This is a genomic window from Flavobacterium sp. TAB 87 (assembly GCF_001529295.1).
Taxonomy (GTDB): Bacteria; Bacteroidota; Bacteroidia; order Flavobacteriales; family Flavobacteriaceae; genus Flavobacterium.
Window position 1 is genome coordinate 1 of record NZ_LLWK01000031.1, and the last position, 115343, is coordinate 115343.

At 35.4% G+C, this 115343-nt stretch carries 78 protein-coding genes (1 of these 78 running past the window's edge); 33 read left to right on the top strand and 45 right to left on the bottom strand.

Features of this window, described 5'->3' with window-relative positions:
- Window positions 1-790: 790 nt before the first annotated feature.
- The 3 genes from AP058_RS03455 (at window position 791) to AP058_RS03465 (ending at window position 2417) form a co-directional block, all read left to right on the top strand.
- Complete coding sequence (locus AP058_RS03455) at window positions 791-1036, top strand: hypothetical protein (RefSeq protein WP_066306951.1); 246 nt, start codon at window positions 791-793, stop codon at window positions 1034-1036.
- Window positions 1037-1121: 85 nt separating this feature from the next.
- Window positions 1122-1802, top strand: a complete 681-nt coding sequence (locus AP058_RS03460; protein WP_066306952.1) for an SRPBCC family protein — start codon at window positions 1122-1124, stop codon at window positions 1800-1802.
- Window positions 1803-2036: 234 nt separating this feature from the next.
- Window positions 2037-2417, top strand: coding sequence for a response regulator (locus tag AP058_RS03465; RefSeq protein WP_066306954.1), 381 nt, complete (start codon window positions 2037-2039; stop codon window positions 2415-2417).
- A gap of 84 nt (window positions 2418-2501) precedes the next feature.
- Here AP058_RS03465 and AP058_RS03470 read toward each other — a convergent pair whose 3' ends face one another.
- Window positions 2502-2846 carry a phosphoribosylpyrophosphate synthetase gene (locus AP058_RS03470; RefSeq protein WP_066306955.1) on the bottom strand — a complete coding sequence of 115 codons (345 nt, stop codon included), beginning with the start codon at window positions 2844-2846 and terminating at the stop codon, window positions 2502-2504.
- 261 nt (window positions 2847-3107) lie between these two features.
- Between AP058_RS03470 and AP058_RS03475 the strand changes: the two genes are divergently transcribed.
- The 12 genes from AP058_RS03475 (at window position 3108) to AP058_RS03530 (ending at window position 11343) form a co-directional block, all read left to right on the top strand.
- On the top strand, window positions 3108-4235 hold the full coding sequence (locus AP058_RS03475; protein WP_066306957.1) for an NAD(P)/FAD-dependent oxidoreductase: 1128 nt from the start codon (window positions 3108-3110) through the stop codon (window positions 4233-4235).
- Window positions 4236-4949, top strand: coding sequence for a methyltransferase domain-containing protein (locus AP058_RS03480; RefSeq protein WP_066306958.1), 714 nt, complete (start codon window positions 4236-4238; stop codon window positions 4947-4949).
- Window positions 4946-5998, top strand: a complete 1053-nt coding sequence (locus AP058_RS03485) for a type III polyketide synthase (RefSeq protein ID WP_066306959.1) — start codon at window positions 4946-4948, stop codon at window positions 5996-5998. The genes AP058_RS03480 and AP058_RS03485 overlap by 4 nt, the downstream gene beginning before the upstream one ends.
- A 22-nt stretch (window positions 5999-6020) precedes the next feature.
- Window positions 6021-6458, top strand: coding sequence for a 3-hydroxyacyl-ACP dehydratase FabZ family protein (locus AP058_RS03490; RefSeq protein WP_066306960.1), 438 nt, complete (start codon window positions 6021-6023; stop codon window positions 6456-6458).
- The gene (locus tag AP058_RS03495) at window positions 6455-7738 is read left to right on the top strand and encodes a beta-ketoacyl synthase (protein WP_066306962.1); all 1284 of its coding nucleotides are present in this window, start codon (window positions 6455-6457) and stop codon (window positions 7736-7738) included. Before AP058_RS03490 ends, AP058_RS03495 begins: the two co-directional genes overlap by 4 nt.
- Entirely contained in the window at window positions 7735-7989 is a 255-nt protein-coding gene (locus tag AP058_RS03500; RefSeq protein WP_066306963.1) for an acyl carrier protein, read from the top strand. Before AP058_RS03495 ends, AP058_RS03500 begins: the two co-directional genes overlap by 4 nt.
- Entirely contained in the window at window positions 7986-8480 is a 495-nt protein-coding gene (locus AP058_RS03505) for a 4'-phosphopantetheinyl transferase superfamily protein (RefSeq protein ID WP_066306964.1), read from the top strand. Before AP058_RS03500 ends, AP058_RS03505 begins: the two co-directional genes overlap by 4 nt.
- A gap of 128 nt (window positions 8481-8608) precedes the next feature.
- Window positions 8609-8971: a hypothetical protein gene (locus tag AP058_RS03510; RefSeq protein WP_066306966.1), complete on the top strand. Its 363-nt coding sequence runs from the start codon at window positions 8609-8611 to the stop codon at window positions 8969-8971.
- A 157-nt stretch (window positions 8972-9128) separates the two neighbouring features.
- Entirely contained in the window at window positions 9129-9488 is a 360-nt protein-coding gene (locus tag AP058_RS03515; protein WP_066306968.1) for a heavy-metal-associated domain-containing protein, read from the top strand.
- 34 nt (window positions 9489-9522) lie between these two features.
- Window positions 9523-10008, top strand: a complete 486-nt coding sequence (locus tag AP058_RS03520) for a TlpA disulfide reductase family protein (protein ID WP_066306970.1) — start codon at window positions 9523-9525, stop codon at window positions 10006-10008.
- Between the two features lies 1 nt (window position 10009).
- A complete protein-coding gene (locus AP058_RS03525) occupies window positions 10010-10537 on the top strand; it encodes a heavy-metal-associated domain-containing protein (protein ID WP_066306971.1) in 528 nt (175 codons plus the stop codon).
- Window positions 10537-11343 (top strand): hypothetical protein, encoded by an 807-nt coding sequence (locus AP058_RS03530; RefSeq protein WP_066306972.1) that lies wholly within the window; start codon window positions 10537-10539, stop codon window positions 11341-11343. The genes AP058_RS03525 and AP058_RS03530 overlap by 1 nt, the downstream gene beginning before the upstream one ends.
- A 151-nt stretch (window positions 11344-11494) precedes the next feature.
- Here the strand turns inward: AP058_RS03530 and AP058_RS03535 are convergent, their stop codons facing one another.
- From AP058_RS03535 to AP058_RS03605, 15 genes are all read right to left on the bottom strand, one after another.
- Window positions 11495-11815, bottom strand: coding sequence for a four-helix bundle copper-binding protein (locus AP058_RS03535; RefSeq protein ID WP_066306977.1), 321 nt, complete (start codon window positions 11813-11815; stop codon window positions 11495-11497).
- Between the two features lie 193 nt (window positions 11816-12008).
- Complete coding sequence (locus AP058_RS03540) at window positions 12009-12629, bottom strand: TlpA disulfide reductase family protein (RefSeq protein WP_066306978.1); 621 nt, start codon at window positions 12627-12629, stop codon at window positions 12009-12011.
- 152 nt (window positions 12630-12781) lie between these two features.
- The gene (locus tag AP058_RS03545; protein WP_066306979.1) at window positions 12782-13879 is read right to left on the bottom strand and encodes an efflux RND transporter periplasmic adaptor subunit; all 1098 of its coding nucleotides are present in this window, start codon (window positions 13877-13879) and stop codon (window positions 12782-12784) included.
- 16 nt (window positions 13880-13895) lie between these two features.
- A complete protein-coding gene (locus AP058_RS03550; protein ID WP_066306981.1) occupies window positions 13896-17054 on the bottom strand; it encodes an efflux RND transporter permease subunit in 3159 nt (1052 codons plus the stop codon).
- A 10-nt stretch (window positions 17055-17064) separates the two neighbouring features.
- Window positions 17065-18444: a TolC family protein gene (locus AP058_RS03555; RefSeq protein WP_066306982.1), complete on the bottom strand. Its 1380-nt coding sequence runs from the start codon at window positions 18442-18444 to the stop codon at window positions 17065-17067.
- Between the two features lie 112 nt (window positions 18445-18556).
- Entirely contained in the window at window positions 18557-18958 is a 402-nt protein-coding gene (locus tag AP058_RS03560; protein ID WP_066306984.1) for a hypothetical protein, read from the bottom strand.
- 259 nt (window positions 18959-19217) lie between these two features.
- Window positions 19218-20882, bottom strand: coding sequence for a sodium/sugar symporter (locus tag AP058_RS03565; protein WP_066306985.1), 1665 nt, complete (start codon window positions 20880-20882; stop codon window positions 19218-19220).
- Window positions 20883-20916: 34 nt separating this feature from the next.
- Entirely contained in the window at window positions 20917-21930 is a 1014-nt protein-coding gene (galE, locus tag AP058_RS03570) for a UDP-glucose 4-epimerase GalE (protein ID WP_066306987.1), read from the bottom strand.
- A gap of 115 nt (window positions 21931-22045) precedes the next feature.
- Window positions 22046-23101, bottom strand: coding sequence for a UDP-glucose--hexose-1-phosphate uridylyltransferase (locus AP058_RS03575; protein ID WP_066307080.1), 1056 nt, complete (start codon window positions 23099-23101; stop codon window positions 22046-22048).
- Between the two features lie 4 nt (window positions 23102-23105).
- Window positions 23106-24272 (bottom strand): galactokinase, encoded by a 1167-nt coding sequence (galK, locus tag AP058_RS03580; RefSeq protein WP_066306990.1) that lies wholly within the window; start codon window positions 24270-24272, stop codon window positions 23106-23108.
- Between the two features lie 21 nt (window positions 24273-24293).
- Complete coding sequence (locus AP058_RS03585; protein WP_066306992.1) at window positions 24294-25268, bottom strand: aldose epimerase family protein; 975 nt, start codon at window positions 25266-25268, stop codon at window positions 24294-24296.
- 299 nt (window positions 25269-25567) lie between these two features.
- Window positions 25568-27166, bottom strand: coding sequence for a sulfatase (locus tag AP058_RS03590; protein ID WP_231739498.1), 1599 nt, complete (start codon window positions 27164-27166; stop codon window positions 25568-25570).
- Between the two features lie 113 nt (window positions 27167-27279).
- Window positions 27280-28803, bottom strand: a complete 1524-nt coding sequence (locus tag AP058_RS03595) for an arylsulfatase (RefSeq protein ID WP_066306996.1) — start codon at window positions 28801-28803, stop codon at window positions 27280-27282.
- Window positions 28804-29156: 353 nt separating this feature from the next.
- Window positions 29157-30641 (bottom strand): RagB/SusD family nutrient uptake outer membrane protein, encoded by a 1485-nt coding sequence (locus tag AP058_RS03600; protein ID WP_066306998.1) that lies wholly within the window; start codon window positions 30639-30641, stop codon window positions 29157-29159.
- 72 nt (window positions 30642-30713) lie between these two features.
- Complete coding sequence (locus AP058_RS03605; protein ID WP_197413375.1) at window positions 30714-33785, bottom strand: TonB-dependent receptor; 3072 nt, start codon at window positions 33783-33785, stop codon at window positions 30714-30716.
- A 1576-nt stretch (window positions 33786-35361) separates the two neighbouring features.
- Between AP058_RS03605 and AP058_RS03610 the strand changes: the two genes are divergently transcribed.
- Window positions 35362-36459, top strand: coding sequence for an exopolyphosphatase (locus tag AP058_RS03610; RefSeq protein ID WP_066307002.1), 1098 nt, complete (start codon window positions 35362-35364; stop codon window positions 36457-36459).
- Between the two features lie 91 nt (window positions 36460-36550).
- Complete coding sequence (locus tag AP058_RS03615; RefSeq protein ID WP_066307004.1) at window positions 36551-36925, top strand: hypothetical protein; 375 nt, start codon at window positions 36551-36553, stop codon at window positions 36923-36925.
- Window positions 36926-37289: 364 nt separating this feature from the next.
- Here the strand turns inward: AP058_RS03615 and AP058_RS03620 are convergent, their stop codons facing one another.
- Window positions 37290-38552, bottom strand: coding sequence for an MFS transporter (locus tag AP058_RS03620; RefSeq protein WP_066307006.1), 1263 nt, complete (start codon window positions 38550-38552; stop codon window positions 37290-37292).
- Window positions 38533-39102: a GNAT family N-acetyltransferase gene (locus tag AP058_RS03625; protein ID WP_231739501.1), complete on the bottom strand. Its 570-nt coding sequence runs from the start codon at window positions 39100-39102 to the stop codon at window positions 38533-38535. The genes AP058_RS03620 and AP058_RS03625 overlap by 20 nt, the downstream gene beginning before the upstream one ends.
- Window positions 39103-39826: 724 nt before the next feature.
- On the opposite strand from AP058_RS03625, the gene AP058_RS03630 reads away from it, so the two are divergent.
- The 4 genes from AP058_RS03630 to AP058_RS03645 all read left to right on the top strand — a co-directional run bounded on the left by AP058_RS03630 (window position 39827) and on the right by AP058_RS03645 (window position 42832).
- Window positions 39827-40495, top strand: a complete 669-nt coding sequence (locus AP058_RS03630) for a flavodoxin reductase (RefSeq protein ID WP_066307008.1) — start codon at window positions 39827-39829, stop codon at window positions 40493-40495.
- A 384-nt stretch (window positions 40496-40879) separates the two neighbouring features.
- On the top strand, window positions 40880-41353 hold the full coding sequence (locus tag AP058_RS03635; RefSeq protein ID WP_066307010.1) for a hypothetical protein: 474 nt from the start codon (window positions 40880-40882) through the stop codon (window positions 41351-41353).
- 199 nt (window positions 41354-41552) lie between these two features.
- Window positions 41553-42002, top strand: coding sequence for a hypothetical protein (locus AP058_RS03640; protein ID WP_066307012.1), 450 nt, complete (start codon window positions 41553-41555; stop codon window positions 42000-42002).
- Window positions 42003-42058: 56 nt separating this feature from the next.
- Window positions 42059-42832, top strand: a complete 774-nt coding sequence (locus AP058_RS03645) for a Ku protein (RefSeq protein WP_066307014.1) — start codon at window positions 42059-42061, stop codon at window positions 42830-42832.
- On the opposite strand, the gene ligD is transcribed toward AP058_RS03645, so the two are convergent.
- Complete coding sequence (ligD, locus tag AP058_RS03650) at window positions 42829-45369, bottom strand: DNA ligase D (RefSeq protein WP_066307015.1); 2541 nt, start codon at window positions 45367-45369, stop codon at window positions 42829-42831. The two genes, AP058_RS03645 and ligD, sit on opposite strands and share 4 nt — an antisense overlap.
- Window positions 45370-45498: 129 nt before the next feature.
- Window positions 45499-47646: a catalase gene (locus AP058_RS03655; RefSeq protein WP_066307016.1), complete on the bottom strand. Its 2148-nt coding sequence runs from the start codon at window positions 47644-47646 to the stop codon at window positions 45499-45501.
- 269 nt (window positions 47647-47915) lie between these two features.
- On the opposite strand from AP058_RS03655, the gene AP058_RS16970 reads away from it, so the two are divergent.
- Together AP058_RS16970 and AP058_RS03665 are read left to right on the top strand one after the other, a co-directional pair.
- Window positions 47916-48350, top strand: a complete 435-nt coding sequence (locus AP058_RS16970) for a transposase (protein WP_066307017.1) — start codon at window positions 47916-47918, stop codon at window positions 48348-48350.
- Window positions 48350-49204, top strand: a complete 855-nt coding sequence (locus AP058_RS03665; protein WP_066307019.1) for an IS3 family transposase — start codon at window positions 48350-48352, stop codon at window positions 49202-49204. Before AP058_RS16970 ends, AP058_RS03665 begins: the two co-directional genes overlap by 1 nt.
- A gap of 98 nt (window positions 49205-49302) precedes the next feature.
- On the opposite strand, the gene AP058_RS03670 is transcribed toward AP058_RS03665, so the two are convergent.
- The 4 genes from AP058_RS03670 to AP058_RS03685 form a co-directional block, all read right to left on the bottom strand.
- A complete protein-coding gene (locus tag AP058_RS03670; protein ID WP_066307021.1) occupies window positions 49303-49503 on the bottom strand; it encodes a hypothetical protein in 201 nt (66 codons plus the stop codon).
- Window positions 49504-49655: 152 nt separating this feature from the next.
- Window positions 49656-52091, bottom strand: a complete 2436-nt coding sequence (locus tag AP058_RS03675; RefSeq protein ID WP_066307022.1) for a PAS domain-containing protein — start codon at window positions 52089-52091, stop codon at window positions 49656-49658.
- A 434-nt stretch (window positions 52092-52525) separates the two neighbouring features.
- Window positions 52526-53956: a hypothetical protein gene (locus tag AP058_RS03680; protein WP_231739503.1), complete on the bottom strand. Its 1431-nt coding sequence runs from the start codon at window positions 53954-53956 to the stop codon at window positions 52526-52528.
- A gap of 103 nt (window positions 53957-54059) precedes the next feature.
- Window positions 54060-55862, bottom strand: coding sequence for a T9SS type A sorting domain-containing protein (locus tag AP058_RS03685; protein ID WP_066307024.1), 1803 nt, complete (start codon window positions 55860-55862; stop codon window positions 54060-54062).
- Window positions 55863-55959: 97 nt separating this feature from the next.
- Here AP058_RS03685 and AP058_RS17200 point away from each other — a divergent pair, with 97 nt between their 5' ends.
- From AP058_RS17200 to AP058_RS03720, 8 genes are all read left to right on the top strand, one after another.
- Window positions 55960-56088 carry a hypothetical protein gene (locus tag AP058_RS17200; RefSeq protein WP_255357072.1) on the top strand — a complete coding sequence of 43 codons (129 nt, stop codon included), beginning with the start codon at window positions 55960-55962 and terminating at the stop codon, window positions 56086-56088.
- A gap of 529 nt (window positions 56089-56617) precedes the next feature.
- Window positions 56618-57574 carry a M28 family metallopeptidase gene (locus AP058_RS03690; protein ID WP_066307025.1) on the top strand — a complete coding sequence of 319 codons (957 nt, stop codon included), beginning with the start codon at window positions 56618-56620 and terminating at the stop codon, window positions 57572-57574.
- 556 nt (window positions 57575-58130) lie between these two features.
- Window positions 58131-59783, top strand: coding sequence for a beta-N-acetylhexosaminidase (locus tag AP058_RS03695; RefSeq protein ID WP_066307027.1), 1653 nt, complete (start codon window positions 58131-58133; stop codon window positions 59781-59783).
- Window positions 59784-59811: 28 nt separating this feature from the next.
- Window positions 59812-62109, top strand: a complete 2298-nt coding sequence (locus tag AP058_RS03700) for a family 20 glycosylhydrolase (RefSeq protein ID WP_066307028.1) — start codon at window positions 59812-59814, stop codon at window positions 62107-62109.
- A complete protein-coding gene (locus AP058_RS03705) occupies window positions 62102-63661 on the top strand; it encodes a sulfatase (protein WP_066307030.1) in 1560 nt (519 codons plus the stop codon). Before AP058_RS03700 ends, AP058_RS03705 begins: the two co-directional genes overlap by 8 nt.
- 148 nt (window positions 63662-63809) lie before the next feature.
- Complete coding sequence (locus tag AP058_RS03710) at window positions 63810-65576, top strand: DUF4091 domain-containing protein (RefSeq protein WP_082706564.1); 1767 nt, start codon at window positions 63810-63812, stop codon at window positions 65574-65576.
- Between the two features lie 91 nt (window positions 65577-65667).
- Entirely contained in the window at window positions 65668-67863 is a 2196-nt protein-coding gene (locus tag AP058_RS03715; protein WP_066307086.1) for a beta-N-acetylglucosaminidase, read from the top strand.
- A 144-nt stretch (window positions 67864-68007) separates the two neighbouring features.
- Window positions 68008-71877 carry a TIM-barrel domain-containing protein gene (locus AP058_RS03720; protein WP_066307031.1) on the top strand — a complete coding sequence of 1290 codons (3870 nt, stop codon included), beginning with the start codon at window positions 68008-68010 and terminating at the stop codon, window positions 71875-71877.
- 283 nt (window positions 71878-72160) lie between these two features.
- On the opposite strand, the gene AP058_RS03725 is transcribed toward AP058_RS03720, so the two are convergent.
- The 18 genes from AP058_RS03725 to AP058_RS03810 form a co-directional block, all read right to left on the bottom strand.
- Window positions 72161-72997 carry a family 16 glycosylhydrolase gene (locus AP058_RS03725; protein WP_082706565.1) on the bottom strand — a complete coding sequence of 279 codons (837 nt, stop codon included), beginning with the start codon at window positions 72995-72997 and terminating at the stop codon, window positions 72161-72163.
- A 228-nt stretch (window positions 72998-73225) separates the two neighbouring features.
- Window positions 73226-74851, bottom strand: a complete 1626-nt coding sequence (locus AP058_RS03730) for a sulfatase (protein ID WP_066307034.1) — start codon at window positions 74849-74851, stop codon at window positions 73226-73228.
- Window positions 74852-74972: 121 nt separating this feature from the next.
- A complete protein-coding gene (locus AP058_RS03735; RefSeq protein WP_066307035.1) occupies window positions 74973-77459 on the bottom strand; it encodes a DUF4982 domain-containing protein in 2487 nt (828 codons plus the stop codon).
- Between the two features lie 384 nt (window positions 77460-77843).
- Window positions 77844-81122: a glycoside hydrolase family 2 TIM barrel-domain containing protein gene (locus tag AP058_RS03740; protein WP_082706566.1), complete on the bottom strand. Its 3279-nt coding sequence runs from the start codon at window positions 81120-81122 to the stop codon at window positions 77844-77846.
- A gap of 198 nt (window positions 81123-81320) precedes the next feature.
- Window positions 81321-82562, bottom strand: a complete 1242-nt coding sequence (locus tag AP058_RS03745; RefSeq protein WP_066307037.1) for a glycoside hydrolase family 27 protein — start codon at window positions 82560-82562, stop codon at window positions 81321-81323.
- Between the two features lie 85 nt (window positions 82563-82647).
- Window positions 82648-85764 (bottom strand): glycoside hydrolase family 2 TIM barrel-domain containing protein, encoded by a 3117-nt coding sequence (locus tag AP058_RS03750; RefSeq protein WP_066307039.1) that lies wholly within the window; start codon window positions 85762-85764, stop codon window positions 82648-82650.
- 421 nt (window positions 85765-86185) lie between these two features.
- A complete protein-coding gene (locus AP058_RS03755) occupies window positions 86186-87364 on the bottom strand; it encodes a PNGase F N-terminal domain-containing protein (protein WP_066307042.1) in 1179 nt (392 codons plus the stop codon).
- A gap of 58 nt (window positions 87365-87422) precedes the next feature.
- Window positions 87423-89648: a GH92 family glycosyl hydrolase gene (locus AP058_RS03760; RefSeq protein ID WP_066307043.1), complete on the bottom strand. Its 2226-nt coding sequence runs from the start codon at window positions 89646-89648 to the stop codon at window positions 87423-87425.
- A 4-nt stretch (window positions 89649-89652) separates the two neighbouring features.
- Window positions 89653-91974: a GH92 family glycosyl hydrolase gene (locus tag AP058_RS03765; protein WP_066307045.1), complete on the bottom strand. Its 2322-nt coding sequence runs from the start codon at window positions 91972-91974 to the stop codon at window positions 89653-89655.
- A gap of 7 nt (window positions 91975-91981) precedes the next feature.
- Window positions 91982-93331 (bottom strand): alpha-L-fucosidase, encoded by a 1350-nt coding sequence (locus AP058_RS03770; RefSeq protein WP_066307047.1) that lies wholly within the window; start codon window positions 93329-93331, stop codon window positions 91982-91984.
- A 2-nt stretch (window positions 93332-93333) separates the two neighbouring features.
- On the bottom strand, window positions 93334-95664 hold the full coding sequence (locus AP058_RS03775) for a glycoside hydrolase family 20 protein (RefSeq protein ID WP_066307050.1): 2331 nt from the start codon (window positions 95662-95664) through the stop codon (window positions 93334-93336).
- Window positions 95665-95696: 32 nt separating this feature from the next.
- On the bottom strand, window positions 95697-96716 hold the full coding sequence (locus AP058_RS03780; protein ID WP_066307052.1) for an isoaspartyl peptidase/L-asparaginase family protein: 1020 nt from the start codon (window positions 96714-96716) through the stop codon (window positions 95697-95699).
- 11 nt (window positions 96717-96727) lie between these two features.
- Complete coding sequence (locus AP058_RS03785; protein ID WP_066307053.1) at window positions 96728-98974, bottom strand: GH92 family glycosyl hydrolase; 2247 nt, start codon at window positions 98972-98974, stop codon at window positions 96728-96730.
- Between the two features lie 133 nt (window positions 98975-99107).
- Window positions 99108-100223 (bottom strand): family 10 glycosylhydrolase, encoded by a 1116-nt coding sequence (locus AP058_RS03790; protein ID WP_066307054.1) that lies wholly within the window; start codon window positions 100221-100223, stop codon window positions 99108-99110.
- Between the two features lie 11 nt (window positions 100224-100234).
- A complete protein-coding gene (locus AP058_RS03795; RefSeq protein ID WP_066307056.1) occupies window positions 100235-101305 on the bottom strand; it encodes a carbohydrate-binding family 9-like protein in 1071 nt (356 codons plus the stop codon).
- Between the two features lie 9 nt (window positions 101306-101314).
- Window positions 101315-102280 carry a glycoside hydrolase family 130 protein gene (locus tag AP058_RS03800; RefSeq protein ID WP_066307058.1) on the bottom strand — a complete coding sequence of 322 codons (966 nt, stop codon included), beginning with the start codon at window positions 102278-102280 and terminating at the stop codon, window positions 101315-101317.
- 4 nt (window positions 102281-102284) lie between these two features.
- A complete protein-coding gene (locus AP058_RS03805; RefSeq protein WP_066307060.1) occupies window positions 102285-104162 on the bottom strand; it encodes a sodium:solute symporter family protein in 1878 nt (625 codons plus the stop codon).
- 17 nt (window positions 104163-104179) lie between these two features.
- On the bottom strand, window positions 104180-106435 hold the full coding sequence (locus AP058_RS03810; RefSeq protein ID WP_066307061.1) for a GH92 family glycosyl hydrolase: 2256 nt from the start codon (window positions 106433-106435) through the stop codon (window positions 104180-104182).
- A gap of 225 nt (window positions 106436-106660) precedes the next feature.
- On the opposite strand from AP058_RS03810, the gene AP058_RS03815 reads away from it, so the two are divergent.
- The gene (locus tag AP058_RS03815; protein WP_066307063.1) at window positions 106661-107719 is read left to right on the top strand and encodes a sensor histidine kinase; all 1059 of its coding nucleotides are present in this window, start codon (window positions 106661-106663) and stop codon (window positions 107717-107719) included.
- 51 nt (window positions 107720-107770) lie between these two features.
- A complete protein-coding gene (locus AP058_RS03820; protein WP_066307064.1) occupies window positions 107771-108502 on the top strand; it encodes a LytTR family DNA-binding domain-containing protein in 732 nt (243 codons plus the stop codon).
- A gap of 515 nt (window positions 108503-109017) precedes the next feature.
- Here the strand turns inward: AP058_RS03820 and AP058_RS03825 are convergent.
- The 3 genes from AP058_RS03825 to AP058_RS03835 all read right to left on the bottom strand — a co-directional run.
- Window positions 109018-110931 (bottom strand): SusD/RagB family nutrient-binding outer membrane lipoprotein, encoded by a 1914-nt coding sequence (locus tag AP058_RS03825; protein ID WP_066307066.1) that lies wholly within the window; start codon window positions 110929-110931, stop codon window positions 109018-109020.
- A 19-nt stretch (window positions 110932-110950) separates the two neighbouring features.
- Window positions 110951-114073 carry a SusC/RagA family TonB-linked outer membrane protein gene (locus AP058_RS03830; protein WP_066307068.1) on the bottom strand — a complete coding sequence of 1041 codons (3123 nt, stop codon included), beginning with the start codon at window positions 114071-114073 and terminating at the stop codon, window positions 110951-110953.
- A 404-nt stretch (window positions 114074-114477) separates the two neighbouring features.
- Window positions 114478-115343, bottom strand: the 3' end of a protein-coding gene (locus AP058_RS03835) for a glycoside hydrolase family 2 TIM barrel-domain containing protein (RefSeq protein WP_066307070.1). 2476 nt of this gene lie beyond the right edge of the window; the window shows 866 of its 3342 coding nt (coding positions 2477-3342); the start codon falls outside the window, past its right edge; it ends in the stop codon at window positions 114478-114480.

The following is a 115343-nucleotide window of genomic DNA, read 5'->3' on the forward strand; positions in this document are numbered from 1 at the left end:
GTAATTGGGGACTTGTTATTTCCACCTCTCTTGCCAGTTCTGATACATTTGTTCTATCATCACTTAATTAAAAACTTTCTCTTAAATTTTACGGATTACATTTAAGGTTATTTCTTGACCTTTTATGATTTTTTAATTAGTACGTACAAATTTTTCATTGACTAATTCACATTCCGAAAAACAGATGAATCCCCAACAAGACATCCAAACCAAATTCATAAAGCCAATGAAAGATAGTAACTACATAAAATAAGCCAATAGCTTTAAATCCTCCATAAAAAGGTGCGTAATTTGTCCTTTTGGGGTCACAAAAGCAAAAGCTCAATTCTTTCGAATTGAGCTTTTTTTATGCTTCATCTTTAATGTTATAAAAATTCAATATGTTGATGTTTAACAGTTTGAATATATCTGTAAATTCAAAAGTTATAGAAGAAGGTAAACCGATCAAAACTACATTTCCATTTTTCTAATGTTCTACTCTCGCCCAATCTGATATAAGGCCTTTCTATTCGCAAGATCATTTGCTTTAGACGTTGTTGAAATAAAGAGTAGCGCTGTAAAAAGAAATTTATTTTTAAGATTCATCTGAATTTGAACGATTTCATATAAAAAATTATAAAAGTAATTTTTAAAACGTCCAGCAGTTTGAATTTTATTTCTATTTCTAAGCCGCACAAATTTTCCTCTCTTTTTATTACAACACAATTATGTAATTAACCTCCAGGATCGTATAATAAATTGCGGTGTTCTTTAGCTAATTTTATAGTAGACAATTATAATTTTATATGCCATGGAAACCTCAAAATATGACGATAGCATCACAGATAAAGGAAATGAAATAGACCACACTAATAATGCTAGTTCTTCCAATTCTAATAGTTCAATTTTGGAGATTGAGCATCATTTTACAAAAGAAGACAATCAATCAAAAGAGACCTCTTCTTACGCAAGTCAAGATCTTAAAGAAGAGTTCGATTTTAAATACCTTCAAGAAATTCAACACAACAACAACCTAGATTCTCTTAATAACCACTAGGCAAAAATTCAATATAAATTTTAATAACGCTGAGTTATTAGAAAACAATACAGATTTACAATTATTTTAATTTAATAAACGAATTATGGAAGCAACTACGCACAAATCGGGATTTTCACTACAAAGTATACTGCCAAAAAAAAATATTTCCACGACAGAACGAATTTTAATGGTGGCTGGGGGAGCTTACTTTTTGTATAAAATTTTGTCAAAAAAAGATAAAAGCACTGCAAAAAGCACATTAGCTGGATCGATGCTAGTAAGAGGACTAACTGGATATTGCCCAGTTTACCAAGCAGTCGATGCTTATAAAAACACGTCTACGTCTAATGTCAATATTAGAGTGACAGGAATAGTGAATCGTCCTATTTTACAAGTCTACGCTTTTTGGCGCAATTTAGAAAATTTACCAAAATTCATGAATCATTTAGAGTCTGTGACTGCAATTGATACTAAAAGATCTGAATGGACAGCCAAAGGACCTTTCGGATTAGGAACAGTAACTTGGAAAGCGGAGATCGTAAAAGATGAAAAAGATAAATTTTTAAGCTGGAAATCTCTTCCAGGTTCTACCATTGAGAATTTTGGGAAGGTTGGCTTTAAACCAATAGGACAAGCAACTGAAATTGATGTTACTATATCATATAAAGCACCGCTAGGAATAGCTGGCGAGCAAGGGGCCAAAATTTTAAATCCGATTTTTGAAAAAATGGTACAAGATGACATTGAGAATTTAAAATCGTATATGGAGTCTGGTCAACATTAAGGATACTAAAACACGGTTACATTAAAGTCTTCATAAGGTTAACTTTATGAAGACTTTTTTTTTTATTTAAAATAATTGTAATTGCAATGTCAAAACAACAATATGTGGTAATTATGTAATGTTTAATGGTAATTTTATAAAATGAGATAAATTTATTACATTTGTGCTACAAAATTTCGTACTTGTCAATTTAAATTATTACTCGCGAAATACATAAAATTAAAAATATGCAGCATGAAGTACGCTAATATCTTACAAATAGATGACGATTATGACGATTGCGAGTTTTTTAAAGAAGCGCTAGAATCCATTTCCCCAGCGAAATATACTGCTCAACACAATCCACTAGAGGCATTACGTAAATTGCTTTCAAATGAATTGCAACCCGACTTAATATTTTTGGACATCAATATGCCCACTATGGACGGACCTACTCTTTTAGAAGAAATTAAAAAACATGAAAATATCCAAAAAATCCCTGTGATTTTATTTTCTACTTCTCCTTTGGCTGCGCATCATCAAACTAAAAAAATTGATGTAAAAGAATATCTAACTAAACCTGGTGATTTTAATGATTTAATTAAAATGTTGAAACGCGTACTAGAGATTTATTAGATCAAGTCAATAATTAAACTCGAGCTGCTAAAAGAATTAATAATATTTTCTTCAGTATGATTAAGTCTTCTCGCTAGAGCTATTTTAGTCAATTACTGGTTTGGTAGTTGTATTCGTTTCTAATCGCTCTATGATTTTAGACGTTGCTGCATCAGACGAAATACCATAGCCATTTACTAAAGTTCCTTTAAGTTCAAAATGTGGCGAAGAAATAGCATATAAAATAGATTGGTCGTCTGGATTAGAAGCACCCTCAAAACGATATACTTTATCAATTTGAAAATCCTCGGGATCTAGCGTTACATTATTTTGACGGCATACCAAACATTCTTCTTGAATATTAAAATCATGAATATAACCCGCACGGATTAACCCATTAATAGTTTCAGATAAAGTTCCAAAACTTTCTTTTAAATTATCTTGTTTCATTTCTTAAAGATAAGGCTTTAAATTGGATAAGAGGTTTTATTTTGAATTCTCAATTAGATATACTAATTTCTAATTTCCGAAGTATACTTCGTTATTTTGCTTCTACCCTTTTTAATTTCATAATTTAGTAATTAATCAAGCAGCTATTTTCTGAACTTTCAAAAACCTAAAACAAATAGTCTTTTTTACAATGACATTAGGGTCAAAATCAATTTTTATATCGCGTAACGTATCTCAGATTTTATACCTAAATTGCAGTATATGGAAACAAATCCTGATGTGGTACTAATTGGTGGTGGCTTAGCTGGACTAACAGCAGCAATACATTTATCCAAAAAAGGATTGAAAGTAACCCTGATAGAAAAATCAGATTATCCCCGTCATAAAGTCTGTGGCGAGTATATTTCGAATGAAATCTTACCTTATTTACAATGGCTTGATATTGATATCTCAGAATTGCAACCTACTAATATAAAAAACTTTAGATTTACGTCTAGAAGCGGTCAAGCGGCCAAAGCTCAACTACCCTTGGGCGGTTTTGGTATCAGTCGCTTTACACTGGATCATTTTTTATATCAAAAGGCGCTTGCTAACGGTTGCAGAGTGCTTAACGAAACAGTTAGCAATGTTACTTTTGGCGCCGATAGGTTTAGCGTTACAGTTTCGAGCCAAATTATAGAAACAAAATTAGTTTTAGGCGCTTACGGCAAGCGCTCGAACATCGATCAGGTTTTATCTCGTGATTTTATCGCAAAAAAATCGCCTTGGCTGGCGGTTAAAGCGCACTTTTCGGGCGACTTCCCTGATGATTTGGTAGCGCTTCATAACTTTGATGGTGGCTACTGCGGTATTTCGAAAGTCGAAAATAATGCGATAAACATCTGTTATCTGGCCGATTATGCCTCTTTCAAAAAATATAAAAACATTGATGATTTTCAACAGAATGTACTTTTCAAAAACAAAGAATTAAAATCAGTTTTTGAAAACGCAACACTACTCTTTGATAAGCCACTTACCATAAGTCAGATTTGTTTTGAAAAAAAATCACCTGTAGAAAACCACATTTTAATGATTGGCGATACTGCAGGTCTCATTCATCCTTTATGCGGCAATGGTATGGCTATGGCAATACATAGTTCTAAGATCGCGTCCGAATTGGTTTTAGACTTTTATAATAGCACAATTAATTCACGCGAAGAATTGGAAAACAGCTATACCAAATTATGGAAAAAACAGTTTGGGAAACGCTTGTATATGGGCCGAATTTTAGCAAAGATCTTACGTAATAAAGCAATAACTACTTTTCTAATTAGTATTGTAGCTTCTATTCCAAAACTACTTCCATTATTAATTAAACAAACGCACGGCAAACCAATAGCAATTGATTAAATGAATATAAACACTAAATACAGAACACAAGAAACCGAAATTATGGATGACTTTTCGCTGCAAGGCGAAGAGTTGCGTGATGCTTTAGATAAAATTGCAGGCATCAACCAATTATTAGGCGGTAACAAACTCACCGTCAATGGCGTTCGACACCTTTTAAAAAAAGCCGATACTACAAAAACGACAACTATAGCAGATGTAGGTTGCGGCAATGGCGATATGTTACGTGTGCTCGCGAATTACGCTAAAAAAAACAATCTTACTTTTAAACTCATTGGTATCGACGCCAATGCCTTTACCATAAATTATGCTAAAAAATTATCTACTGAGTATTCCAATATTGAATACAGTTGTGTTGATATATTTGGCGAGAATTTTAGCACTGTAAAATACGACATTGTTTTGTGTACGCTTACGCTGCACCATTTTACAAACGATCAAATATTAAATATAATTACTACCTTTAATAAGAATGCTACGATCGGAATTGTGATAAATGATTTGCATCGAAGTAAAGCAGCGTATCGACTTTTCGGAGTGATCTGTACTCTTTTTAGCCTTAACAAAATGTCTCGCGAAGACGGATTAGTATCGATATTACGAGGGTTTAAAAAACAAGAACTCGTAGATTTTTCTAAAAAATTAAATTTAAAAAACGATACCATAAATTGGAAATGGGCTTTTCGATACCAATGGATAATTAGTAAAATATGAGTGTAAAAATAGTTACAGTTGCAAAGCAACTACCCCAATATTCGCGCACAACGGCCGATATACTTCCATTGCTTAACGTATGGCTGCAGGACCAAGACGAACGATTTATAAAAAAAGTAAAGAAAATTTTTGAAGGAGCTGCGGTAGACAAACGCTATTCTATAATGGATCCAGCTGAAGTTTTTACAGCCACTTCTTTTGAAGATAAAAATGACATTTACAGTCGTGAGGTTATTATTTTGGGCGAACAGGTGTTAGGAAAAGCGCTTGCTAAATCAGGATGGGAACCGCAATCTATTGATTATATCATTACCGTAAGTTGCACGGGCATAATGATTCCCTCGTTAGATGCTTACCTAATCAATAAAATGAAATTGCGACAAGACATTGTGCGTCTTCCGGTAACTGAAATGGGTTGTGCGGCAGGAATATCCGGAATTATATATGCTAAAAACTTTTTGAAAGCCAATCCCGGTAAACGTGCAGCAGTAATTGCAGTAGAATCCCCCACGGCAACTTTTCAACTCAATGATTTTTCGATGCCGAATATTGTTAGCGCGGCCATTTTTGGTGACGGCGCTGCTTGTTGCTTACTGTCTTCACACAATGAGGATCAAGGGCCAGAAATAGTTGACGAACAAATGTATCATTTTTATGATGCCGAACATATGATGGGATTTAAGCTTACCAATACTGGTTTGCAAATGATTTTAGACATCGAAGTTCCCGACACCATTGCTTCCAATTTTGGAGATATTATTCATCCATTTCTTCAAAAAAATAATCTAGAAATCGCAGATATTGATCATATGATATTTCACCCTGGAGGAAAAAAAATTGTCACTACTGTAGAAGCACTTTTTTCGGGTTTAGGGAAAAACATAGACGATACCAAAGAAGTACTGAAGCAATACGGTAATATGTCGAGCGCTACCGTCTTATACGTTTTAGAACAAATTATAGATAAAAAACCGAAACCAGGAGAAAAAGGACTAATGCTTAGTTTTGGACCGGGATTTTCGGCGCAACGTGTGTTACTACAATGGTAGTATTCTTAAACTTAATAGTAAAATGAATTTAAACGATATTGTAAAACAACTGCCGTACAGCAAACCCTTTTTATTTGTAGATGAGTTGCTGCATGCTGATGAAAACGGAGTTACAGGAACCTACACTTTTGATGAAAATTTAGATTTTTACAAAGGTCACTTTAAGGACAATCCGGTAACACCGGGAGTAATTTTAACCGAAACAATGGCACAAATCGGAATGGTTTGCTTGGGTATTTATTTACTCCATAATGACCTAAAACAAAATACTGTTATCGCTTTTACTTCAGCCGATGTGCAGTTTTTAAAACCCGTATATCCGAAAGAAAAAGTTACAGTAACCTCACAAAAGACATTTTTTAGATTTGGAAAATTAAAATGCGATGTAGTGATGAAAAATGAAGCCGGACAAGAAGTTTGTAAAGGGGTTTTATCAGGAATGATAACCACAAAATTATGAGTAAAAGAGTTGTAATTACAGGACTAGGTGTTGCTGCTCCTAACGGGGTCGGTGTCTCTGCGTTTACTCATGCCCTAAAAAATGGTATTTCAGGCATCAGACATGATTCGCAATTACAAGAATTACAGTTTTCTTGCCAGATTGCTGGTAAACCTGAAATAACTGAGGATATCAAATCAAACTATTTTACAGATTTAGAACTTAGAGGTTTTAACAGCACTGGAATTTTATATGGTGTTATTGCGGGTATGGAAGCTTGGAAGAACAGTGGTTTGCCTATAGGGCATAATATTGACCCCGATTGGGAAAGCGGAACTATCTTTGGCTCTGGAACTTCGGGAATTGATAAATTTCGCGAAAGCATTTATAAAATAGACGATTTGCAAACGCGACGATTGGGCAGTACTGTCGTTGCACAAACTATGAACAGCGGAATTAGTGCCTATCTCGGCGGTAAACTAGGATTGGGCAATCAAGTAACTACCAATTCATCGGCTTGTGCAACGGGCACCGAAGCTATAATGATGGCTTATGATCGCATACAATCAGGTCAAGCCCAACGAATATTAGCTGGAAGTACTGGCGATAGCGGACCGTATATTTGGGCTGGTTTTGATGCGTTGCGAGTTTGCAGTTCCAAATACAATGATCATCCGGAACAAGGCTCTCGCCCAATGAGTACTACTGCGGCAGGTTTTGTTCCTGGAAGCGGAGCTGGTGCATTAGTTATAGAGGATTTGGATAGCGCCTTAAAACGGGGTGCTACAATTTATGCTGAAATACTTGGTGGTCATGTAAATTCTGGCGGACAACGTGGCAGCGGAAGTATGACTGCCCCTAATAGTGTTGCCGTTCAGCGTTGCATTACTCAGGCACTACAAAGTTCTGGTATCGAAGCAGATGCTATTGATGCAATAAACGGACATCTAACTGCTACAACAAAAGACGGGCTGGAGATTGAGAATTGGACCAAAGCACTAAACAGAAGCGGTCTTGACTTTCCTTATATAAACTCCTTAAAAAGCATGACGGGCCACTGTCTTAGTGCTGCAGGAAGTATAGAAAGTGTGGCAACTGTATTGCAATTGCATGAAGGATTTTTATTTGGCAACTTAAATTGCGATGATCTTCATCCAGAAATTACTGCTTTAATAGATGCATCTCGAGTACCAATAAAGACTAAGAACATCGATTTAAACATTATTGCCAAAGCAAGCTTTGGTTTTGGTGATGTAAATGCGTGTATTATATTTAAAAAATTTGAAACTGAACTAAGATGAATAAAGAAGACCTAATTGCTAAATTAAAAGTTATTATAAAGCCCTACACTACCAATATAGAAGCTTATGATAACCTAACGGAAGACACCGATTTTATAAACGATCTCAACATTAATTCAGCAAACCTTGTTGATATTATATTGGATATTGAGGAAGCTTTTGATGTCGTTATAGATAATACCGATATGGAACAAATGCTAGATGTAAAACGATCTGTAGCAATTATTGAAACTAAATTGGCGGCAAAGTGATCGGAAACGATATTGTAGATATTGTACAAGCACGGAAAGAAAGCAACTGGCAACGCAAAGGTTTTTTACAAAAAATATTTACTGCAAATGAACAGTTGCTCATTGCACAAAGTACCACGCCTGAAATCACGGTTTGGCTGCTTTGGAGTATGAAAGAAGCAGCATATAAAATTTACAACCGACAAACAACGATTCGAGCATTTATTCCAACAAAGCTAGAGTGCTGTCTCCTTTCAGATAATGTTACTACTAAAACGGGGAGAGTACTTTGTTTCGGCACTATGTATTACACCAAATCGACGGTCATGAATGATGTGATTCATACTATTGCAGTCAGTTATTTAAAAGATTTAAATAATATAATTGAAATTGAAAACAAAAACATCATCAAAGATAAATATGGTATTCCTTATTTATCCACCGCTATTCTTCAGGATGTTTCTATTAGTCATCATGGTAAGTTTGAAAAAGTGGTTGTAATTTGCAACTAGATGATTCAACTTTCAAAGAGCCCCCTTGCGAAATTAGTATCTAAATGTGATTTAGTATTTATTTAATATCTATTTTATAATAAAATTAACGACAAACAATAAAATACAATAGTAACTTTGCAATTGAAATGACAAAAAACATCTACATATTATTAATTCTCACTTTTGGTCTGATTTTGGGACCAACGCAATCTTTTGCGCATAAAAGTAAGGTTGTAATGGATTGTTGTCAAAAGGAATCAACTGATTCTGGAAAATCATGTTGTAGCGAAAAGCAATCTAAGGAAACCAATCACAATTGTGACAGCAGTTGCTCAGGAGCTTCTTGTGCTTGTCCTGTTGTTTATTCTGGTTTCACTATGGTCTTCAATTTTCAGGAAGAGAATAAATCTCTCTTTGATTTTCCAGAAACTACTGCAAATTATTATTATACAGAAATCGGAGCTTCTTCTGATTTTCATTCGATCTGGCTTCCACCTAAATTGAGCTAGAATTTATTTCATTGACTGCTATAAAAGCGTCAAATTCATGCCTAACCTGGGCAAAAAAAATAACTTAATAATACATCCATTTCAATTTCAAAATTAGTTTACTATACTATTTTTGCGCTTGTTCAATCGGATCAATTCATTCTTAAATTTAAATAAAATGAAATCAATATATAAATTATTGATGGCAATAACACTATTGCTATCTGTTACTTTAACTAACGCACAAAGCAAAAATAATGTTACTGAAAGTGTAAAAATCAATGGCAACTGCGGCATGTGCAAAAAGACCATCGAAACGGCTGCGAACAATAAAACAGCAAATTTAACTTGGGACGTAGACTCGAAAATCGCTACGGTAACTTACGATTCTAAAAAAACAACTGTAGATGAAATTTTAAAACGAGTAGCTAATGTTGGGTATGATAATGAAAAATTTACAGCGCCAACTACTGCCTATAACAAATTGCCAGGATGTTGTCAATACGATAGAGAGCCTGCCACAGAAACGGATAAATAATTCCGTTCTTTCTTTCATTTAAAAGTAACACTTTATGTTTTCAATAAAAAATAGTTTTGCGGTATTGGTTCTCCTATTTAGCTTTTCATTGGCAAATGCACAATTAAAGATAGGAGACCAATTACCCGATCTTCAATTACAAAATGACAAAAATAGTACGGTCAAACTAAATTCCTCTACAGGGAAAGTGGTCTTGGTAGATTTTTGGGCTTCTTGGTGTGGTCCTTGCCGATTAGCAAATAAAAATTTAGTAAAAATCTACGACAACTATAAATCTGAAAAATTTGAAATTGTAGGTATATCGATCGATACTGATCAAGCCAAATGGCTAAAAGCCATTGAAAAAGACAAACTAAAAAACACGCAATTAATTGACGATAATGGATTTGACTCACAATCTGCAGTACTCTTTGGCGTAGATGCCTTGCCTGCAGCGTACCTTTTTGATGCATCAGGAACACTGATAGCTGTCAATCCAACCGAAGTTGAAATCATTGCACAAATCAAAAAAAATAATTAATATGAAATTCTCAAATATAAAATTCTTAACACTAACGCTCTTAGTTGTCTTAACAAGCTTCCAATCGTATGCACAAATCAATAAAGCAGAGATCATTGCGACAGGACTAACCTGCTCGATGTGCTCTAACGCAATAAACAAGCAGTTAAAATCAATAACTGAAGTTGATAGTGTAGGCACCGATTTAAACACAAATACCTTTACTGTCTACTTTAAAAAAAATACAGTATTGCAGCCTAAAGTATTAAAAAACGCAGTCGAAAAAGCAGGCTTTTTTGTGGGTTCAATGGTAGTAACTATGAAAACAGATCCTTCTAAAATTCAAAATAATTCGGTAAAAACGGATGCTGGAACTTTTATCTTTATCGATGCTAAAAATCCTATTACGTCTACGGAAGCTTCGTACCAAGTTTTAGACAAAGGTTTTGTAACTCAAAAAGAATATAAAAAATTAGCTAAAACCTATGCTAAAAAAGATACATACAATGCCGAAAACGAAAATGATTACCATTTAAAATCTGTTAAATAATGAGGTATTTATCAGTCGTTTTTATACTGTTTATTTCACTGCAAATAGACGCACAAGAGCTGTTTGTAATGACAGAACCTGCCAGTAATGCTCCCGCAGGTTCTATTGGAGCGCGTCTTGGTCAGTCTTTATTGAAAAATAAAATAAATGGTGGTAGTACTTACAGTGTAGCGCCAGAAGTTACTTGGGGAATCAACAAAAATGTAATGGTTCGCGCTTCTTCCTATTTTGATGATATGAACGATGGGTTTGATTACAGAGGAGCTGGTTTGTATGCCAAATACCGTTTTTTCTCTGTAGACGATCTGCAGAGTCATTTCAGAATGGCAGCTTACGGTCGCTATAGTTGGAACAACGCTGAAATTAAGCAGGAAGCCATCGATATAAACGGAATGAATAGCGGTTACGAAGCTGGATTAGTAGCAACTCAATTGATTAAAAAAGTGGCACTTAGTTCTTCTGTGAGTTATAGTCAAGCTTTTAACAATGGAGATTACTCTTTTCCAAACAACCACGGCAAGCGAGCTGTGAACTATACTTTGTCGGCTGGACGTTTAATGTATCCTAAAAAATACACCAGCTTTAAGCAAACCAACATTAACACGATGTTAGAATTTGTTGGGCAGACGATTACAGAAAATGGTCAATCGTATTTGGATGTCGTGCCTTCTGTTCAATTCATCATCAACAGTCAGGCTAGAATTGACTTGGCGTACAAAAAAGAATTGTACAGCTCGATGAGCCGCATCAATACTGACGGTGTTTTCTTAAAATTAGAATATACATTTTTTAACGTTACCCAATAAGATACGCAGATTAGTTACGTTCAATTAAAAAATAGGTTCGAGAATGGTTTGACTAACTATCAGTAATTTCTAAAACAAAAAAAGCTGTCCAATTCGTTTTGGACAGCTTTTCTATTTTAAACTCACAATTAAATATTTTTAAAATTGAGTTTTATTTTAAGTAGGCTTCGCAAGCTGCTTCGCATGACCTGCACGCTGCTGCGCAATCTTTACAATGTTGGTGGTCGTGTTGTTCGCATTCCTCTGCACATTTTTTACAGATTTCAAGACAAACTTGCACTAGTGATTTTACATCTTCGTAATTTCCTGCCAGTAGTTTTGCTGTTGTAGTGCAAATTTCTGCACAAGCAATGTCTGTTTTAATGCAATTGACCATCATTTTTACGTGATCTTCATCCAGACAAGCATCTGCACAATACTTACAATGCATCGCACAATTATTTAAAGCCTCAATCAATTTTGTATTTTTCATATCTAACCTATTTAAAATTAATAAAATTTGAAACCTTCCTAATTAGAAAAGGCTTCTTAATAATTTTTAAGGTATTGACTTTACGTTTAGTAAACTGTTCTAAAAAATATTATTTTTAACTCATTTGCTATTTACTTCAATATGCTTTCGCAAAATTTACGCTGGTTAAAGCAATGATTTCGATTTTATTATTTTATTCAGCAAGCATTTTTTCGATCTGAAGATGAAAGTTTTTAGCATCATAATTAGCAAAGCCAGTATGGCGCATTCGCACTATTCCATTTTTATCTAAAATGACCGAAGTCGGTAAAGAACCCGAATAAATTTCTTTAGGTACAGCGGATGTCGCTTGAGCAATTGGCAGCGAATAGTTTTTCTTATCATAAAATTGTTGTCCGGTCTTAATGTCATCGTCCATGTTGATCATCAAAAACACCATCTTATCATTGTTTTTAAACTTAGAATGGAATTTTTCTATCGAAGGAAATTCGGCAATGCAAGGCGGACACCAAGAAGCCCAAAAGTTAATAAAAACTACTTTTCCCTTTAAGTCGGCTGTGCTTTTTATGTTTCCTTCATAATCCTCGAAATCAAAATGATTTTTAAGTTCGTTATCAGTCGAATTAACCGAAGATACTTCAGCGTTAAAAATTCCAGTAAATAGCAATTGTTTAATGAGAAATGATTTTGCATCTGGGCTGAACAACAGAATTCCGAAAATAAATACCATCAAAATTGTAGGTATTTTTTTCTTGACTTTGTCCCACGTTGATAGTTCAATAGCTTGTTTCTCGTTTGTATTTTTTTCAATCATTATAATTCTTTTTTAAGTCTGTTTTTTTTTGAATAAAATTATTAATTATAACATTTGTCAGGTTGAACGCAGTCAAAACTCTTTTTATAAGTAACCTACACTCTCGACTACGCTCGATTTGACAACAATAAAACCTTATTTTCAAAAATTAATTAGTAAATCTTTCCTTCTTTCATTTCTTCTGAAGGCTTCAAAAGTATCAGATCTTGATCTGAAAAATCACCAAATACTTCCGATAGAGTATCCAATTTAATGCCTTCGGTGATTGGAACTTTTTTAATCTCATTATTGTTAAAGGTAAGCACAAAATTACCGCGTTGCGTATTTAAAATACTTCCGTTTTGAACCCAATAGGAGGGTGCTTTGCGTTGCAATTTCAAATTTACTTGGGCGTAATCGCCACCTTGTAATTCTCCTGAAGGGTTGTCGACATCAAACTCTATGGTCAAAGAACGATCGGCTTTGTTTAAGAATCCTGAACTGCGCGATAGTTTCGTTTTAAATGTTTTTCCGGGTTGCGAACTGATTGTGAATGTAGCCGGCATTCCGTCAGTGATTGACGCTGCATGTTTTTCGGGTAGCGAAACGGTCAAACGCAAACGGTTTCCTTGTGCAATCATAAACAATGGCACTCCTGAACCCGATCCAGCAAGCGCTCCAACCGATACATTTCTAGCTGTAATAATGCCGTCAAAAGGTGCTGTAATTCTCAAGTATTTTTGCAATTGTGCAGATCCTGCTGTTCCAGCACTTGCACTTCTGTACGCTGCTTGCGCACTTTCCATAGCGCTTTTAGATCGTTCTACTTCAATCGCTGCAACAGCTCCTGCAGTTTTCGAAGCCTCTAACATTCGGTCGTGCGCTTGCTTGGCATACAAATAATCGCTTTTAATTTTTTGTTCAGAAGATTGATCGGAAATGTACTTTTGATTCATTTCCGGTGCAACAAGCTCGGCCAACAACTGGCCTTTTTTTACTTTTTGGCCACGTTCTACAAAAAGCTTTTGTACAAATCCACTCACTCTAGCGTAAACCGCTACTTCCTCATACGGTTGCAATTCTGCCGGCAAGGATAGTTCGTATTCAGGCTTTATAAATTGGATAACTTCTGTTTTATGACTTTGTAATTTTGCCGTTGGCGCTTTCTCAACTTCCGCTTTAACTTCGTTCTTATCCGAACAAGCGGCAAGAAAGAGCAAAGTAAAGACTGCAATTGCGATCATTTTTATTTTTTGATTTATAGTGTCCATTTTTTAGGTATTAAAGTTATTTGATAAAATATTGACTTTCCTCATCATCTGGATCAAGGGAAGGATTCACAACTGCCGTTTTTGACAACATGGATGCAAAGAAATGCGGTACCAATAATAATATGGTAGCAGTAGACGCTATTAAACCACCAATCACGGCGCGAGCCAAAGGTGCCACTTGTTCGGCGCCATCACCAATTCCGATTGCCATTGGTAACATTCCTGCTAACATTGCTGCAGCTGTCATTAATATTGGTCTAAGTCTAGATGATGCTGCTAAACGCGCTGCATTTGCAGGTTTCAGCAACAAGTCTTTTCGATAATATTCGGCTTGATTGACCAGCAAAACAGCATTAGAAACCGAAACACCAATCGACATAATGATTCCCATGTACGATTGTAAATTGAGTGTACTTTGCGTTAGAAATAAAATCAGCAAGCTTCCTGCAATAACGGCGGGAACCACCGATAAAATAATAAGCGGCACTTTATACGATTGATAATAAGCGGCCAACATTAAAAATATAGCTATAATTGCCACGCCTAAACCAGCTAATAAATTGCTCAATGTTTCGTCTAAAAGTTTAATAGTTCCTTCGGTCCAGACAGTAACGCCTCGCGGTGGCTCACCCACATCTTTAATTGCTTTTTTTACCGCACCAGAAGCAGTTCCCAAATCTTTGCCGTGCAAATTCGCAATTATGGTTACATAACGATTGGCTCCTTTTCGGTTTACTTGGGCGGGAGAACTTACTCTTTTTATGGTGGCCACATCCTCTAAAACAGGTCTCAAACTACCTTTCTTTAAAGGCAATGCTCTGAGATTTTGTTCTGATGACATAATGGCTTCTGGAATTTGAACCTGCACCTGAAAAACAAGTCCCGATTTTGGGTCAATCCAAAGATTTTTATCGGTGAAACGAGTCGATGACGTGGCCGTCACTAAGCTTTTGGTAATTTCTTGAACTGTTAAGCCAAATTGCCCAGCGAGATCACGATTGATTTCAATTTCTAGCGTAGGATAAGCAACAGGTTCTGCAATGCGAACGTCTCGCAAGTAGGGAATTGCTTTTAAATTGGCTTCAATTTTCTTCGCAAAAGCAACAGCACCTTTTAATTGTCCAGCGCCCACTTTTACTTCAATCGGAGTCATAGCGCCTTGACCCATAATTTTCTCAGTAAGTTCCATCGGTTCAAAATTAATCGCCACAGCTGGATGACTTTTTTGAAGTTTTATTCTAATTTCTTCTTTTAAATCTTGAATTGATCCAGAATACAAGTCTTGGTTTACCGATACTTGCAAAATGGCCTCGTGAGAAGCATTGGTAAAGGTAAATATTGGATTGATGGGTGAAGTTGCAGGTTGCATTCCAACAAAAGCCGAAGATATAGCCACTCCATTTTCTGGAAGTTGTGTTTTAATCTCTTCTAAAATTTCTTTTACAATTCGCTCTGTTTTTTCCAACCTACTTCCTGTTGGCGCTTGAATGCGGAGTTGGAAATCACCACTATTGGATACCGGCATTACATCTGTTCCTACATTGGGCAGCAACAATGCAATTACACCTACAGCTACAAAAATATAAAGTATAAAAAGCGACATCGATCTTGTGGACCACTTGCGCATTCGATATGAATAATTGACACGAAATTTATCAAAAAAAGCACGCTTGCGAGGCGTATTTGCCACTTCATTTTTTTTCATTTTCATCATCCAGTTGGCCAGAATTGGCACAAAGGTTTGAGAAGCAATAAAAGAAGCCACCATCGCAAAAGCTACTGCCATCGATAAAGGCATGAACATGTCTTTTGGAATACCCGTCATAATAAACGCAGGCGTTAAAACTGCTAGAATACAAAGTAAAATAAGGAGTTTGGGAATCGAAATTTCAACCAAAGCGTCACTAATAGCACGCTGTTTGGGTTTTCCCATTTCCATGTGTTGGTGGATATTTTCAATGGTGACGGTGGCTTCATCTACTAAGATCCCGATCGAAAGTGCCAAACCGCTCAACGTCATAATATTGATTGTTTCTCCTAAAAAATAAAGCGCAGCAACCGCACTTAAAATCGCAATGGGAATGGTGAGCACCACAATTAGTGCGCCTCTAGAATCTCCCAAAAACAATAAAATAACCAATCCTGTAAATACTGCTCCCAATAATCCTTCGTGGATTAAATTAGATAGCGAACTTTCGATGTACTTGGATTGGTCAAATTCGTATTTTATATTCACATCTTCAGGAAGTTGATCCTTCAGCATTGGCAAAGCTTCTTTCAAATTTTTAACAGCTTCTAGTGTCGAAGCATCCGCTTTTTTTATAATGGGAAGATAAACAGACCGTTTGCCGTTGATGAGTGCATAACCAACCGTTTGATCTGCGCCATCTTGCACATTGGCTACATCTCTGATATAGATGGTGCGCGAATCGTTCGTTTTAATGGGTGTGTTTAAAAATTCTTCGGGACTTTTTGCAATAGAATTAATAGGTGCCATTAAGTTTTCATCGCCAATGCGAATGTTTCCTGCTGGCGACGGTAAACTGTTTTTAGTGATTGCAATAGTAATTTCTTCGGCACTCAAACCGTTGGCTTGCATGGCTTGTGGATCAATATTAACAATAATAGAACGTGCGTTTCCGCCAAATGGAGCTGGCGCAGTAATGCCAGGAATGGCCACAAACATTGGGCGTATTTTGGTAAGTACCAAAGTCTGAATTTCATTAATAGAGCGCTCGTCACTTTCAAAAACCAACTGTCCAACAGGCAAGGAACTTCCGTCAAAACGAACTACCATAGGCGGTACGGCACCTGGCGGGAGGAATCCCATTGCTCTAGACACTGAAGTCGAAACCTCTCCAGCAGCTTGGGCCATATTAGTTCCGGGATAAAAAGTCAATTTCATTAAGGTTAGACCTTGAATACTTTTGAAGTCCATGCTTTTTACTCCGCCAACAAAAAGCAGTACTTTTTGAAATTCATTGGCCATAAAACCGTCCATATAAGCGGGTGATAGTCCGCCGTACGGCATGGCGATATACATGGCTGGAAGTTCAACTTCGGGAAATATATCTACGTTTATTTTTTTTATTGCTGCAAAGGACAAGAAGACAATGGCAGCCACAGCCACAATAACCGATATGGGTCTTCTTAATGCAAATTGTATTAAGTTCATCTAAATTGATTTAAAGATTAGTGAAGAGAAAATTAAAATCTGAAGTCAATTCTGCTTCATAAGCGACCAACATCCAATAGTCACGCGATGCTTCTAAATGCTGATTTTCTGCCACTTCAAATAAAAGTTGAATTTGCAACAGTTCATTCAGCGCAATAAGTCCGCTCTTGTAACGTGACAAGTACATATTATACGCATCATTGGCTTGTTTTACTGCTGTGCTCGTTTTTTCAATTTGTTTAAATTGTTGACTAATTTGCACTTGTGCCGCCGTTAAATCTGCTTGCATTGCTTGCTCGTATTGGGCATGAAGATGCGCCACACTTTCCGCTTCTTTGCCCAAACGGTTGCTTTTATAGTTGTTGGTAAGCACGTTTGTAATATTCCATGTGATTCCAATGCCAGCTAAAAAATTATTGGCATTATTAGAAAAACCATCTTCCCATTTTCCAGAAACATAACCGTTGTCATTGATGCTGCTGCCTTTGTATGACAAGCCTCCCAAAAAATGAACGGATGGTAAAGAAGCGCTTTTCTCGACTGCACTTTTAGATCTGTAAAATTCGGTCTGATGTTTTAGTGTCGCCAGAACAGGATGCGAATCAACAATTATTGCGGTCCGTTCTTCGATGTAAACCATAGGTTTAGCAAAATGCGACAACGCACTATTGAACTGTATCATTTCCTTACCAGAAAGTTCTTGAAGTTTAATAAGCGCAGCACTACTGTTTCCTTCTAATTTATCATTTTGTGCGAGTGATTGTGTATAGGCAGATGAAGCCAACAAACTATCGGCAGCAGGTTTTAATCCCGCTTTTGATAAACCTGAAGTAATCAATCGAATCTCATCTAGTCGTTCGAGCGTTTTTTCATTCCACGATAGTTTTGTTTTGTTGTATAAGAGTTTGATATACCTTTCGGATAAAAGCTTTTTAAGCGTGAGCACATAGGTCTCTTTTTCGCTGCTTGCTTTATTGGTTAACGATCGCGCCGCTTGGGTTTCATTTTGAAGTTTCCCAAAAGAAAAAACTTCCCAATCTACCACAGCAGATCCAAATGAATTGGAAGAAAGCGAAGCGCCATGCAAGGAAGCATCGCCACTCACATTAAAAAATCCAGCTTGCGGGAAAAATGCACCGCCAGCTCCATTATACGTTCCGTAGCTACTTTGTGCTTGTGCTTTGATTTGCGGAAGGTGATTAGATTGAACCGCACGCTCATTCAAGGCAGCAGCATCAGTAGCAGTTTGTTTGGCTTTAATACCGGCGTAATTTTCGGCTACGTTTCGCCACAAATCAGCTAAATTGTTAGAAGATTGTTGGGCATATAAGGGAACTGTTATTCCCGTGACTAGCCACAGGAATGTGACCGCCAATACTAATTTGACCATACTAAATAATAGTTTTTGAGATCAGAATTTGATCATCTAATTAAAAAATTGATGTACTGAAAGATGCCTTTTCAGAAGAATTTTGAAAGGCACAACTAAAACTACTATTTTATCAAATGATGAGTTTGCGGTACAGCAGGAAAATCGGAAAAGAATCCGTGATTTTTAAGCTATTGTAGCGGGGATGTTTTCTTTTTTCAATTTCATAAACAGAAAAAAGAAGCATTACAATTGCACTTAAAGTGACAAATGCTACTAAATTTGAAGAAAGTAATGTGATTTTTGGAGATTGCGATACATCAGCATTAAAAGCGTTCGCACAAAGATCAGATAGAGCAGTAGAAAATAAAGTAACTCTTTGGTTTCCATTTTGCTCGATTGCGATTGGAATTCCTAAAATTTCTTTTATTTCATTCTTTACAGAACAAGTAGAAAAAAGCACCACAGTTACTGCGACAATTGAAAATAAATGTCGCAACAAGGATTTCGTTCTATTTTGTAAACACTTGTTCATTGTTGCGAAGATATGTTTAATGTTTGCAAGCGCAAAAAAAACAGCACTTAAACAACTAATTTTAACTTCTAGTTAACTTCTTTTATATCGTACAGATAAAAATTCAAAGCAAAATAATCTTAAAAAAAAATCTACTAACCAAGAGATTCATCAAACCAAAAATTTTAAAATAAAGACAAATAAAAAGGAGCCATTACAGCTCCTTTTTTGGCTAACCAAACCAACCTAAGTTTAGAAGTGTGGAATTCTAAACGTATTTTTATTTCCAAAAAACAGCATATACTGCTACTAAAATGATCATGATAGCAAAAGCACAAATGTTGAATAATGGAGATGTTTTAAATAAACTCTTACTTAATGTAATTGCCTTAGGATCATTAACTCCTTTGTTCTGAGTTAAGCTTATTACTGCAATAATGATCATGGTAAGAACTGCTGTTATTCCCATTTGATCCATCCACGGTAGTGTAGGGAAAATGTTTTCAAGACCTGATCCTGAAACCCAACCTTTTGGACCAATTTTAAAGAACATTGCGATAGGAATAGAAAGCAAAGCGCCCCAAATTGCCGCCTTGTTAGTTGTTTTCTTCCAAAATAAACCTAAAAGGAAAACCGCTAAGATACCTGGGCTAACGACACCGGTATATTCTTGAATAAATTGAAACGCTTGGTCAATACCTCCTAATAAAGGAGCTGTAATTACTGCTATTAGTAAAGCAATACCTCCAGACAAACGACCCACTTTTACCAAATTCTTTTCGCTTGAATTTTTATTGATGTACTGTTTGTAAATGTCCATTGTGAAAATCGTTGACGTCGAATTTAGCATGGAGGCCAAAGACGATACAATTGCCGCCGCTAAAGCTGCAAAAGCCAATCCTTTTAAACCGGTAGGCAAAAAGTGCAACAACCACGGATACGCTCTGTCTGCTGTTCCTACACCTGGTAAATTTTCTAAAGCGGTAACACCTAATCGTGCCATTATTGCTGGATCTTTAATAATTACGTAAGCCGCAATTCCTGGAATTACAACAATAAGCGGAATAATTAATTTTAAGAAAGCGGCTAATAAAATTCCTTTTTGTGCTTCTTTTAATGATTTAGCCGCCAAAGTACGTTGAATAATGTACTGATTGAATCCCCAATAATACAAGTTGGCAACCCAAAGACCACCTACTAAAACACCAATTCCTGGTAAATTAGAGTATTCTGGACTTGACTCATCTAAAATCATTGTAAAATGATCGGGCGCCGCATTGTAAATAGCTTTCAACCCTTCAATAGCTCCTGCTCCGTTAGAAACAGTATCTAATGCCAAGTACGTAGTTACTAAACCTCCCAGTACTAAAAATATAACTTGAATAACATCAGTCCACGCTACAGCAGAAAGACCTCCGTATAAAGAATACGCAGCTGCAAATAAGGCTAAACCAATGATGGCATAAACCATTTTTACACCCAAAATTGTTTCGATTGCTAAACCTCCTAAGTATAAAACGGTTGTTAAGTTTACGAAAACATACAAAGCGATCCAGAAAACCGCTAAAATTGTTTTTAGATTAGTTGAAAATCGCTTTTCGACAAATTGTGGAATGGTATAAATTCCCTTTTCGATAAAAATTGGCAAGAAATATTTACCTACAATGATCAACGTTAACGCAGCCATCCATTCGTAAGATGCGATTGCTAAACCTAACGCAAAACCAGATCCTGACATACCAATAAATTGTTCTGCCGAAATATTTGCTGCGATAAGTGAAGATCCAATCGCCCACCATGGTAATGACTTACTAGCCAGAAAATAATCTTCGGCGTTTTTCTCATGTCCGTCTTTATCGCGCGAAACCCATAAACCTACACCTAAAATTAATACAGCGTACGCTGCAAAAACTAAATAATCTACTAATCCAAAATGTGTTTCCATTACAATATTTTCATAAAATTAAATTCTTCTTATTTTATTTTCTAATTTTTTGTTCCCATTTCCAAGCGCTGGCCATGGCATCTTCTAAACTTAATTCTGTTTTCCAACCTAATACTTCATTGGCTTTATCTGTATTTGCATACGCTCTAGTAATATCACCTTCGCGTCTGTCTACTATTTTGTAAGCTAATTTTTGATCGCTAACTTTCTCAAAAGCCTGAATCACCTCCAACACCGAACTGCCTACGCCAGAACCTAAATTAAAAACTTCTACTTTGTCTTTATTTTTTTTATCAATCAAACGCTTTAACGCTACAACGTGGGCTTTGGCTAAATCAACGACATGTATATAATCACGAATACAAGTTCCGTCTGCGGTGTCATAATCGGCTCCATAAACTGATAATTCTTTACGCAAACCAATTCCCGTTTGAGTTATAAATGGTACTAGATTTTGAGGAACTCCCAAAGGCAATTCTCCGATTGCATTTGACGAATGCGCTCCAACTGGATTAAAATAACGCAATAAAATTGCTGACATATTAGTTACTTTCGCCGTATCAGTAATAATCTCCTCTCCCATTTGCTTGGTATTTCCATAAGGAGAAACAGCCGGCTGAATAGGTGAATTTTCATCTATTGGCATTTTTTCGGCTTGACCGTAAACCGTGCAAGAAGAGCTAAAAATAAAATTTGCTTCTGGCTTATTTTTTAGTTCTTGTAATAAATAAACTAAAGAGCTGATGTTATTTTCATAATAGTCCAACGGTTTTTCAACACTTTCGCCCACAGCTTTTGATGCTGCAAAATGAATCACATTTGATAAATCAGTATGTTTTTTAAAAAATGCCTGCACTTCTACTTTATTTCTTAAATCGATATTTTCAAAAATGGGCTCTTTACCAGTAATAGATTGAATTCCTTGCAACACATCAATCGATGAATTAGACAAATTATCTACAATAATTACCTCAAATCCTTCTTGTTGCAATTCTACCACGGTATGGGAACCGATGAAACCTAAACCTCCTGTAACTAAGATTTTCATTGTTGTATTTTTAAATTTTTAACTATCAATTTGGCAACTCTATTGGTTCTAATTACACTAATAAACAAATACTTATATTATATATGCTTAAAAATAAGCGAATAAATCCAATCTTTTATTTACTATTCAATTTATAATGTACATCTGGTAAATTGCGTAAAATTTCTGCACTTTTTTCTGCGGTAATGTCGCGCTGTGATTCACCTAACAATTCGTAACCGACCATGAATTTTTTGACTGTAGCAGAACGCAATAATGGTGGATAAAAATGCATGTGAAAATGCCATTCTGGATGGGCTTCTCCATCGGTCGGCGTTTGATGAATTCCAGAAGAATAAGGAAAAGACGTACTGAATAAATTATCGTATTTAACGGTAATTGCTTTTAAAATTGCGGCGTACGCTTTAATTTCTTCGTCGGTCATATCGGTAATTTTACCAAAATGACGCTTACTTACAATCATCGTTTCATAGGGCCAAATGGCCCAAAACGGAATCAACACCACGAAATACTCGTTTTCGATTACAATTCTTTCCTGCTGCGCTACTTCTTGTTTTAAATAATCTCCTAAAAGACTCGACTGATTTTCAGCGTAGTATTTTTTAAAATTTGCTTGTGTTCTGGACACTTGTGTAGGAAGTGATGACTGTGCCCATATTTGACCGTGCGGGTGCGGATTACTGCAGCCCATCACGCTTCCTTTATTTTCAAAAATTTGTACGTAATTGATAAAATCCTTTGCACCTAAAGCTGTATATTCTTGTTGCCATGTGCGTATAATATTTTCAATATCTTTTTCTTCCATTTCTGGAAGTGTTAAATCATGCCTAGGCGAGAAACAAACTACTCTCGAAATTCCGCGTTCGGGTTGCGATTTAAAAAAAGTAGGTTTTATGTCGGATTCAAAAGCTAGTTCTTCTTCTTTCATCGCGGCAAAATCATTCTCAAAAACGTAACAGTCTTTATACTCTGGATTTTGAAGTCCGTTGGCTCTCACATTTCCAGGACATAAGTAACATTCCGGATCGTATTTTGGTCTTTTTTCGGTAGAAATTGTTTCGTTTTGACCTTGCCACGGACGTTTCGATCGGTGTGGCGAAACCAAAACCCATTCGTCTAACAACGGATTGTATCTTCTATGTGGATCTTCGTATATATCAAATTTTTTCATTGGTTTATCCTTTATATAGTGAAGTCCCTTCACTGATTTTGACATCGTAGGTTTTCAATTCTATTCCAAATTCTTTATCGTACAATGCTGCAAATTTTTCTTTGACTGCTTCTTCTTGCCCTTTTTTGATTAAGTTGATGGTGCAACCTCCAAAGCCACCACCCATTAAACGCGAACCAATAACTGAAGCGTCATCTTTAGCATAACCAACCAAAGCATCTAGTTCTGCACAACTTACCTCGTAATCTTTAGACAAACCCTCGTGCGTGTCAAAAAGTAATTGACCTAGCACTTCAATATTTCCAGCATCCAAAGCTGCACAAGCTAGACTTACACGGGCAATTTCTTTGACCACATAATCTACCCTTTTATACACATTGGGACTTAATTTATCTTTTATTTCCACTACTTGGTCAGTGGTACAATCTCTAAAAGTTTTTAGAGATGGAAAATTTTCTTTCAGCATTTTAAAACCTTCTTCGCACTCTTCACGTCGAGTATTGTATGCCGATGTAAACAGCGAATGTTTTACGTTACTATCTAACAAAACCAAAGAGTAATCGCTAAAATTAGCGTCATGATATGAAAACTCCAACGTATTGCAATCTAACTTCATTACTTTGTCTTTTTTACCGTGAACACTGGCAAACTGATCCATAATTCCGCAATTGATGCCTACCCAATGTTCTGCTTTTTGTCCCATTAAAGCCATATCTTTTTTTGAAATTTCAAAATTAAATACGGATTTTAATCCGAAAAGAAAACCACATTCTAAAGCTGCTGAAGACGACAAACCTGAACCAATTGGAATATTACTACTAAAAGTACAATTTACTCCTTCGAAAGAAAGTCCTGCTTCTTTTAAATATTTAATAATGCCTGAAAAATAATTAGTCCAGATAGCATTATTTAATTTCATTTCTGAATTTAAGTCTATTTCAAATTCTTCGTCTAAATCTATTGCAAATATTTTCGACGTAGTACTGTTGTTTTTTTCAAAAGCAAAACAAATCACTTTGTCTATTGCTGCAGGTAACACGTAACCGTCATTATAATCTACGTGCTCGCCAATAATATTAATTCTACCTGGCGAAAGAACAATGGTCTTTGGTTCTGTGCCAAACTTTTCTTTAAAAGCGTTAGTAGTATTTTTTATTAAAATTTCATTCATAATATATATTTTTGGGGATCCTTATATATTTTGGAACCTGTATGTTGTTTTATGATAGTATTTTTCGCCCTTGCGCAATACTGCTGTTGGAAAATTTTTATGATTCGGTGCATCAGGAAAATTTTGCGTTTCAAAACAAATTCCGCTTAAAGCATGATACCTCGCATTTTCTTTTCCTTTTAGATCCTCAGAACAATTACCGCCCACATAAATATGAATTCCAGGTTGAGTGGTGGTAACATCCATTTGAAGTCCATTTTTCTTACTCACTAAAGTCGCCGCTACTTCTGCGTTGTCAGCCACGACAAACGTACTGTCAATAGTAGTTGGACATTTTTTAATGGTAGAAAAATCAAACGCATGATCCTGTAAAGCAATCATTTTTCCCGATGGCACATTGTCACAATTAGTTTCTAAGACTTCCTTTGCATTGACAAATAATTCTTGATCTACAATGGCAGCATCGTGTCCTTCTAAATTAAAATAACTGTGATGCGTTAAATTGACAATCGTGTCTTTTGATGACACTGCAGCGTACTCGATGCAAACTTCATTTTTTTCGGTTAGCGTATAAGTAACTTCAATTTGTAATTCTCCTGGAAAATTTTCTTCTAAATCTGGACTGATGTACTTAAAAGTCACCGACGGGTTTTTATCGGAATTTTGAGCGGCTATTTGCCATTCTTTTTGACTAAAACCAACAGCTCCACCATGTAGACAATTACCATGGTTATTCTGATGCAATTGATATTCTTGACCGTTTAATGAAAAAACACCTCTACTTATTCTACCGGCATATCGTCCTACTGTAGCTCCAAAATAAGGCGCTCCTGCGGAATCAAACGATTTGATATACTTTTCAATAGAATCAAATCCAAGAACTACATCTACTTTCTTGCCATTTTTTAAAGGAATTATAATAGAGGAAAGCGTTGCGCCATACCTCAACAGTGTAACGCTTATGCCATTTTGATTTGTTAAGGTATAATTATCCATTTATCGTACTACTTATTAATTTTGGCAGTGAATTAAAAAAACAAAATGTAAATAAATTAAAGAATCAATTTAAAATACGACATTTCATTAAAAACTTAAAAATACAAATCTAAAATAAAACAGTATAAATACATACTAGTACCTACCAGTTTTACAGTTGTTTTATTAAAAAAAATTTGTGCGCTTAATTAGATCCTCTTTCATACGAGAGATGACGCTCTTTTGCTAAATCTAATTTTAACGATGAAGCTGATAAAAATTAAAAGCAACATTATCAAATTTTACTTTTTTTTTAGAAATTAATCGTTGGTAGCTTTACTATTCCACCAATCTTTATTTGGCACAAAATCCTTATTTAAAATTGCTTTGCGTTGCCTCTCTAATTCGGGAAGCATAGTATTCTCGCGCGTTTCATACTGTTTTTGAGCTAAAACGGAATCGTAATTCGGATCTGCTTTTGGGATTTTAGCATTAGTTTCGGCTAGAAACGTATCTAACTTTGCTCTCAATTCTTGCCCTACTTTGGTGTTTTCTCTATAAACGTCTTTTTTCTCTGCAGGATCGTTTACTAAATTATAAAGCTCGTCGCGGCCATCTTCCCAATAATGAATTAGTTTCCATTCTTCTAGTCTAATACTACTAACTGGCTCACCCCCTTGATTTCCATAATGAGGATAATGCCAAAAAAGAGGCCTACTAGTTATAGTTTTCCCTTTTAAAAGTGGCACTAAACTAATGCCATCTATTTTTTGTACTGGTTTGCTTTTTACACCCGCCAATTCAAGTATCGTAGGATAGAAATCAATGCCCGAAACAGGAAAACTTACGGTTTTAGGAGCATTTTGCATAGCAGGAAGTTTTATAAAATACGGTTCTCTAATTCCGCCTTCCCATTGGTAGCCTTTTCCTCCTCGTAAAGGATAATTTGATGTAGAAAACGAATCACCACTTGCTACACCACCATTGTCTGACGTAAAAATCACAATCGTATTTTTATCTAATTTCAACTCTTTCAGTCTTTTCATTAGCAATCCAACAGCATCATCCATGGTTTCAACTAATCCAGCATAAATTGGATTATCCTGCTCCACTCGAATCGGCAGTACGTGTTCCATTTTATATCCAGAATCGGCAATACCTAATTTTTCAGCCTTGTCTCTGTATTTGCTCCATTTTTCTTGCGTAGTTTCTATAGGTCCATGAACGGCATAAAAAGACAAGAATGCAAAAAAGGGTTTGTTTTTATTATCGGAAATAAAATCGGCTGTTTCTTGTGCCAATCGCATCGAAAGATTCTCTCCTTTATATTTGTACGGCAATTTTGGATTTTCCCAAGGCCCATAATAGCCACCCGCAGGACTACCTACTTCCCATCCTCCTTTATTGATATCAAAACCATTATTTTCAGGAGTTGAATCACCATTGCCCAAATGCCATTTTCCAGCAAAGAATGTCTTATATCCTCCTACTCTCATCGCTTCAGCAATGGTTACATCAGTAGAAGAAAGGCCATGTTTGTAGTCTGCCGGAATTACTTTATCATTATTGCCTTGCACTCTCCAATTCGTTCCAGAAGTAGCACCAATCCAATCGGTAATTCCATGTCTTGCTGTAGATTGACCTAACATAATACTAGCTCTTGAAGGACTACATACCTGACAAGCTGCATAACCCGAAGTAAACACCACACCTTCTTTCGCAAGTTGATCTATGTTTGGTGTTTCGTAATATTTACTTCCAGAAAAACTAAGATCATTAACTCCATAGTCATCTGCCAGAATAAAGATTACGTTGGGTTTTTTGGTGCTTACAATTTCTTTCTGGTTAGTCGTTTTACAACCAAGAACCAAAGAAATCATGCAACAAATTCCCCCAAGAGTTTTAACTGTTCTTACCATACTATTTTTTTTACTTTATTAAAAAGTGAGAAACATAACGAGTGCAAATTATCTCCATAAAACTCATGATATGTCGGCTTATTTATTTCTAATTTTCATATATAAATATTTTGTTATTCATCGCCTTTTAAATCGTTATAAATTGCAATACATTTTGCTAATTCTTTCTTTTTAGAAGAAGCTAAATTTTGCTGCTGACCTACATCATTTCTCAAATCATACAATTGATATTCTGATGATTTACCAAGTTCAGTACTCACATTTTTATTGAATGCTGCTCCATTGTAAGGCGGAATCATAAACCAATTTTCATGTCGCAAAGCCGTATTTCCATCAGCCTCTAAAATTAAACTTTCTCTTCCTTTGGTACTTTTTCCTAAAAGTACAGGCCAGTAGTTTTTACTGTCTGAAATTATTTTTTGTTCTCCTGTTAAAGAAGCGAAGGAGGCTAATAAGTCCAGTTGAAAAACTATTGCGTTGGAAACTCCAGGTTTGATTTTTCCTTTCCAGTAGGTAATAAACGGAACTCTAGTTCCACCTTCAAAAAGACTGTATTTCCCTCCTCTTAGTTTTCCTGCAGGCTTATGATCGCCTGTTTTTTCTACGGCATCATCGGCGTAGCCATCGTTTAGAACGGGACCATTATCACTTGAAAATACAATTAATGTGTTTTCTAAAATACCTTCGTTTTCTAAGGTCTTCACAAATTCACCGACACACCAATCGGCCTCCAAAATAACATCACCTCTCGGACCAAGACCTGATTTACCAGCAAATTGCGCTGATGGCGTACGAGGAACGTGCGGTTGCTGCATTGCATAATATAAAAAGAACGGTTTTTCTTTATGAGTTTTTACATAATTCTGCGCTTTAGTTAAAAAACTAGAAGCCATATCTGTATCCTTCCATTTTGCTGTTTCTCCACCTTTCATAAATCCGATGCGCGGAATTCCGTTTACAATACTGTTATTGTGGCCGTGATCCCATTTCATTTTCAAAAGTTCCGGATTTGAAAGTGCAGTAGGTTCTCCTTCAAAATTAGTATCGTAATTTACACTTATCGGATCATTAGCATCCAGATTCGCTACTGTTCCGTTTTCTATATAAACTGTAGGCACTCGGTCTTGAGTAGCTGCCATGATATACGATTCATCAAAGCCAACTTCGTTAGGACCTGGAGTAATTTTTTTATTCCAATCGGTATCACCGCTACCTAAACCCAAATGCCATTTTCCGATAACAGCGGTTTGATAGCCTTCTTTTTTTAACATCTTCGGAATCGTTTCTTGCGTGGTAGTTAACAATAATGGTGCAGTTCCGGGTAAAATTTTAGCATTTTTATTACGCCAAGGATATTGTCCTGTTAACATGCCGTATCGACTTGGCGTGCAAGTTGCCGAAGTAGCGTAGCCGTCGGTAAAACGTATGCCTCCTTTTGCCAAAGCATCAATATTTGGTGTTTGAAGCGCTGTTGCTCCGTAGCAACTCAAATCACCGTAGCCAAGATCGTCTAGATAAATTATAACTATATTGGGTTTTGACTTTGCCTCTTTTGATTGAGCTTTACTGCTATATAATCCAAGGTAAAAAAAACTTAGTAGCAGAAGAAAACAACTGTAGTGAGTATTTATTTTCATGATATTTAGTTTAGTTTAATTTAAATTTTATGGTTTCAAGCAACAATACAATACTGACTGGAAGTCTAACTTATATTAGTAATAATTGGGAATCGATTGGACTACAATTGGATGATTTTAGGAACTCTAGAAATTCAAAAATAGAACTCTTTGTTTCAAGAACACACTAGAACCTACCAGTTATTTTTATGGCTTTAGAGCAAAAAGATATTTTATATTTTTGCTATTTAGCTACTTGTTTAGGCATTAAAAAAAAACCATTACTATCATTCACTGAATTTTAAACATCGGTAAATGAGAGTAATGGTTTAACTTATTTTACTATTGTAAGTAAACAAACACTTACTTTGGACCTATTTTACGAAAGGAATCGGTGCCCAGTAATATTTATGACTTGCATCGTCTGCTTGATTGATAAGAGCAGCTTCGCTAGCATCTCTAGTCGAATTCATTTTTTGAACCGTTTCTGTTCTCAATAAATCAAACCATCTATTACCAAATTCAGCTGCAAATTCCCAACCTCTTTCTGCTACAACAGCATCTTTAAAATCTTTTGGTGATAAACCTGCTGTCAAGTTTGCCAATCCAGCTCTAGTTCTCACCTTGTTTATAGCTGCATATGCAGAAGCATCTGCACCAGAAGCCATAGCTTGCGATTCTGCATAAATAAGCAATACATCAGAATAACGAATTAGATAACTAGTTGCGTCTCCCCACCAGTTTGGACTTGAATGGGTAGCCCAGTCATAATCGTTAGTATCTCTGTACTTCCAAAAGTAAGGATGCTTTTGTTGTGTTTGTTGCCAAGTTATTACATTATTAGGGTTGTTTTTTACAAAATATTCTTCTTGATAGGTAGCCGCTTTTCTAGGACCTTCAGGAAAATTTTCATAAAAAGTAATATCTCCTAATAAATCATCCCAACCACCTTCTTCAAAATCTGGACCTGTTGACAATGGTCCATTTTGGCTACCGTTTTCCCAAACATATTCAGGAACATTTACATTATAGTAACATCCAAAAACAGTTTCTTTATTAAATTTGTTCTTAATTCTCCATAAATCACCATAATTAGGTAAAAGATCATAGCCCCAAGTTGCACTATTATCAATTACTTCTTTGGATTTTGCAGCTGCTAACGCATATTTACTTTCGTCTTTAATTGGCCATCCTGCCATATTTAAATACACACTAGCTAGCAATGATTTAGCAGATCCTTTTGTGGGAAAAATATCAACGCCATTTTGTTGCTTTAAACCTGTCCAATGATCTGGTAACATGGTTTCTGCTTTTTGAAGATCGGCAATCATTAATTCATAGATTTCTTGCACTTTTGCATTTGATCTATTTTCATCAATTTTAGTATCGGTAGGCATAGGAACTTCACCCCATGTTCTTGTTAAATAAAAATAACTGATAGCACGCATAAAGTAACCCATACCACCTGCATTATTTCGTACTTCTTCTTTTACATCTGTGGCCTCATTATAATTAGCAACAAGTGAATTAGCCGATTTAATCGTACTGTACGCATAATTCCAAAGCGCTGTCATTCTATTATTGGACGACGTTGCATTAAACACATCAAAATCAGAAAATTCAATTTTGTTACCAGTTCTTTTCGAAGTAATATCATCAGCAGCATAGGCAGGACCCTGCAATTGATTGAACATACCATTAAACTGCACCACTAGAGCAGCTTGAGCCATGTCAAAATCTTGCTCTGTTTTATAAAAATTACTTGGCGTTAAACTTCCTTTAGGATTCTCGTCTAAAAAATCACCTGAACAAGAAGATAAAAAGGCTGCCGCTAAAAGGCATATAGAATATTTTTTCATCGTTTTATTTTTTATAAATTATTTTAAATTATTCCCTTATCACTAGTACAAATAATAAGGGAAAAAATTTTATTAAAATCTAATTTGACCTCCTACTGTAATAGTTTTAGGTGACGGGTAAGCTCCTAAGTCAACACCTGCATTAGTGTCTCCTGTTACTGTACTTGCTTCTGGATCAAATCCTTTGTATTTTGTAAATGTTAAATAATTTTGTGCACTTACTGTTAATTTAATGTCTGCAAATTTTAATAAGTCTTTAGAAATATCGTAAGATAAACTAATGTTCTTCATACGTACATAACTACCATCTTGTAAAAACTGAGTAGATTCAATCCAACTCTTACTTGTATTACCAGGATTTGCCCAAGTTGAACTTGTGTTTGTTGGAGTCCAGTAATTTGCAGCATCGGCTAGCGTAATAAATTTATTATCACTTGTAGGAATTGCAGCAGCAGCATACGTTGCGTTAAATACTTTATTTCCAAAAGATCCTTGAAAGAAAACGTTCAATTCGAATTTTTTATACGTAAAAGTGTTATTAAATCCTACTTGAATTTTAGGAGTTGCAGATCCAGAAACTACTCTGTCTTCAAAACCGATAGAACCATTTCCACTTACATCTTTATATTTTGCATCTCCAGCTTTGTGAGTTCCTTCGTCTGTTTGGTATACTCCTTCCCATGGAATTAAATAAAACGCACCCATTGATTCTCCAACTTTAACAACCTGAATATTAGTAGTAATTAAACCACCACCAATGTGCGGAATGTTGATATAATCGTCTTTACCTAAACTCTGTACTTTATTTTTGTTAGAGGCAAAATTAAAACCAGAAGACCATTGAAAATTATCTGTTTTGATAGGCGTACCGTCAATTACAAGTTCAAATCCTTTGTTACTTACCACTCCAACGTTTTTGAAGAAAGAACCTCCACCGTCATAATTATTTACAACTGTTTTTAACAAAAGATCTGATGTTGTTTTATCGTAGTAGTCTGCACTAATGTTTAATCTATTGTTTAAAAATGATACATCAATTCCAAAATCTTTTTGCTCAGTAGTTTCCCATTTTAAATCTGGTGTAGATGGACTACCCAAACTGTATGCTGGAGATAAAACACCCGTTCCATAAGAATAGGACAAGTTATTTAACAATCCTAAAGTGCTGTAAGGATTAATTGCTTGGCTACCTGTAATTCCCCAACCCGCTCTTAATTTAAGATTAGAAACAACGTCTAGATCTTGAATAAAAGACTCATTTGAAAGTTTCCAAGCAGCACCTACAGAAGGAAACGTACTCCATTTGTTATCTCCTTGAAATTTAGAAGAACCGTCACGTCTTAAACTTGCTGTCAATAAAAATCTATCATCATATCCATAAGAAACACGACCTAAATAAGACAACAAAGAGTAATCAGAGTAATAAGAAGAAATCGCTTGAGAAGCATTTAATCCTAAATTATAATAGCCGTTAGTTAAAGACGCTAATCCAGAACCCGATGCTTTAAAACCGCTGTTTGTATTTGACAAAGACTCCAATACGGCTACAGCATTAACGTTATGCTTGTCAAAAGTTTTATTAAATTCTAATATACTACTGTTTTGGAACGTGTAATTTTCAGAATACGATTGACCAGAACCGTAAGAAGGTTGCAACCATTGGTTTTGCAAATACGCTGCTTTTTCATTTAGCATTTCTAAACCTGAGTTATTAGTAAATGAAAGCCAATCTGTAATTGTGTATTTAATTTTACCATTAAAAGATCCAATATTTCTAAAAAAGTCTTTGTTGGTTTCTTTACTAGTCATGTACGGATTGTTCCAAATTGGTGAAACTCCTGTCACATTGTAAATTCCTTCCGAATCATAAACCAATTCAGTTGGTGCCCAAGTAACAGCTCCCATAACTGGATTTCCTTTGTAACCGTAGTCATCATTATTATGACCTTCAATTCTACTAGCAAATACATCTACTCCCAGACTTAACTTACTGCTAATTTTAATATCAACATTAGACCTACCTCCAAACTTCTTTTGACCTGTATTGATTAAAAGTCCGCCTTGATCAATATGAAATCCAGAAACAAAATATTTAACACTTTCTGAACCACCAGATACAGACAATTGGTTGCTGGTTGTAATAGAGTTTGCAAAAATTAAATCTTGCCAATCGGTACCTTTACCAGCAAATGAATCTGGATTAGCAAATGCTCCAGGCGCAGAAAGGTTAGCAATTTTAGCATACGTTACTGCGTCCATTACATCATACTTTTCCATCGGAGAGTTAAAACTGGTAAAGTTGTTAAACTCTATTTTAGCCACGCCCGATTTTCCTTTTTTAGTAGTTATGATAATTACACCATTTGCTCCTCTTGAACCGTAAATTGCAGTAGCAGAAGCATCTTTTAAAACTTCCATCGATTCGATATCGTTTACATTGATTTGGTTGAAACCAATACTTCCTAAAGCAATTCCATCAACTACATACAATGGAGAATTTGATCCGTTGATCGAGTTGGCCCCTCTAATTCTAATTTTCACATCTCCACCTGGAGCTCCAGAGTTTGCGCTAACAGAAACTCCAGCTACTCTTCCTTGTATTGCCGCAGCACCGTCTAATACTGGCTGATTTTTAAATGCTTTTGCAGATAAAGTAGAAACCGAGCCTGTTAAGTCTTTACGCTTCACAGTACCGTATCCTACCACAACTACTTCGTTCATTTGCTGAGCTTGCGATCTTAAAACGATAGTCAGCTTGTTGTTGTCCTTAATTTGAACTTCTTGATCAGTAAACCCCAAATAAGAAAAAATAAATACGTCTCCTTTTTTAGCATCAATGGTAAAAGTACCATCCATATCACTACTTGCTCCCATTTGAGCTCCCTTTTTAACGATATTCACTCCAGGAAGCGGCAAGCCTTGTTCGTCAACTACTTTTCCTGTAATTTGATCAAATGCAATAGCACTTGCTTTTACCAATTTTAAATTCGTATTGATTTCGATACTTGCCACATTTCTAGTAGCAAGGACATCGTATTTTTCTAAAAATTTAACTTCGTTGCTATTTCCAGCGTACGAAGTAGTAGCTATCATAGATCCTAGAACCAATTGTAGGAATACGATTTTATTTTTATTGAAAATCATTTTAGTTTTATTATTTATAACCATTATTTAGTTTGTTTGTTAGTTCATAACTTTTACAATGCGTTACTATCACTTGACAATAACTTTTTTATCAGGAAGAATTTAAAAAAAAATCTTCCTGATCTTTTTCGATTAATTTGTTAAGTCGGTTTTCCCTTTTTCATATCTATTGTTTTGATTAGTATTTGGCTTTTAGTTTTAGTTAATTTTTTATTAAAATATTTTAATTTAGATTTCAAAAGTAGAACGGATTTTTAAAAAAGCATATCACTACCAACCAGTTTTTTTATTAATTGTGAAAAAAAAATAAAGCATTAGTACATTTTATACGGCTTAATTAATAAAAACATAAAGAAAACTCCGCAATCGAGATAGTCGAAATTATAGTTGTCGAATAAAAATTCGTAGGATTATTTTTTGTTTTTAAAAATTATATCGGAGCTGTCAACCGACCTAAATTCATTTTTTTATCTGAGTTTCTATGGATTTTTGAATTAATTATATTGACTAATATTTAAAATTATTTCCTATTTTACAGCTCCACATAAAAATAAAACAGCTACTACATATTCTTTAATTTAAGTTTTTTTTTAGAAGAATTTTCAGTGTAATCAGTACGTGCCATAGCACCTGAAGCTTATTTTATATCGTTTTTATTTGTAAGAGTACAATTGAATTTTTTTTTAAATAAGATCTTTCTACTAGTACAATCAGAAATTTTAGACAGAACGAAATTTTGAGTCAGAGATCAAGAAAAAATGTTTTTAAACAGTGCCTATCAAATTATTTATTGGTACATGATACAACTGCGACGAACAATTTATCTCAGTATTAAATAGTCAATACAATAATTTTCGTCCAATTAAAACTGGTAGGTACTGATATGGGCTGATAATCCCGTTTTACGGATAAATCACGATAATCTTCTAAGGTCGAAAATAACACAACAATCAAATATCAGCGAGCTACAAAGAAATTTCATCAATGAATATGCTTTTTATTTATAAAACTGAAGTCAAGTACTATCCAATTACTACAACTGTAATGAAGTAATCGGTAGTTATAAAATTTAATTAGCTCCATATTGCAATCTTATTCATGCATTTTCTTTATTTGTATGAAATAAACACCGGATCCTTTTGGAAAATAAAAATTCCTTTAAAGACAAACATCTTTTCGCCCTTAGTTCAGAAATTGGAATAATTTAATTTTCAAACTACCTACAGTTGAAAGTGAGCATAAACAAAATAAAATCAGTCATTTTAATTTTTCCTGCTATTTTCTCTTAACTTTTAAGAAAAAAAAAAGAAAAATCGATAATTTCAATAAATATTACATTTTAAATAAAAACATTAAAATATTTTTTACTGTTAAAATAACGAATAAAGAGCAATGAAAAAGGTTTAAATAAAAGGTTGCTAATCTTTGCAATACCATTCGCTACATTTAAATTAAAAATAATTCAATTCACTTTTAATAGCTTGAAACCTCAAAATAATCTCATAATTTTGCACTTCATTTCTACATACTTGTATATACAAGTATATTGTTAAATACCACTTTAAAACAGAATTGAATGAAAACAAAATTACTTCTAAGGACTATTTTTTATATCCTTATATTATCCTTATCCTCTACAACTGTCTTTGCACAAAAAGAACTTTACGCTGGTATTGAAATTGGAAGCAAGGGTGTCAAGATTTCGGTAATTCACGTCAGCAACATCAAAAAAGGTAATTACGATATTACTGCCTATTGGACTGAAAATGTCGGAATAGCGAAAGGAATCCAAATCGATGGCAAATTAGATCAAAAAGATATTGACAGAGCCGCAGCAGTCGTTTTCGAAAACTTAGCCAAAATTAAAAACAAATACGCCGTTGCCGATGACAATATTTTTATTGTTGGTTCTTCGGGAGTAGCTATGGCCAGTAATACCCAAGATTTAACTGCAAGAGTAAAAACACTAACAGGAAAAGATCTTGAGTTTATAGATGTAGAAACCGAAGGAAAAATGCTCTTGAAAGGCTGTATACCTCCAAAAGACTACGAAAGCGCTATGGTTTTAGACATTGGCGGTGGTAACACTAAAGGTGGTTATGTAGATACCTTAAATGACAATAAATTTGAATTCTTTCCATTGTCATTAGATTATGGTACCATAACACTAACTGAAGCAGTAAATAAAACAATCGTTAACAAGGCCGATATCGATAACATCGAAGTGTATAAAGAGAAGTCTTTTGCTTATATCTCGATGTTAAGAGAAAAAGTAGCAGCCATGTTAAACTCAAAACCAATTGTAAACCGCAAGAGAAATGTATACTTATCTGGCGGAGCACTATGGGCTTTTAATGAGTTGTACTATAATGATAGTGCAAATGATAAAAATTTAGTTCCGATGAAGCTGCGTGATGTTATGGAGTATGATGCGATACTAAAGAACAATTTTAGCAAATTCGAAACATTATCAAGAACAAACAGTAACGCTAAAAAAGTAATAGAAACGTACAGTCAGAAGCATTTAATTTCTGCCAATAACATTTTGCTTACTTGTTTAGAAACTATCCCAGACATAAAGAGTAAAAATATATATTTTGCTAAGGAGGGTCAAATAGCTTGGCTGGTTTCTTATGTTGTAGACCGTTCTAAAAAAGTAAAAATTAATTTTTAATTCCGCTTTTATCCACAACTAAACTTGCTCAAGCCTTAGCAAACTACTTAGGCTAACCTTAATTAGTAGTAATTTTTTAATATATATAAAAATGTCAGATTTTTTAAAACAATTCGGAGAGGAAATTAAAAAAAATATTCCTGGTTACATTGCAGTTGCTGTTACCGAAATTAAAAGCGGAATTTCATATTACAGTGATTCTGCAATAGCTGGATTTGATCCAGAACTTGCATCGGCTTTTAATTTAGAGGTGGTAAAAGCAAAACTTAATGCCATTAGCGCATTAGATTTAGATCAAAAAATCGATGATATTTTGATCACATTGACCAATCAAATACATATTATTGACATTTCAGAGAACAGCGAGTACTTTATTTACTTAGCAGTAGACTCTACTAAAGCAAACTTAGGTTTAACTAAGGCTTTACTTAATAAGTATAAAAAAGAGATTGCTAGTAAACTATAGTTTTAGTTTACTTTAAAATTTACCTGATTTTTTCCCAATAGATTAGTGTATATTAAAAAACCTACTTAAAATTACTAAAGTTTATTGATGCTATGCATTAATAAACTTTTTTGCTTTAATAGTGTTTCGTAAAAGTAATTGTATTGGTTTCTGCAATTGTCTACCAATTCAGAAAGTATCAAATTAGAAGCACGTTGCATACCACTGAGCAAAAAAAATTAAGCCCAATATAGATTAGGCTTAATTTTTAATGTGAAATTTTATGTCGCACTATATGCTTTTAATACAAAAATAGGCTGTTGCTTTGGAATTAAGATGAATATATAAATACGCACTTAATTGTCCTAATATTTTGATATTGGTACTAACTTTTTTCTGTAGCGAAAATAGATTGTATAATTTTAGCATTGATCTCTAACTTCTCCTTTTTAACGATGAAGACCAAGCGATACGCGATAGCAAAACCTATAAATCCTAGAAAAGCTAAAAAGATCCAATTGGTTCTGTAACCATAATTTGCAATGATTTCCATACCTGTTTTAGTACTCAAAATTTGAGCAACGCTATAACTCATGGTAAAAATAGACATGAATCTTCCTTCCTGTTTTTTACGCGATCGCTGTTTAACAAAATGGTTAGCGAACGGAAATGTAAGCATCACCCCAATTGTCATAAATACCATCATTAAAACTAGTGATACCACACTTCCTTCTACTAAAAGAAACAAATAACTTATTGCCATGGCCAAAACTCCTACCGAAACCACTGCCAAACGATCAATTTTCTTTTTTTCGACATAGGTTACAATAGGCAACTCAAACAATAAAAGTATGATCCCGTTTAAACCCAAGAACAATCCCGCTTGAAAGCTAGAAAAATTAAAACCTTCTTTATAAAATAATGATAAAGTGGTGAAAATTTGAAAAAACAAAAATCCCGTAATTAGTGTCACCACTAAGTGAATGAGAAAAGGTTTATCAGATAAAATTGAGTCAGTATCTTTTAAATGTTCAAATTTCTTTAATACATACAATAATTTCTTTTCTTTTACATAGATTGAAAACAACAAAACACTTAAAACACAAGTTAAACCATCAATTACAAACAGCATATCATAGTCTAAAAACGTGATTATAATACCTCCTATTACTGGTCCGAACATAAAACCCAAATTTACCGATGATCGAACGAGCGACAATGCTCGGGTTCTTTCTTCTTTACGGGCATAAGTATCTATAGAGATTAGCATGGCTGGTCGATACATATCTGCAACGGTAGTTAGCACTAATACGCCACAGCAAAAACTAAAAAAAGTAGTTAGAAAAGGTAAAACTAAAAATATTAAACCTGTTGAGAACAAACTAAAAACCATGATTTTATAAAAGCCAACTTGGTCTGCTAATTTGCCACTGATCCATGTTCCTAGAAAAGAACCCACACCAAAAAATACCATTACCCAACCAATTTGACCGTAAGAAAAGTGAAGTTCTTCGAGCATGTATTTAGAAAGAAATGGCACAACCATCGCTCCTGCTCTATTGATAAAAGTAGTAATGGCTAAAATTTTAATTTCAAGCGAAAACCCACTGAAATTTTTAAGATAATTTTTAAGTAATGTTTTTATCATATAATTTATTTTTATAATTTATTTTTAATTCCTGCGTCAGCTGCAGTTCGTAATAGTAATAATTGGCTATAAAGTTCATTCGTCTAAAACCAAAACTTTCGTACAGCTTGTGTGACGGATAATTATCAGCGTCTGTATTTAAGGAAATATGATTTACTTTGGTTGTCGAGGCAAAATCAATGCATTTTTCTAAAATTTCGCTTGCAATGTATTTTCTTCTACAATCTGGTTTGACATATAAATAAGAGATGTGCCAATTGTAATGGATCGCAGATAATGGATTTACTTTATAATATAAGAGTATAAAAGCAATGAATGTATCTTCGTGTTTTTTTACAAAAATTTTAGCCTTATTTCGCATCATTTTATTTTTGATAAAAAGCGCTGCATTTTGTTTGTCAAGCAGTTTATCGTCGATCAATTTCGATTCGTAAATTATATCCGACACTAAATCGAAATCTTTAAACTTTATCTCTACAATATCATCCAAATTATCCATCAAAAAAAAGCGAATTAGATTAAAAAACTGAATGAATTCAGGAGTTGACAAGACTTGAAAATAATTTTTAAAGTGATGCAAACTTATATAAAATTTTCAATAAAAAGCAATACTTTAACTTAATTATACTGAGAAAATTAGCTCTTTTTTTTAGTACGATTTCTCTTTCTAGCAGCGCCCAAAATATTCTTTTTAAAACGTGAAATGTAATCAGAATTAAGTCCTTATATAAATCAAAATAACTTCACATTTTCTAGGCTAAAATCAGACAAACAGCTATCTATTTAATCTAAATAATCTTTAGCGTTCACTTTTAAACTTCACTGTAAATTTGACGCCAACGCTAAGTGTGTTTTCATAACATTTAGTGTTAATTAGTAAAAATATCCATTTACGAAATATTTGAAATTGACGAAATCTAGTCAACAAATATTGTATCGCTCACCACTTTTCTTCTTTTTATCTACTCTACAATTATATAATAAATTATATAAAAGCAGCTACACAAAACAACAATAACAATTAAAATATCCTGATTTTCAAACAACTAAAGCTTATCTTTGATAAAATCATTATTTACGCTGAGATTGCAAATTGAATTAAACGCAATCACAATTGTGCTACAAAGCAGTAAAACTAATTGTAAAAAGAAAATACAAAAATAATATTCGACTGCTAAAATTTTTGAATTTCAACTGCATTACTATACTTAAAAATATGATGTTAAAAATTACATTACTTTAATTTTAGATCGAAAAAATAAAAAAATACTAGCATGGGAACACTTGTAAAAATTCAATATTTAGAAAAAATCACGCCCGATGTACTTCGAATTCAGTTTGAAAAACCAGAAGGATATTCATTTATCACAGGTCAAGCAGCAGATATTTCTTTTGATGAAGAAGGCTGGAAGGACAAACTCAGTTGCTTTACGTTCACCTCATTACCCGAAGATGATTTTTTAGAATTCACTATGAAAACGTATCCCGTGCACGAACGAGTAACTAATAAAATGCTTTCGGCCAAAGTTGGAGATCAACTTGTACTTGAAGAAGCTTTTGGCGACATAAAAAATGAAGGCGAAGGAATTTTTATTGCTGGTGGAGCTGGTATTACTCCATTTATTGCTATTTTAAAAGTACTAGAGAAAAGCGGAAAAATCGGGAACAGTAAATTAATTTTTGCCAACAAAACCAGTACTGACATTATTGATAAAGTATATTTTGAAAAAATATTAGATAAAAATTTTATCAATGTTCTTTCTGAAGAAAATGTAGAAGGCTACGAGCATGGTCGTATTTCTGCTGAAATAATTAAAAAATACGTGAACGGAAATGGAGATAAATACTACCTCTGCGGTCCACCACCGATGATGGAAGCTGTCGAAAAAATTTTAGCATCGCTTGGCATTACTGTAAATCAAATTATTAAAGAAGCTTTTTAAATTTACACATCAAGCATGTCAATTCTTTTTGAGGAAGCAACACCGTGTCAGTTGTATCTTTTTATAAATTTTTTGCAACCGTAACGAAAAACTGGATTTGTCGAATGTACTTACTGCTTCAATAAGCCTACAAAAACCCGACATAAAGTAGTGCTTTCATTTAAAAAGAGAATTAGATCCGTTTTGTGCTCAAAATTAAAAGACTAATTGAACGTAGAATGAACATTAAAAAAGAGTAAAACGATTTACTGGCATCTAAAGTCGAATTCGAGAATAGAATCGTACAACAGTTAAATTTACGACTCTACTTCATTCAATCTTAATTTTTTATAATTACCTTTGACACGTAAAGCACTCATAAATAAATACTTAAATAGTACTATTATGAAAACAGTATTTTTAACAATCGCTTTTTTTTCTTTGGTTTTTATATCCAAGATAGATGCACAAGACATCCTCACCGAAAATACTACACCGCCTTTTGAAGTGGCACGTACATTTGAAAAAATCTTCCCGAAAGAAATACCAAAGTGGTCGAAAGACTATGAAGGACAAGACCACGATCAACTTATTTATAGAGCAAAATTTAAAACTGCTACTTCCGAAGGTTTAGCCGTATTCGATAATGTCGGAAACTTAAAAGTGTACGAGTTTTTGATTCCGATCAAAGACATTCCAGCAAATGCAATTCGGTATCTCAACGACAATTACCTTTACTTTACAATCACTGAAGCAGCCAAAACCATCGAATCTAGTAATGTTACTACTTATGAAGTAGGAATTGTTAGAGATCACGTTTTTTATGACGTTGTTTTTGATCATGATGGTAATTTTTTAGAAATTGTAGAAAAAGACTAGTATTTGTTTTTCTGAACAGATGCTGATGTACTCAAATACGTATAAGTTTCTGTACGCTATTTTAGCTTGGCTACTCACTCCTAAACGCTTAAAAATAAAATACAACCAACTGAAAATTATATAATTGAAACGAAAGTATATATAAAAAATTTGATTGTGGAGTAGCTACTTTTAATTGAACAAAATTAAAAATCACAGTATGGAATTTTCAAATCATAGAAGCAGTACCATTGTAAACAGAGATTCACCAGATAACCAGTATTTTACAAGTACGAAGTCGCACTCTAATCCAGAATATTTTTCTAAAAAGAAAAATTCTGTAACCCAAGAGGACGAAAGTAATTCCTCCACTGCATCCAGTACCAACTCAGATACTGATCCTGTTTTAAAAGATGAAATTATTACGAACGATCAAGAGCACGATACTTATGAATCTGTTGTACTCGATTCTCCCAAAAAGACAGACCCCAATAAAAAATATGCACCTCAACCAGAAGATCCAGATCAAGACAGTACCACAGACGATGAAGATATTTATGTAGATGTAGAGCATATGCCGAGCAACACTGCCGCTGAATCTCCGATAGATGAATATTCGGGAAAAGATGTAGAAGAAAGTGATCCTATCGATAATCCTAGCTTATATTAAATTTATAGCCTTTACTATAAAAACACTCGGATTACCTAAACTATAAATTTTAATATATGAGATCAATTTGGACTGGCGCCATTAGCTTCGGACTTATTAATATTCCCGTGAAACTTTTTTCTGCGGTTCAAACTAGTACTTTGGACTTAGATATGCTGGACAAAAAAGATCATGCGAATATTAAATTTAAACGCATCAATGAAAATACGGGCAAAGAAGTTTCTTATGCTGATATTGTAAAAGGCTATAAAATCGAAGATAAATATGTGGTTTTGGATGATGAAGATTTTGAAGAAGCCGCGGCCGTAAAAAGTAAAACTATTGACATTTTGAGTTTTGCATTAGAAAAAGAAATTGACAGCTTATATTACGAACAACCGTATTATTTAGAGCCTGACAAAGGCGCAGCCAAAGCGTATGCTTTATTGCGTGATGCCATGGAGAAAACAGGCAAAGTGGGTGTGACTAGCTTTGTCATGCGAAACAAAGAAGCTTTGGCCATTTTAAAACCGTATAAAAATGTAATTGTTTTGAATAGGATTCGTTTTGAACAAGAAATACGCGATACCAAAGACTTAAAGTTACCTGCAATTTCTAAGAAAACCACAGCAAAAGAGTTGGACATGGCCAATCAGCTGGTCGAACAATTAACTGAAAAATTTGATATTTCTGCTTATAAGGACGATTACTCTAAAAATTTACTAGCAATTATTAAAAACAAATCTAAGGGAAAAAAAGCAATTGCACCTAAGTTAGAAGTTGTTCACAAACAAAATGATGACTTAATGGAAATGCTTAAAGCCAGCCTCGAAAAGAAAAAATCTTCTTAAGAATTATAATTCTTTAAAATTTCCAACATATCAATGCCAGGACCTAATACCGGCTTCCACAAATCGCCTTTTTTTTCAAATCGCTGCAATACGTTCTTAATAGTAAATTGAGAGGGAGATAATTTTACATTTACCTCGCTCCATTCTAGCGGAGTCGACACTGTAGCTCCTCTTCTAGGTCGAACAGAATAGGGAGCTGCAATAGTTTGGCCTTTTCTGTTTTGCAAGTAGTCAATGTATATTTTATGGTTTCGCTTTTTTATACTTCTCTCTAAAGTCGTGGTATCTGGTAATTTTGCTTGCACTTCACGAGCGATAAGTTGTGCAAATAATTTAACCGAATCGTACTCGTATTTTGCTCCCAAAGGAATGTAGACATGCAAACCAGTTGCGCCAGACGTTTTGCAATAACCATCAACTTCTAGTTGATCTAATACTTCTTTTACCGCTAATGCAGCTTGAACTACTTCTTTAAAATCATCTTTTTCAGGATCTAGATCGATCACCAGCCAATCTGGATTGTCGAGATTTTTGACAGTCGAATTCCATGGATTTAGGTCAATACAACCTAAATTTATCATGTACAATAATGTCTCTTTATCATTGCAAATGAGGTAGTCTATTTCGGACTTGCCCGATTCTGAAGCTATTTGTTTTGTAGTGAGCCATGAAGGGACCTTTTTTAAATCGATATCTTTTTGATAGAAGCTTGGTTGATCAATTCCATTCGGGAAGCGATTGAGCGATTCAGGACGACCCTTTAAATATGGTAAAATAAAAGACGCAACCTCATCATAGTAAGCGATAAGATCTCCTTTGGTTATATTATCTTCAGGAAAATATATTTTACTTTGATTGGTAAAAACTAATTGTTGCTTGCCGATTTTTTTCTCAAAATCATTTCTCAAAGATCGATTTGGATCTGATTTTTTTTCTATTATTTCATTTCTTTCCGTTGATTTCGCTGCTACATTTTCATGAAAAATAACTTCCTCAACATTTTTATCTGGTCGGAGTCCGCTATAAACAGGATGTCGCAATTTTCCGTCTTTAGTAAATTGTGCGAACTTTACCGAACAGACAAATTTTGGTTCTACCCATTGAATCTTTTCACGCAGCGCAATTTTTTTGATAATTGGAGAATCAGTTACGAAAAAAGGCAGAAATTGTTCGTGCAATTCATGTAGATTTTGTTCAGTAAATCCTGTTCCGCACTTACCAATGTAAGTTAATCTTCCGTCTTTATACTGTGCCAAGAGTAAAGCACCAAAATGACTACGAGAATTCTTAGGTTCTGTAATTCCAATAATTACGGCTTCTTCTTGCTGCACTACTTTAATTTTAAGCCAATCGTTGCTCCGCTTTGATATATGATAGTTACCATTGGCTTTTTTGGCCATTATACCTTCCGCATTTAAGTTCTCGGCTTGTTCAAACGCAGCGATTCCTTCTTCATGAATGTGCTCTGAATAAAATACTGTAGAAAGATTTGATTTTGAAAGTAAGTTTTCTAAAAGCTCTTTCCGCTGTAGTAAGGTAAAATTTGTAATGTCGTTTTCATCTAGGTTTAGCATGTCAAATACATAATATTTCAATTTACCTTTGCCCGTTTTCATATAGTTTTGAAGTAATTCAAAGTCAGATTGACCATGTTCATTTTCTACAACCACTTCTCCATCCAAAACAACATCATGATTTAACTTTTTTAAGTCATCAGTTACCGATTGAAAGTCAGTCGTAAACGATTGCTCATTTCGACTGTACAATTGAACTTCGTGATTCTTAATAACAGCAATAGTTCTGTATCCATCGTATTTATTTTCAAAGATCCAATCGGCATCATCAAAAGATTTTTTTGCTGCGGTTGCCAACATTGGACTTTGAAAAGCCACTGGACTTTTATTGTAATGATCCGCTACTTTTGTTGACTTAACACGAGCTTCTGATCGCTTTTCCTGTTCGCTATTTGCCGTCACTGCTTCTAAAGTAAGACCTGAAATAGCAGAAATATCATTTGTTAGAATATCGGTATCGGTTGCAAAAGAATCTTGCTTTTTAAGTAACAACCAGGCATTTTCTTGCTTTCCTTTTAGTTTAACCAATGAAAAAGCACCTTTCAATTTTGTACCGTGTAACGTAAAACTCAAATGACCTTTCTTTAGATCTTCCGTTAGTTTTTGTTCGCTAGTTTTGTTCTGACCTTCATCAATAGATTCATACGTTCCGGTATCCCAAACAATAACATTTCCAGCACCATAATTCCCTTTCGGAATAGTACCTTCAAAATCTTTGTAACTGTACGGGTGATCTTCAACCATCATAGCCAAACGTTTTATAGTAGGATCTAGTGATGGTCCTTTTGGAACGGCCCAACTTTTTAAAACACCCTCAAGTTCTAGCCTAAAATCATAATGCAGATGAGATGCCGCATGTTTTTGAACTACAAAAATCAACTGATCTGATGAACTTTCGAGTTTACCTTTCGGTTCGGATGTATGTTTAAAATCGCGCTTTTGATTGTATTTTTCTAAAGACATAATTCTATTGTATCATTTTCATTAGTATTTTTGTGTCTTTTCCCAAATAAAAAAATCATTCCACCAGCTGAACGATTAAAAGTACAGCTGATGTCATGATTCTAAATCTTCAAAACTATAAAACTTATTTTATAGTTCTTTCTCTCTTTCCCAAAAACGGTGTTTACCAAGCATTTTTATAAAATTTTGAGCTAAACTTTTGTCTCCTGCTTGATCTGAAAGTAGTATTCCTTCGTCCGCTTTTTTATCACTCGGTTTTGCATGAGTTCCATCGAGAACTGATGCTCCTTGACCTTCTGCAGCAATAAATTTGCAATGTTTAAAAGAATCGTTGATAAATTCTTTTACTTCATCCATGTTATTTAATTCTGATATTCCTTCGCCTGCTGGCACAAATACGCCATCAAATAAAACAGAAGCCGCAATTAAATAACTTTGATCTACAGGAATCTCAGTTCCATCCGAACATACAATTGTACCTAAATGTGGCGCTACAATTTTAACTACTGCACCGGCCGCTTCTAGGCTCGCACGCATGTTCATTATCGACTCCATAGCAACGCCGTCGGCACATAGAAAGGCAATTTGACGCGTTTCTATCGTATCAGACAATGTTTTGTTTTTCAACATACTTAACGCATCCGAACTTTTAATTTTTTGCTCCACTTTAGTCGGTTCTTGGCTGTTATCCGTATCTGCTCCTACTCCGTGATTCATTGGCTTTTCTGGAGTTAGGGGCACTGACAATCCCAAACCTTTGGCTACTTTTGCGGCCAGACTTTTGTCAACCTGAGAAAGTAAACCAAGCATTCGCTCTCGTATCGCTACGGTTTCTACTTTACCCAATTCAAAACGCAAGGCTTTGATAATATGATTTTGTTCAACGGGAGTTTGACTGTTATAAAATAAAGTAGCTTGGCCAAAATGATCTGTAAAACTTGTGCTTCTAGCTCTCACTTTTTTAGCATCGATCCGCTCATTAAAACTACTAAAACCTCCTTCGTCTATTTTAGCTTGAAACGGGCAACCACCACCCAAAGAGTTTGGATGATACGCAACGCGGCCTTTGCTTATTTCTTGTCGCATGTGACCGTCACGTTGATTGTTATGCGTCGGTGCAATGCTTCGGTTAATCGGAATTTCATGGAAATTTGGACTACCTAATCTAGATAATTGAGTATCGGTATAAGAGAATAGTCGTCCTTGCAGTAAAGGATCGTTTGTAAAATCGATTCCCGGAACTACATGCCCAGGGTGAAAGGCCACTTGCTCTGTTTCTGCAAAAAAATTATCTGGATTTCTGTTTAAAACCATTTTACCAATTATGGTGACGGGCACCAATTCTTCTGGAATTAGTTTGGTTGGATCCAGTAAATCAAAATCAAATTTATGTTCATCTGCCTCTGGAATTATTTGAACCCCAAGTTCCCATTCAGGGAAGTTTCCGTTATCAATTGCTTCCCATAAATCTTGCTTGTGAAAGTCAGAATTTTTTCCTGAAATTTTCTGTGCTTCATCCCAAACTACAGCGTGTGTTCCTAATTTTGGTTTCCAGTGGAATTTGACAAAATGAGATTCATTGGCACTGTTGATAAAACGAAAGGTATGGACTCCAAAACCTTCCATCATTCGTAAACTTCTAGGAATAGCGCGATCACTCATTATCCACATAATCATGTGCATCGACTCTGGCATGAGCGAAATAAAATCCCAAAATGTATCGTGGGCCGAAGCGGCTTGCGGAATTTCATTATGAGGTTCCGCTTTTACGGCATGCACCAAGTCAGGAAATTTCATGGCATCTTGAATAAAGAAGACCGGCATATTATTTCCTACCAAGTCATAATTACCTTGTTGCGTATAAAATTTAATCGCAAAACCACGAACATCACGAGCCAAATCGGTCGAGCCACGCGAACCTGCCACTGTCGAAATTCGAATAAAAATGGGCGTTTTTACCGAAGTATCTGTAAGAAATTCTGCTTTGGTGTATTTTTCCATGGATTGATACAATTCAAAATAACCATGCGCTGCAGATCCTCGAGCGTGAACAATTCTTTCTGGAATGCGTTCGTGATCAAAATGAGTAATTTTTTCTCGAAGAATAAAGTCCTCCAGTAATGAAGATCCTCTTTCGCCAGATTTTAAAGAATTATTATCGTCATTAATTTTAACTCCCTGATTAGTCGTTAAAAATTGATCGGTACCATCAGACGTGTTTCTGTTTAAGTCCTGAATTTTTGCATCAGAACTGTCCTTCGGAATTTCATTTTTCATTGTGATACTACTTTAAATTAAAAAAAATTTGATTTTACCACCCAAATTTAAAAAATCACAACTGCTTTATTATTACACAATTACGGTGTAAATTTCATTTTTTTCCATATCTACAACTATCGTTCTTTTTCAATTAAACTATTATAAATAAAGTACATCCTATTTTGAAAGGAGAATTTAATAAAAAACCCGTAATGCATACACATTACAGGTTTTATAATTAATAAAATGTCCCGTCCTGAAATAGCGATACACAAAAATGTATCCCTATGGAAAACCTAGAAGTAAGTCGCTATTTAAAGCGAACCCAAAAAGACTATTCAATGTCTTTTAAATTACAAATTGTTCAAGAAATTGAACAAGGACAACTCACAGCTACAGAGGCTACAAAGAAATATGGGATTCAATGTAGAAAAACCATTGTTAATTGGCGTAGAAAATTTGGTAACTTTGATTGGGAAAATCAGACACCTTTGAATATGCCCAAATCACCCGAACACAAGATAATGGAACTTGAGGCTCAAGTCAAATTATTAGAAAAACAGAAAGCCCTTCTAGAGCGACAAGCTTATGTAGCCGACAAGAAAGCTATCATTTTTGATATGATGATTGATATTGCAGAAAAAGAATATCAAATTGACATACGAAAAAACTCATCACCCGAACAATCAATCATTTTAAAGAACAACAAAATCAAACAGTAATGTTTGCCTGTACTTTGTTTGGGGTAGATAGACAGGTTTATTATCGGAAAATAAAAAGAAGAACAGTTAGACAATCTAATGCTATAAAAGTGGTTTCTATGGTTTTAGAAATCAGACAAACTATGCCTAGAATTGGGAGTAAAAAGTTATATTTTCTTTTAAATAACGAATTAAAAGAACTAAAAATAGGTAGGGATAAGTTTATTAACATGCTTAGAGCCAATCATTTATTAATAGCACCTAAACGTTCCTATCATATAACAACGAACTCTCATCATCGATTCAGGAAACATCAAAACCAAATTCTAGATTTACAAATACAGCGGCCAGAACAAGTCTGGGTATCGGACATCACATATATTGGAAAAAGAGACAATCCATATTATTTAAGCCTAGTAACTGATGCATATTCAAAAAAAATAATGGGCTTTAATGTGGCTGATAATATGAACACAAAAAGCACTTTGGTTGCTTTAGAAAATGCAGTAAAGCACAGAAAAGACAAGGACTTATCATTAATACATCATTCAGATAGAGGTTTACAATATTGTGCTATTGAATATCAAAAACTACTCAACAAAAGTGAAATAAAATGTAGTATGACACAAAATTCAGATCCTTACGAAAATGCTGTGGCAGAAAGAATAAATGGTATTTTAAAGCAAGAATTTAATATTGATAAACACAACCAAAGCTTGCCTATAATAAAAGAAGTTGTTGAAATTTACAACAATAAAAGACCCCATTATTCTAATTTTATGCTTACGCCTAATCAAATGCATGTGCAAAATCAAATTAAAATGAGAACTTATAAAACCAAAAACAGTAGTAAGCTTTTGCTCACTACTGTTTAATAATTTGTATATTTATTTTATTAATCCTGTATCGTTTTTTTAGGACTAGACAAAAGAATACAAATTTATACTCTAATTTAAAACTTTATCCTCTCAATTTATGGTTGAATCACCGTTGTTGCCGTATCAATAATAGTACTGTCTTGCACTACGTAAATACTATCTGCATCACTTTCTGATGAGTTAATATCATAATCAGTAGTTGTTGTTGGTTCAACTGTATCTTTATCTTTGCAAGAAACAATAGTACCCATCGCCAACGCTAATACTCCAATTTTTATTTTAAGTACTGTTTTCATAATAATTAATTTTAAGTTATTTACTTTTCAAATTTACGCGTTGACTACAAAAATATTTTATATGTTTTTTTAAATATCTTATACAATACCTCCATAATCTAGATTGTATGAAATTTAAGTCAGTAAATAGCAATGATTTGAATATAGTTTGATTACTTGAATAACGAATTTCTATTGTCAATTGCTGTCGAAACATCAATATTGAGTTTAGTACTCTTTCGTTTCTGTTGGTAATTTCGATTGAGTTCGTGAATAAATTTGTCCATTTCTAATGCAATAAGGTTCAACTTAGTAGAAGAATCTTTGAGTTCATTCGGATTAAAATAATTTTCCATAAGTAATTTAGTCATACCGATCATAGAACAAAGCGGCCTGCGAATGACATGACCGATATCGAATATAATTTGTTCGATAGACGTGATATAATCAACCAGATCAGTAATATCGCTTGTTGCACCATACCAAATGATTTTGCCGTTTACATCTTTTTCAGGAATTGCCTGCAGCCATCGCCACCTACTATGACCATTTACCACTAACCTAAACTGTATACTAATTGCTGCTTGCGTATGAAAGGCGTCTTTCATCGTATTGTCAAACTTAACTCTATCATCGTCGTGTATTAAATTTATAAGTTTTTCAGGAGCTTTTAAAAGTTCGTGGGTTTCAAACGGATGGTTAAAAAGATCTGTTCCTTTATTATTAAAAATCATGATACAATTACCACTTTCTTCGATTTCAAACATATAGGTATTGCCAGGAACTTGACTGGTGATTTTTCTCATCAGTTGTTCACTTTCCCTAATTTTTTGTTCTGATTTGACGCGGTCTGAAATATCAATATGAGTTCCGAGCGTAATACTGGTAACGTTGCCGTTACTGTCTTTAAGTTTTTTGGCACGCGACCAAATCCAAACCCATTTCCCGTTTTCATGCTTTAATCTAAAAATATTTTCGTAAAAACCAGTTGAATCACCTTTAATAAAATCCTCAAAAGTCTGTACTGCCTTTTCCTTATCTTCAGGATGCAATTTATCAATCCAATCTGTATTAATTCCTTGCGGCAACGTCATATCAGGTCGATCGATACCGAGTAAAGAAAAATATTGTTTGCTATACCAAACTTGATTATTCTCAAAATTGTATTCCCAAGCACCAGTATTTGAAACGTTAATGATCGATTTATAACGTTCTTGACTAATTCTAAAATTCTCTAATACCTCTTTTAATTCGGTGATATTATGATTGATGCAAATGTATTTACATACTTTTCCTTCTTGGTTTGAAATAGGAACTATTGTAGAATCAATCCAGTAAAAACTTCCATCTTTTGCTTTGTTTCTAAATTCTCCTCTAAAGATTTCCCCTTTTCTTATTGTATCCTTTACTTCCTGAAACTTTTTGGTGGAATGAAAATCAGTTGATAACATTTTGTAGTTCTTACCAATTAGCTCTGAACAATTGTACTTACTAATTCTAGCAAAATTTTCGTTCACATAAGAAAAATCGCCACCAACTTCTGTAACGCATACCATAGAAGCGCTATCGAGCGCTTTTTTATAATCATTAAGCTCCGTCGTACACTCTTTATGTTTGGCATAGACCGTAAGCATAGCTAGTAATTCGTTTAAAAACAACTCTTCTTCTTCTAAAAGTGACTCTTCGTCAAGTTCTTGTCTTGGTTTTAAATAGTCTATCTCGATACGAATTGCAACACCCTTTACTGACTCTACCTCGGCATGAACAGCATGGTTCGATGATCGGAAATTGGAGGTTTTGTAGCATGCTTTTCCAATGTTCAGTTGTGCCGCAATTTTATGTGGATGCTGGTAGGATTGAGCTATAGTATCTATCACTTGTTGGTAAACGATCGGAGAAGAAAACTCGTCTTTGTGCAAAATACGACTCACTGCATAAAGTGTTTCTGCGCGTTTAACTTTAGTTTGCAGTTCGGCAATAGCTACTTCTTTTACTTTTAACTCTTGCGCGAATCCCGTAATTTTCTGTTGAAGAATACTGTCGCTACTATTTTTATCCTGACTTTTATAATACCACAGTATAAAAATAGTACTGAGTATAATTGTAAACTCAATCCATCCAACGAGAGGATAATTTAAAACAATTGGAGAAGCGAAATAAGTAAAGCTGTCTAAATAAGGTTTTGTAAAGCTTGAAATTAAAACTAGAACTAATAATGTTATTCCGCCTTTCCATCCCAATAAAAATAATGCAGTTAAAACCACACTTATCTGTATGAATAAATTTGGAGCTATAGATACACCGATTAAATAGCCGGAAAAAGCAATAAAGAGCCACAATGCGATAGAAAGAGACCAGTTGGCTAGTCGTAATTTACCTAAGCTTATTAAAACAAATAGAAAGGTCGAGACAATGACCAAAAAACTTAGAAAGGTGACCCATCTTAACCATAGATCAGGAAATAAGTAAAACCCTCTAACAAAAAAAGAGACAAATAAAACCAACCAAACTATGAGTACTGTTTTGGTTGCATACTTTTTAGTACTGCTGAAACTAGAATAGTCAAATAATTTAAGCCCGCCTTTTGTACCTTTTCTCTCCTCCTGCATTAGTTAAAATTTAGTAATTAATTTTTACTGTATGTTTTGTTGGCACATAAATACTTTCAGTAAAAAACGATAATATCTTGAATGAAACACAGAAAGTCTGATTTTCTTATAAAATTTGATAGCTCATATAATTACGAGATTAGTAAATATACAAAAATATTTAAAAAACTCAGATATCGGAAAACGAAAAAATAGCTATAAAAATGATAAAACTATATTCTTTTATACTAAAACTTAAATTTTAATAAATCCTGAACCTAAAAACGTATAAATAAATAATTACATAAAATGCACTATTTCATTTAAGCTAGTATTTGATTTAATGCAAAAACCTTTAGCAAGTACGCTAAAGGTTTTTTTAATTTTTGTTTTAAAATAAAATATAGAAGTCGCTTAGTATAAATATATATATATTTTATATTATATTAGTGATTTTATTTGAGTGAAAGATTATAAGAAACAAGGTTTACACCATTACTCCCATTTAATCTTTGGGCATATAATTCTACTGATTCACCAGCAGCTAGAACGATCGTTCCCGTGACCGTTATGTTACTTATTATACTACCAGTTTTTGTATCGGTATATGTTTCCGTTTCCGGAAGTGCTGTAACCATTGTTCCGTTTATTCTAACAAAATAGAAGATTGTATCGCTATTTGTTGAACCTGTTCCTTCAAAAGATATGGTGCAAGTTGCTTGAAAAGCCCTAGGTTTTTTACCTTCGTAAGTCAATCGTCCTGTAGTAGACGTAAATCTAAATAAATTCTTGGGTTGGGTGGTTGGAGTATTAACTTTGACTCCTGAACCACTATTAGTTGGGATGAAATCTCTATTGTTTTTATAGATGGTACCTGTTGCTGCTGCATCACCTTCACGTGGTATACCAGGAGAATCTACGTACCAATCATTTGTAAAGTTATAATTTGGATAACTTTCTAAAGTATAGCCTTTCACATATTTACCCGATGTAGGCGTTCCTGAAAAATTTACATTTGACATTACCGCATTTCCAGTAATGTCTGGATTGCTAGAAACATCTAATCCGACGTACGTGCCGTTTACCTCGCTAAATCCACCCTGCTTTTGAAAGGAATCAAATGTTCCTTCAAGTTTTTCAAAAGTTCCTTGATTGTTAGCAAACCATCCTTGATTTTCCAATAACAATTTTCCAATATCTTTATATACAATACCATCATTATTATTTACATACTGAACAATCGTGGAAAAAACCAGACCGAAATTCTCTAGCGACCCAACTGATCCGGAATTGACCACTATCATATCTCTAAATATTAAGTTCTGAATATTGACTCCAGATCCTACGCCAACGATATCAAAGATTTTTCCTGGTGCCGAAACAGTTAGCAATTTTATATAACCGCCTGTACTACCAACAAATAGATTTCCGCTAGCCCTTATCAATTTATCCTCGCCTGAATCCAGTCCAACAATAGATGCATTGTTTAATTCGATAGGAAAATTAAGATTGATAGTCCCATTTATTTCATAAAGTGATTTTTCATTTAATTTATAAACTGATCCACCTCCAGCAGCAAGTTCAGCTGCTAGAACAACTGATAAATTATCTGTACTTTTTATTCTTTTAAAATTAGTTCTACCATTTACTGAACTATTAACTGGAACCCACGACGATGTTGGAGCTTCGACATAATAGTAAAAAGATCTTAAATCGGTATCGTACACTATAAGACCATTGGCTGGTGTTACTATAGCTGTACGCTGAGCAGTTGTCATTCTAGGAGTTAACATTCCTTTTTCTGTAGAAGATACATCTAAAATAGAACTAGCGTCTGGTGTCGTAGTTCCAATTCCTATTTGCGCATGTACTACTATAGAAATCATTAAGCAAATAAATAATAAGAATTTCTTATGATTTTGGAGAGTAATTTTATGTATCATAGTTTATATTAGTGTTAAGGGTTATTAATTTTGGAATGGCTGCTAATTATTTTTTGGTCGATTTTGAAATCAGTATTTTCTGTGTGATCTTTTTATTATTCGGGGTGAGAAATTCTACGATATAGACTCCGTCACTGAAAGCACTGGTTGAAAATTCAAAATTGGTGTTACTGCCCAATTTTGTCTTAGACAACAGACGTTTCCCGGTTAGGTCATACAACTGAAAAGAGTGTAAATCAATAGTATTGGGATTACTTATTTTTAAACTGCGATTATAATTGTCTTGATAAATAACCAACTGCTGCTGTGTGTTTTCGGTAGTTCCGAGCGTGCTATTAGAAAAAGTCAATGTAAAGCGATCAGTATAAACGCCAGCAGGAATATCTAATAAATACGACCCTGTCTTAATATTATGATAAATACCTGTTACATTATCGTACAAATACACCATTTGATTGGGGTCAAAATTTACCGATTCTGGTATAGAAAATTTAAAAGTAGAATTTGTAGTTGCTCTAACAAGTAACGGTATTTTTTTAGTTGCATCAAAATTGACTCCTTGAATTACGAAACTATCGTCGGCTAACCAAAAAGTAACGTCATTGGGTAACTCGCTGTCCATATTTAATGCATCAATTCCAAAATCAACTTCATCAGTTGCGGTAGGTAAAAACGCCAAAGCTATTTGTCTGGTAAATCGATTATTTATAATCGTATTCATTCTAAAATAAGACATCTCATTGACCGTCTCGGCACCAATTGCAGTTTTTTTTGTTTTATCCTCTTTAACTGCTGGCTTATGAAATTGTGAGCTGCTAAGTCCAGAACCTTCTTTAATATAGATTCGATGCGAATTTTTGAAGGTTACAGTTCCACTAGTAACTGCATTAAGTACGAATCCTTGCCCTATAGGAGCATATTTTCGAGGATAAATTATACTCGTAACTTCGGTTCCGGGATTGACTGAGCCATCAGCATTATAAGATTTAAAAGTTGCTGGAGTATATATTCCATCACTACCCAGTGAGCCAGCAGCATACGATCCATATCCTCCACTATAATCTTCTAAATAATGAGAATCTATTGTCACATCTTGATCCCAAAAATAAGCAATGCCACCTGTGACTGTAACGTTTTCATTAAGAAATGCATTTAAATCTAAAGCAGATGGATAAGGGTTCCCAGTTAAAAGTAAATTATCTTGCATTAATGAAAATGAAATATTTCCATCGTTTGGTCTGCCTCTGAAATCGTATCGTTGTGCACTACCAGGATTATTTATAGTGCTAGTATCTGGATTAGTAGTATCAGTGCCGCTCGTACCTTTCATTGTAAAGCCCTCGCCTGGAAGAATAGAAGTTGCTCCCTCTACAGAAACCCAACTTGAATACTCAGTTCCAGCTACTAATTTATTAATCCAATATGTCGAAATTTTAAGCGGACTTGAAACACCATCCAAATTTTCAAGACCATCGATTAAAATTGCAGATGTTGAAAATAGTGTAGTTGTGGGTCGACTCAACATACTTACACCAAAATTCCCATTACCTGGAGTTGCAGAGGCGATGCCTACGGGTGAACACCAATAATTAAACTCATAATTATCAGACGTACCTTCTTGATACACTGACAATTCACCCGTACCACTATTTACTGAAGCGGTTTCGGCACCTTGAATTAATTGTCCATTATTTCTTAAATATAAATTAGAACCTTCTCCTAAATCTACATATTGCTTTACAAAAAGAATCTCATCCTTAACATACATCAAAGCGCTTGAACGAAAATTGATTTGAGAAAAACAACTGCTTGATGCGAGTAATAAATAAAATAAAGTAGTTTTTTTCATGTTACAAAATTTAAAATGAAATGTTTGATTGACTAATTACAATTAAGTTGCAGCAATTTCATTAGTAATTTGTTTGGACTTTTTTTTCTTCTTAGCAATGAAATACAGTCCCATTATAATTGCTATGGCAATAAAAATAGGTATTCCTCCATCTATCGGAAGTTTTTTAGGAGGTAATCCAGGCGGTGGCGGTATTGATCGTGCTGTACATTCAAGAAATGTATAAATGAACAAACATAATGTGATAATGAATTTTTTATTTCGCATAATAATCGTAGTTCTGAGTTTATAAAATTCATTACAACAATTCACTTTTACAGCAATTAATTAAAAAGTTTCTTAAATATAGCAAAACATAATCGACTGATAACGTGAATAGTCGGCAAAGATAAAAATATATTGAATTTTATCGACAAAAAGCATAAATAAACGATGAACTACATTAAAATCACTAAAAAAAAGAACTAATCTTACAAAAATCTAAAGATTAGATCGCGAAAATAATTTGTGTTCGTGCACAAAATAAAAAAAAATCTATTTTTGAAGAATATTAAATGACGTAAAAAAGCAACGCCTAATCCGATAAAATTTCTAGAAATTTAGCACTATAATAGTAAAAGATGAAACCGTCCGTATTATCAATTTTCGCAGAAATACTTTTGACGGAATGAAAACTTATAAGCAATAAAGTACAAAATTAACCATGACAAAATCATTATTCCTTACATTCGCAAATTCACAAAATAAAAAATAAGATGAAAACCACGTTTCTAATAATGCTTGTAACGATCTTTTGTTTTTCTGGATATTCGCAATCAGAAATTACTGAAAAAGAAATAAAAGACCATATTTTATTTTTGGCGTCCGAAAAAAATGCAGGCCGTTATCCTGGAGGAAAAGCAAATAAAAGAGTAGTTAAATACCTCGAAAAAGATTTTAAAAAGCAAGGATTGCTTTCATTTGAAAAAAAGTATCTGCAAAATTTTAAAGCACGGTTACGTGTAGAAAAAGGCGAACAAGAAAAGCCTTTAGTGAATACGTCAAACGTGGTTGGTTATTTAGAAGGGAATGATCCCATTCTTAAAAACGAATATATTATCCTGGGGGCACATTACGATCATTTAGGAATGGGTGGACCTTCGTCAAAATCGGATAAGAAAAACACCATTCATTACGGTGCCGACGACAACGCCAGCGGTACTGCGGCACTTTTAGAAATTGCAGAAAAGGTAGCTGCTCACAAAAATGAACTTAAACGAAGCGTAATTTTTATTGCATTTGGTGCCGAAGAGCAAGGATTGTTAGGCAGTAACTATTTTGTAGAAAATCCACTAGTTCCCCTTTCACAAATTAAGTTAATGATCAATATGGATATGGTTGGCCGATTAAATGAACAAAACCATATTTATATGGGCGGTGCTGGTACTTTTCCCGATGGCGTAGCATTTATGCAAAATTTGGGTGAATCGCTAGGACTATCTCCTATCGTTCATGCGGGTTCTGTTGGCGGATCTGATCACGTATCGTTTTACGCCAAAGATCTTTCAGTTTTAGGACTCCATACTGGTGGTCACCCACAATACCACATGCCGGAAGACACTGTGGATTTAATTAATATTCCTGGTGAGAAAAAAGTAAGCGATTACATTTATAAAGCGCTAATGAAATTTGCTGCTACCGATTACAAAATGGAATTTATCAAACAAGATTAGACTTTGTTAAAATAGTGTAACGAACGAGCTTAAAGCAATTTAAGCTCGTTTTTTTATGCCTTATACAAACAGCATAACACTTTAAGCGAAACAAATTCACCCGCTAACCTCAAAAATATGCCCTTGGTCGAAATAATACTAGTCTTGCTTAAATTTAATATAAATTCGAACTATGCATAGTACTGCAAAACAGCACTCTAATTTACATTCAGGATAAAAAATGGTAGTGCAAATTTTTAGAAAGTAAAATAATAATTGAAATGAGTAGACAACCACTTAATCTCAAATAAATCAATAGCGTGTACTATTTTAGATTTGTACAAACATTTATAAAAGATTCTTTTATTAACTGTTCTAAATCGCAAATACAATCAGCTTTATCAATTTACAGCTACAATTTATTTCATCTGTTCAAAATTAATTAGCAATCATTAAAGTATTCGCAAAAAAACTGGTAGGCACTGGTGTGATTAATATATAATCTTTGCTATTTTTGGAAATCGATTTATAATAAAATTAAGAAAACTAAAAACTATTGAAACCTAAACTAGTAAACATGAGACTAACCGTATTTGCACTCGTAGCATTATTAACACTAACCAATTGTGCCGAAAAAAACAGATCGTTTTCAAAAGCTGACATCGCTATAGTTCCACAGCCATTGTCTTTGGTTTTAAACGAATCTTCATTTGCGTTACAAGACGGACAAACTATTTTTTCAGATTTAGATGAACAGCAAAGCGCTGTAAAAGATTTGCAAAACTACGTTACAGCAACAACAAAGTTTACTTTAGTCGCAAACGCCGACAAGCAATCAGCGATTGTATTTGAGAAAAAAGAAGGGTTAGATCCCGAAGCTTACGAATTGCAAGTAACACCCAAAAAAATAATCATTTCTGCTACTGGTAAAGCAGGTTATTTTTATGGTGTACAAACATTGAAACAGTTACTGTCTGTTGAAGCTACAAAAGAATCTCAAGCAATAACGTATTTAATACCATCGGTCGCTATAGAGGACAATCCCCGTTTTAAATGGCGCGCTTTTATGTTGGATGATGCCCGTTATTTTCATGGCGAAGCTTTCGTAAAACAAATGCTTGACCAAATGGCATTACTAAAAATGAACACCTTGCATTGGCATTTGATCGATGATGCAGGATGGCGTATTGAAATAAAAAAATACCCACTTTTAACTAAAGTAGGTGCTTTTCGTACTGATAGCGAAATTGGAACGTGGAAAAGTGGAAAAACTTCCGGCCAACCTCATGGCGGATTTTACACTCAAGAGCAGTTAAAAGATATTGTGGCTTATGCCGCAGCTCGAAATATTAACATCGTTCCTGAATTTGAAATGCCAGGACATTCTAGTGCCGCAATTGCTGCCTATACGTGGTTAGGAACTGCTGGTGTAAAGATTGACGTACCCGTTAAATTTGGTCGTTTATACGATAATTACGATGTCACTAAACCGGAAGTGGTTACTTTCATTAAAGATGTTTTAACTGAAATCTTTCAAATATTTCCATCAGAAGTAATTCATATTGGTGGTGATGAAGTTGGTTATGAAGTTTGGCAAAACTCTAAGTCGGTTCAAAAATACATGAAAGAACATAACATCAACACACCTGCCGATTTACAAATTGATTTTACAAATAGCATCTCTAAATTCATTGAAGCAAACGGGCGCAGAATGATGGGATGGAACGAAATTTTAGGAAAAAATATTCATACTGATTTTGAAGAAAAACAAGGCGATCAAGAAGCTGAGAAAGAATTAGCTAAAAACGTTATTGTTCAATTCTGGAAAGGTGATTTAGAGCTCTTAACAGATGCTGCCAAAAAGGGCTACGGAATTGTAAATTCTTTACACGACAGAACCTATTTAGATTACAGCTACGAATCTATTCCGCTAGAAAAGGCATATAGCTTCGACCCAATTCCAGAAGGTTTAGATAAGCAATTTCACAAAAATATTTATGGAGTAGGTTGCCAAATGTGGAGCGAATGGACACCAACAAATGCCGACGTAGAACGCCAAGCTTTTCCAAGAATCGCTGCTTACGCCGAAGTAGGATGGACAACAATGGAAAATAAAAATTACGATACCTTTAAAGTAGCGCTAAAGAAAATGCAAAAACATTGGGATACTTTAGGCATTAATTATTTTAAAGATTCTGATAAATTGGAAGCTGCCTTACAAGCAAAATAACAAATTAACACCCCAAAATAACAAAAAGATGAAATATTATTCGATAATCCTGATGCTATTAGTAGTATGCAACAGCTGTCAGACCACCACTAAAACATTTACGGAAGAAGAAATATCCCTTGTTCCGAAACCGTCTGAAATGGTTCTTACGGAAGGTTCGTACTCCTTTTCTAAAAGCACCACGGTTTTTATTGATAATGACAAACAAAAACCTGCAGCCACTTATTTATCTGATTTATTTAAAAATGCTGCAGGTTATCCTATTGCTGTTTCAGAAAGTAGAGACGGTGCCGCTATTGTTTTTTCAAAAGATGATAACATTAAACCAGAAGCGTATCATTTAGAAGTCACTCCAAAAAAAATTAGTATAAAAGCAAGTGATGCTGCCGGTTATTTTTACGCGGTTCAAACGCTTCGTCAATTGCTTCCAGCAAGCATTGAAAAAGCAAACAGCGACGAGAAAAATTGGTTGGTTCCAAGCGTTGTAATTAATGATCAACCTCGTTTTTCTTGGCGAGGAATGCAAATGGATTTTAGCAGACACTTTTTTGGAATCGATGATGTAAAGACCTTTTTAAATTACATGGCATTGTACAAATTAAATACCTACCACATGCATTTAACAGATGATCAAGGGTGGCGTATCGAAATAAAAAAATATCCTTTATTAACCGAAAAGGGGGCTTGGCGTATTGAGAGTTCTCACGATAAAACGTGCAATGAACTTGCCAAAACAGATCCTTTATATAGTATTGATCCAACGCATTATCACGAGCGCGATGGACAAAAAATGTACGGCGGTTTTTTTACTCAAGAACAGATTAAAGAAATTATTGCCTACGCTGCAGAAAGACAAATTGAAGTGATTCCAGAAATTGATATGCCTGGACATTTAAAAGCAGCTATTGATAATTATCCGTATTTATCCTGTACCAATGAAGCAGGTTGGGGCGAAAACTTCTCTCACCCAGCGTGTTTAGGAAAAGAAACTACGTATGAATTTACCAAAAATATATTAACTGAAATTGCCGAATTATTTCCTTCAAAATACATTCATATCGGTGGCGACGAAGTAAATATTCAATCTTGGAAAGAATGTCCGCTTTGCCAAAAAGCAATCAAAGACAATCATTTAAAAAATGAGCACGAATTACAATCTTTTTTCAATAAAGACATTGAAGCTTTTTTAAATTCAAAAGGAAAAAGATTATTAGGTTGGGATGAAATTGTTGAAGGTGGTTTGTCTAAAGATGGAACAATGATGTGGTGGCGCAACTGGGCTCCAAAGATGAGAGACATTGCTGCACAACATGGTAACGATATGGTAATTACGCCTTGCTTCGAGTACTATTTTGATGCACAACACGCGGTAACTCCGTTCGATAAAGTATACCAATACGAGCCAGTTCCAGAAAATTTCACCAAAGAACAAGCCAAACATATTTTGGGTGTTCAGGCGAATTTATGGTCCGAAATGATTCCCAATTTCAAACGTTTGCAATACATGGCTTTCCCAAGAATGTTAGCATTAGCAGAAACAGCATGGACTTCAAAAGAGGACAAAAATTACGATGATTTTCAAAGAAGAATGAACATGCAGTATCAAAGATTAGATGCTTTGAATATTCGTTACCATATTCCTACCGTAACTGGTTTGAAAGACAAAGTGGCCTTTTTGGATAAAGCGACTGTCGAATTGAAAGCGCCATTAGAAAATATGGAGATTTATTACACCACCGATGGAAGTATACCGACAAAAACATCTAAAAGATATACGGCTCCGTTAGAATTTACAGCAACAACAAAATTAAACACGATCGCTTACCGCGGAGAAGTGGCAAGTGAAACAAAATCGGCACTTATCGAAAAGCAAACCTACTTAGAACCTGTAACGATCACTCCGACTAAAGGAGCCTTAAAACGTTGGTCAGCGGTAAAACAATTTACTGTTGTGGACTCTGTGGCTTTGCCTAAAAATGCCATTTTTACTACTGTGAAAGAAATTAATTTAGCAGGTAAAGAGGGCATTGAACAACTTTCGATGGTTTTCAAAGGTTATTTTTACGCACAAACAGAAGGTCTGTACGAGTTCGCTACAAAATCTGACGATGGTAGTTTATTATATATTGGCGACAAATTTGTAGTAGATAACGGCGGAAATCATTCGGCAATCGAAAAAAACGGAATGGTCGCTCTAAAAAAAGGATGGCATCCAATTACGATCAATTACCACGAGGCAACTGGTGGCGGTGCACTTGAAGTTTTTTACAAAGCACCAAATAGTGAGAAAAAAGTTTTAAATGGAAATGCAATAGCACATGACTAAATCATTTCAAAAAATATTGTTTTTATGCGGTGTCTTCGTAGCTTTTACGTCTTGTAAAAGCACGAAAAACAACCAGGCAATTACAGCTAAGCAACCAAATATTATTCTGTTTTTAGTAGATGATATGGGTTGGCAAGATACTTCTGTTCCTTTTTGGACAGAAAAGACGCCTTTAAATTCGAGATACCACACACCCAATATGGAGCGTTTGGCCAAAGAAGGAATGAAATTCACGCAAGCATATGCAACTCCTATCTGCACACCTACTAGAGTGAGCTTAATGTCTGGAATGAATGCCGCGAGGCACAGAGTAACAAATTGGACTTTTAAAAGAGATACCTTGATGGTTGCTCCTCCTGCTGGATTAAAAATGCCCGAATGGAATTTGAACGGTGCGCAATCTTCCGACACTATACCTCGTTCTACCTACATTACCTCGTTGCCAGAAATTTTAAAAAACAATGGTTACCAAACTATTATCGTTGGAAAAGCACATTTTGGTGCCTTTAAAACGCCGAGTGCAGATCCTACTAATCTTGGGTTTGATATTAATATTGGCGGTCACGCTGCGGGTCAACCGGGCAGTTATTATGGGACAGATAATTTTAGAGATCTAAATCGAAAAACTACTGATTATGATGTTCCTGGTTTAGAAAAATACCACGGAAAAGACATTTTTCTTACCGAAGCACTGACCCAAGAAGCCATTAGTGCCATGGATGATGCTGTAGCTGATAAAAAACCGTTTTATCTGTATCTATCGCAATATGCACTTCATACCCCAATTCAAGGAGATCCAAGATTTGAGCAAAAATACAAGGATGCTGGTTTGGATCCTACGGAAGCCAACTATGCCTCTTTAATTGAAGGAATGGATAAAAGTTTGGGAGATATTTTAGATCATTTAGACCAAAAAAACCTTTCCAAAAACACGATTATATTATTCATGTCTGACAACGGCGGCTTAAGTGCAGTAGAAAGAGGAGGCGTAAAACACACGCACAACAAACCTTTATCTAGTGGAAAAGGTTCGGTACACGAAGGTGGAATTCGCGAGCCAATGATCGTAAAATGGCCTGGAATCACAACCGCAAATTCAACTACTGATGATTTTGTTATTATAGAAGATTATTTTCCTACACTTTTAGAAATGGCAGGAATAACCAAATACAAAACCGTTCAAACTGTCGACGGAAAAAGTTTTACGCCCATTTTAAAAGGAAAAAAACAAGACAACAATACCAGAGCTTTATTTTGGCATTACCCAAACAATTGGGGACCAACTGGTCCTGGAATTGGAGCATCGAGCACGATACGAAAAGGAGATTGGAAATTGATTTACTACCATTTGAATCGCAGTTTTGAGTTGTTTAACATTACCAATGATATTGGAGAAACTACTAATTTGGCAAACCAAGACCCGAACAAAGTCAAAGCATTAGCGCAGGAATTGAGTGCATATTTAAGAAGTGTCAATGCGCAAATGCCAACAGATACCAATACCAATACCTTGGTTCCTTGGCCAGACAGTGACACAGTATTGCGTAAATAAACAGTAGAAAAAAATTAAAATGAATAAAGTGGTTCAAACACATGGAAGCATACCTTTTCTTTAAACAGAAAACACATTGCAACTGTGTGTTTGGACTTTTTTTATAATGTGCAATTTGCATTAAGACCTCATCCTAAAATTCATTACTATGAAACGTATAGTGCTACTCTTCGGTATTTGTTTATTCGCATTTAGTTGTAAAAATCAGCAAAACATTGTGGTCGCGAAAACGTACCAAGAACCGCAAGATCCCAATCCCACCAAAAATGAAGACTGGTTACTTATTTCAAACGCTTTGCAAGCATCGATTGCATCCACAAATATTCGGTTCTTACGCAGTGAAGTTCCCAAAATAACACCCCAAAATTCGTGGTCTGGAACTGCTTGGAAAGGCGAACGCATCTCACTGCAATTGGTTTTATGGAGCACTGATTCCCTAACCAAAGTCAATACTAAAATTTCTGATTTTAAATCGGATAAAGGACAAATTATCTCTTCTGAAAATGCAACAATTAATTTCGTTAAATACGTAATCACAGACGAATTTGGCGAAGGTTGCGGTTATCGAAAACCGGAAGATTTCGCGTCTTCTTTAGCGGCCGATGTTTTAGAGCCTGTTTCTAGCTATGCGATAAAAGCACGAGAAACCAGACCAGTTTGGGTAACAATCGAGATTCCTCAAAACGCAACAGCTGGATCGTATCAAAGTACTTTTACATTACATATTGAAGGACAAAAAAGCAAACAGTTTCAGTTGAATTTGAAAGTTGTTGATCGCGTTTTACCCGTCGCAACCGATTGGAAATTCCATTTGGATTTATGGCAAAATCCGTATGCTGTATCGCGCTATCATAATGTAAAACCGTGGTCTCCCGAACATATTGCGCTTTTAAAGCCGTTAATGAAACGTCTTGCCGATGCAGGACAAAAAGTAATAACGGTATCGCTGAATAAACGTCCGTGGGGCGGTCAAACATTCGATCAATTTGAGGCTATGATTGAATGGAAAAAGAAAAAAAATGGGACATGGGAATACGACTATTCTATTTTTGATACGTGGGTCCAAATGATGATGGATTTGGGCATTAAAAAACAAATTAGCTGCTACTCTATGGTTCCTTGGGGTAATGAGTTTTACTATTTTGATGAAAACGAAAACAAGGAAATTAAAATAAGTGCTGCGCCCGGAACACCAGCCTACGAAGCGTTATGGATTCCGTTTTTAGAACAATTCAAAGCACATTTGGAACAAAAAGGCTGGAATACAATTACCCGAATTGCGATGGACGAGCGCGGTCCCGAAGAAATGAAAGCAATGTTGCAATTATTAAATAGATATGCTCCTGAATTTGGTGTTTCTTTTGCTGACAATCACAAAAGTTACAAGCTCTATCCGAATGATTTAAAAGACATGTCAGTTGCATTTGGACATCCGGTAGATGCAGGCGATTTGCTGCAACGACGCGCAAACGACTACGTTAGCACGCATTACGTTTGCTGCACAGACAGTTTCCCCAATACGTTTACCTTTTCTCCTCCTGCCGAAGGCGTTTTTATTGGTTGGTACACGATGGCAGCTGATTTTGATGGCTTTCTTCGTTGGGCTTACAACAGTTGGACGGAAAATCCCTTACAAGATTCCCGCTTTAGAGCTTGGCCAGCTGGCGATACCTATATTGTTTATCCTAACAATCAAACTTCTATCCGTTTTGAAACGTTGAGAGAAGGAATTCAAGATGCCGAAAAAATCAGAATACTTCGAGCGCATTTCGCTGAAAATAAAATGACTACCGAATTGGATCAACTCAACACAATCGTTCAAAAATTTGATAGAACAAGCAAGCCTGAAAATTTAGAAAAGCTCCTAAGAGAAGCGAAAAACGAACTTAATATATTAGCCGAAAATAAATTTTAAAAAAATGGACTCAACCAAAAAACAACCCGCCTTTTCTGTACTTTATTATAAATATAGGATGAACCAACAGAAAATAAAAAACCAGTTTTCTTTGAGAAAGCAAGTCCTTTCTATCCTATTTATTTTCGGTAGTAGCGTAGGATTTGCTCAAAATAAAGCAATCAATCCCACTCCACAAGTTGTAACGATAACTAGTGAAATTGTACTTCCAACGCAATTTAATGTGCAACAAAAGAATACCGATAAAGCAACTACTGCCTTACTTTCGTCATTTTTTACAGCTAAAAATACAGCGCGTACTGGTTTTACTATCAATATAGGGGATATCAAGAGTAAGTTCTCAAAAAATCTAATTAAAAAAGTACCCACAAAACCAGAGAGTTATTATATCTCCAGTTCTAAAAACGAACTTACAGTAATTGGTAGCGATGCTAGAGGCACGTATTATGGTGCACAAACTTTACTCGCTTTACTGAAAGCGAACAAAATGCCAATGGGCGAAATTATCGATTTTCCAGATGTTACGGCACGTGGCGTTGTTGAAGGTTTTTACGGAACGCCTTGGAGTTTTGAACACCGCATTCGTCAATTGGATTTTTACGGCGCAAACAAATTAAATACTTATATATACGGTCCAAAAGACGATCCTTACCACAGTTCTCCCAATTGGAGAAAACCGTATCCTGAAAACGAAGCGATTCAATTAAAAAAACTAATTGACAGAGCCGAAATGAATCACGTTGATTTTGTTTGGGCCATACATCCTGGACAAGATATTCAATGGAATGACACAGATCGAGCGGCTTTATTGCATAAATTCGGACTGATGTACGATTTAGGAATACGTTCTTACGCGGTATTTTTTGATGATATCTCAGGCGAAGGAACCAATCCGAGTCAACAAGCTCAATTGTTAAATTACATCAATACTGAATTTGTAAAGATAAAAAAGGATGTAAAACCTCTGATCATGTGTCCTACAGAATACAACAAAAGTTGGTCGGATCCGAAAAATGGATATCTCGTAACTTTAGGTAAAGAATTGGATCCTTCTGTTCGAATTATGTGGACAGGAAATCGTGTGATTGCCGATATTGATCAAGAAACGATGCAATGGATCAATTCGAAGATTCAAAGAGAAGCTTTTATTTGGTGGAATTTCCCCGTTTCAGATTACGTTAGAAACCACCTGCTTTTAGGTCCAACTTACGGAAACGCAACAAATATCGCCAACTCCGTTTCTGGTTTTGTTTCTAACCCAATGGAACATGCCGAAGCATCTAAAATTACCATTTATGGTGTGGCTGATTATTCTTGGAACATGACCAATTATGACGCGGACAAAAAATGGTTGAGCGCTTTAAAAGTAGTGATGCCAGAAAGTTATAAAGCCCTAGAAATTTTCGCTCGTCACAATAGTGATTTAGGTCCAAACGGTCATTTGTACCGACGCGTAGAATCGGTAAATTTTAAACCGCAAGCCGATTTATTTCTTAAAAATCTAGAAGCCAATCAAACCATTATAAACTTTGAAAGCATTCAAAATGAATTTCAAGCGATGGTCGAAGCTTCGGATATTTTATTAAACAGTACTGATAATCCAGTGCTTTTGACTGAAATTCGTGCGTGGGCAGAACAGTTTAAATTGCAAGGACAATCGGGTCTTGCGATGTTGCAAATGTACAAAGCTTTACAAGCTAAAAATACTGCTGATTTTGAACTGAGTTACCAAGCCATCAAAGCCATCAAATCGCAGATGTATGCGATCGATCATACCGAAAATCAGAATCCGTATCAACCCGGAATACAAACCGCTACTTTGGTGGTTGCTCCTTTAATCGATACTGGTTTTGCTTATTTGACTAATGCTTACAACAAAGAGTTTCATACCAAGTTAGAAGTAGAAGCCAATTACAATCCACATTCTTTATATACTTCTATTGCTCAGTTGAAAAACCAACAAATCAGATTGAAAGACAGAATGCTTTCTTTAAATCCACCTTTGGAAGTGATTCAAATTGCGCCAGCTGCATACTTTGGTTTTGAATTGAAAGAAGTGAGTAACGTCAAGAAAATTGCTTATAAACTAACTCCTTCGTCTGTTTATGAAAGTTTACAATTAGAAGTTTCTAGTAATGGAACGGATTGGAAAACGCTGCAAACTAAAGAAGACAAAGCGATCAGGAACGCTTCAGTGGATCAAGCGGTGAAATTCATTCGCATTAGCAACAAATCTAAAGAAAACGTGGAAGCTAAGATTGGACAATTTACCGTTACAGTAAAGTAAAAAAACGACTCGCTTCAGTAAATAACATAAGGCTAGGTGGAAAAATTATAATTTTCCTAAAACACCTTAAATTATAAAATCAAAGGGGTATTTCTAGGTATTAAAAGCCGTTTTTTACATATAAAGGGAATAATAAATCAAAATATGACAACAATTAGAACTCGGTCCATCAAACCCATTGCACGTTTTTTGTTTGCAATAACTTCGATTGTAACTGTAAATAATCTTCACGCTCAAGGCGGAACTAAAAAGGGAACTGAAAAAGCAGAATCATCGGAAAGTCTTCAAGTGATTTCTGCAAAAAAAATAAATAGCACGACTGTAGAAGTGTCTTTTCCTAACAATGAGAAAATGCTTCTTGATTTTTATGGGAATACTATTTTCAGACTTTTTCAAGACAATTCGGGAAAAGGAATGCGTGCTCCAAAAGCAGAACCTGAAGCTCAGATATTGGTAGATAATCCGAGAAGAGCCGTCTCCAATTTAAACGTTACTGACCAACAAAATGAAATATCTATTTCTACAGAAAAAATAACGGTCGTTTTTAATAAGCAAACTGCCTTGTTTAAAATTCTGGATGCGCAAAAGCAATCCGTTATTGTAGAAGAAACAGCACTACCTGTTTTTGAGGAAAAGGAAGTTTCGATCCGTTTAAAAGAAAATACAAACGAATATTTCTACGGCGGAGGCGTTCAAAACGGACGATTTTCTCATAAGGGAAATGTCATTGCTATCGAAAACCAAAACAATTGGACCGATAGCGGAGTGGCCTCTCCTAACCCATTTTTTTGGTCGACCAAAGGATACGCGGTGATGTGGTACACCTTTAAAAAAGGAATTTACGATTTTGGAAGTAAAGAATCTGGAACCGTCAAACTATCACACAGTACGGATTATCTAGACGTTTTCTTTATGATAAATGATACTCCTACTGCCTTGCTGAATGATTTTCACCAATTAACTGGAAACCCTGTATTAATTCCAAAATTTGGTTTTTACGAAGGCCATTTGAATGCTTACAATCGCGATTATTGGGCTGAAGATGAAAAAGGAATTTTATTTGAAGACGGCAAACGCTACAAGGAAAGTCAAAAAAATAATACGGGAATCAAAGAATCCCTTAATGGAGAATTTAAGAATTACCAATTTTCAGCGAGAGCTGTTATTGACCGTTATAAAAGTAATGACATGCCTTTGGGATGGATTCTTCCAAATGATGGTTACGGCGCGGGATATGGCCAAACCGAAACTTTGGATGGCAACATTAAAAACCTAAAATCCTTTGGCGATTATGCTCGGAAAAATGGCGTAGAAATTGGCTTATGGACCCAATCCGACTTGCATCCAATTGACAGCATTAGCGCCTTATTACAACGTGATATTGTTAAAGAAGTACGCGATGCTGGCGTACGCGTATTAAAAACCGATGTGGCTTGGGTGGGCCCTGGCTATTCGTTCGGACTTAATGGTGTTGCCGATGCCGCAACGATCATGTCTAAATATGGCAATACGGCAAGACCATTTATCATTTCGTTAGACGGTTGGGCGGGTACGCAACGCTATGCAACGATTTGGTCTGGCGATCAAACGGGCGGCGCTTGGGAATACATCCGTTTTCACATACCTACTTATATTGGTTCTGGATTATCGGGACAACCGAATATTTCATCGGATATGGATGGTATTTTTGGAGGAAAAAAACCGATTATCAACACCCGAGATTTCCAATGGAAAACTTTTACACCCATTCAATTGAACATGGATGGTTGGGGCGCGAACGAAAAATATCCGCACGCCTTGGCAGAACCGACAGCTTCTATCAATAGAAATTATTTGAAATTAAAGTCCGAACTTTTACCTTATTCCTATAGTATTGCAAAAGAAGCGGTTGATGGAAAGCCGATGATCAGACCGATGTTTATGGAGTCTAAAAATACGTATACAGAAGGTAAAGCAACGCAATACCAATTTATGTACGGACCCTATTTCTTAGTTGCTCCTATTTACCAAGCAACGGCATCAGACGAAGAAGGAAATGACATTCGAAATGGCATTTATTTACCAGAAGGGAGTTGGATCGATTATTTTACTGGTGAAACCTACGAAGGAAATCGCATTATTAATAATTTTGACAGTCCGATTTGGAAACTTCCAGTTTTGGTAAAAAGTGGTGCTATTATTCCGATGGTAAATCCGAATAACAATGTATCGGAAATCAATGAAAAACTGCGCATTTACGAAATATATCCTGCTGGAAAATCGTCGTTTACACAATACGACGACGATGGTATTTCTGAAGCATACAAATTAGGTGCTGGAGCACATACTGTGATCACATCAGAAGTAGATCGTAAAAACACCGTTCACGTTATGGTACAGCCAACCACAGGAACGTTTAACGGTTTTATTCCCGAAAAAGTAACTCAATTTGTAGTCAACGTTACCGAAAAACCAAAAGCGATTGTTGCCAAAATAGGAAACAAAAAAGTAAAACTTGCTGAAGTAACTTCGATGGCGGATTTTGAATCGAAAGAGAATGTTTACTTCTTCAATGCAGCCCCAAATTTGAATCGATTTGCAACGAAAGGAAGTCCCTTTGAAAGCGTGAAAATTGTAAAAAATCCGCAAGTAATCGTAAAAGTGGCTTCGGCCGATATTACTAAAAATAGCGTGAACTTGGAAATTAAAGGATTTCAGTTTTCACCAGCAGATTTGTATCGCATTACTTCAGGCGCTTTAACTGCTCCAGAAAATGCGCAAACGACGGAAGAAAATGCTACAGCCTATACTTTAAAACCAACATGGAATAAAGTGACCAATGCTGATTTTTACGAAGTGGAATTTAACGGCATGTTGTATTCTACTATAAAAAATACCTCCTTAGTATTTGATGCTCTACGACCAGAAACTACGTACTCATTTAAAGTACGAGCAGTAAATAAATCGGGTAATTCTAATTGGACAGATTTTACAGCAACTACACAAAGTAATCCGCTCGAATATGCAATCAAGGAAATTACTGCCAAAGTTTCGGTGGCAGATCAAGATGGCGCACAAGTAACCAATTTATTTGACTTTGATGAAAGTACGGGCTGGCACACGAGTTGGGATTTGAAAGCGGTACCCTTTGAAATGGTGATTGATTTGAATACCATCAACCAATTGGATAAATTACTATATATGCCAAGAACGGGCGGCGGAAATGGAAACATCTTAAAAGGTGGTATTTACTATAGTCACGACAGAACCAACTGGATCGAAGCGGGTGCTTTTAATTGGAAAAATAATGATGCCGTAAAAGCCTTTGCATTTGATACGCATCCAACGGTGCGCTACGTAAAACTTGCCGTAGATACTGCGGTTGGTAACTTTGGTTCAGGAAGTGAATTGTATATTTTTAAAGTCGAAGGTACCGAAAGTTACCGTCCTGGAGACATCAACAACGACCGTTTAATTGACCGAAACGACCTTACGTCTTACACCAATTACCTGGGATTAAAACTAGGTGATGCTGATTTTGAAGGTTATGTGAGCAATGGCGATGTCAATAAAAACGACCGAATTGATGCCTACGACATTTCGGTAGTTGCGACGCGCATAGACGATGGTGTTAAAAATACCGATTTGGCTAAAGTGGCTGGTAACCTTACCCTTTCGACAAAAAAGAAAACCTACGCTAAAGATGAGATTATAGAAGTCCTAGTTTCTGGTAAAAATTTAAAAGACGTCAACGCCTTGAGTTTTGCATTGCCGTACAAAGAATCCAGTTATAAATTTCTACAAATTGACCCTGTAAACACTTTAAAAATGGAGAATGTAACCAGCGACAGATTGCATTCTAACAGAGAAAAAGTATTATATCCCACTTTTGTAAACTTAGGAAACCAAGAAACTCTAGAAGGTTCAAAAGAACTGTTTGTCATTAAATTCAGAGCCAACCAAAACCTGACTTTCAGTTTAAAAGTAATTGAAGGGATATTGGTAGATAAAAATTTGAATACGGAGAAATTTTAAACAACGATTTCTTTTACTAAAAAGGACCATATCACTATTGATATGGTCCTTTTTTTATTTCTTTAGTATTCTTAAACAACTTGCTTAGAATATCTCAAAAATAATTCGTAAAAAATAAATTTTTCTACCAATTATTTTGGCTTATAAAGATTATTAATTATTAGAATCCGTGACTAAAAAGTTTTAAAAGTTAAAGAGTGGTAAACTAACTACTAAACCCTTGTCTAACACTTTAAGTCCTGAATTCTGAATCTATAAGTCTTTTCGTGATATTGATTTTGAACTACTTCACTAATTCCCACACCTTCACATAATCCACGGCCATTTCGTATGGAAAATTATCAGTAGATGTTACGTAACCCGGCCAGAAAGTACTACCCGATTGGCCTTTATCTGCGCAAGCATGATTTAAAATAATATAATAATCGGTTTCAAAAGGCCAGCGTTTTGCGAAGTCGTCTTTTGATTCATGTACAGCAGTTAATTTCTCGTTTACATAAAACTCTATCCGATTTGGTGATTTTATTACACTGTACGTATTGTATTCTGATGGTGCTATTTCTTGCGTAATTCCAGACGAAATGTGTTTCGCAGCTCCATCACTCTGATGCACTACTTGATGTACAAAATTGTCCGTATTAAGCCGTTCCATAATATCCATTTCTCCACCATTAGGCCAACCCGGATAGATACCATTTTGCGGCATTAACCAGATCGCTGGCCATCCTCCCTGACCTGCACTATTAAATTTTGCGCGAACTTCAATTTTTCCATACTTAAAACTAAATTTATCTTTCGTTTGTATGGCTCCGGTTTCAGGGAGATCGGTTTCTTTATTCCAACGTGCCTTCATGTGCAGATTACCATTTTTTACTTCCGCCAATTTAGCATCATCCATTACAAAGCGACTCCACGGCGATTTTCCGTTTTTTACATCATAACTTGTCCAATGATTTTTATCGTATGCATTGCCTTTAAACTCATCCTCAAAAATTAGTCTGTATTTAGAGGCAAGCTGTTGGTCTGCTGTTTTTTTATTGCTAGAACATGACAAAAGTACACAGCTCACAAAACCGATCAGAAAGATGCTTTGTATATTTTTTATTTTATATGCTTTCATTTTTTATTTTTTTTAAGAATTTCTTTTCCTAATCTTATTGTCTACGAAAAGGAAACTTTTATTTAGTATTTACCCCAGTAATTGCGAAGGAACTTAGAAGCTATAATTAACTGTAACCATGTTAGAAACTAATAAAAAAAGGCTATCCAAAAATTTGGACAGCCCTAGATTATATCTTGGGCGCTACCCCCACCAATTTGTTATTTTACAATTAATTTTTCAGAATTTCTAAAGTTCTTTGCGACCTACATTATCCTTATAAATTTGAATATAATGGTTGTCTAAAGTTTCTGAATCTTTATATTTTTTACGCGTTTCCTTCAATTTTTGTTTCATTTCGCGAACCACTGTAGCGTAAGCAGGATCGTTAATTACGTTATTAATTTCTTGAGGATCTTTTTTACGATCGTACAATTCCCATTCATTCACATCGTAATAAAAGTGAATTAATTTGAATTCTTTTGTCGCAATACCGTAATGTCTTTTTACTGCATGTTCAGCAGGATATTCGTAATAATGATAATAAATGGCATCTCTATTCCATGTCTCTTTTTTACCTGTTAACAACGGAATTAAACTTTCCCCTTGCATCTCCGCAGGCGCTACTACTCCAGCGGCATCAAGAAACGTTTGTGCAAAATCTAAATTTTGTACCATTTCATCTTCCGTAGTTCCTGCAGTAATTTTATTAGGCCATTTAATTAATAATGGCGTTTTAAACGATTCGTTGTACATAAAACGCTTATCAAACCAACCGTGTTCTCCGAGATAAAAACCTTGATCTGACGTATACACTACAATAGTGTTATCGGCTAATTTTTCTTCATCCAAATAATCCAAAACTCGACCAACATTATCATCAACAGAAGCTATCGTTCCTAAATAATCTTGCATATAGCGTTGGTATTTCCAAACGGTAAGAGTCGAATCATTCATTGTTGGATATCTTTTCTTGAAATCTTCATTGATTGGCCCATACACCTCATCCCATTGCGCACGTTGTTCGGCTGACATTCTACCTAAACTTTCACCTAGATCATTCCAATCGGTTAAGCCCAATTCTTTCATTGTTTTAGGCGTTAGCTTATTGTCGTTTACGAGCGACATGTGCTTTAAAATTCCCATTTCAGCAGTTTTAGCTGCAGAACCACGTGTTTTGTAACCGTCAAAAAGTGTTTCAGGTAATGGAAATGTTTTTTTGGTATATTCTGTATAATATTTTTGGGTCGGCAACCACGCTCTGTGCGGTGCTTTGTGCAAATACATTAACATAAAAGGTTTGTTTGGATCTCTTCGATTTTTCATCCAATCTAATGTAAGATCAGTAGTAATATCAGTCACATATCCTCTGATTATAGTATCTCCTTTTTCAGAAATAAATTTTGGATTGTAATATTCTCCTTGACCTGGTAAAATCATAAATTCATCAAAGCCTTTTGGATTGTTTCCAAAGTGCAATTTGCCAAACATGGCTGTTTGATAGCCCGCTTTTTGAAGAATTTGTGGAAAGGTAACATTGTTCGTATCGAATTCGCTTAAATTATCTATTTTGCCATTGATGTGACTGTGTTTTCCGGTAAGAATTACAGCTCTAGACGGCGCACAAATAGAATTAGTTACACTAGCATTGGTAAATAACATTCCTTCTTTGGCAATACGATCGATGTTTGGCGTTTGGATCAGTTTATCGCTGTACGCACTAATGGCCTGATAGCCGTGATCATCAGACATGATGAAAATGATATTCGGTCTTTCAGTGATCGTTTGCACTTTTTGTGCAACTTCATTTTTTACTTTACATCCTGTAGCCAGAACTGTAAAAATAAAAAGGGGTGCTAATTTGGTTAATTTCATACTTTATTTGTTTTGAATTAATAGTATAGTTGGTTCAAATCTTTAGAAATATAAGATTTGTTTTCTAGTGTTTTATCTTCCTTTTTTAAATTCATATTATTTTGAAGCAGTTTGGATGTCTTTATTCTTTAAGATTTTGAGTAATCAGTTTTAATTTTGCAGTTTGCAATCCTTTTCCTGATACCATTAATTCGATCTCTCCCGCTTCTGAAGCCGATTGAACCAAAACTACCAGTTTACCACTAAATAATTTCATAGTTGGCAAGTGAAAAAGTTCTAACGACGTAGCATCACCGTTACTTACTGCTCTAAAATCACCAGCTCCTTTTATTTTAAATTGCAATTGATTGGTTGCGGTTGGACACGGAATTCCGTTTTTATCGACAACGCTCACCGTTACAAAAGATAAATCTTTACCATCGGCGTCTAGTTTTGTTCGATCTGCTTCAACAATTAATTTATATGGTTTGCCAGCGGTACGCGTTTCTTTTTCGGCAACTACTTTTCCGTTGTCATCCAATGCGACTACTTTTATAATTCCTGGCTCGTATTTGACATCCATCCACATTAAGCGGTATCGGTTGGTTGGCGAACTGTTATTTTTTTTCTGGATCCCCATACTTTTTCCGTTCACAAAAAGTTCGGCGCTATTGTAATTCGTGTACACAAACACTGGTGTTACTTCGCCTTCGCGACCTTCCCAATTCCAATGTGGTAGCATGTGTAACGTTTCTTTTTTTGTATTCCAACGGCTACGGTACAAGTAAAAACGGTCTTTGGGTAAACCTGCTAAGTCGTTGATTCCAAAATACGAGCTGCGCGACGGCCAATTGTCATCATAAGGTGTCGGTTCTCCTAAATAGTCAAAACCAGTCCAAACAAATTCACCGATTACCCAGGGTTTATCGTCTTGCAACACAAAATCTTCATCTGGAATATTTGACCAACTGCAGGCTTCTAAATCATAAGAAGAAGACTGAAAATCATCGTATTTTTTCATTTTTGCCTCAACGACTGGAAACTTATAAATTCCTCTTGAACTTACAGTCGAAGCTGTTTCTGAACCTAGAATTAATCCTTGCGGAAAAGCCTTAAATGCTTCTTCGTATAAATTTACGCGGTAATTTAAACCTGGAATATCCAACAAAGCACCAAAACCCGAAGCAATAGTCGCTTTTACTTGGTCCATACCAACGGTAACTGGTCGAGTGGGATCTTCGCGATGAAAAATATCTTGCAACCACTTGGCGCGCTTTGCTCCTTCGGCTCCCCATTGATCAGGCACTTCATTTCCAGAACTCCACATCACAATACTCGGATGATTGCGAGTGGCGTGAACAAGGTTTACAATATCTTTTTCGGCATCCGTTTCAAAATAAAGATGGTAGCCATTTTCGACTTTTGGTTTCGCCCATTCATCAAAACTTTCGGCCAGAAATAAAAAGCCCATTTCGTCACACAATTCAAGTTGCTCCAATGAAGGCATGTTGTGCGAACTGCGAATGGCGTTGGCTCCCATGTCTTTTAAAATCGTCAATTGTCTGCGCAAAGCTGCTTTGTTTACAGCCGTGCCAATTGGACCTAAATCGTGGTGCAAACAAACGCCTTTAAACTTTATAATGGAATCGTTTAAACTTAAGCCTTTATTGGCTTCGTATTTTATTTTTCGAATTCCGAATTTTGTTACTATTTCATCTTTTAAAATAGAACCAGCATAAAGTTGAGCAACAGAAGAGTATAAATAAGGCTTTTCTGGACTCCATAAGTTTGGATTTTTGACCGCTATATTTTGCTCAAATTCGTTACCATAAATAGCAGTGGTACTATCAACAGCAACAGTTTTTCCGCTGGCATCTTTAATGGTAGTTCGCAATCTAAGATTTGCTCCGGAAACTTTAGTTTTGATATTTACTTTTGCCAATTCAGTAGTTATGGTTGGCGTAGTAATAAACGTTCCCCATTGGTCGATGCTTTCGTTATTTTTAATAATCACGCGAACATTTCGGTACAATCCAGCACCAGGATACCAACGAGAAGATAGTTCTCGATTGGTCAATTTTACAGCTATCTTATTTTTAGTAGTTCCTAAGATATAAGGTGTTACATCAAAATAAAAATAACTGTATCCATAATTCCAGCTGCCCACTTTTTTACCATTGATAAAAACTTCTGGCTCACTCATGGCACCTTCAAACAGTAGTAACACTTTTTTATCTGAATTAAAATTAGGAACAGCAAACTCATTTCGATACCAGCCCACGCCAATGTAAGGCAATGCACCAGTTCGACCTGTTTTTTCGGTAGCTACGTCTTCTCCATTTTGAACAATCGCTATATTTTGTTTGTCTATATTTTTATCAAAAGGACCTTTTATTGCCCAATCGTGTGGCACAGTGACTTTTTCCCACTTCGAATCATTAAAAGTTGTGCTAAAACCATTAGAGAGGTCTCCTTTATGGAAACGCCAATTTTTTTCTAAAGTCAAAACTTCCCGATTCGATTGTTGCGCAAAAGCAGTTAGTGTAAAAATAAAACTGAATAAAATAGCAGCACGCTGCTTAAAGCTTACGTCAGTTTTTTTTATAAATTTTAGTGTAACAGTTCTCATGGGCTTTTTACTAAGGTTGTAAATTATTATTTATTCTAAAAAACAGTAAAGGGCTTCCACTTAATTTCAAAGTCATCGTTATTATTTTATCTGACCACTTCAATAAAGTTACCGCTACTGTTCTACTACATGGGAGCAATTAAATTTCATTCTGTTCTAAAAACGCTCTTTTTGCAACAACAAATCGTCCTTGCTATCGCGGCCTCGCCAAAAATATGAGAACTAACATTATGCAGCCTATTTATCAAATGATTTAAATCTAGTAATTAAAAAGCAGCTGGTAATAAAGCTTCGTTTAAGTTTAAGCGTAATTTTTATTTTGATATTTTAATTTATTGTTCTCCGAAAAACTAGCTACGAGTTTATTTCGTTTCACCTAAAGCGCTATTTAACAGGAACAATAGTATAGCCGTAGGTATACGTTTTAGCGTTCAATCTATATTTTTCTATCGTTAACGATTTCATTGACCACGTATCTGCTCCACCAACACCTAACTGGACCATATCTACATTTACTGTATAATAGTTGTTTGGTTTAAGCTCGTTTGTATGCAGCGCCTTTTCAATTTGTTTAGTTTCCCAAGGCCAAACTGAAATGCTTAAAGGTGTATCTCCTATTATTTTTATACCACTCTCTTTGTTATTTTTTAAAGAAAACCATCTTACTTCAGTTCTATTGCCATTTTCTTGGGGTTTCACATAATTATGCAAGAAGCTTTCAACCTTGCCCGAATAAACATCGATTTCTGCAGCCGCACTTCGATCCGAATAATTTTCCCAAGGACCCTTCCCATAATAAGACATATTATTATAAGTATTTGGCGTATTAAAAGTGGTACCAACTCGTACCGGCATGGCCACAGATTCATCAATATTTAAGGTGTTGCCGATGTGGATTGATCCTAAACCGTTAATGGTGTACACCTGTTTGAACTGAATCTTATTTTTAATTTCTTGTTGCACTGTGACTTGAATATCACCATTTTTTAAAGTTTCAGAATTTAAAGAAACTAAACTTAAACTGTCAGGAGCAGTTCTCCAAAATTTTGCAAGGTTCTGAGATTTCCATCCACGTTGATCATTGTCTGTTTGTGGTCTCCAGAAATTCGATTTGAGTTCTGAATTAATTAAAACAGCACCTTTATAGTTATACCCACTTAAAACTCCAGAAGAAGCATTAAATTTAACTTCAAAGTTTTTTGTACTGATAGTAATATCTTTCTCATTTTTTTCAACTGATAATTTAGAGATTACCACTGCTGCTTCAGCGGATTTTTCGAACGGCAATTTGAATTGCTCTTTAGCCACCTCAAATCCAATTTTACTGTACAAGTTCTCCTTAGTACTAATCATTGAAATTCTCAGCCAATACTCTTTACCCGCTTTGGGCTTAATTGATTTTATGGAAAGATTTACATCTTTAGAACTTCCAGCTTCAAGGTCTAAGTTGGCAATACTTCCATTTTGAATTTCTTTTCCATCTTCTGAAACTGTCCAAACAAATCGATAGTCTTTTGTAGATTCAAAATTAAATCTATTATTAATAGTGATACTGCCCTTCTCAAGATCTATGGCAGTAAATGTTACCGGTTGAAACACATATTTACACTCATAGATCTGTGGTTTTGGCGTTCTGTCTGAAGCAATAATACCATTGATACAAAAATTTGCGAGATTAGGTTTGTCTCCAAAATCACCACCATAAGCAAAATAATCCTGTCCGCTCTTATCGGTTTGTTTAATTCCTTGGTCAATCCAATCCCAAATAAAACCTCCGGCTATTTTATCGTTAGCTCTTATTATTTCCCAATATTCTTTAAAATGGCCAAGTGAATTCCCCATAGCATGCGCATATTCACAAGCAATAATAGGACGTGTAATTAATGGGTTTTTCGCAAGCTCTTGCAATTGATCTAAGGTTGGATACATCCTGCTGATGACATCAACAAAACTCGGATCATCAGGATTAGACATGTCTTTGTTATAACGATCTTGATACGCTTTTGTGTAAAAGTTATTATACAAAGGAGATTCTGGTAGGCCCTGTGCGCCTTCATAATGAATAAATCTTGTTGGGTCATAATCTTTCACCCATCCGGCCGCAGCTGCGTGGTTAGGCCCAGTTCCAGATTCATTTCCTAAAGACCATGAAATAACACTAGGATGGTTTTTATCGCGTTCTACCATTTGAATGACACGCGCCATAAATGAAGCGTTCCACGTAGGATCGTTCGCTAATTGCCCTCCAACACCATGCGATTCAATATTGGCTTCATCCATGACATAAATCCCATACGCATCACACAACTCATAAAAATATACATCGTTAGGATAATGTGCGGTTCTAACTGCGTTGATATTGAATTGCTTCATTAACTCCACATCTTGTTTAATTTCGGCTCTTGTCATAGTCTTTCCGCCAACATCACTATGGTCATGTCTATTCACCCCCATTAATTTTACAGCTTTTCCATTGACTTTTAAAACACCATCTCCAACTATTTCAACTTCTCTAAATCCTATTTTAGTACTTCTCGATTCTACAAGATTGCCATTATTGTCTGTTACATTTAACACCAAAGTATACAGATTAGGAATTTCTGCAGACCATTTTTTCGGGTTCACGATTTCTTGTTGTAACAATCCAAAAAGCACATGGTCTCGTGGCGGATACACTTCGTTTACAATTTTGTCAATTGCGATAGTTAAAGGTTGATCTAGAATATTCTTTGAATTTGAATCAAATAATTTGGCCTCTAAGTTCCAACCTTTGATATCGATATTCTTCGCAACTTTTACTTTGGGTCTAATTTGTAATAAGGCATTCTCATAGTTAGCATCCAAATTCGTTCTTACAAAAAAATCAGAAATATTGACTTTCGGTTGTGCTAATAAAAGTACCTCTCTATGAATCCCGCTCATTCTCCAATGGTCCTGATCTTCCAAATAACTACCATCACTCCATCTGAACACTTGTACTGCAATGGTATTTTCTCCTTTGGTTACAAAGTCGGTTATGTCAAATTCTGCAGGGAGTCTGCTGCCTTGACTGTATCCTACCTTTTTACCATTAACCCATACATAAAAAGCTGAAGACACGCCCGCAAAGTGCAGTACCAAACTTTTCTCGTTCCAATTTTCAGGCAATTGAAAAGACTTTAAATAAGACCCGACTGGGTTTTCTCTATCTATAAATGGAGGATTTGGTGTAAAAGGATAAACAACGTTTGTATAAATTGGTGTTCCATACCCTTTCATTTCCCAGCACGATGGCACTTCTATATTTTTCCACTGAGAAGCATCAAAATCTTGTTTGTAAAAATCTAAGGATCGATTTTTACTATCGGCCTCAAAACTAAATTTCCAATCCCCATCTAAACTCAATAACTCAGCATTTTTCCGATCTCCTTTCGCAGAAGCTGATTCTGTAGTATAGGAATACGACGTGGCTCTAGCTTGCATTTTATTAACGGAAATTAATTCTTGATTTTCCCAATCATTGTTTTGCCCATTAACCGAAAGCATCATTGTTAAAAAAATAAAAAGCGAGAGGCATTTTAGCGGTTTCGTCTTTAAATTATAAAGTTGAAAAATAGGTTGAGTTCTAGTAACTGAAAGCAATAGAAACAAAACCAAACAGGAAAAGAGGAGTATAAAAATCATAATTAATACTTTTAACAATTGATAACTTAACAAATAAAAATGATAACCACGTCTTTGAAGACCAAGAGTCCGACAGACCCAAACTAAAATCTATTATAATTAATAAACCGAATTCTTATACTGTTTTGAGACATTAACCAGATTGCGAACCCTCATTCTTGAACTGCAGTACTAAATTTTGCATTGATAACACTACTATTATTTATTCTGAAAAAAATTGAATGGTTTCGAAGTTCCATCAATAGTTAGAACTACCACTCCATGTTTAGGAACTTCAAAACTTAAGGTGTTATTTTGAGAGTTAGCTACATCTTTTTTCTCCCATAAATCACGGTAACTGTACCCTTTCGAGGCATCGATACCAACTGTATTTAAGTCCAAAGTCATGGTCGTTGCTTTATTTGATCTGTTCAACAACGTCACAGCTACTTTTCCGCTCATGGTAGAAATTAAAGGTTTTGCCCAAATTTCTAAATCGCCATTATCAACCACTCTTCTCGCTTGATACACCAAAGGATCTTGATTAAGTGCAATAATTTCTTTGTTGGTTAATATGTCGATCGTTTGTTTCGACATGCTTCTCAAGTCGTTACCTGCTAAAAGTGGCGAGTTCATCATGCACCACATTGTGAAGTGGGTTTTATCTTCGTCATAACTCATACCTCTTCCTACTTGCAACATATCCATATCGTTTACGTGCCCTGGAGACGCATATTTCCATAAATCAGCATTTAAGTCGATAATGTGTAAAATCGAATTGAATTCATTCGAAATATCGCCCGAAATACGCCAAGAATCCGCAATTTGAATCGCCCAAGTTCCTGGAAATTCCCATCTGCAAATATTAAAAACGGTATTTGGTTTGAGCTCTTTAATAGTATTCGCGATTTGCGTGTAGCGCGTTTGTTCGTCTAATCCCAACCAATCGCCACCGCACCAATCCACTTTGATAAAATCGTAGTTCCAATCGTTAAGCATTAATTTTAAATCTTTTCTGTCGTGTCCCATCAACCCAGCACCCACGCCAATGGTATCTTTGTCCCATTGCGACGCACACGTATTAATTCCAGCATCCGAATAAATTCCAGCTTTTAATCCTTTACTATGAATGTAGTCTGAAATTGCTTTCATTCCGTTTGGAAAACGCTCTTTGTGCACCAACAAATCTCCATTACTATCACGACCTCCAAAAAAACCATCGTCAATATTTACATACGAATAGCCGGCTGCGGCCATACCCGAAGAAATCATAAAATCGGCTTGCCCTTTAATCACTTCTTCATTAATGGCAACGTGAAAGTTATTCCAACTGGACCAACCCATAATAGGCGTTTTTGGTTTTTGAACGTGTTGAATTGTATTTAAAGTAACCGTTTGCTTTTCCTGCACTTTACAAGATGCTAAAAGTAGTACTGATATTAGGAGATAATATTTAATCATTTCGTTTTATTTTAAAAAAAATACCGACTCTTCATCGTTGACAAAAAGCCGATACTTTACTATCTAAATTGTTTTAAACTCGTTTTTACTTTACTATAGGAACCATCCAGTATGAATACGAATAATCTTTGTAATTCAATCGGTATTCTGGTAAAGGCAATGTTCCCCAACTGTTGATGCTTCCTAATCCTTGTTGAAAACCATCAATATTTACAAACACTTCTTTTCTTGGGTCAATTTCTCCTGCGTGTTCTTGAGCTCTGTCGTCACCACTATGCAAATCTTCTTCTTTGAAATTAAGTGCCGAAGCAGAGAATGGTGTTTCACTTATAAACTTAAGTCCAGAGCCATTTTCTTTTGTAAGAGCCACCCAACGTGTTTCCAATTTATTTCCGTTTTCTTGCGGACGAAGGTATCCAAAATACTGCTCAGCAATAGTTTGCTTGTACAAGCCTACTTTAGCCGCATGCTGTCTGTCCGTATACGCTTCAAAAGGTCCTTTCCCGTAAAAAGTTATATTTTTATAGGTTTCTGGCAACACTAATTTATTTCCGAATTTGTAAAAATCAGTATGCTTTCCTTTTAAGGCTTTTAAGTCATTGGTTACTTTTACCGCACCGTTACCGTCTACTACGAAAGTTTCCGTAAGAGTCGCATCGCCATTGAATAAAGTTCTTACAAACATAATTTGAACTTCAGTTTTTGACAGTTGCTTTACATTTGCGGTTACAGCACCAGAAGTACCCGCGTCTTTCCAGGCTTTGTAACTTTTTTGTGTTCCTGCTCCGTAATCATTATCTGTTGGAGCACGCCAAAAATTCACTTCTGGACCTTTATTTAACAAACTTTCATTTTTAAAATTGAAATCAGTTAACGTTCCTTCTTTTTGATTAAATGCTAATTGGAAGTCTTTTCCTGTAACCGTAATCACATCGCCTTTTGTTTTAAAGTTTACTGCTTCAGTTGCTTTTTCAGGAACTTGAACCAATCCTTTTTGCAATTCAAATTGCTCGTACGCCACTCTATAACCTGCTTTTAATAATGGCTCATCCGATTTTAATATCGTAGAGACATTTAAGAAATATTCCACACCAGTTTTAAACTGTGTTGTAAACGGAATGCGTACTGCTTTTATCGTTTGAGGTGCAATATCAAGAGCATCAATAGTCCCTGATTCTACCACTTCTCCATTAGCAATCACTTCCCAATTTAATTTATAGTTTGATAAATCTCTAAAGAAATACCAGTTTTTAATATCAACGATTCCTTTTTTAAGATCCTTTGCATAAAATTTCACATCTTGTTGTATGTGAGCTACTTCATGAATGTGTGGATTTGGCGTACGGTCGGCTTGCACCAATCCATTTAGTAAAAAGTTATTATCACTTGGTGTTCCTTTTGGACCAAAATCTCCACCGTAAGCATAAATTTCTCTACCATTTTTAGTGACTTTTAGACCTTGATCTACAAAATCCCAGATAAAACCACCTTGAAGCTTATCGTATTTCTCAAACAAATCCCAATATTCTTTAAATCCTCCCATACTATTTCCCATGGCATGCGCATACTCACATAAAACTAACGGCTTAGTTCTGTGTTTGTCTTTAGCGTACGCTTCAATTTGTTCAGGAGTATCATACATTGGTACAAATAAATCCGTGTTCCATTCGTGAACGGCGCGTTCATGCTGAATTGGTCTGGTGTCATCTATCTTTTTAGCAGATAAATACGTTTGATAGAAGTTATACCCATTACCCGCTTCGTTACCCATAGACCAAATTACGATCGAGGGATGGTTTTTATCACGTTGTACCATACGATCTACACGCTGTAAATGAGCGTCTAACCAAGCCGGATTGTTTGCCAAAGTTCTATCTAAAGCATAACCCATTCCGTGCGATTCTATGTTGGCTTCATCAACAACGTAAATACCATATTCATCACATAATTCATAAAAATAAGGATCATTCGGGTAGTGCGCGGTACGTACTGCATTGATATTGTATTCTTTAAAAATCTTAACATCTTTTAGCATGTCTTCACGAGAAATTACGTGACCCGTGTTCGGATCGTGCTCGTGTCTGTTTACTCCTTTAAATAAAATTGGACGACCATTTACTAAATACTGACCATTTTTAACTTCAGAAGTTCTGAAACCTACTTTTTTAGAAATAGCTTCTACTACATTTCCTTTATGATCTTTAACAACAATGTCCAGTTGATATAAGTTCGGAATCTCAGCAGACCACGTTTTTACTTGTGGAATTTTTTGTTTGAAATTGAATTTTCCTGCAGCATTAGCATTTAATTCGTATGCTGAAGTTGTACTGTAAATCGACTGATTGTCTCTGGTCAATTCAACAGAAATACTTCCTTTTTGTTTTTTAGAATCAACGCTTTTAAGATCTACTGCTAAATCAAAAACACCATCCATATAATTATTTTCTAAACCTGCTTTTGCAAAATAATCTGCTAATTGCACTTTTGGTCGAGCGTACAAATACACGTCGCGCTCAATACCTGAAATTCTCCAGAAATCTTGACATTCTAAGTAACTACCATCACTCCAACGGTACACCTCTAACGCAATTGTATTTTTTCCTGGTTTTACAAACTTGGTCACATTAAATTCAGCAGGCAATTTAGAATCTTGACTGTAACCCACTTTCTCTCCATTAATCCAAACATAAAAAGCCGATTTTACAGCACCAAAATGGATGAATAAATCTTTACCATTCCAATCTTTTGGAACATCAAACGTTCTTTTGTACGATCCAACCGGATTGTTTCCATCTGGAATATCAGGCGGATTTAGTTCTCCTTTTTGAAAAGGATAGGAAGCATTCACGTAAATTGGAATACCAAAACCTTCAACTTCCCAGTTGGCAGGCACTTTAATAGTGCTCCATTTTGAAGTGTCGTATGTATCTTTAAAAAAATCAACGGGTCTTAATTCTGGCGAATCCACATAACTAAATTGCCAAATACCATTTAGTAATAAATAATTCTCCGCTTTTGCCACGTTGTCTTCTTTAGCCAATTCTAGCGAATTGTACGGAAAAAAAGTAGCTCGTGCATCTAATTTATTAATTCCCACAACTGCTGGATTTTCAATAACTGGATCTAGCGTTTGAGCTTGAACTACATTTACTCCTATAAACCATAGGAGAAAAACGTGCAATAGGTGGCTTGTTTGTTTCATTTCTAATTAATTTAACTTGATTTTTTTTGATATGTATAGTTTCCTCTTTCACGACACGTACAATCGCAAAATTCAATAGCGATAGTTTTTTTTTACTTGCATTAGCAATTCTCAAATATATAACAGTTTTCTTGATTCATACACCAGTACCTACCAGTTTGTTTTGCGAAATCTATTAAAAAAAGGCATTTACATGAATCTATTTCTGCTTCAACGTTTAGCCACTTACAGCAGTCCTTTTCATTGACGGTTTTAAACTAGTAAAATTTTAAATTTGGAATAAAAAAAAGCCAGAAATAATTTTTTCTGACTCTTAATTCAATTTTAACAATACGCTTCGTTTATCTTTCAAAAAGACATACTATCTTTTAATTATAAGAGCTGAAGCTAATGCCGAACAACGTAATCTTTTCTTATTTTACTATTCATAAGTTAAATAGGCAGAAACCAACCAATGGTTTAATTTCTCACCCTCTACTGGAGTGGCTGGAATTTTAATTCGAAGCGCATGTGAACCAGCCTTCAAATCACTTAATTTTACAACCATAGGTTCTACAGAAGAACCTGGACACCAATTTGATCGTGATAAATCAGAAGAAGCAATGCGCTCTTCGATTTCTTTCACTTCATACGTATTTGTTTTTTCATTAATGTAAGAAGCAGAGTCTTTTTTGATCCAAACTCCAGAACTTGGGTTGAATCTTCTAAAAGAGGCACAATCGTCTCTCCACGGAATCGTATCTAAAACTAATTTATTGTCAAAATATACACTGTTTTTAATCTTGATAAATTCATCACCACCACTATGACCGCCGTGACCTGTTGTAATATAATGCAGTTTTACGTTTTTTACATTCTTTTTTAAATTGAAAACCGTTTCTAACTCCTTATGAGCGAAGTTGTCTGGTATTTGTTGTCCACCAACATACGGTATTGTATTTACCAAAGGTAAAACCATCACTTTATGCTGTTTTCTATTCGAATAGGTTAGTTCTAAATCAAATTCATACCCTTCAGGAGTCCACGAATCAATCCAAATTCCAACATAAAATGTACCGGTTACCAAGCTTTCTAAATCTGTAATATCATGTTCCCAAACTACTTGCTTTTCCCAACTCGGAATGTATACGGGTCTTCTGTTTTTTACTTTATTATCACTATAATGCCCTACGCCAAAAGGAGTCATAAAGCGCATTAATTCTATCACAGGATTATAGGTTGATCCCGCAACAAAACCAGCGTATTTATCATCCACATAAGAATCTGTTGGAAATTTTTCGTTTTTTTCTGTCAAGCTAAGAATTGATAATTTTTTTGGATCAGAAACCACAAAACAAGAACCCGATTTGTCCCAACGATCCCCATTCGAACGCACCGTTAATTTTATTTTCACATCGGTACCATTTTTAAAAGTTGGCATGGTTACTTTTTTATAAACGACACGGCCACTCATTAAACTCACTGCTTCAGGATCTGTTCCTTTGGCACCACCAAAATTAAGAGGCTGCTTATTAAAAATAGTATGGTGCGTAGCTTCCTGCGCGTTTACCGACAGTACAGCAGCAAAAAATAAGGTAAATAATAATGTAATTGATTTCATTTTGAATGTATTAATTGATTTCTCTCTTCTAAAACTTTCTAGGTTTTAGTACGATTGCTTATTGTAAAATAATTTTTAAATTCTTAGCGTTTACTAAATCGTTGTGGTCTATAAAATAACCTTTGTTTGTTTTTCCATCTACTTTAATTGTATTGATTCGACCGTTTGAATTCGTCACTTTTTCGATCACCAATTCACTTTTTTGGTAATATCTCGAATCTAGTTGAATCGTAATTTTATCAAACAACGGTTTTGTAATCGTGTATTTTGGTTCTCCAGGCGCGATTGGATAAAAACCCATCATCGAATAAACGACCCAAGCAGACATGGTTCCGGTATCGTCATTTCCAGGAATTCCATCGGGCGTATTTTTAAAATAAGTGCGAACCAATTCTTCCACCAATTTTTGACTGCGCCACTCTTCTCCTTTTACATAATTGAATAAATACGGATACGCAATGTCTGGCTCGTTGGCCATATCAAATTGCTTGGTATCAAAAATCTTTTGTAATTGATCAGTGAAACCTTTATCTCCGCCCATTAACTTCTTCAAACCATTTATATCATGCGGAACCATAAACGCATATTGCCACGCGTTTCCTTCGATAAAACCAATGTTTTCGGTAAAATTAGCACCGGCATTGGGATCAAATGGTTCGTACCAACTTCCATCTTTTGTTCGTGGTCGTAGTAATTTAAAGTTTTTATCGAACAGTTTTTTATACGATAACGAGCGGTTTTTAAAACGTTTGTAATCGTCTTTATGTCCTAATTCATTCGCTAATAAAGCAATCGCATTATCGGCAGCATTGTATTCTTCAGTAGTTGAAACCGATCCACCATTTTCGGTAGTTACAAAACCTTTTTCGATGTACTCTTGTAAACCTGGTCGCAACGGATTATTCTCAATCTGATCGGCACTTTTTAGCATCGCTTTGTATGCTTTTTGCACATCGAAATCACGAATTCCTTTGAGGTACGTATCCGTAATGACAATACTGGCAGGATCTCCCACCATCGTAAAAGTTTCGGTCGAGTTCAATTCCCATTTAGGCAACCAACCGTTTTCATCGTACATATCCAACATGCTTTTTACCATATCCGATTGTTGTTTTGGATACACTAATGACATTAATTGATGTACATTTCGGTAGGTATCCCACAACGAAAAAACAGTGTAACGCGTACCATCGGTCTTGCCAATTTTACCTGTTTTAATTTCGGGATATTCACCATTAACATCATTCAGTGTATTCGGATGAATCAACGTATGATATAATGCAGTATAAAATACCGTTTTATCTTCTTTGGTCCCGCCTTCTACTTTAATTTTAGAAAGTTCATCATTCCATTCCTTATAAGTTGCTGCATAAACTGCTTCGAAACTTTTGTTACCAGTTTCTTTTTCTAAATTTTCACGAGCATTTTCGATACTTACATAACTCACTCCAATTTTAACTTCTACGGTTTCTGTTTTCTCAAAATTATAACTGAAATAACTTCCAATACTATCACCCACGACCATTTTTTTGGATTGCTCCATCAATCTGGTTTTTCCGTTGTATCCCATCCACTGAGCTTCCACACCTTCATATTTGGCAGGTTTTTTCCAAACTCCAAAATGATCGGCTGGTTTCGAAAATTTCGCTACAAAATAAACAGGGTAAGCTGCTTCGGGACTGTTGTAACAAAAAGTTCCTACCGAGCGCATTCCTTGAATTTCTGTTGAAGAAACGACTTGAATCATGGCGCCTTGCTCGTTCGTTAAACCCACGCCTAAATTCAATAACACATTGGCTTGTCCTTTCGGAAAAGTAAATTTACTGACTCCTACTCTTTTCGAAGCCGTAAATTCTCCCTGAACATTGTATTTGTCAATTTGAGTACTGTAATATCCTGCTTTTGCTACTTCGTTAGTATAAGTAGAACCGTATTTTAAATGATTGGTTTCTATCTTTCCTGTCGTCGGCATAAGCAATATAACGCCCAATTCTGGACAGCCCACACCACTTAAATTGACTTGACTGAATCCCGTTAAAAACGTATTTTCATGCACGTACGGATTGGACAACCATTGGCTGTCTTTCTCTAATTTATTGGGAGCTCCCGCTACATTAAACGGACTAATACTGGCCATTCCTCTTGGTGCAATTGGTCCCGGAAAGGTAGCTCCGTAATTGGATGTCCCAATAAACGGATTTACGTAGTCGGCTGGTTTTTGTGCAAAAGCTATAAATTGATTGCAAAAAATTGCAAAAAGAACGATTAATTTCAACTGTTTCATTGCTTTATTTTTTTGAAGTGCTTAAAGAATACGGCACACTTTCGGCTGCAGTTCCCCAATTTTTATTTGGAGTATCGCCCATCTTAAATTGCAAAGCGCCTCCTTTTTGTATGTCCTCAAATTTTAAAAACGTCTTGTTATACGCTTTCCCATTCAATGCAGCACCTTCTATATAAAAGTTCGATTTTGAATTATTTTTCGAATCAATTTCGAATGTATTTCCGTTTTCTAAATGAAGGGTTGCTTTTTGAAATAACGGACTTCCGATCACATATTCATTAACGCCCGGAGTGACTGGATAAAATCCTAAGGCACTAAAAACGTACCAAGCGGATGTTTGTCCGTTGTCTTCGTCTCCACAATATCCATCTGGAGTAGCCGAATATAATTTGGTCAATACGTCTCTTATTTTTTCTTGCGCTTTATATGGTTTATTGGCATAGTTGTACAAGTAAATCATGTGCTGAATCGGTTGATTTCCGTGCGCATAATTGCCCATATTTACAATTTGCATTTCTCTGATTTCGTGAATGGTGAATCCATAATACGACGCATCAAATTGTGGTGGCATTTCAAAAACTTCATCTAATTTGGAAGCGAACTGTTCTTTACCGCCCATTAAATCAATTAAACCTTGAATGTCATGAAAAACAGACCAGGTATAATGCAAACTGTTTCCTTCGGTAAAAGCATCACCCCATTTTAAAGGATTAAACGGACTTTGAAAACTACCGTCTTTGTTTTTTCCGCGCATCCAATTGGTCGACGGATCAAACATATTTTTATAATTCATCGATTGCTTGTAATACTTTTTTGCAAGCGCTTTTTTTCCTAATTTTTCGGCCATTTGTGCAATGGTAAAATCAGCGTAAGCATATTCTAAAGTTCGAGCAGCATTCTCATTTATTTTTACATCATAAGGTACATAACCTAATTTATTGTAATACGCTAAACCTTCACGACCTACTGAATTAACAGGTCTTCCATCGGCAACTGTAGCATTTTTCAGCATGGCTTCCAATAACAATTCGGCATCCATATCTTTAGCTCCCTTTAAGAAAGCATCTGCAATAATAGGAGCCGAATTTGATCCAATCATTACATCACGATGGCCTGGACTCGCCCATTCTGGCAACCAACCAGATTCTTTATAGGTGTTTGCCAAACCTTGCATAATTTTGCCATTGAGCTCTGGATACATCATATTAAAGAATGGAAAAACCGCTCTAAACGTATCCCAAAAACCATTATCAGTAAACATATAACCTGGTAAAACTTTCCCGTTGTACGGACTGTAATGCACCACTTGATTGTTAGCATCAAATTCGTAAAATTTTCTTGGGAATAATAAAACGCGGTACAAACTAGAATAGAACGTTCTCAGATGATCAATATTATCATCTTCGATCTGAATTCTGCTTAATTCGGTTTCCCAAGCTTGTTTTGCTTTTTGTTTGGTTTGTTCGAAATTATCCGATCCAATTTCTCTCGAAAGATTCAATTGCGCCTGTTCGGCACTTATGAATGAAGAGGCCACTTTTACATGAACCACTTCTCCTTTTTTTGTTTTAAATCCGATGATAGCGCCCACATGTTCACCTTCACTATTGGTCGAATTTTCGACTAATTGCCATCCGTCTTTCCAAGTGTGATTGATTTCAAAATCTTTATCAAATTCTGCCACAAAATAATTGTAAAAATTGTCTGGAACACCACCACTGTTATTTCGGCAATAGGCAATAATTTTACGTTCTTTTGGGAGAATTTTCACCATCGATCCTTTGTAAAAAGCATCTAATATGATGTACGATTGCTCCGATTTTGGAAAAGTAAATTGAAAATGAGCCGCTCTTTCTGTGGGAGCAACCTCAGCAACCACATCATAATCGGCCAAATAAACGGAATAATGATACGGTTTTACGGTTTCTGCTTTGTGCGAAAACCAAGATTCTCTTTCGTCTTCTTGAAACTTTAAATCGCCAGTAACTGCCATTAATGAAAAAGCAGCGTAATCGTTGACCCATGGACTCGGCTGATGCGTTTGTTTGATGCCTCTAATCTTATTTTCATCGTATTTATACGTCCAACCATCTCCCATTTTTGAGGTCATTGGTGTCCAAAAATTCATAGCCCATGGTGTTGCAATAGCGGGATACGTATTCCCATTGGATAAATCGAACGAAGAATCCGTTCCCATTAATGGATTTACATAATCAACTAAAGCAGTATCGGTATTTCTTTGAATATTTTGAGCTGTTGTACTTAGATTACTTCCTAAAAAAGCAATACACAGCACCCATAAATATTTAAAAATTTGATTTTGCATTGTGTTTTTATTGGTTTAATTCAACAGCATTACCATGTCCTCGGTACAAAACCAACGGACTATCTAACGTCACTTCTAACAAGGTAACATACGGATCTAAGTTTTTTTCCTGTGGCACTTCTATTCTTAAGATACCTGGAATATTATTCCAAACTGCCCCACCATTTCTTTCAAAACTCAACTCTTGATTGGTTCCTACTACTTTAATCGATTTCACTTTATTCTGAATTCCTTTTAAAGAAACATAGTTTTTAGGTGCATCAAATAAAGCCAAATAAATTTTGGTTTCGTCTTTACTCAATAAAGTTGGTCCGTAAAAATGACCGTAAGGCAATCCAGCTTTTGAACTAAAAATGGCCGATTCATGTTTGTTTACCCATTCACCTAAACCTTCTAGGCGCTCTACTTGCTCCGGAGCAATAGTTCCGTCAGGTTTCGGACCGATATTTAATAATAAATTTCCTCCCGTAGCAATCACTTCAACAAATGTTCTCACAATTTGAGAGATTGGTTTGTAATTGGTGTCTGATGGAAAATAACCCCAATTGTCATTCATGGTCATACAAAATTCCCAAGCTCCTTCGGGTCTAACGATTGGTACACCTTGTTCTGGCGTACTATAATCTCCGTAGGTTTTCAATCGAGAATTTACGATCACTTTTGGATCCCATTTCAACAACGAATCTTTTAACGATTCTGCTTGCCACTGTTCGCTCGTTTTTTCCCAATCGCCATCAAACCAATATAAATCTGGACTAAATTTAGTGCTCAACTCTTTTAACTGATTGTCATTGAATTTAAGAAAACGTTGCCACGGAGACAATTGATTTTGATTTTTTTGAGGGTAGTCTTTTCTGGTATCAGGACGAGGAAAAACCACATCGTAATCAGGATGTGACCAATCGATTATAGAATAGTACAACCCCACTTTTAAGTTTTCTTTACGCAAAGCAGCTACAAAGGGTGCTACTAAATCACGCTTAGCAGGCGTTTTTTCTTTGACATTCAACTTGCTAAATTTAGTATCCCACAAAGCCACCCCATCGTGGTGCTTTGTGGTTAATACTGCATATCGTGCACCAATCTTCTTGAACAATTTTGCCCAAGCTTCTGGATCATAATTTTCGGCGGTGAACTTTTTACCTTGTGCCATATAGTCGTTGTACGTAATGCGTTTGTGGTACATCGACCACGATTCGCCAATTCCGTTTACGCCATAATAACCCCAGTGAATAAAAACACCCAATTTCGCATCTTGAAACCACTCCAACCGTTGTTCTTTGGTCAACTTTTCTTGCGCTTGCAATTGAAAAGTGACCAAGAAAACGAAAACTGTTATAATTTTTAAATACTTCATCCTTAATTAATTAAAATTTCATCCACAAATAACCAAGCTTTTCCACCATTAGGAAGCGTTTTTAAACTTGTTGCAACCACCTTCACATAGCGTACTGACTGTTTTTCAAAAGAGATTTTAAAATCTTTCAAATCAAATGATGGGTTTTTAGCAAAATCTCTTTTTTCTACACCTATTTCTTTATACGTTTTACCATCTGTAGAAACAAATACTGTAAGTGATGTTGGGAAATAAATACCAGGTCCTTGATTTTCTAAAGTACCCAAAGTCACCTCTTGAATTGCTGTTGCTGCACCTAAATCGATTACCGCTTCCATGTCTTTACCCAACCATGCTTGCCAGTGACCGTCTGTAAAATTTTTGGTACCACGCAACGTATTGGTCAATCCAAATTCACCTTCGCCTTTGTATTGATCGTCATAAGTTTCTTTGAAAGTTACTTTTTTACCAACCGCTTTATGAAACTCGATCGTCGTGTTGAATGGAACTCCAACTGGTTGATCGTTTTTAAATAAAGACGCATGAACCGTAGTTGTTTTATCAATCTTTAACGGCTGGGTATATTTTGTAGCTTGCTCTGTTAATTTTTTATCGCCTAAAGTATAACGAATGTCAGCATTTGGAAATTCATTTTTCAGCGATAAAGAAACCTCTTGCGTTTTCATATCAATTTGAACATCGTGCGTTACCAAATAAGCACTTTTTGCATAATTGATTCCCATATAATCAAAACGACTGAATAGTGTCACAATACGATTAGAGAAATCTTCCCAATTGCGAGACTCTTTAGGCGACCATAAGGTCTCTGACAGCGCCGCTAATCTTGGGAAAATCATGTATTCTGAATGTGCTTCGGTCTTAATTTGCTCAGACCACACATTGGCTTGACCACCTAAAACGTGTTTTGCTTCGGCTGGCGTCATGGTATCAACAGTAGGGTCAAAAGTGTAAACCATGCTCAATGGTGTGTAACCTCCCCAAGCCAATGGCTCTTCGTTTTGTGGTCCTTGATAATGGTCAAAATAGCAGTGAGATCCTGGAGTCATAATTACATCATGTCCTTGTTTTGCTGCTTCAACTCCGCCAGCAACACCTCTCCAGCTCATTACTGTAGCTTCAGGAGCGATTCCGCCTTCTAAAATTTCATCCCAACCAATTAGTATTTTGCCTTTAGAATTGATAAAAACTTCCATTCTTTTGATGAAATAACTTTGCAGTTGATCTACGCTTTTTAGTCCTTCTGATTGCATTCTTTTTTTGCAATGAGGACATTTTTCCCAATTCGTCTTGGTAGCTTCATCGCCACCAACATGAATGTATTTTGAGGGAAAAATAGCCATCACTTCAGTAAGCACATCTTCTAAAAACTCAAATGTATTTTCTTTTCCAGCACAGTAAATATCTGTAATTGGCCAAACTCCACCAGAAGGAACTCCAATTGGTGTACCAAAACAAGATAATTCTGGATACGCTGCAATAGCAGACGATACGTGCGCAGGCATTTCTATTTCTGGGATAATCTCCACATTTTTAGTCGTTGCATAGGCCACTAATTCTTTTAATTCTTCTTGCGTATAAAAACCACCATAGGTTCCTTTTTCATCTGCAGTTGGTGTGTATCTTCCATCCCAATGTTTGTCTTCTTGATCGACTCTCCAAGCACCAACTTCGGTTAATTTCGGGTATTTTTTAATTTCGATTCTCCAACCTTGATCATCTACTAAGTGCAAGTGTAAAACGTTCATTTTTAGCATTGCCAAACGATCTACGGTTTTTTTAAGATAATCCATTTTAAAGAAATGACGGGCTACGTCTAACATTAAACCTCTGTATTTGTAACGCGGTTGGTCAGTAATCGTTACGTTTGGAATAACCCATTCGCCACTAGAAATACGCTTTGCACTCTCAATACTTGCAGGAAGCAATTGACGAAGAGTTTCTATACCATACAAAAATCCAGCGTTTCCTTTAGCAGTAATTAGTACTTTATCTGAAGTTACTACAAACGTATACGCTTCATCAGCTAATTTTTCATCGACCACAAATTGAACAAAGTCTTTTGCTGGTGCTTGCTCTACCAACTCTAAACTCCATCCCGAAGTTTCATTGAATTTATCAATTAAAATAGACGCAATTTCTTTTTGAGCAGCATCGGTGGCTACAAATTGTGTGTTTTCAGTAAATTCGAACGAACCTTCTTGCAATTGTAATGCTGCTGGTTTCGGAATAATTGAAATATCTTTTTCTGTAAAGACCTTAGTTACTTTCGTTTTTTGGCACGAAACCGTTACGGCTATTAAAACCAAAAGCAGAACCTTTTTTAATACATTCATTTTCATAAATTTTATATTATCAATTGTTTTTTTTACTCGTCCCAAGACATCTTGAAAGTTGCATCTTCCATTCTATTCCCTTTATCATCATCGCATACGGCATAATTAAATCCCGAGCGTAAACTGTAACCGGCATGTTCCCCATTTTTGTTGATGGCTATAAATCCGACTTGCAGATATTCCATGTCTTTGTGGTTTTTATGTTTATTGTAAATGCGTTCTACAATTTCCTTACAGGCGTCATAAGGTGATTTACCTTGACGCATCAATTCAACAACCATCGCACTTCCCGCAGTACGAATCACTGCTTCACCCAAACCGGTTGCGGCAGCTGCTCCTACTTCATTATCTAAAAATAAACCCGCACCAATAATAGGCGAATCGCCCACACGACCGTGCATTTTCCAAGCCGCGCCACTGGTGGTACAACCGCCAGAAATGTTTCCATCCTTATCAATAACCAGCATCGAAATCGTATCGTGATTTTCCATATTAATGACTGGCTTGTATTTGGATTCTTCCAGCCATTTTTTCCAATCGGCTTCGGCTTCAGCAGTTAGCAAGTTTTCTTCTTTAAAACCTTCTGCTAAAGCAAATTGAAGTGCCCCTTGACCAGTTAACATTACGTGTGGCGTGTTTTGCATTACTTTTTTGGCCACCGAAATTGGATGCATAATTCCTTGTAAAAAAGAAACCGCGCCACAATTACTGTTGTGATCCATAATGCAAGCGTCTAAAGTTACTTTGCCTTCTCTATCCGGAAAGCCCCCGTAACCCACACTTCGAACTTTAGGATCTGCTTCTGGAATTTTTAATCCTTCTTCAATTGCATCTAAAGCAGAGTTTCCTTTCTTTAATTGCTTCCAAGTTTCTTCGTTTGCAGGCAAACCGTGATTCCATGTCGAAATAACTAACGGTTTATTTCCTTTAGTACTTCTTGAACCTACAGGTATTGCGACCGTTTTATCGTTTAAAACGCCACAACTTAAAACCGAGCCAATGCCGATAGTTCCTAAAGCTGCTTTTTTTATAAAATTTCTTCTATCTGACATACAAGCTCTTTTTAGTTATATATTTTTGAAGATGTTGCCATCGTATTGTTGCTTTCTTTATTTGGAGATCTTCCCATGGTAAAAACCAAAGTTCCGCCCTCCATAATCTCTTTATGTGTAATGTAATTTCGATTGATGATTGTTCCGTTTAAGGTAACCGACTGTATATAAATATTCTCTGCATTATTATGCAATGCTTTTACATTAAACTTTTTTCCGTTTTCAAGGTGAACCACGGCAGCATCAACGAGTGGTGAACCAAAAGCATAAATACCTTGCGCTGGATTTACGGGATAAAAACCCAAAGCATTAAAGACATACCATGATGACATTTGTCCGCAATCTTCGTTGCCGCAATGTCCATTTGGTTCGTTTTTATATTGTGTGTCTAAAATCTCACGAACTAATTTTTGCGTTTTCCAAGGTTTTCCAATGTAATCGTACAAATACGCTACGTGATGGCTTGGCTCGTTTCCGTGCGCGTACTGACCAATCATTCCGGTACTAAAAATCGGTAGTTTATCTTCTGGAAGCGGATTTAAACTAAACATCAAATCCAGTTTTTTGTCTAATTTTTCAGCTCCACCTACAATTTCAGTGAGTCCTTCTACATCGTGTTGCACGGACCAAAAATATTGCCAAGCGTTACTTTCGCAGAAATAAGCAGAATATTCTTTCGGCACAAAATCTTTTACGAAAGTTCCATCCGTTAATTTCGGACGCATAAATGTACTCTTAGAATCATAAACATTGCGCCAATTTTCGGAGCGTTTTAAAAACGCATGGTATTCTTCGGTTTTGCCTAAAGCTTGTGCAAATTGTGCAATGCACCAATCGTCATAAGCATATTCTAAAGTCTTAGAAACGGACCAATTTTCGTCCTTTTCATCAACGGGCACGTAACCCAATTGCATATACGTATCAATTTGTCTGGAATGATCCGTGGCACTTTTTATACAAGCCTCGTAAGCCAATTCGGTATCAAAGTTTTTAATTCCTTTAAAATAAGCATCTACAATTACGGGAACGGCGTGGTACCCAATCATCATATTAGTTTCGTTTCCTTGCATCGACCAAACCGGTAATAATCCCGTTTCTTTATAATGCGCCAAAAGCGAATTAATCATATCCGAAACACGATCGGGATGAATAATGGTATACAAAGGATGTGCTGCGCGATAGGTATCCCATAAAGAAAAGGTATCGTATCGATCAAATCCTTTGGCATTCATAGTTTGATCATTTGCTCCTTTATAATTTCCGTCGTGGTCGCTTAATAAAGTGGGCGCCAACATTGACTGATACAACATTGTATAAAAAATCTTCTTCTTAGTCTCATCTGCAATGGTAATGTCTATTTTACTCAGTTGCTTTTCCCATTTGTTTTCGGCTTCGTTCTTCAAAACGTCAAAATCAAAATTGGGAGCTTCTCTGTTTAGCGATTTATAAGCCCCTTCGATACTAGCTGTTGAAATTCCTGTTTTTAAAACCAGTTGTTCGTTTTCTGAAGTGGCGTAGTTTAAAATGATTTTCGTGTTTTTATCCGTAACTGGTGAAGTGGTCTCGGTATCATTTTTGAAAATCTGATAGTCCTTAAACGGTTTTGAAACTTTGATTATAAAATAAACCCGTTGGTCTTTTGCCCATCCTGTCGATTTTCGATAGCCTTCTATTGTAGTATTGTTTACTACTTTTAAATACGTTTCAGTCGGACTGTCCCAATTCAAGGCATAGCCCAAATCGATCTGAACTTGCGTTTTGTCATCTTTAGGAAAAGTATAGCGGTGAACTCCTGTCCTTTCGGTCGCAGTAAGTTCTGCTTTAATGCCATAGTCCAGTAAATCAACTGCATAATAGCCTGGAGATGCCGTTTCTTTCTCGTGTGAAAATCTCGAAAATGGTTTGAAGTTATTGGCTTCTATTCGCTTGGAAAAACGACTGTTGGTTGGCATTATTAAAATATCGTACAAATCGCCGGCACCTGTTCCTGACAAATGCATGTGCGAAAATCCAGAAATAATAGAATCTTGGTAAAAATAACCCGCAATTCTATCCCAACCCGGAATACCAATATCTGGGCTCAATTGCACCATTCCGAAAGGAACTGTTGCTCCAGGATACGTATTTCCTGGACCATCAGTTCCTATAAACGGATTGACAAAACTTATTAATTTAATTTGGTTTACTACGTCTTTGCTTCCTTGACAACTAAGCAAGAAAACTGCGCAAAATAAAGATATAATACCAAATTTTTTCATTACTTTTTATTCTAAATTTTTTAATAATTCTTACATCATGCAAGGCATATTTAAATAAAATGACACTACAAGACTGGAACTCTTGGTCAATTGACAGTCTTGTTATACTGCTTTGTTTGTCAATTGAAATGAATTATTGTTTGAAGCTTTCTTTTGTTTCCTTAATCGCTTTCAAATATTCATCTGTCAACGTCGGACCATCAAAAAATGCTACTCCTTTGGCTCCATTTTCTTTAGCCAAGCGAATTGCCAATTGCAATTCTTCTGCAGATGTAAATGGTGGAATATAAATTCCAGTATTCAATCCAATTTTCTCTGCTTTAACGTCGTTCACGCCTTGTTTCGTTGCAAAGCCGATCCAATCAATTTCTTCATTATAAAAACCGTGGTAAATCATTGGGTACACTTCATCAATGTCCCATTTATCCCAACGTTGACGTACCATGTGGTCTGCCATTTCTGGATAAGGAAAAACTGCTGCAGTTAATTTTTTGTTGTTATCATGTACAATTTTGTATGCATCACTAACTAAATTTCTAATTGCGTTTAAACGGAATTGCTTCCATTCCATGTCAATCGACGTGTTTTTACTATCTCTTGGGTTTTTATGGTGCTCTTTTTCAAAAGCGCTTACACAAGCATCACAATAGCAAAAATCATATTCTGCCATTTCTGTATCTTGTTTTAAGTTGTATTTTGGAAGCAAACCAATTGGCAAGAAAATGTCTGGGAAACGGATGTAGTCTAAATGTACACTTTCGATTCCGTCTACTTTTGCCAATCCTTCTACCAACGATAAAATATGATTTCTAGACTCTGTTCTTGTTGGACACAACCATTGGTAATAATCTACATACGGACGGTTATCAAAACATGATTTTCCATCTTTACTCACCATATACCATTCTGGATGCTTCAAGGCAACTTCATCTCCAGGACGGTTTACTGTCATAATCCAAGCATGTACTTTTAACCCTTCTTTTTTAGCAATAGGAACCAAACGCTCCAGCTCTTTGGGATCAGTTAGCGTATTTATTAAAAGTTCATCAATACCACCTTCTTTGTATTTTTTAAATTCTGCAGTGTACTCTTCATTAGATCTTTCTTTACTAGAAGTGATCCATGTTGCAAATGTAAAGTCAGCACCACTGGTGGCCGTTTCAGAATTATCTCCTTTTTTTTCCTCTTTTTGGTTGCAGGCTGTTAAAACAGCGACTACAGCAACAAGTAATAAACGATTTAATTTCATTAGGTTAAGGTTTATTTCGTGGAGAATGTTCCCACTTCGTTAATAATAAATACTTTAGTAGAGAACGGACTTTTAACTGAAATAGTCCAACCAAAACTGTGGTTCTCTAATACTGGTTTAATTCTTTTTCCTTCTATATGTATCGGTTTTGATGCGATATTTTTAAGTGAAGTTGCCCATGCTTTTTTAGTATCGAAATACTTTTTTTGAGCGCGGTACAATTCAAATAATTTCCATTTTATTTTTTCATCATTGGGAATTTTAAAAGTGTCTTTGGCACCTACTTCTTTCGAAGAAAAATAAACGTAGCCCCAATGTTCGGGTTCATGCATATTAATCACTCCTTGTGGAGACCAAACCCAGTTGTATTCTGGAAGATATTCTCCATTCGAACCTTTTTTTCGATCGTATTTCCCCTCTGTAATTTGGTGATCCCAATTTACTCTAGAAAAATTAACACGCCAAAATGCATCTTTAGGTACATTTTTATGAAAGAAAGCCGTTTTATAAACGCTCCAAGGTATAGCCATTTCTAACACCCAACCTTTATCGGTATCTGTAGGGTCGTTTAACGTCCCATCAATTTTTACAGCTGATTTTAATCCAGTAATTGTCCAATCGTTTAAAGCTACATTCTTTTCTCGGTACGGATTTGTAATAAATAAATCCCAAACCGTATTAATCGCATTTACTTCTAATTCGTAATAATTATGAGTATCACCGGTTGGATCTACGAAAACTTCGAAATCATTGTTGTAAAAAACAATCGCATCACGGTCTTTAATATCTGCCCAAACATGTGGCTCTTCCATCTTGGCTAAAATGTAAAAATAAGTATCGTCCCACATCATCTTTACTTGTGTGTTGTAGGTTGGTTTTTTAACGCCTTCAATATCAATAAAAAGATCCGTCCACTCTACTTTGTTCCAAGAAGCATCTGCATCACTACCGTCAATCTTTATATTTTCGGTGGTGTGATACGCGATGTAACTTTTGGGAACTACGTTACTTTTAGATTGCGCAAAAACACCGATGGAAATGCTCCAAAATAAGACAACTGCATATTTAAACTTCAAACCCATACTTACTTTTTATAGACTATTATCCTTTGTAAACTGAATTACCTCGCTTAATTTTCCGAATGCAATAGCCACCGAAGTATCTGCTGCACCGTAATATACAACTAATTTATCCTCTTTTTCATCATGCAATGCCGCACAAGGAAAAACTACGTTCGGTACATCGCCTGTAGTTTCATAAGAAACCGCTGGGCCCAATAAATACGGTTGTGTTCGGTATTTTACTTTGTCTGGTTGATTTTCATCAAGAAGTGCTGCTCCCATTGCGTAACGGAAACCGTTGCACGTATTGATTACACCATGATAAATCATTAGCCAACCTTCTTTTGTTAAAATAGGAATTGGTCCTGCACCAATTTTGGTACACTGCCAAGCACTATCCACAAAAGGAGTCGCTTTCATTACGCAACGGTGTTCACCCCAATATTTCATATCTGGACTGTAACTGATGTAAATATCTCCGAAAGGCGTATGCCCGTTGTCACTAGGACGACTTAACATCGCAAACTTTCCGTTTATTTTCTGTGGAAATAAAACTCCATTTCTATTGAAAGGAAGAAAGGCATTTTCACACTGAAAAAATTCTTTAAAATCAAATGTATATCCAATTCCGATGGTTGGTCCATGATACCCATTACACCACGTAATCCAGTAACGGTCTTCGATAAAAACTACGCGAGGATCGTACTTATAATCCGATTCGATCATTTCGGTATTTCCTGCTTGCATCACAATCGGATCGTGATTAATGTCCCAATCGATTCCGTTTTTACTAAAACCAGCAAAAATATTCATTTGAACTGCTTTGTTATCACATCTAAACACACCAGCAAAACCATCGCCAAAAGGCACCACTGCACTATTAAAAATACTGTTGGATGATGGAATATCGTAACGGTTTATAATTGGGTTTTCTGTATAACGCCACATTACATCTTGACAATTATCGGGCTTGTCTTGCCATGGAATTGTATTCATGTCTTTAATCTTTATATTTTTTTACTTTATCTAACCAAGTGAATTTTAAAATTACTGTTGTTACCAAAAAAACAGCCAATGCTATCCAAGTTTTTGGATAATCTCTGATCAAGAAATAAATGGGTAATAAAATCATGCTAGATTGCCAAATGACTCCAATCACACAATTTGCCATATCACTTACAAAATCATTGTTTTTAACCACAGTTTGATCGTCTTTGTGCAACGCTTTGTAAACTGGTCCCCAAAAACCCCACGGACGCACATTTTCATAAAATGCTTTTAACGTTTCCATAGAAGTGGGCGGAGTTAATAATGTTCCTAAAAAAGAACCCAATAACGACACTATAAATATAAATGGAAACATATAAATTGCTGGAATTTGTGACACTTCGTACAACCAACTGCCTACTGCGAAACTATCTTTATTATTGTCTAATAAAAATTGAAGCGTTGCGACAAATAGTCCCGAAGTCATTCCCCAAAAATAACCCCAGCCGTTAAAGCGCCACCAAATCCATTTTAAAAAATTTGCTGCCACATAACCACCGTAAAGCGCACTGGTAATCCAGAGCGTTATGGAGTTGATTGAACCTGCAAAAAAGCCCATAATAACACCCAAAATAACAATAGCAAATGAGGCAATATGACTTGCTTTTATATAATGCGTGTCTGTCGCTTCTGGTTTAAAATATTTTTTATATATATCGTTTACAATATACGCCGGTCCTGAATTTACAAAAGCAGAAAACGTTGACATAAATGCCGCCAAAAGTCCTGCTAATAATAATCCTTTAAGACCAACAGGCACATATTCATTAATTACTTTAGGCAAAATAATTTCTAAATCGGCCAAACTCAACGTGCTTGATGCTGCCATTTCGGGTGCCAGATGCACTAATGCCAAAACGACTATACCACCAATTAATAAATAACGCGGAATGAAAAGGACCAAATTGGTAAAACCACTCATATAAGCAGCTTCTTTTACCGATCGTGTCGATAAAATTCGTTGCATGTCATAACTTGGTGTTGGTCCAGCGATACTGGCGAAAAACCCTTTGAAAAGGGACATTCCGATGAAAGCACCAAACATTTTATAACCTTGTGTGTCGATAAGATTGTTAAAAGCTTCGAACTTGCCCGACCACGAACCTTCTAATTGATTTGAAAAAGCAACGTTAGACCATTCTGTAGAAATCACCTCGTGTATTTGAACATCACTTACGGTAAAGAATGCATAGCCTGCGATTAAAACACCTGCGATAACCATGATTCCGTATTGCAAAACTTCAGTCGCGACCACCGAAAACATTCCACCTTTGATGGTGTAAATAGTCGTTAAGAATATGATTATAAGTGCATAATTTTGATCGGAAGTTAGAAACACAGCATCATTGAGCATTAATGTTAAATCCCAAGGCAAAATGATGGTTAAGAATTTACCGACACCTTCAAAAAAGTAAGCAATAAATCCGATGGATGCTACAATAGCAAAAATAGCCACAACTAAATGCGATGCTCTACCCGATTTATCATCTCCAAAACGAGTTAAAATCCATTCTGAACCCGTCATTATATTAGAACGTCTAATCCAAGCAGCCAAGAAAATCATGATAAAAATCTGATTCCATATCGGCCACATCCACATGAACATAAAACTCTTTACGCCATATAAAAAGAGAATTCCGACCATCCACGCTGTCCCAGAAACGTCAAACATTCCCGAACCATTGCTTAATCCTAAATAGTACCATTTGATACTTTTTCCGCCAAGGAAATAAGAATCTAATCCTTGTGAGGCTCTTTTGGAAATCCAAATACCAACTCCTAGGGTTAAGGCGATGTATATCGCTATTATTACAACATCAATTATATCCATGTAGGTGTAGTTTTAAATTATTGTTGCGTGTTTTTCTTAATTCCCCAATTTTTATTTGGCTTATTTCCCATTACAAAATGCAAGGTTCCACCTTTTAAAATGTCTTTATGCGACAAGCTTGTTGCGGTAAAAGTTTTTCCGTTTAGCGTAGCCGATTGTATGTAAAAATTATTATTCGAAACATGTTTAGCTTCAATAACAAACGTTTTATTTTCAGGCAGATTAATAGTTGCTTTTTCAAAAATTGGACTTCCTATTTCGTATTCTCCCGAAGCAGGATTCATAGGATACAAACCTATTGAACTCAACACATACCAAGCACTCATTTGTCCGCAGTCTTCATTTCCGCTCAGACCGTTTGGGGTTGTATTGTACTGCGTATCCATAATTTGGCGTGCCCAATATTGCGTGCGCCAAGGTTGGTCGGCATGATTGAACATGTACGCGATATGGTGACTCGGTTCGTTTCCGTGTGCATATTGACCTATAAGACCTGTAATATCGGCAGAAACATTATTGCCCGTGATTTCAGAACTTTCGGTAAATAATTTTTCTAAACGGCTTGCAAAGATTTCGTTGCCACCATGAATTCTAATTAAATCATCTACTGCATGCGGTACAAACCAGCTATGCTGCCACGCATTACCTTCCGTATAATCAGTTTGTTCTCTGTGGTTCGAATGTTTGGGATCAAAAGGAGCATTCCATGATTTTCCATCCACTGACTTGCCTCTCATGAAACCACTGTCTTTGTCAAAAATCTGTTGGTATGCTTTGGAGCGGTTTAAGAAATACTGATAATCTGCTTCTTTACCCAATTCCTTCGCCATTTGCGCTACACACCAATCATCATACGCATATTCTAACGTAATAGTCACCGACTCATCTAATAAACTGTACGGTATAAAACCATATAATTTGTAGTGTATTAGTCCGCGATCGTCTTGCATCATGGTATTTTTCATTGCTTCAAAAGCTTTCTCTGCATCAAAACCACGAATTCCTTTTCTGTACGCGTCCAAAATAACCGGTATAGAATGGTATCCTGTCATGGTGTTGGTTTCATTGGCGTATAAAGTCCAAACGGGTAATATTTTTTTGGTATCATAATAGGCCAACATAGAGTTTACCATATCAGAAACTCGATCCGGAGCAATTATAGTCAATAAAGGGTGCTCTGCGCGAAAAGTATCCCAAAGTGATAATGTAGAATATGCTGTATAATTTGTGGCAGTTACAATACTGTCGTTCTCTAAACGAAATTGACCATTTTTATCACTAAAAGTCACAGGCGCTAATTGCGCATGGTACATCGCCGTATAAAAAATTGTTTTTAGAGAATCTACTGGTGTCTCTACTACAATGTGAGACAAGGCCGCATTCCATAAACCTTCAGCTGCTTTTTTTGTAGTTTCAAAGGTCTCTTCTGTTGCATCAAAATTGTCTTTGGCATTGGCTACACTTACCGAAGAAAGAGCCACTTTTGCAAGTACCTCATCGCCTTTGGCAGCATCAAAAAATAATTGGGATGCTGTTTTTGCTCCTTTTACAATGTTTTTATTAGCTAATTTTCCGTCTGCGTATAATTTATAATTAAGAATAGGTTTTGAAAATGTAGCTACAAAGAACACTTTTTGATTTTTAGCCCATCCCGTGCTAAATCTAAAACCGCTAATGGTATATTCATCTTCTACTTTTATCGAAGTTTCAACTGCTTTATCCCAGTTGATCGCTGCACCTAGATTGACAATTACAGACTGAGAATCACCTTTTTTAAAGGTATATTTATGGTAAGCCGTTCTTTTTGAAGTAGTCAATTCTACATTAACACTACTGTCTTCTAAAAAAACTTGGTAATAACCAGGCGTTGCTTTTTCATTTTTATGATTGTAAGATGATTTATAAGCAATACTGTCTCTCGACATTGGATTTGCAGATAAATCAAACGCTTTATTGGTTGGCATAAAAATAATATCAGCTAAATCACCAATTCCAGTGCCACTTAAACTTAAATGGCTGAAACCAATCGCCATAGTATCCGAGTAATGGTATCCCGAACACCAGTCCCATTCGCTCACCCCATTTACAGGACTCACTTGTAACATTCCAAAAGGAACAGTCGCGCCAGGATAGGTATGTCCATGTCCGCCTGTACCAATAAAAGGATCAACGAAACTACTTATATTTGTATTGCTATCTACTTGATCTTCTGTTTTCTTAGCACAGCTGATTACTAAAATGGAAGCTAGAATAATTAGGAATTTATTTTTCATGATTATATTTTAATCTGAATTATTAAATGCTTGTTGTTTAAAAAAAATCTGAAAAAATAATGAGATTACTACTTTTTCTCTACTTTTATAAAATGATCCGTTTTCGACTAAAAACAAAATCAAGACCACTTCAATCGTTAAATTTTCATAATTTTAACCAAAATTCAAAGAAATTTAGACGTACGACACGTTAACTCTCCTGAACATCAAAAAAAATATTTTTTAATGAACTATACTTCTAATCGATTGCACAAAATATCGTTTTGGCATCACATTATATTTTGGTCTGTCTATTTTCTTTTCAATACTTTTAGATGGGGTAGTTACTTCGATGATTACGTGTATTCGCTCAAAACAAACCTCTTGGGATTTCCCATTCACGTACTGTTGTGTTATTTCAATATCTATTTTTTGATGCCGCAATTTCTATTCAAAAAGAGATACATTTCTTATGTGATTTTAATGTTATCGGCGATCTTTTTAATGGTGCTCGCCAAGTTTAATCTTACCTACTTTTTAATCAGCAAAAATGTCTGGCCCGAAGGTCCACAAACGATCACTACCTTATCATTAAATTATACAGTTGACATGATGATTGGTGAGTTGTATGTAATTACTTTTATCACCGCCATCAAGGTTACGTTAGACTTTTTGAAGGAACAAAAAAGAGTTGCCGATCTCGAAAAAGCGCAGTTGGAAACCGAGCTATTATTTTTAAAGTCGCAAATATCGCCACACTTTTTTTTCAATACACTCAATAACATCCACTCGTTGGCTTTAGAAAAATCGAGCAAAACTCCAAAAATAATTTTGAGACTTTCCGAATTAATGCGTTACTTGTTGTACGAAACAAAACTGGAGCGACAATCGCTGGAAAACGAAATACTTTGCATTCAAAATTATTTGGATTTAGAAAGAATTCGTCACGATGATTTACTGCAAATTAACATGAGTATTTCCGGAGATATCTTGGACAAGGAAATTGCTCCAATACTGTTACTGACTTTTGTTGAAAATGCCTTTAAGCATGGTGCCAACAAAAATATAGGAATTGTTAATATTGATATTGACTTTACTATACTTGAAAATTTTCTTTACTTTACGATTACAAATCCGTTACCTGCTGTGACAGAAATCAAGAGCTGCTTAGGTGAATCGAGCGGCATTGGTTTAGAGAATGTGAAAAAAAGATTAATGTTAGGCTACAATAAAGAGGACTATGATCTTAAAATAAATACTGAGAATAATAAATTTACAGTTGTTCTAAAAATAAAAGTATGTTAGAACACGCGATTATCTTAATCGAATTAAGCATTCCTTTTTAAATTAACACGTATGAAAATTAAATTTTTAATTATTGATGACGAACCATTAGCTGTTAATGTAATAAAAAATTATTTACAGCAAATTGAAAACTCTGAGATAACAGCCACTTTTAACAATGCCATTGATGCACTCAATTTTTTAAAAGACAATACGGTCGATGTGATTTTTTTGGATATTAATATGCCTGTTTTGGACGGCCTTAACTTTGTAAAAAGTTTAAAAGAACCACCGTTAATTATCATTACAAGTGCCTACACCGAATATGCTTCGGAAAGTTTTGATCTTGATGTGCTTGATTATTTAGTAAAGCCAATCGAGTTTCCAAGGTTTATGAAAGCTTTAAACAAGGTTTACAGCCGATTAGAAATTAATAAAGTACCTACAGATTCAAACAAAACGACCGTAGATATTAATAAAATACGACCGTACTTATTTATTAAAATAGATAAGAAAAAAATGAAAAAAGTGTTTTTAGATGAGCTATTGGTTATTGAATGTTTAAAGGATTATTTAAAAATAAATACAACCAACGGCAAATTTATCATTCACAGTACGTTGTCTGATTTTACGGACTTATTACCTCAAGGAGAATTTATTAGAATACATCGCTCGTACACCATAGCGATTGATAAAATAGATACAGTAGAAGGAAATAGTCTGGAGATAGACGGAATGCGCTACACTATTGGAAGATCGTACCTTGAAGAAGTAAAGGAAACAATTTTAAACAAATCGATCTAAACTTTATAACGCAGCTTTATTTGCATCTATATTTTACAAGCAGAACTAAGTAGTCGAATTAAATAAGTCGGTATAGAATAAAAAAAAAACAGCAAATTATTGCTGTTTTTTTTTGGTTATGAACGTATTTTTTGACTCTCTAATTACCCAAATTATAATTATGGGTCTACAAATTAATATAGATTGCCTTCCTAAGTGATAAAAAATTGTAAAAGTCGGATCACTAAAAAAAGCATAAAGTTTACAATAGTTTACTTTTATTTCAACCAACTAAAAGTGCTTTTTGATCATTTTACTCTTTGAAAACAGCAGGTTGTACCATAAAAAAACACTTGCAAGGTAATAATACAAGTGTTTTAAAAAGTGCGGTTAGAATTTCCCTAAAACGAGAAGAAGTCTTATGAAACGAATTTCATAAAACTTCTTCTACAACCAAATACATAAAAACTTTTAATGGCATTTATTTACCATCATCTAGCACTATGCGCAAAATATAAATAAAAACTAAAACTTATTTATTGTTGTTTCGCCCACCATAAAGGGGTAAAAACACTATCAGCACCTCCTAATTTACTTAGAGCTTGTGCATATCCACCTGGAATATTACTAGAGAAGTCTGAAGGATACTTTTGACGTTGTCCGTAAAACTTAACATTACTAGTCATATAATTACCCGATGTTAATGCTGGCATATCAGTTAATGGTGTTTCAATAGCTGGATTTTCAAAAAATGGTAAACCAAGTCTTCTATGATCACTCCAAGTTTCTAATGGTAACCATGGCGTTTGTGCAATAAACTTCTGAGTAATAATTTTAGTCAAAAGGTCATTTTTTACAGTACCATTTTTGTAAATAGTATTCACAGGATACTTCATATTGTAGGTACCAGGAGTATTAGTATATCCATCTACGTAAGTCATCGCTACTGTCGCAGCTGGTTCTGCAGTATGCGCCCAGCTTACAGAAGTTCCTACTCTACTATAATCTTGTGAAGTTAAATAACTACCCAATTGTCCTGACACATTGTTGTATGCAAAACTGGCAGCAATTCCTTGCTCGTAAGCAGATTGTCCACTCATCGGTACATTCCAACCTCTAACTGCTGCTTCAGCAATTAAGAAATAAGACTCCCATGATGCAAAGAATATTCTTTTATTAGAACTATTTCTATACTTATCAGCTAAACGAGGTAAAGTACCTGTAAAACCATAAATATTGTTCTTAGCTCCTTTTTCGCCCCAATTTCCACCAACATAAGCGTTCCAAGTATAAGCAGCATCAATTTCTTTTACCACATTACTACTACCATCTACTAAAGTTCTTTTGGTAATTTTAGCATTATTGGTCCATGAAGGATATCCATTAAATTCTGGATTAGTATAGTCACCAGGAATTGCATACAAATCGTAGGCACGAGGATCTATACTATTGTGCAATCCGTCAAAGAAAAATCCAGCTGAAGGATCATTTGTCATTGATGTAAAATGCTTGTCAAACTTAAGACCCATATAATTTGCTGGCTTAATGTGTGCAAGTTTTTCTGCAGATAACATACTTGCAGAAGGAACTCCTCCTAAACCAATCATTAAGTTATTAAGCGTTGCAGACACTTCGTGATCCCACCATTCTCTGGTCATTACACCCGTGTAGTCATTGTATCCACCAACTTCTTGAATAGCAAAATTGTCTGTTGCATCTTTGATGTAACCAGCAGCAACTGCAGCTTCAAATTCTTGTTTTGCTTTAGCAGCATCTACTTCAGACAAACGCATAGCCAAACGCATTCTTAGCGAGTTACCGTATTTTTGCCATTTTGCATAATCGTACCCATAAGCTGGATCCAATTTTTTTAATGAATTTTCTGGACTTGCAATCGTAAGATCCAATGCTGCAGTTGCCTCTGTCAATTCTTGCAACATGTAGTAATACACTTCTTTAACATCACTGTATTCTGGATTAGAACCTTGAAAGCCATTAACTGGAATAGGACCAAAGTTATCCGTCATTTCACTCATCATGTAAGCACGCCATATTCTAGCTACTTGCTTAAGATTAGCAGTGTACGGTCTAGCTTTACCAGCTTCCAACTGCTCGTCTGCAATTTTAATACCTGCATTAATGTTTCTTAACCAAGAAGAAACATAATTGTTATAGTACTGGCTAGTCCAGTCATCATTTGAAGAACCCTCAGATAATGTTCCTACTCTAGTCATTCTTCCTGCATCATCCCAGTACAATACAAAAACACGTTCTGCTATGTTCGGGTCTTGCTGTGCTCCACCAATAGAACTATTGATAAAATATTCTATTTGTACCTGATCTGCATTTGCAGCAGTTGGGTCAACGTTAACCTCTTCAAAATTGGAACATGATAGGAAAGTCACTAAGACACCACCCATCAAGCCTATATTTCTTAATATTTTTTTCATAACTAATTTGCTTTAAATTTTAGAAACTTAATGATACGTTCAAGAATACACTACTTGTTGTTGGTGATGATAAATACTCAAAACCTGTTGCATTTGTAGCAGTAGCAAAAACTGATTCTGGATCGATACCGTTCAAGCTACTTTTTATCATCCAAACATTGTTAGCAGATAAACCTATTTTGGCATTTTGAATACCAGTAGTACCTAACCACTCTTTTGGCATTGTATAGTTTACATTAATATTTCTCAATCGAATATTAGTAGCATCGTATATGTTAGCCTCATTAATTCCTAAGTTACCCGTTCTATTTGTAATAGCTTCCCAGTATTTTTGTGGAGTTGTAGGGAATGTGTTTGCAGTAAAGCCACCAGATCCATTACTAACCACACCATCAACTATAATATCATTTCTTTCTCCGTTAATAACAGTAACCGCTGCATTTCCAGATTCTTGCAAAGCATGATTTGATCCTGAAAATATTTCACCACCAAAACGTGCATCAATTAAGAAACCAAAAGAAAAGTTTTTGTAAGCAAATGTGTTAGCGAATCCAACCATTGCGTCAGGTTGTTGACTTCCTAATTTAAATTTCTCACTTGAAGCAGTAGGTAAACCATTACCGTCTACAATAATTTTTCCGAAATCAGCGCTCGCTTTGTCTTCAACTCGTGAGTATCTAGTACCCCAAATTTCACCATAACCACCTCTTTCTACTGCTAATACTGCTAAGTTGTCAAAACCACCTAAACGGAATTGTGTTACATCGTCAGCTAAGCTTTTAATAGTGTTTTTGTTATGCGAATAGTTTAAACTTGCTTCCCAATTGAATCCTTCTGGATTGTGAATTACTTTCCCAACGATCGACAACTCAACACCTTGATTTTGAACATCTCCAGCATTTACTTTCTTAAAGTTGTATCCACTTAATGGATCTAAAGGCAAATCGATCAATTGGTTAGTAGCATTAGACTGGTACCAAGCAAAATCTAATCCTAAACGGTTTTGGAAGAAACGAACTTCTAAACCAAGTTCTTTAGATTTAATCAACTCACTTTTTACGTCAGGATTAAACAATGTTTTGTTTGCTCCTGCAGTAGTATTGTTATTAGCATCGTTACCGATATAATAATAGTTATACAATTGGTACGGATTTAAATCGTTACCCACTGTAGCGTATGAAGCTCTCACTTTACCAAAACTCAACCAATTAGGCAATTCTGCACCTTGTTTAGTTAACATATCTGTAACTACAAACGATGCACTAACTGATGGATAAAAGAAAGATCTGTTTTCTTTACTTAAAGTAGAAGACCAGTCGTTACGTCCTGTAAAATCAAGGAATACAAATCCATCGTAATTAATCTGGAAGGTTCCGTAGATAGAATTTGTTTTTCTTTCGCTTGAACCTTGACCAATAGATGGGCTATTTATTCCGTTATTTAATGAAAACAAGTTTGGCACAACAAGATCTCCAGAACTACCATTAAGGTAATTTGAGCTTCTTGACATTAAGTTTCCACCAAGAGTGGCTGCAGTACCAAATTTACCAACAACATCATCTTTATTAGCAAGTAATAAAAAGCTGTAATTAGTTTCTATGAAAGAGTCTTTACCAAAATTGTAACGACCTGTATTATTTCCTGGGCTACCAGAATACAATTTTCCTTCGTTAGTAGTGTCATAGATATCAGCACCTGCTTTAACTTCAGAACTCAACCAATTTGTGATTTCATATTTCAATGAACCATTTAATAAGAAACGATCTCTTGTGTCTGTGCTTAATCTGTTTTTTGCAGACCAGTATGGGTTTTCAGAATTTTCGGCAACAAACCATCTCATTTTTCCGAATTCATCACTAGCATCTCTAAATTGATTCACATCTATCGATGCTGGCAATTGAGCGATTGTACCAAAAGCATTATTTACGTTACTTCCGTTTAAAGGTCTATTACCAGCCTCCATATTAACGTATTGTACTTTTACATCTGTAGTCCATCTTTTATCTGCACCAAATCTAGAAACCGCTCTGGTCATTAAATTCAATCTCTCTAAAGTTGCTCCCGGAATATTACTGTCATCTTTTAAATAGTTAACTGACGAATAAATTGATGTCCCATCAGAAACTTGTTGTTGGAATGACAAACTATACGTTTGATTGAAACCACCAGTGTAAAAATTACCTATGTTATCATAAGAATTTAATTGCGATTCCTTTCCACTATAGTCTGTAACTGTTTGTCCTGCAATTTTTGGACCCCAGCTTGCGCGAGAATCATTTTTAAAAACACCTTCAGTACCTTGACCAAATGATCTTTGAGTTTCAGGCTCGATAAACAATCTTTCAAATCCTGTAGTTGCAGAAAAAGTAATTCCTAAACCTTTTTTTGATTTACCTGTTTTTGTAGTGATCAAAATAACCCCGTTTCCTGCACGTGAACCGTACAATGCTGCAGCAGAAGCTCCTTTTAAAACGGTCATTGTTTCAATATCGTCTGGGTTTAAATCTCCCAATCCGTTCCCTAAATCCTGTGATGGATTAAAGAAATCATTATTATCTGCTCCTGTAAAGTTATCCATCGGAATTCCGTCAACAACAATAAGTGGCTGGTTATCACCCGTAAGTGAACTGTTACCTCTTAAAACAATTTTCGAAGAACTCGCAGGACCATTACTTCCTTTAATAACTTGTAATCCAGAAATTTTTCCAGATAAAGCATTTGCTACGTTAGTTTCTCTTGCTTCTGTAAGGCTTTCACCTTTAAGCTCTTGTACTGCGTAACCCAATGATTTTCTTTCTCTCTTAATACCAAGTGCCGTTACAACAACTTCAGTTAACTCATTAACATCTTCTACAAGTGTAATGTTAATTGTAGCTCTTCCGTTGATTGGAGCGGCTTGAGATGTGAATCCCAAGTAAGAGAATTCTAAAACAGCATCATTATTTGGAACAGTGATACTATACTGTCCGTCAAAATCAGTTGTAGTTCCGTTTGACGTTCCTTTAACAACAATACTTACGCCTGGCAGCGCACCCTTCGTAGTTGAATCTACCACTAAACCTTTTACAGTCGTTTGGGCATTCATACCATAAGTACATAGAATGGCTAGTACAAATAGTAATCTGATTACTTTTTTTGTCATAATTTGTTATTTGTTTGATTAGTAAGATAAATAAACAAAAACATTATGCCTTATATTAATATTTTCGACTAATGACATATTATAACGGGAGTTGGTTAAAATTTCTTAATTATTATAAAAAATTATCTTAAAAAACGAATACTACAAGTAAAGAGAAGCTTCTGCGTAAATTATGCAACAAAGTCAGATTTGTTTTATAATCGCATTTAACCTTGCAAAAAAAACTTAAAGCATACGCAAAAAACCAGACGTAACTGAACGTATTGCATGCTTATTAAAGTGATTTTATTTCCACTTTTTCTCTAAGCAAAAACAAAAGAGCAATAGCGTTTTTACAAACGTATTGCTCTTTTTATTATTTAAAAAAGAAACTTTTTTAAACTATACTGCTGTACATTATATGCTTACTTCGTTTCTACCTTTAAGTTTGAGTTTGCATATTCTTTAGACAATTCTAGCATTGATTCTTTAGTTCCCTTTTCAAACGGAATTAAATAATACGCGTAATTGTGTTCTCTATCTCCCTTGATTTTGTATTTATCTTGAGGTTGCGCTCCCCAACTGTCATCACCGCCAACTCCTCTTTGTCCAAAATCAATAGACAACTCGACCAAATCGCGCTCTTTAATATCGATAGTATGTTTACTCATATTGATTTTAGGGACCCCGTCTATTCTGTATTTTTCTTCTACTTTGGCCGCAATACCGTAATCTAAACCGTCGGTACTGTCAAAATCTTCCATAGTCATGTGTAAAGCGCTTATTCCTAATCCTTGATTTACATTAGCTGCAACAACCAAAAGTCCGCTGTTTTTTTCATCAGCCAATGCAACCCATCTAACGTTTGTCTTGTATCCGTTTTCTTGCGGTCGTACATAAGGCACATATTGATCACTTACGCTAGATTCGTATAAATCTACAAATGCCGAATGGTATCTGTCTGAATAATTTTCCCAAGGACCGCGACCAAAATAACTCATATTATTGTATTGTTTTGGCAACTGCATGCGCATTCCTAATCGTGGCATATCCGCTTTGTAAGTAGTTGCGTCTAATTTGTTGTCTACTTTTATAATTCCATTTCCGCTAATTTCATAGGTGCTGTAGAATTTTGTGTTTACACCAGGTAATTCGTAAGTAATGTTTAATTCGATTACATTTTCGGCAATCTTTTTAGTAGTCATGTTTACCACTTCAGAAAACAAGGATGCTTTTTTCCATTCGATATTATTCGCATACATTCTGCTTCCCGAATCATTATCTGTTACGG

Coding starts and splice junctions, on each gene's coding strand:
- AP058_RS03595 (WP_066306996.1), bottom strand. CDS start 28,803: ATGAAAATAAATACTCACTACAGTTGTTTTCTTCTGCTACTAAGTTTT.
- AP058_RS03590 (WP_231739498.1), bottom strand. CDS start 27,166: ATGGTAAGAACAGTTAAAACTCTTGGGGGAATTTGTTGCATGATTTCT.
- AP058_RS03820 (WP_066307064.1), top strand. CDS start 107,771: ATGAAAATTAAATTTTTAATTATTGATGACGAACCATTAGCTGTTAAT.
- AP058_RS03525 (WP_066306971.1), top strand. CDS start 10,010: ATGAAATTCTCAAATATAAAATTCTTAACACTAACGCTCTTAGTTGTC.
- AP058_RS03550 (WP_066306981.1), bottom strand. CDS start 17,054: ATGAACTTAATACAATTTGCATTAAGAAGACCCATATCGGTTATTGTG.
- AP058_RS03655 (WP_066307016.1), bottom strand. CDS start 47,646: ATGAAAAATGAAATTCCGAAGGACAGTTCTGATGCAAAAATTCAGGAC.
- AP058_RS03710 (WP_082706564.1), top strand. CDS start 63,810: ATGAAACGTATAGTGCTACTCTTCGGTATTTGTTTATTCGCATTTAGT.
- AP058_RS03760 (WP_066307043.1), bottom strand. CDS start 89,648: ATGAAACAGTTGAAATTAATCGTTCTTTTTGCAATTTTTTGCAATCAA.
- AP058_RS03605 (WP_197413375.1), bottom strand. CDS start 33,785: ATGATTTTCAATAAAAATAAAATCGTATTCCTACAATTGGTTCTAGGA.
- AP058_RS03705 (WP_066307030.1), top strand. CDS start 62,102: ATGACTAAATCATTTCAAAAAATATTGTTTTTATGCGGTGTCTTCGTA.
- AP058_RS03790 (WP_066307054.1), bottom strand. CDS start 100,223: ATGAAATTAAATCGTTTATTACTTGTTGCTGTAGTCGCTGTTTTAACA.
- AP058_RS03535 (WP_066306977.1), bottom strand. CDS start 11,815: ATGAAAAATACAAAATTGATTGAGGCTTTAAATAATTGTGCGATGCAT.
- AP058_RS03470 (WP_066306955.1), bottom strand. CDS start 2,846: ATGAAACAAGATAATTTAAAAGAAAGTTTTGGAACTTTATCTGAAACT.
- AP058_RS03585 (WP_066306992.1), bottom strand. CDS start 25,268: ATGGATAATTATACCTTAACAAATCAAAATGGCATAAGCGTTACACTG.
- AP058_RS03775 (WP_066307050.1), bottom strand. CDS start 95,664: ATGAATGTATTAAAAAAGGTTCTGCTTTTGGTTTTAATAGCCGTAACG.
- AP058_RS03745 (WP_066307037.1), bottom strand. CDS start 82,562: ATGATTAAATATTATCTCCTAATATCAGTACTACTTTTAGCATCTTGT.
- AP058_RS03510 (WP_066306966.1), top strand. CDS start 8,609: ATGACAAAAAACATCTACATATTATTAATTCTCACTTTTGGTCTGATT.
- AP058_RS03785 (WP_066307053.1), bottom strand. CDS start 98,974: ATGAAAAAATTTGGTATTATATCTTTATTTTGCGCAGTTTTCTTGCTT.
- AP058_RS03545 (WP_066306979.1), bottom strand. CDS start 13,879: ATGGACACTATAAATCAAAAAATAAAAATGATCGCAATTGCAGTCTTT.
- AP058_RS03515 (WP_066306968.1), top strand. CDS start 9,129: ATGAAATCAATATATAAATTATTGATGGCAATAACACTATTGCTATCT.
- AP058_RS03825 (WP_066307066.1), bottom strand. CDS start 110,931: ATGAAAAAAATATTAAGAAATATAGGCTTGATGGGTGGTGTCTTAGTG.
- AP058_RS03495 (WP_066306962.1), top strand. CDS start 6,455: ATGAGTAAAAGAGTTGTAATTACAGGACTAGGTGTTGCTGCTCCTAAC.
- AP058_RS17200 (WP_255357072.1), top strand. CDS start 55,960: ATGAAATACAGTCCCATTATAATTGCTATGGCAATAAAAATAGGTATT.
- AP058_RS03755 (WP_066307042.1), bottom strand. CDS start 87,364: ATGAAATCAATTACATTATTATTTACCTTATTTTTTGCTGCTGTACTG.
- AP058_RS03565 (WP_066306985.1), bottom strand. CDS start 20,882: ATGGAAACACATTTTGGATTAGTAGATTATTTAGTTTTTGCAGCGTAC.
- AP058_RS03730 (WP_066307034.1), bottom strand. CDS start 74,851: ATGAAATTAACCAAATTAGCACCCCTTTTTATTTTTACAGTTCTGGCT.
- AP058_RS03630 (WP_066307008.1), top strand. CDS start 39,827: ATGGGAACACTTGTAAAAATTCAATATTTAGAAAAAATCACGCCCGAT.
- AP058_RS03530 (WP_066306972.1), top strand. CDS start 10,537: ATGAGGTATTTATCAGTCGTTTTTATACTGTTTATTTCACTGCAAATA.
- AP058_RS03610 (WP_066307002.1), top strand. CDS start 35,362: ATGAAAACAAAATTACTTCTAAGGACTATTTTTTATATCCTTATATTA.
- AP058_RS03830 (WP_066307068.1), bottom strand. CDS start 114,073: ATGACAAAAAAAGTAATCAGATTACTATTTGTACTAGCCATTCTATGT.
- AP058_RS03485 (WP_066306959.1), top strand. CDS start 4,946: ATGAGTGTAAAAATAGTTACAGTTGCAAAGCAACTACCCCAATATTCG.
- AP058_RS03750 (WP_066307039.1), bottom strand. CDS start 85,764: ATGAAACAAACAAGCCACCTATTGCACGTTTTTCTCCTATGGTTTATA.
- AP058_RS03675 (WP_066307022.1), bottom strand. CDS start 52,091: ATGCAGGAGGAGAGAAAAGGTACAAAAGGCGGGCTTAAATTATTTGAC.
- AP058_RS16970 (WP_066307017.1), top strand. CDS start 47,916: ATGGAAAACCTAGAAGTAAGTCGCTATTTAAAGCGAACCCAAAAAGAC.
- AP058_RS03685 (WP_066307024.1), bottom strand. CDS start 55,862: ATGAAAAAAACTACTTTATTTTATTTATTACTCGCATCAAGCAGTTGT.
- AP058_RS03725 (WP_082706565.1), bottom strand. CDS start 72,997: ATGAAAGCATATAAAATAAAAAATATACAAAGCATCTTTCTGATCGGT.
- AP058_RS03720 (WP_066307031.1), top strand. CDS start 68,008: ATGACAACAATTAGAACTCGGTCCATCAAACCCATTGCACGTTTTTTG.
- AP058_RS03695 (WP_066307027.1), top strand. CDS start 58,131: ATGAGACTAACCGTATTTGCACTCGTAGCATTATTAACACTAACCAAT.
- AP058_RS03690 (WP_066307025.1), top strand. CDS start 56,618: ATGAAAACCACGTTTCTAATAATGCTTGTAACGATCTTTTGTTTTTCT.
- AP058_RS03815 (WP_066307063.1), top strand. CDS start 106,661: ATGAACTATACTTCTAATCGATTGCACAAAATATCGTTTTGGCATCAC.
- galE (WP_066306987.1), bottom strand. CDS start 21,930: ATGAAAATCTTAGTTACAGGAGGTTTAGGTTTCATCGGTTCCCATACC.
- AP058_RS03520 (WP_066306970.1), top strand. CDS start 9,523: ATGTTTTCAATAAAAAATAGTTTTGCGGTATTGGTTCTCCTATTTAGC.
- AP058_RS03795 (WP_066307056.1), bottom strand. CDS start 101,305: ATGGGTTTGAAGTTTAAATATGCAGTTGTCTTATTTTGGAGCATTTCC.
- AP058_RS03770 (WP_066307047.1), bottom strand. CDS start 93,331: ATGAAGTATTTAAAAATTATAACAGTTTTCGTTTTCTTGGTCACTTTT.
- AP058_RS03620 (WP_066307006.1), bottom strand. CDS start 38,552: ATGATAAAAACATTACTTAAAAATTATCTTAAAAATTTCAGTGGGTTT.
- AP058_RS03455 (WP_066306951.1), top strand. CDS start 791: ATGGAAACCTCAAAATATGACGATAGCATCACAGATAAAGGAAATGAA.
- AP058_RS03575 (WP_066307080.1), bottom strand. CDS start 23,101: ATGAAAAAATTTGATATATACGAAGATCCACATAGAAGATACAATCCG.
- AP058_RS03465 (WP_066306954.1), top strand. CDS start 2,037: ATGAAGTACGCTAATATCTTACAAATAGATGACGATTATGACGATTGC.
- ligD (WP_066307015.1), bottom strand. CDS start 45,369: ATGTCTTTAGAAAAATACAATCAAAAGCGCGATTTTAAACATACATCC.
- AP058_RS03635 (WP_066307010.1), top strand. CDS start 40,880: ATGAAAACAGTATTTTTAACAATCGCTTTTTTTTCTTTGGTTTTTATA.
- AP058_RS03670 (WP_066307021.1), bottom strand. CDS start 49,503: ATGAAAACAGTACTTAAAATAAAAATTGGAGTATTAGCGTTGGCGATG.
- AP058_RS03810 (WP_066307061.1), bottom strand. CDS start 106,435: ATGAAAAATAAATTCCTAATTATTCTAGCTTCCATTTTAGTAATCAGC.
- AP058_RS03800 (WP_066307058.1), bottom strand. CDS start 102,280: ATGAATACAATTCCATGGCAAGACAAGCCCGATAATTGTCAAGATGTA.
- AP058_RS03780 (WP_066307052.1), bottom strand. CDS start 96,716: ATGTCAGATAGAAGAAATTTTATAAAAAAAGCAGCTTTAGGAACTATC.
- AP058_RS03740 (WP_082706566.1), bottom strand. CDS start 81,122: ATGATTTTTATACTCCTCTTTTCCTGTTTGGTTTTGTTTCTATTGCTT.
- AP058_RS03555 (WP_066306982.1), bottom strand. CDS start 18,444: ATGGTCAAATTAGTATTGGCGGTCACATTCCTGTGGCTAGTCACGGGA.
- AP058_RS03765 (WP_066307045.1), bottom strand. CDS start 91,974: ATGCAAAATCAAATTTTTAAATATTTATGGGTGCTGTGTATTGCTTTT.
- AP058_RS03560 (WP_066306984.1), bottom strand. CDS start 18,958: ATGAACAAGTGTTTACAAAATAGAACGAAATCCTTGTTGCGACATTTA.
- AP058_RS03665 (WP_066307019.1), top strand. CDS start 48,350: ATGTTTGCCTGTACTTTGTTTGGGGTAGATAGACAGGTTTATTATCGG.
- AP058_RS03680 (WP_231739503.1), bottom strand. CDS start 53,956: ATGATTTCTATAGTAGTACATGCGCAAATAGGAATTGGAACTACGACA.
- AP058_RS03640 (WP_066307012.1), top strand. CDS start 41,553: ATGGAATTTTCAAATCATAGAAGCAGTACCATTGTAAACAGAGATTCA.
- AP058_RS03500 (WP_066306963.1), top strand. CDS start 7,735: ATGAATAAAGAAGACCTAATTGCTAAATTAAAAGTTATTATAAAGCCC.
- AP058_RS03490 (WP_066306960.1), top strand. CDS start 6,021: ATGAATTTAAACGATATTGTAAAACAACTGCCGTACAGCAAACCCTTT.
- AP058_RS03480 (WP_066306958.1), top strand. CDS start 4,236: ATGAATATAAACACTAAATACAGAACACAAGAAACCGAAATTATGGAT.
- AP058_RS03460 (WP_066306952.1), top strand. CDS start 1,122: ATGGAAGCAACTACGCACAAATCGGGATTTTCACTACAAAGTATACTG.
- AP058_RS03700 (WP_066307028.1), top strand. CDS start 59,812: ATGAAATATTATTCGATAATCCTGATGCTATTAGTAGTATGCAACAGC.
- AP058_RS03600 (WP_066306998.1), bottom strand. CDS start 30,641: ATGAAAAAATATTCTATATGCCTTTTAGCGGCAGCCTTTTTATCTTCT.
- AP058_RS03615 (WP_066307004.1), top strand. CDS start 36,551: ATGTCAGATTTTTTAAAACAATTCGGAGAGGAAATTAAAAAAAATATT.
- AP058_RS03540 (WP_066306978.1), bottom strand. CDS start 12,629: ATGATTGAAAAAAATACAAACGAGAAACAAGCTATTGAACTATCAACG.
- AP058_RS03735 (WP_066307035.1), bottom strand. CDS start 77,459: ATGAGAACTGTTACACTAAAATTTATAAAAAAAACTGACGTAAGCTTT.
- galK (WP_066306990.1), bottom strand. CDS start 24,272: ATGAATGAAATTTTAATAAAAAATACTACTAACGCTTTTAAAGAAAAG.
- AP058_RS03645 (WP_066307014.1), top strand. CDS start 42,059: ATGAGATCAATTTGGACTGGCGCCATTAGCTTCGGACTTATTAATATT.
- AP058_RS03475 (WP_066306957.1), top strand. CDS start 3,108: ATGGAAACAAATCCTGATGTGGTACTAATTGGTGGTGGCTTAGCTGGA.
- AP058_RS03805 (WP_066307060.1), bottom strand. CDS start 104,162: ATGGATATAATTGATGTTGTAATAATAGCGATATACATCGCCTTAACC.